Annotated in this window: 99 protein-coding genes; 51 read left to right on the top strand and 48 right to left on the bottom strand. The window is 69.2% G+C overall.

Annotated features, from left to right (window positions below; all coding sequences use genetic code 11):
• Positions 1-100: 100 nt before the first annotated feature.
• Complete coding sequence (locus ABDJ40_RS22275) at positions 101-343, bottom strand: hypothetical protein (RefSeq protein ID WP_347613002.1); 243 nt, start codon at positions 341-343, stop codon at positions 101-103.
• Between the two features lie 177 nt (positions 344-520).
• Here ABDJ40_RS22275 and ABDJ40_RS22270 point away from each other — a divergent pair, with 177 nt between their 5' ends.
• The 5 genes from ABDJ40_RS22270 to ABDJ40_RS22250 all read left to right on the top strand — a co-directional run bounded on the left by ABDJ40_RS22270 (position 521) and on the right by ABDJ40_RS22250 (position 7289).
• Complete coding sequence (locus ABDJ40_RS22270) at positions 521-961, top strand: helix-turn-helix domain-containing protein (RefSeq protein ID WP_347613001.1); 441 nt, start codon at positions 521-523, stop codon at positions 959-961.
• A gap of 264 nt (positions 962-1225) precedes the next feature.
• Positions 1226-2224, top strand: coding sequence for a PDDEXK family nuclease (locus ABDJ40_RS22265; protein ID WP_347613000.1), 999 nt, complete (start codon positions 1226-1228; stop codon positions 2222-2224).
• The gene (locus ABDJ40_RS22260; protein ID WP_347612998.1) at positions 2221-4500 is read left to right on the top strand and encodes a hypothetical protein; all 2280 of its coding nucleotides are present in this window, start codon (positions 2221-2223) and stop codon (positions 4498-4500) included. Before ABDJ40_RS22265 ends, ABDJ40_RS22260 begins: the two co-directional genes overlap by 4 nt.
• Positions 4500-5939, top strand: coding sequence for an ATP-binding protein (locus tag ABDJ40_RS22255; RefSeq protein WP_347612997.1), 1440 nt, complete (start codon positions 4500-4502; stop codon positions 5937-5939). Before ABDJ40_RS22260 ends, ABDJ40_RS22255 begins: the two co-directional genes overlap by 1 nt.
• A gap of 12 nt (positions 5940-5951) precedes the next feature.
• On the top strand, positions 5952-7289 hold the full coding sequence (locus tag ABDJ40_RS22250) for a TniQ family protein (RefSeq protein ID WP_347612995.1): 1338 nt from the start codon (positions 5952-5954) through the stop codon (positions 7287-7289).
• Positions 7290-7398: 109 nt separating this feature from the next.
• Here the strand turns inward: ABDJ40_RS22250 and ABDJ40_RS22245 are convergent, their stop codons facing one another.
• Genes ABDJ40_RS22245 through ABDJ40_RS22230 form a run of 4 tightly spaced genes read right to left on the bottom strand, consistent with a single transcriptional unit; the run spans position 7399 to position 12753 of the window.
• Positions 7399-8460: a DNA cytosine methyltransferase gene (locus ABDJ40_RS22245; protein ID WP_347612993.1), complete on the bottom strand. Its 1062-nt coding sequence runs from the start codon at positions 8458-8460 to the stop codon at positions 7399-7401.
• Between the two features lie 55 nt (positions 8461-8515).
• Entirely contained in the window at positions 8516-10348 is a 1833-nt protein-coding gene (locus tag ABDJ40_RS22240) for an ATP-binding protein (protein WP_347612991.1), read from the bottom strand.
• A gap of 12 nt (positions 10349-10360) precedes the next feature.
• Positions 10361-12283: a Z1 domain-containing protein gene (locus tag ABDJ40_RS22235; RefSeq protein ID WP_347612990.1), complete on the bottom strand. Its 1923-nt coding sequence runs from the start codon at positions 12281-12283 to the stop codon at positions 10361-10363.
• Positions 12284-12321: 38 nt separating this feature from the next.
• Positions 12322-12753, bottom strand: a complete 432-nt coding sequence (locus ABDJ40_RS22230; protein ID WP_347612988.1) for a hypothetical protein — start codon at positions 12751-12753, stop codon at positions 12322-12324.
• A 692-nt stretch (positions 12754-13445) separates the two neighbouring features.
• Here ABDJ40_RS22230 and ABDJ40_RS22225 point away from each other — a divergent pair.
• The 4 genes from ABDJ40_RS22225 to ABDJ40_RS22210 all read left to right on the top strand — a co-directional run bounded on the left by ABDJ40_RS22225 (position 13446) and on the right by ABDJ40_RS22210 (position 17282).
• Positions 13446-14444 carry a PD-(D/E)XK nuclease domain-containing protein gene (locus ABDJ40_RS22225; protein ID WP_488473455.1) on the top strand — a complete coding sequence of 333 codons (999 nt, stop codon included), beginning with the start codon at positions 13446-13448 and terminating at the stop codon, positions 14442-14444.
• The gene (locus ABDJ40_RS22220) at positions 14437-15564 is read left to right on the top strand and encodes a hypothetical protein (RefSeq protein WP_347612985.1); all 1128 of its coding nucleotides are present in this window, start codon (positions 14437-14439) and stop codon (positions 15562-15564) included. The genes ABDJ40_RS22225 and ABDJ40_RS22220 overlap by 8 nt, the downstream gene beginning before the upstream one ends.
• Positions 15561-16229 (top strand): hypothetical protein, encoded by a 669-nt coding sequence (locus ABDJ40_RS22215; protein ID WP_347612983.1) that lies wholly within the window; start codon positions 15561-15563, stop codon positions 16227-16229. The genes ABDJ40_RS22220 and ABDJ40_RS22215 overlap by 4 nt, the downstream gene beginning before the upstream one ends.
• Before the next feature lie 402 nt (positions 16230-16631).
• On the top strand, positions 16632-17282 hold the full coding sequence (locus tag ABDJ40_RS22210; protein ID WP_347612981.1) for an MBL fold metallo-hydrolase: 651 nt from the start codon (positions 16632-16634) through the stop codon (positions 17280-17282).
• Positions 17283-17406: 124 nt separating this feature from the next.
• Here the strand turns inward: ABDJ40_RS22210 and ABDJ40_RS22205 are convergent, their stop codons facing one another.
• The 7 genes from ABDJ40_RS22205 to ABDJ40_RS22175 form a co-directional block, all read right to left on the bottom strand.
• Positions 17407-18918, bottom strand: a complete 1512-nt coding sequence (locus ABDJ40_RS22205; RefSeq protein ID WP_347612979.1) for a sensor histidine kinase — start codon at positions 18916-18918, stop codon at positions 17407-17409.
• A gap of 5 nt (positions 18919-18923) precedes the next feature.
• Positions 18924-20306 carry a sigma-54-dependent transcriptional regulator gene (locus tag ABDJ40_RS22200; RefSeq protein ID WP_269630760.1) on the bottom strand — a complete coding sequence of 461 codons (1383 nt, stop codon included), beginning with the start codon at positions 20304-20306 and terminating at the stop codon, positions 18924-18926.
• Positions 20307-20396: 90 nt separating this feature from the next.
• Positions 20397-21611 (bottom strand): ABC transporter permease, encoded by a 1215-nt coding sequence (locus ABDJ40_RS22195; RefSeq protein ID WP_347612977.1) that lies wholly within the window; start codon positions 21609-21611, stop codon positions 20397-20399.
• A 10-nt stretch (positions 21612-21621) separates the two neighbouring features.
• Complete coding sequence (locus ABDJ40_RS22190) at positions 21622-22926, bottom strand: ABC transporter permease (RefSeq protein WP_347612976.1); 1305 nt, start codon at positions 22924-22926, stop codon at positions 21622-21624.
• Complete coding sequence (locus ABDJ40_RS22185; protein WP_347612974.1) at positions 22926-24227, bottom strand: TolC family outer membrane protein; 1302 nt, start codon at positions 24225-24227, stop codon at positions 22926-22928. The genes ABDJ40_RS22190 and ABDJ40_RS22185 overlap by 1 nt, the downstream gene beginning before the upstream one ends.
• Before the next feature lie 8 nt (positions 24228-24235).
• The gene (locus tag ABDJ40_RS22180; protein WP_269630756.1) at positions 24236-24964 is read right to left on the bottom strand and encodes an ABC transporter ATP-binding protein; all 729 of its coding nucleotides are present in this window, start codon (positions 24962-24964) and stop codon (positions 24236-24238) included.
• A gap of 36 nt (positions 24965-25000) precedes the next feature.
• Positions 25001-26272, bottom strand: a complete 1272-nt coding sequence (locus ABDJ40_RS22175) for an efflux RND transporter periplasmic adaptor subunit (protein ID WP_347612972.1) — start codon at positions 26270-26272, stop codon at positions 25001-25003.
• Positions 26273-26773: 501 nt separating this feature from the next.
• Here ABDJ40_RS22175 and ABDJ40_RS22170 point away from each other — a divergent pair.
• Together ABDJ40_RS22170 and ABDJ40_RS22165 are read left to right on the top strand one after the other, a co-directional pair.
• Positions 26774-27499 (top strand): helix-turn-helix transcriptional regulator, encoded by a 726-nt coding sequence (locus tag ABDJ40_RS22170; RefSeq protein WP_347612970.1) that lies wholly within the window; start codon positions 26774-26776, stop codon positions 27497-27499.
• A gap of 176 nt (positions 27500-27675) precedes the next feature.
• Entirely contained in the window at positions 27676-28320 is a 645-nt protein-coding gene (locus ABDJ40_RS22165) for a Crp/Fnr family transcriptional regulator (RefSeq protein WP_347612969.1), read from the top strand.
• A 195-nt stretch (positions 28321-28515) separates the two neighbouring features.
• Here ABDJ40_RS22165 and ABDJ40_RS22160 read toward each other — a convergent pair whose 3' ends face one another.
• From ABDJ40_RS22160 to ABDJ40_RS22150, 3 genes are all read right to left on the bottom strand, one after another.
• The gene (locus ABDJ40_RS22160; protein WP_430765671.1) at positions 28516-29469 is read right to left on the bottom strand and encodes a M48 family metallopeptidase; all 954 of its coding nucleotides are present in this window, start codon (positions 29467-29469) and stop codon (positions 28516-28518) included.
• 205 nt (positions 29470-29674) lie between these two features.
• The gene (locus ABDJ40_RS22155; protein WP_347612965.1) at positions 29675-31285 is read right to left on the bottom strand and encodes an AmpG family muropeptide MFS transporter; all 1611 of its coding nucleotides are present in this window, start codon (positions 31283-31285) and stop codon (positions 29675-29677) included.
• 58 nt (positions 31286-31343) lie between these two features.
• Positions 31344-31838, bottom strand: a complete 495-nt coding sequence (locus tag ABDJ40_RS22150; RefSeq protein ID WP_347612963.1) for a hypothetical protein — start codon at positions 31836-31838, stop codon at positions 31344-31346.
• A gap of 126 nt (positions 31839-31964) precedes the next feature.
• Here ABDJ40_RS22150 and ABDJ40_RS22145 point away from each other — a divergent pair, with 126 nt between their 5' ends.
• Positions 31965-32504 carry a flavin reductase family protein gene (locus tag ABDJ40_RS22145; RefSeq protein ID WP_347612961.1) on the top strand — a complete coding sequence of 180 codons (540 nt, stop codon included), beginning with the start codon at positions 31965-31967 and terminating at the stop codon, positions 32502-32504.
• Between the two features lie 64 nt (positions 32505-32568).
• Here ABDJ40_RS22145 and ABDJ40_RS22140 read toward each other — a convergent pair whose 3' ends face one another.
• Entirely contained in the window at positions 32569-33432 is an 864-nt protein-coding gene (locus ABDJ40_RS22140) for a ParB N-terminal domain-containing protein (protein WP_347612958.1), read from the bottom strand.
• Positions 33433-33578: 146 nt separating this feature from the next.
• The gene (locus ABDJ40_RS22135) at positions 33579-35486 is read right to left on the bottom strand and encodes a potassium transporter Kup (protein WP_347612956.1); all 1908 of its coding nucleotides are present in this window, start codon (positions 35484-35486) and stop codon (positions 33579-33581) included.
• Between the two features lie 237 nt (positions 35487-35723).
• On the opposite strand from ABDJ40_RS22135, the gene ABDJ40_RS22130 reads away from it, so the two are divergent.
• Together ABDJ40_RS22130 and ABDJ40_RS22125 are read left to right on the top strand one after the other, a co-directional pair.
• Positions 35724-37277 carry a methyl-accepting chemotaxis protein gene (locus ABDJ40_RS22130; RefSeq protein WP_347612954.1) on the top strand — a complete coding sequence of 518 codons (1554 nt, stop codon included), beginning with the start codon at positions 35724-35726 and terminating at the stop codon, positions 37275-37277.
• A 26-nt stretch (positions 37278-37303) separates the two neighbouring features.
• On the top strand, positions 37304-37906 hold the full coding sequence (locus ABDJ40_RS22125; RefSeq protein WP_347612953.1) for a chalcone isomerase family protein: 603 nt from the start codon (positions 37304-37306) through the stop codon (positions 37904-37906).
• A gap of 39 nt (positions 37907-37945) precedes the next feature.
• Here the strand turns inward: ABDJ40_RS22125 and ABDJ40_RS22120 are convergent, their stop codons facing one another.
• From ABDJ40_RS22120 to ABDJ40_RS22095, 6 genes are all read right to left on the bottom strand, one after another.
• Positions 37946-38152 carry a hypothetical protein gene (locus ABDJ40_RS22120; protein WP_347612951.1) on the bottom strand — a complete coding sequence of 69 codons (207 nt, stop codon included), beginning with the start codon at positions 38150-38152 and terminating at the stop codon, positions 37946-37948.
• Between the two features lie 91 nt (positions 38153-38243).
• The gene (locus ABDJ40_RS22115; RefSeq protein ID WP_269630743.1) at positions 38244-38936 is read right to left on the bottom strand and encodes a response regulator; all 693 of its coding nucleotides are present in this window, start codon (positions 38934-38936) and stop codon (positions 38244-38246) included.
• The gene (locus ABDJ40_RS22110) at positions 38933-40489 is read right to left on the bottom strand and encodes a sensor histidine kinase (RefSeq protein WP_347612948.1); all 1557 of its coding nucleotides are present in this window, start codon (positions 40487-40489) and stop codon (positions 38933-38935) included. The genes ABDJ40_RS22115 and ABDJ40_RS22110 overlap by 4 nt, the downstream gene beginning before the upstream one ends.
• A 58-nt stretch (positions 40490-40547) precedes the next feature.
• Positions 40548-42032 (bottom strand): hypothetical protein, encoded by a 1485-nt coding sequence (locus tag ABDJ40_RS22105; protein WP_347612946.1) that lies wholly within the window; start codon positions 42030-42032, stop codon positions 40548-40550.
• The gene (locus ABDJ40_RS22100) at positions 42029-42955 is read right to left on the bottom strand and encodes an ABC transporter ATP-binding protein (RefSeq protein WP_347612944.1); all 927 of its coding nucleotides are present in this window, start codon (positions 42953-42955) and stop codon (positions 42029-42031) included. The genes ABDJ40_RS22105 and ABDJ40_RS22100 overlap by 4 nt, the downstream gene beginning before the upstream one ends.
• Positions 42952-43350 (bottom strand): GntR family transcriptional regulator, encoded by a 399-nt coding sequence (locus ABDJ40_RS22095; protein WP_347612941.1) that lies wholly within the window; start codon positions 43348-43350, stop codon positions 42952-42954. Before ABDJ40_RS22095 ends, ABDJ40_RS22100 begins: the two co-directional genes overlap by 4 nt.
• 304 nt (positions 43351-43654) lie before the next feature.
• On the opposite strand from ABDJ40_RS22095, the gene ABDJ40_RS22090 reads away from it, so the two are divergent.
• Together ABDJ40_RS22090 and ABDJ40_RS22085 are read left to right on the top strand one after the other, a co-directional pair.
• Complete coding sequence (locus ABDJ40_RS22090; protein ID WP_347612940.1) at positions 43655-43990, top strand: hypothetical protein; 336 nt, start codon at positions 43655-43657, stop codon at positions 43988-43990.
• Positions 43991-44476: 486 nt separating this feature from the next.
• The gene (locus ABDJ40_RS22085) at positions 44477-45625 is read left to right on the top strand and encodes a Kelch repeat-containing protein (protein WP_347612939.1); all 1149 of its coding nucleotides are present in this window, start codon (positions 44477-44479) and stop codon (positions 45623-45625) included.
• A 70-nt stretch (positions 45626-45695) separates the two neighbouring features.
• On the opposite strand, the gene ABDJ40_RS22080 is transcribed toward ABDJ40_RS22085, so the two are convergent.
• Positions 45696-46130 (bottom strand): hypothetical protein, encoded by a 435-nt coding sequence (locus ABDJ40_RS22080; RefSeq protein ID WP_347612937.1) that lies wholly within the window; start codon positions 46128-46130, stop codon positions 45696-45698.
• Positions 46127-46765, bottom strand: a complete 639-nt coding sequence (locus tag ABDJ40_RS22075; RefSeq protein ID WP_347612935.1) for a class I SAM-dependent DNA methyltransferase — start codon at positions 46763-46765, stop codon at positions 46127-46129. Before ABDJ40_RS22075 ends, ABDJ40_RS22080 begins: the two co-directional genes overlap by 4 nt.
• A gap of 120 nt (positions 46766-46885) precedes the next feature.
• On the opposite strand from ABDJ40_RS22075, the gene ABDJ40_RS22070 reads away from it, so the two are divergent.
• The 4 genes from ABDJ40_RS22070 (at position 46886) to ABDJ40_RS22055 (ending at position 49120) form a co-directional block, all read left to right on the top strand.
• A complete protein-coding gene (locus tag ABDJ40_RS22070) occupies positions 46886-47293 on the top strand; it encodes a hypothetical protein (RefSeq protein WP_347612933.1) in 408 nt (135 codons plus the stop codon).
• Between the two features lies 1 nt (position 47294).
• The gene (locus tag ABDJ40_RS22065) at positions 47295-47645 is read left to right on the top strand and encodes a winged helix-turn-helix domain-containing protein (protein WP_347612930.1); all 351 of its coding nucleotides are present in this window, start codon (positions 47295-47297) and stop codon (positions 47643-47645) included.
• 120 nt (positions 47646-47765) lie between these two features.
• Positions 47766-48437: a molybdate ABC transporter permease subunit gene (gene modB, locus ABDJ40_RS22060; protein WP_347612928.1), complete on the top strand. Its 672-nt coding sequence runs from the start codon at positions 47766-47768 to the stop codon at positions 48435-48437.
• Positions 48434-49120 (top strand): ATP-binding cassette domain-containing protein, encoded by a 687-nt coding sequence (locus ABDJ40_RS22055; protein ID WP_347612927.1) that lies wholly within the window; start codon positions 48434-48436, stop codon positions 49118-49120. Before modB ends, ABDJ40_RS22055 begins: the two co-directional genes overlap by 4 nt.
• Here ABDJ40_RS22055 and ABDJ40_RS22050 read toward each other — a convergent pair.
• The 6 genes from ABDJ40_RS22050 to ABDJ40_RS22025 form a co-directional block, all read right to left on the bottom strand.
• Positions 49117-49749, bottom strand: a complete 633-nt coding sequence (locus tag ABDJ40_RS22050; protein WP_347612926.1) for an HD domain-containing protein — start codon at positions 49747-49749, stop codon at positions 49117-49119. The genes ABDJ40_RS22055 and ABDJ40_RS22050 overlap by 4 nt on opposite strands.
• Positions 49746-50642 (bottom strand): alpha/beta fold hydrolase, encoded by an 897-nt coding sequence (locus ABDJ40_RS22045; RefSeq protein WP_347612924.1) that lies wholly within the window; start codon positions 50640-50642, stop codon positions 49746-49748. The genes ABDJ40_RS22050 and ABDJ40_RS22045 overlap by 4 nt, the downstream gene beginning before the upstream one ends.
• A 33-nt stretch (positions 50643-50675) precedes the next feature.
• The gene (locus ABDJ40_RS22040) at positions 50676-50867 is read right to left on the bottom strand and encodes a hypothetical protein (protein WP_347612922.1); all 192 of its coding nucleotides are present in this window, start codon (positions 50865-50867) and stop codon (positions 50676-50678) included.
• 117 nt (positions 50868-50984) lie between these two features.
• Positions 50985-52667, bottom strand: coding sequence for an ABC transporter ATP-binding protein (locus ABDJ40_RS22035; protein WP_347612920.1), 1683 nt, complete (start codon positions 52665-52667; stop codon positions 50985-50987).
• An 18-nt stretch (positions 52668-52685) separates the two neighbouring features.
• Positions 52686-53744, bottom strand: a complete 1059-nt coding sequence (locus ABDJ40_RS22030; protein WP_347612919.1) for an ABC transporter permease — start codon at positions 53742-53744, stop codon at positions 52686-52688.
• Positions 53741-54679 (bottom strand): ABC transporter permease, encoded by a 939-nt coding sequence (locus ABDJ40_RS22025; protein WP_347612917.1) that lies wholly within the window; start codon positions 54677-54679, stop codon positions 53741-53743. The genes ABDJ40_RS22030 and ABDJ40_RS22025 overlap by 4 nt, the downstream gene beginning before the upstream one ends.
• A gap of 261 nt (positions 54680-54940) precedes the next feature.
• Here ABDJ40_RS22025 and ABDJ40_RS22020 point away from each other — a divergent pair, with 261 nt between their 5' ends.
• Positions 54941-56791, top strand: coding sequence for an ABC transporter substrate-binding protein (locus ABDJ40_RS22020; protein WP_347612916.1), 1851 nt, complete (start codon positions 54941-54943; stop codon positions 56789-56791).
• 120 nt (positions 56792-56911) lie between these two features.
• Positions 56912-58750 carry an ABC transporter substrate-binding protein gene (locus ABDJ40_RS22015; protein WP_347612914.1) on the top strand — a complete coding sequence of 613 codons (1839 nt, stop codon included), beginning with the start codon at positions 56912-56914 and terminating at the stop codon, positions 58748-58750.
• Positions 58751-58768: 18 nt separating this feature from the next.
• On the opposite strand, the gene ABDJ40_RS22010 is transcribed toward ABDJ40_RS22015, so the two are convergent.
• Complete coding sequence (locus ABDJ40_RS22010; protein WP_347612912.1) at positions 58769-59239, bottom strand: carboxymuconolactone decarboxylase family protein; 471 nt, start codon at positions 59237-59239, stop codon at positions 58769-58771.
• A 36-nt stretch (positions 59240-59275) separates the two neighbouring features.
• The gene (locus tag ABDJ40_RS22005; protein ID WP_347612910.1) at positions 59276-59773 is read right to left on the bottom strand and encodes a GrpB family protein; all 498 of its coding nucleotides are present in this window, start codon (positions 59771-59773) and stop codon (positions 59276-59278) included.
• Between the two features lie 98 nt (positions 59774-59871).
• On the opposite strand from ABDJ40_RS22005, the gene ABDJ40_RS22000 reads away from it, so the two are divergent.
• The 12 genes from ABDJ40_RS22000 (at position 59872) to ABDJ40_RS21945 (ending at position 75822) form a co-directional block, all read left to right on the top strand.
• Complete coding sequence (locus ABDJ40_RS22000; RefSeq protein ID WP_347612908.1) at positions 59872-60483, top strand: TetR/AcrR family transcriptional regulator; 612 nt, start codon at positions 59872-59874, stop codon at positions 60481-60483.
• A gap of 80 nt (positions 60484-60563) precedes the next feature.
• Complete coding sequence (locus ABDJ40_RS21995) at positions 60564-60689, top strand: hypothetical protein (RefSeq protein WP_347612905.1); 126 nt, start codon at positions 60564-60566, stop codon at positions 60687-60689.
• 4 nt (positions 60690-60693) lie between these two features.
• Complete coding sequence (locus ABDJ40_RS21990) at positions 60694-61605, top strand: alpha/beta hydrolase (RefSeq protein ID WP_347612902.1); 912 nt, start codon at positions 60694-60696, stop codon at positions 61603-61605.
• Between the two features lie 326 nt (positions 61606-61931).
• Entirely contained in the window at positions 61932-63221 is a 1290-nt protein-coding gene (locus ABDJ40_RS21985; protein ID WP_347612900.1) for a solute carrier family 23 protein, read from the top strand.
• 144 nt (positions 63222-63365) lie between these two features.
• Positions 63366-65390: a diguanylate cyclase gene (locus ABDJ40_RS21980; protein ID WP_347612899.1), complete on the top strand. Its 2025-nt coding sequence runs from the start codon at positions 63366-63368 to the stop codon at positions 65388-65390.
• A complete protein-coding gene (locus ABDJ40_RS21975; RefSeq protein ID WP_347612898.1) occupies positions 65387-67480 on the top strand; it encodes a GGDEF domain-containing protein in 2094 nt (697 codons plus the stop codon). Before ABDJ40_RS21980 ends, ABDJ40_RS21975 begins: the two co-directional genes overlap by 4 nt.
• Before the next feature lie 62 nt (positions 67481-67542).
• Positions 67543-68415, top strand: a complete 873-nt coding sequence (locus ABDJ40_RS21970; protein ID WP_347612897.1) for an MBL fold metallo-hydrolase — start codon at positions 67543-67545, stop codon at positions 68413-68415.
• Positions 68412-70073 carry a SulP family inorganic anion transporter gene (locus ABDJ40_RS21965; protein ID WP_347612896.1) on the top strand — a complete coding sequence of 554 codons (1662 nt, stop codon included), beginning with the start codon at positions 68412-68414 and terminating at the stop codon, positions 70071-70073. The genes ABDJ40_RS21970 and ABDJ40_RS21965 overlap by 4 nt, the downstream gene beginning before the upstream one ends.
• A gap of 146 nt (positions 70074-70219) precedes the next feature.
• On the top strand, positions 70220-74269 hold the full coding sequence (locus tag ABDJ40_RS21960) for a two-component regulator propeller domain-containing protein (protein ID WP_347612895.1): 4050 nt from the start codon (positions 70220-70222) through the stop codon (positions 74267-74269).
• 30 nt (positions 74270-74299) lie between these two features.
• Complete coding sequence (locus ABDJ40_RS21955) at positions 74300-74956, top strand: glutathione S-transferase family protein (protein WP_347612892.1); 657 nt, start codon at positions 74300-74302, stop codon at positions 74954-74956.
• 33 nt (positions 74957-74989) lie between these two features.
• On the top strand, positions 74990-75523 hold the full coding sequence (locus ABDJ40_RS21950; RefSeq protein WP_347612890.1) for a GFA family protein: 534 nt from the start codon (positions 74990-74992) through the stop codon (positions 75521-75523).
• Between the two features lie 8 nt (positions 75524-75531).
• Entirely contained in the window at positions 75532-75822 is a 291-nt protein-coding gene (locus tag ABDJ40_RS21945; protein ID WP_347612888.1) for a helix-hairpin-helix domain-containing protein, read from the top strand.
• A 7-nt stretch (positions 75823-75829) separates the two neighbouring features.
• Here the strand turns inward: ABDJ40_RS21945 and ABDJ40_RS21940 are convergent, their stop codons facing one another.
• Positions 75830-77332, bottom strand: coding sequence for an FAD-binding oxidoreductase (locus tag ABDJ40_RS21940; protein ID WP_347612886.1), 1503 nt, complete (start codon positions 77330-77332; stop codon positions 75830-75832).
• Between the two features lie 155 nt (positions 77333-77487).
• On the opposite strand from ABDJ40_RS21940, the gene ABDJ40_RS21935 reads away from it, so the two are divergent.
• From ABDJ40_RS21935 to ABDJ40_RS21915, 5 genes are all read left to right on the top strand, one after another.
• Complete coding sequence (locus ABDJ40_RS21935; RefSeq protein WP_347612885.1) at positions 77488-77880, top strand: hypothetical protein; 393 nt, start codon at positions 77488-77490, stop codon at positions 77878-77880.
• A gap of 82 nt (positions 77881-77962) precedes the next feature.
• Entirely contained in the window at positions 77963-78529 is a 567-nt protein-coding gene (locus tag ABDJ40_RS21930) for a GNAT family N-acetyltransferase (protein WP_347612883.1), read from the top strand.
• A 28-nt stretch (positions 78530-78557) separates the two neighbouring features.
• Entirely contained in the window at positions 78558-78953 is a 396-nt protein-coding gene (locus ABDJ40_RS21925) for a VOC family protein (protein WP_347612881.1), read from the top strand.
• Positions 78950-79432, top strand: a complete 483-nt coding sequence (locus ABDJ40_RS21920; protein ID WP_347612879.1) for a GNAT family N-acetyltransferase — start codon at positions 78950-78952, stop codon at positions 79430-79432. The genes ABDJ40_RS21925 and ABDJ40_RS21920 overlap by 4 nt, the downstream gene beginning before the upstream one ends.
• 72 nt (positions 79433-79504) lie before the next feature.
• Positions 79505-80665, top strand: coding sequence for an acyltransferase family protein (locus ABDJ40_RS21915; protein ID WP_347612877.1), 1161 nt, complete (start codon positions 79505-79507; stop codon positions 80663-80665).
• Between the two features lie 3 nt (positions 80666-80668).
• Here the strand turns inward: ABDJ40_RS21915 and ABDJ40_RS21910 are convergent, their stop codons facing one another.
• Positions 80669-82357 (bottom strand): AMP-binding protein, encoded by a 1689-nt coding sequence (locus tag ABDJ40_RS21910; protein WP_269630700.1) that lies wholly within the window; start codon positions 82355-82357, stop codon positions 80669-80671.
• A 215-nt stretch (positions 82358-82572) separates the two neighbouring features.
• Positions 82573-83877, bottom strand: a complete 1305-nt coding sequence (locus ABDJ40_RS21905) for a tryptophan--tRNA ligase (protein ID WP_347612875.1) — start codon at positions 83875-83877, stop codon at positions 82573-82575.
• Positions 83878-84089: 212 nt separating this feature from the next.
• Here ABDJ40_RS21905 and ABDJ40_RS21900 point away from each other — a divergent pair, with 212 nt between their 5' ends.
• The gene (locus tag ABDJ40_RS21900) at positions 84090-86390 is read left to right on the top strand and encodes a putative bifunctional diguanylate cyclase/phosphodiesterase (protein ID WP_347612873.1); all 2301 of its coding nucleotides are present in this window, start codon (positions 84090-84092) and stop codon (positions 86388-86390) included.
• Positions 86391-86404: 14 nt separating this feature from the next.
• On the opposite strand, the gene ABDJ40_RS21895 is transcribed toward ABDJ40_RS21900, so the two are convergent.
• Positions 86405-87319: a LysR substrate-binding domain-containing protein gene (locus ABDJ40_RS21895; RefSeq protein ID WP_347612871.1), complete on the bottom strand. Its 915-nt coding sequence runs from the start codon at positions 87317-87319 to the stop codon at positions 86405-86407.
• A 121-nt stretch (positions 87320-87440) separates the two neighbouring features.
• On the opposite strand from ABDJ40_RS21895, the gene ABDJ40_RS21890 reads away from it, so the two are divergent.
• The gene (locus ABDJ40_RS21890; protein WP_347612869.1) at positions 87441-88445 is read left to right on the top strand and encodes an aldo/keto reductase; all 1005 of its coding nucleotides are present in this window, start codon (positions 87441-87443) and stop codon (positions 88443-88445) included.
• 3 nt (positions 88446-88448) lie between these two features.
• On the opposite strand, the gene asd is transcribed toward ABDJ40_RS21890, so the two are convergent.
• A complete protein-coding gene (gene asd / locus ABDJ40_RS21885) occupies positions 88449-89291 on the bottom strand; it encodes an archaetidylserine decarboxylase (RefSeq protein ID WP_347612867.1) in 843 nt (280 codons plus the stop codon).
• A gap of 246 nt (positions 89292-89537) precedes the next feature.
• Here asd and ABDJ40_RS21880 point away from each other — a divergent pair, with 246 nt between their 5' ends.
• Positions 89538-91793: an aminotransferase class V-fold PLP-dependent enzyme gene (locus ABDJ40_RS21880; RefSeq protein ID WP_347612866.1), complete on the top strand. Its 2256-nt coding sequence runs from the start codon at positions 89538-89540 to the stop codon at positions 91791-91793.
• A gap of 7 nt (positions 91794-91800) precedes the next feature.
• Here the strand turns inward: ABDJ40_RS21880 and ABDJ40_RS21875 are convergent, their stop codons facing one another.
• The 6 genes from ABDJ40_RS21875 to ABDJ40_RS21850 form a co-directional block, all read right to left on the bottom strand.
• Positions 91801-92184: a VOC family protein gene (locus tag ABDJ40_RS21875; RefSeq protein WP_269630692.1), complete on the bottom strand. Its 384-nt coding sequence runs from the start codon at positions 92182-92184 to the stop codon at positions 91801-91803.
• Positions 92185-92249: 65 nt separating this feature from the next.
• Complete coding sequence (locus ABDJ40_RS21870) at positions 92250-92681, bottom strand: SRPBCC family protein (protein ID WP_347612864.1); 432 nt, start codon at positions 92679-92681, stop codon at positions 92250-92252.
• The gene (locus tag ABDJ40_RS21865) at positions 92678-93217 is read right to left on the bottom strand and encodes a metal-dependent hydrolase (RefSeq protein WP_347612862.1); all 540 of its coding nucleotides are present in this window, start codon (positions 93215-93217) and stop codon (positions 92678-92680) included. Before ABDJ40_RS21865 ends, ABDJ40_RS21870 begins: the two co-directional genes overlap by 4 nt.
• 6 nt (positions 93218-93223) lie before the next feature.
• Positions 93224-93583, bottom strand: a complete 360-nt coding sequence (locus ABDJ40_RS21860) for a hypothetical protein (RefSeq protein ID WP_347612860.1) — start codon at positions 93581-93583, stop codon at positions 93224-93226.
• Positions 93584-93649: 66 nt separating this feature from the next.
• A complete protein-coding gene (locus ABDJ40_RS21855; protein ID WP_347612857.1) occupies positions 93650-93955 on the bottom strand; it encodes an NIPSNAP family protein in 306 nt (101 codons plus the stop codon).
• 71 nt (positions 93956-94026) lie between these two features.
• Positions 94027-94404: a hypothetical protein gene (locus ABDJ40_RS21850; protein WP_347612856.1), complete on the bottom strand. Its 378-nt coding sequence runs from the start codon at positions 94402-94404 to the stop codon at positions 94027-94029.
• A 380-nt stretch (positions 94405-94784) separates the two neighbouring features.
• On the opposite strand from ABDJ40_RS21850, the gene ABDJ40_RS21845 reads away from it, so the two are divergent.
• Positions 94785-95891, top strand: a complete 1107-nt coding sequence (locus tag ABDJ40_RS21845) for a 6-carboxytetrahydropterin synthase (RefSeq protein WP_347612854.1) — start codon at positions 94785-94787, stop codon at positions 95889-95891.
• A 10-nt stretch (positions 95892-95901) separates the two neighbouring features.
• Positions 95902-96549 (top strand): 7-carboxy-7-deazaguanine synthase, encoded by a 648-nt coding sequence (gene queE / locus ABDJ40_RS21840; RefSeq protein WP_347612853.1) that lies wholly within the window; start codon positions 95902-95904, stop codon positions 96547-96549.
• Positions 96550-96740: 191 nt separating this feature from the next.
• Here queE and ABDJ40_RS21835 read toward each other — a convergent pair whose 3' ends face one another.
• A complete protein-coding gene (locus ABDJ40_RS21835) occupies positions 96741-98069 on the bottom strand; it encodes a dicarboxylate/amino acid:cation symporter (RefSeq protein WP_183102479.1) in 1329 nt (442 codons plus the stop codon).
• 439 nt (positions 98070-98508) lie between these two features.
• Here ABDJ40_RS21835 and ABDJ40_RS21830 point away from each other — a divergent pair, with 439 nt between their 5' ends.
• The 6 genes from ABDJ40_RS21830 to ABDJ40_RS21805 all read left to right on the top strand — a co-directional run bounded on the left by ABDJ40_RS21830 (position 98509) and on the right by ABDJ40_RS21805 (position 102213).
• Positions 98509-98835, top strand: a complete 327-nt coding sequence (locus ABDJ40_RS21830) for a nucleotide pyrophosphohydrolase (RefSeq protein ID WP_347613005.1) — start codon at positions 98509-98511, stop codon at positions 98833-98835.
• A 32-nt stretch (positions 98836-98867) separates the two neighbouring features.
• Positions 98868-99539: a 3'-5' exonuclease gene (locus tag ABDJ40_RS21825; RefSeq protein ID WP_347612850.1), complete on the top strand. Its 672-nt coding sequence runs from the start codon at positions 98868-98870 to the stop codon at positions 99537-99539.
• 155 nt (positions 99540-99694) lie between these two features.
• A complete protein-coding gene (locus tag ABDJ40_RS21820; RefSeq protein WP_183102481.1) occupies positions 99695-100213 on the top strand; it encodes a GNAT family N-acetyltransferase in 519 nt (172 codons plus the stop codon).
• A 469-nt stretch (positions 100214-100682) separates the two neighbouring features.
• A complete protein-coding gene (locus tag ABDJ40_RS21815) occupies positions 100683-101435 on the top strand; it encodes a hypothetical protein (protein ID WP_347612849.1) in 753 nt (250 codons plus the stop codon).
• Positions 101432-101950 (top strand): hypothetical protein, encoded by a 519-nt coding sequence (locus ABDJ40_RS21810; RefSeq protein ID WP_347612846.1) that lies wholly within the window; start codon positions 101432-101434, stop codon positions 101948-101950. The genes ABDJ40_RS21815 and ABDJ40_RS21810 overlap by 4 nt, the downstream gene beginning before the upstream one ends.
• A gap of 44 nt (positions 101951-101994) precedes the next feature.
• Entirely contained in the window at positions 101995-102213 is a 219-nt protein-coding gene (locus ABDJ40_RS21805; RefSeq protein ID WP_347612844.1) for a hypothetical protein, read from the top strand.
• 56 nt (positions 102214-102269) lie between these two features.
• On the opposite strand, the gene phbB is transcribed toward ABDJ40_RS21805, so the two are convergent.
• Together phbB and ABDJ40_RS21795 are read right to left on the bottom strand one after the other, a co-directional pair.
• Positions 102270-102995 carry an acetoacetyl-CoA reductase gene (gene phbB / locus ABDJ40_RS21800; RefSeq protein ID WP_347612841.1) on the bottom strand — a complete coding sequence of 242 codons (726 nt, stop codon included), beginning with the start codon at positions 102993-102995 and terminating at the stop codon, positions 102270-102272.
• A 314-nt stretch (positions 102996-103309) separates the two neighbouring features.
• Positions 103310-104353: a hypothetical protein gene (locus ABDJ40_RS21795; protein ID WP_347612839.1), complete on the bottom strand. Its 1044-nt coding sequence runs from the start codon at positions 104351-104353 to the stop codon at positions 103310-103312.
• A gap of 150 nt (positions 104354-104503) precedes the next feature.
• Here ABDJ40_RS21795 and ABDJ40_RS21790 point away from each other — a divergent pair, with 150 nt between their 5' ends.
• Positions 104504-105499 carry a helix-turn-helix transcriptional regulator gene (locus ABDJ40_RS21790; RefSeq protein ID WP_347612837.1) on the top strand — a complete coding sequence of 332 codons (996 nt, stop codon included), beginning with the start codon at positions 104504-104506 and terminating at the stop codon, positions 105497-105499.
• A gap of 85 nt (positions 105500-105584) precedes the next feature.
• Here the strand turns inward: ABDJ40_RS21790 and ABDJ40_RS21785 are convergent.
• Positions 105585-105750: integrase core domain-containing protein (locus ABDJ40_RS21785; RefSeq protein WP_347613004.1), on the bottom strand; the 166-nt coding region annotated here is incomplete at its 5' end.

The following is a 105750-nucleotide window of genomic DNA, read 5'->3' as shown; positions in this document are numbered from 1 at the left end:
GGTGATCACTCCTCACACCCCCGCCCAGCTGTGGATATCTCGGGCAGGGTAGGTTGAACACCTGGGTCAAATTTGGATCGGCAGGGCCCTCACGGGTGGGTCAAATTTCAGTCGGCGCCAACAGCAAGTGGCTCAGGCGCACGTACGCGGCCCACTTGGATTCGCGGCGCTTGCCGTAGGAGTCGATCCAAATCGCGCCGGGGTCTAAAACCTCCGCAAGCCTGAATGAGTCGATCGGCTCTTCCGGGTCGAACGTTCCGGCGCGCAACCAAATCTCAAAGACCCACAACGTCATCCGGATCGCATCCACGAGATTGACAGCTGACACGACGTGAAACTCCATCCTGCTCAAAACGTAGCGCGGGATTCTGTCGGTCCTTCATAGACAAAGCCATCGCAATTTCCCGCGCACGAAGCCAGACGCGAAACAGCCGTTTGCTCGGAACGTCGACTTCGACGGCCGCCGCGTCTTTCTCTAGCATTTCGACGACCAACAACTTGTTCGGCGACAGCTAACGAAATGGCAGCCCTTACCCACCAACTCCGTCGCTTTCCCGCTGCGCTCAAAGCGCTGCGGTTGCGTCGTGGCGTGCAGCAGAAAGCGTTTGCGATCGACCTCGGCATCGGCGCGGCCTTCCTCTGTGGCATCGAAAAGGGCACGCGTGCACCTCTCGATGATGGGCTGCTTGAGCAGGCGGGACGACTGCTGGAGCTGAACACCGACGAGCAAGCCCAACTGAGATCGCTGGCACATCACGACCGCTTGGTGCATCAAATGGAACTGCGCGGCGCGTCAGACGATGAGCTTCAGCTGATCTCGTCGGCGCTGACGGCCTGGCATCACATGTCACCGCAGCAGCGAACCGACTGGTTGGCCAACGTGCGCCAGCTGGCCGACAACGTCGTTCAGGTCAGCGCGATGACTCGCAGGCGGCTGACCAAGGAGGCCGCCATGGGCTAAAAAAAAGCGGGCCAGTGGCCCGCCTTGGAAGTCTTGGCGTCAACCAAAACATATAGCTGAGTTCATTCTGATGCCAGGACCTCCCTCCGTCAACGGGACGTGAGGGCAAGGCCATCCTTCCTCCGCACCGAATTCACATCGCGCTGAAAAGAAGTTTCCAGCGGCGAGGGAATCGGTCCGCCTGCCCAGACGTCCTCTTCGCCATCTGCCGGCGCGCTCATCGAGCGCCGGCCGTGTCGCCTGCGCGCGACGAAAGAGGTCCCCATGCTCAGAGATTTCACCGCCGGCGACCCGCAGCAGACGGCTGCGGGCAGCGGCTACTGTGCGCCATACCTATACCTGCTGGCGGATGACGCCGCCGAAGAGCGGTCGCAAAGGACCGTCCATACCAAGAGAAAGCTTGGTCAAGTCACTCGCGCCATCCGCGACGGCCGAGGCCAGGGTCGCGGCGACGGGTACTCGCCGTGGATCCGGATAACTCGGCGCTTCTCGAGCCCGGTCAGCAATCAGGAATTCACGCATCTGCCGATTCACCGCCGTAGTCACCACTTCCTCAGTACGCTCGAGTCCCACACGGCCCTGCAGCTCGCCTACCTCGGCGCGTCGGAGCTTCGCGAGTGTCTGCCCATGTGGCCGACGCCGCACGCCAACCCGATCACGGATGAAGCAAGGGACGAAGTGCCGGGCCTCATCGAGATCGCCGAAAGCGCTGGAATCGAGCACGGCGTGTTCGTCGGCTCCGACGTTCCATACATCGGCTCGCTCGACATCATGGCGGCAATTGACTGGGCCGGCACCGTCCATCAGGTCGGCATTAGCTGCAAGCCCACAGACGTTCTGAACTGCAGCCCGCGCGCTCAAGAGCGCGTCGATCTCGATCGGCGTTACTGCGCGGCACTTGGCGTTCGGCATCTTCACGAAGGCGGAGATGGCTTCGACAGAACGCTCGTCAAGCAGCTCGAGGCCTATCGGCCGCTTCGGTCCGAGGTCGTGGCATACCGCGACACGCAGCAGCTTCTGGACTTCTGCGGGCACTTCGAAGGCAACGCCGCTTCGATGCCGATGCACGTGGCAATCGACCTCTCCGGCAGCCGTGTACATGCCAATCACGATGAGGCATCGCTCCTGTGGCGCGTCGGCGTTTGGCTCCGTCTGATCGACATCGACCTCGCCCGTCCGCTGTCCATGTGCAAGCCGATCGTTCGCGGTCGCGATCGCGTTCTGAGCCAGCTCGCGCAGCGATTCCTCGGGGAGGCCGCATGAATCCAAATTTTGTCGGCAAAGCGCTGCTCCTGCCCGGGCCGTGCGGGAAGCCCGTCATCGTCGGTCGAATCATTCTTGTCAGCGAGATCGACGACCTCGTGTTCGTCGCTGGGATCCCGCGCATCAAGAAGAACGGGCACATCGACAACTACGTGGCAACGCCGCGCGTGCAGTCGCTGTCGGAGTTGAAGCACAAGCTCGACAAGGACCACGGCTACCGCCTCGCCGACTTCGAGCCGCCAGCTCATTGGCTCTGGTCGGATGCACAGCTCCGAGGCCACGGCAACGACGGCAGTGGCCGACGTCAACGCAGGAACGTCAAGAGCTGGGTCGCGAAAGCAAACAAGGCCTACAACCTGATCGATCCGTTTGTCGGCGGCCGTTCGATCGAGGAAATCCTCTATGACCCCGCCCTTCGATCATGGCCAGCGGCCCGGTCACGAGAGCTCCGAGTGAGAGAGGTCGCGGTCCGCCGCGCGCTCAACGCCTATCTGCTCGGCATGGGCAACAAGCGAGCGCTACTGCCTTGGTACGTCAACTCAGGCGCGCCAGGCCAGCAGAAATTTAGCAAGGTCGATACCGGGCGTCCCGACATCGCGGCCGAGATGCTCGGCAAGAAGCGCCATCGTCCTCATTTGTGCAAATGGACGCGCGCGCAACTGGCGCTCGGCTGGAAGAAGCATAAGAAGCCCGGCGTGTCGGTCGAGATCGCGCTGCAGCGAACGCTCGCTGGATGCATGGCCAAGAAGGTCGTGTGGAACGGGAAGGATTGCGAAGTCGTCCTTGAGCCGGAGGCTGCTGACATCACGCCCGCGATGTTTCGGTACTGGGGTACGCACGAGGCCGGCGCGCTGACGGCGATCCAGATCAATCGCGGCGAGACGGCGGCGAAGAAAGAATACGTCCGGCGACTCGGCAAGATGAAGGGGCGCCATTCCACTGCCAACGGAATCGCGTTCCTCGACAGCACGTCTGCCGACCAGACGCTGCGTTCCGTCGCCTCATCGCTCACGGTGCTGAGCTCGCCCTGGCGCACCGAAGTGCTCGGCGGTGGCATCGATTACATCTTCGGCATCTATGTCGGCTTCGAAGCGCCCAGCGCGACAACGGCGCTGCTGTCGATCTTGAACGCCGCCGAAGACAAGGTGGCGTACTGCGCGCGCTTCGGTCACGAGATCGAAGCGCGCGACTGGTATGCGTTCACATTCAGCAAGTTCCTTCTGGACAATGGTGAGGCCAAGGGCCAAGTGGCCATGCGCACGCTGGAGGAGCTCGAGAGCTCAGCCAGCTACGGCGCGGCATACGACCCCATCAGCAAGGCGCCCGTCGAGTCCTCGCATCGCAGCAAGCAAGCGAAGCTCGATCATCTGCTCCCAGGCTCGACCATGGGGCGTCGCAAGCGACGCGGCGAGCCCGACCGAAGTCAGATGGCCAGGCTGACCTTCGATGACTACATGCACCTGCTCATCAAGGAAATTCTCTGGCGCAACAACCAGGAGCACATCGACCCGCCCCGGATCGAGATGTACGAGGGCCTGCAGGAACGCACCCGCCGCGGCGTCCTCGAGTGGATGATGAAGCATCACTACGTGTCGTCATCGGCGACCGACTTGAGCGTCCTCCGCGCGGCCTGCCTGCCGCGGCTCCGAGCCTCAATGCACGGCGATGGCCTGCACATTTTCAATCCGGCCAAGGCTGAGGAGCACCTCATTCCCGAACTGGTCTACCGCAGCCAGTGGCTGGACGACGCCGGGATTCTGCAGAGAGCAGCGAGCCGCCGCCATCGGCTAGAGGTCCACCTGAACCCGGCCGACCTCAGCCATGTCTGGGTCAATATCGGCGGCCTGAAGCGGCTCGAGCTCGTCACGAACGATCCCGATCTCCACAAGCTGTGCTTGACCGATTGGCTGGCGATCTGTGCGGACAACCGCTTGCGCGGCTACCTGGCGAAGGCGCTTGAGGTCGGAAGCAAGATCAACAAGGTCGCGACGATTGACAAGACGACACGCGCACGAGACGCAGAGCGGCGCGAGGAGATCAAGAACGCCGACAAGAAGCCGACCAAAAACGGTCTGCGCGCTGGCCGGCGCGGCAACACCGTGATCGAGACGGCAGCTCTCACGGGCGTTCCCAAGCCCCTGCCCGCGTCACAAGAGGTCAAGGTCGAGAACGCAGCCCCGTCTCCTGGCTTGCCGCCTCCTGCGCCGCCTGTCGGGTGCGGGGACGATGCACTAATCGCGCGGGCAAAGGCCATCTATGAAGCGAGGGCCTCGTAGTGAGCGCCGCTTCCAATGGGCAAGAGCCCAACCCGTTGCTTTGCGCGCCCGGTCTGGAACTGATCCCGACCTGGCTTACCGACATCGGGGCGCTGATGAATGCCTTGGAATTCAATCCCCTCGCTGGGCTGAGGCCGGCAGAGATGTCCAAGTTCGATCGTGTGCTGCAGGTCGACGATCTCAAGCGCATCTTCGTGCCGGCACCGCAGCCCGCCCGCGTAGCGCAGCGCATGCTCAGGGCGCTCTATCAAGGGCTGCGCCAGCGCAATCCAAGGCTGGAAACGGTTCGGCGAGATCTCAACGCTCTGGCGCAGCATCTCGGGAAGGCGCTGACCGACTTGCCCTGGTTTCCCAACCAAGCAGTGGGGATCGTCCTCGAGGGAATCACCGGCATCGGCAAATCGCACATCGCCGATCGCGTGCTGAGCTTGCTGCCTCAAGTGATCGTTCATGAACCGAAAGGCGACTGGGGCATGCACCGACTCAAGCAGCTCATCTGGCTCAAGGTGCCCATGCCGGCGGACCATTCGCGCAAGGGACTGCTGATCAACTGCATCAAGGAGATCGATCGCGCATTGGGGACCAACTACGAAGCCCAGCATGTGAAGACGACCGTGCGCGTCGAGTTCCTCATCGTCACCGTGATGTACATCCTGGCGCAGCATCGCTGCGGGCTTCTGGTCATCGAGGAGTCCCAAGCGGAGAACCTAGGTTCCCGCGTTTTCTCACGCGACTTCCTGAACTACTTCCTTCGGATCCTCAACTGGGGCATCCCGGTCATGCTGATCGGCAACCCGCTGGCCTTCGAGCAGCTCAGGCTGCACGCCCAGGATGTGGATCGATTCTCGGAGGGTGGCTGGTTCACGATGCTGCCGGCGTTCGGCCCTGACGCGCCGATCTGGCGCGATATCTGGATGCCGAGGCTTTGGGGGCCAAGCCTCATGGACAAGCCCGATGCTGCGTTCGAGGCATTGCCCAGCTACCCGGCCATCACGAGCTGGGACCAGCTGATATGGCGATTCACGGGTGGCCTGCCGCGCCTGGTATGTCGCCTGCGCATCGAAACGCTGGACGACGCGTTGAGCAACGACATCGAGGTGATAACGACCAGCGTCGTAGCATCGGTGTTCGAGAAGTCGCCTGCGTTTACCGCATCGCGCGAGCGGATCAAGGCGCTGGCGACGCACGACTTCGAGAACCTGTGGCGCTACAAGGATCTTCCCGTCTCGCAGCTCCGCATGTACTGGACGCCGAAGGCGGAGCAGAAGACGCCGGACATCGCCACCGAGCAAACGACACCACGAACGCCATCGCCGCCGCCAGCGGCATCGCCGAGCCGACAGTCCAAACGCGCTGGCGAGGCCAGTCCGCGCAGCAAGCTCTGCCGGGACATCAGCGAAGCTACCGAGGTCAACGCGAGCAAGCGTAAGGCCAGGTAGTGGAGGCCGCCGATGGACGCGCCGACGCTCGAGCCGCTTCCGATCGTGCCGGCATGGCACGCCGACGAGACGCTGTACTCATGGGCGGCAAGGTACCACCGGCTTCGCGGCGCCGGAGCGGTGCGGCCCGTCGGCGGCCTTCTCTTCGACACGCTCCATGCCTACAAGGAGATCGAAGCGCCGACGCGTCTGCACCATTTCTGCCGCGCGACCGGCGGTGCCTTGGGCGATGTCAGGTCCATACTGCTCAAGCGTACGCCGCTGGCTGCATTCGTGCCGTTCCTTGCGGCCAAGCAGCGACAGCGCTTCGACGTCCTCGCGCAGTCAGATCAGCCGACCGCGTGGATGACGATGTTCGGCATGCGCGCGAGCGCGCTGGAGCAACGGGCGCTTAGGTGGTGTCCGGATTGCGTCCGCGAGGATATCGCCACGCTCGGCATGCCGAGCTGGCGCCTAACGCAGCAGTTGCCGGGGTCCTGGGTCTGCCTCGTGCACGACCGGCCGCTGTACAAGCAGGACGTCACTTCCGCGGCATGGCATCTTCCACCGCTCGACATTGGCATGGCTCCGGCGCCTCGGCTGCTATCCACCGGTCAATGCTGGCAGTCGATGCGGACGCTGTCTGCACTGGCATCGAGCTTGGTCTCGGCGCCGCCCGTGGATCTACAGGCTGTCCGTCGAATAGTCGTCTCCGCTCTTCATGAACAACGCGTTCTCAGCGCGACCAAGCCGATCTCGGCAGCGAGACTATGCGCGTGGTTCGGCTCCACACCGCAAGCGCGCGGGCTTCGCTGCATCGCTGGCGTGGCCCCCTTGTCAGAAGGGAAGTGGATTCACGAGACGCTTGCCTCTCGACGCGCGGCTCACCCCATCAAGTGGATGCTGCTGCTGAGCGCCGCCTTTGATGGTAAGACAGACTGCGAGCTCATCGAGAAGCTGCACCGTCCGACAGCTAAAGTCAGCTGGGATGATCAGGGCCAAGGCCTTCTCTGGCACGACGACGATCGGCGCGCGGGTCGCATCGTGCGGACAGCCACCGCGGCCTCGGTCACGTTGGCCCACGCCGCTGCGGAGCTCAACGTTTCTGTCGGCACGCTACGGATTCACTTGCGCGCGGCGTCGTGCAACGCTTCCAAGCAACGAGCGGCCCAGCGACAAGTAGCTCGGCGTGCATCGGCCATTCGCGAAATCGAGACGTTCATGCTCGAGCACGAGGCCTGCTCTCGAAGAGACATTTACAGCCGCTGCAAGGCAGCGACTTCTTGGCTGAGATGCCATGAACCGGCGGCCCTTGTCGCGTTGCTGGCTCGCAAGCAAGTCTGTCGAGAGCGACAAAGAAGTCTCTTCTGACCGGTTTGCAAATCCTCATGGGCCGCAAAGCAGCAGTTGCGGCATTTCGATGCGACCGAGGCATGCGTCGCCTATGGGCAGGGCAGCGGCCGCTCATGTCCACCAAGAGCTATGGTGTCGAAGCCGCAGAGTTCAGCAGGCCATCCCGAAGTGCGCTGGCGTGTGCCGTGATGAACGGGGGCGGCAGCGCGTTCCCGATCATGAGGGCGATTGATTCCTTCCCATGCGCGACATTGAACTTGTAGGAGCGGGGAAATCCTTGCAGCACTGCAGCTTCGCGCAAACTAATGGTCCTGTCCTGGCCGGGATGCAGGAATCGTCCTTTTGAGGGATTGTGACAACCGCTGGTAATCGTCGGCGCAACTGCGTCCCAGGCCAAGCGGCCGTAGATGTCACCGAATCCGTCGCTGCGCTTGTGGCATTCCAACTGGTACTGGGGCGGCAGATCGCTACGGCTGCCGCCGTCCTTTGGTATGAGCGCGATGAGATCACGGACCTTTTGTGACCTGTTTTCGCCTAGGCCATGCAACTTGTCTCGCCCTTGGCCAGGCTCGACCATTCCCTTCAGAGCCTGACGCACCGTAATGCGCTTTTTCGCCTTGTCAGCGACAGCGGGGGAATGGACCTTGGATGCAAGCATGATGAGACGCTTGCGGCGCTGTGGTACTGAGTAGTCCGCAGCGTCCAGCACGTGAACCACCGTCGCATAGCCCAGCTTGTGCAACTTGCCCTGCATGCTAAGAAATCGAGCGTCCTTCGCCAGCGCAGGGACGTTCTCCAGCATCACAGTCTTCGGCTGCATAACCTCGATGAAGCGAAGAAAGTCCTCAACAAGGTCGTTCCGGTGGTCGCTGACCGATGTCATCTTGTTCTTCGTGCGCAGGCGAGAGAAACCTTGGCAGGGAGGGCAACCCGCCAGAAGATCCAGTTCTCCAGCGGCTAAGCCTGCCTCGACAAGAATCTGCGCAGGGTCCAGCTTACGAATGTCGGCAGCGTAGAGGCGCACCTTGGGGTGGTTGAGGCGATAAGTTTCCTGCGCCTTGCGGTCGATTTCGACGGCTGCCGCGACCGTGAAGCCAGCACCCTTGAGCCCAAGGCTTAGACCGCCGCATCCGCTAAAAAGATCGATGGCATGCAGCTTAGGTTCTGCCGGATTTTTTGCGCTGGTCATTCGGAAAGACGGTGAGCTTCGATGTTGATGATGTCGGACAACGCCATACCAGTATCTACGGAAGGTGCTGCAGGAGGATCTGCCCAAGCTGCGCCAGTTCGGCTGACGCTCCGCGGTTTGCGGCAAGCAACTCTTCTCCGTGCATGTCCGTGCGTTCGTTGGTTGCATCCTCGCCGTACAACTCCACCGTCAAAGTCCGGAGACGGTCCTTGTGGTGCTGCGCGGTCGTTGCAGCAGGGTCGCCTTTTCCAGCGGCAGTTAGAACCAAAGCCTCCGGGCACAGCGTTGGAATGAAGCGCACATTTTCTCTCAGCCACGCGAGGTAGCGGCGCTGAGCCTCTACGCGCTGGGCGGCGTTTCCGCCAGCGGCTCCGCCGTCCACGGTGAAAACCGGCTCTACGCCAACAGCCTCCTTGATCCGCTCGCTGAGGGTGCCGTCGTCGGCCGCTGCGATAGTGTTCGGATCCACGAACTCTTCCAACCGCTTCTTGTCGCCGTCGAGCAGTACAAGCGTGTGACCGGGCGCGGCCATCAGAACGGGCACCTGGTACTTCAAGATCGCCTCCGCACCGCCGCTCAGATACTCCACCTTAAAGATCGCGGCTTGCGCCGGGTCCCCAAGCAACCGCAGCGCCTGCTTCACGACCGACTTAGCAAGTTGGTCCTCCACCAGGACTCTGACCTCACCGCCTCCTACAGCCCCCAGTCGTCGGAACGCCGCGTATGGATGGGTTGCCGGGATGACGACGAAGCGACCGTTGTCAAGCTGATGGAAGGCTTTGATCGCATCGTTGGGCAGCGCGGTCACGAGATGGGGGGAATGGGTCGAAAACACGACCTGCAACTGCTTCGTTCTGGCCATCTTGGAAAGAAAAGCTAGCAAGCGTTCTTGCGCACCAGGGTGCAGAGAAACCTCTGGTTCATCCAGCAGCACAAGGGTACCTTGGCTTGCTGCCAGAACCTGTACCACGCAGCTTGTCACTGCGACCTCACCGCTGCCTGCGAAAGCCTCAGAGTAACGTCCGTGCTTCGTCTTGAACACGACGCTTAGACCGCCGTCGCCTTTAAAGAGCCGATGTCGAATCCACCTAGCCTCTTCGTATTCCCTGCCTAGGACATAGCTGACCATCGAGAGTTCGGCCTCGTCCAAAAGCCGATTCTCGGTGGCTACCTTGTGACCGCGACGCATTACGGACGTGTCCCCGGACTCGATGACCTGGGCGAGCAGTTCGGCGTCATGTCTCACCTGATCCATCTTGCTTGAGATCCGCAGCGGGGAGACCTTGGCCCCCTTCTTAGGCGGCACATGTGGTATCGGGTCTTTGCCGAAGTAGAAGTACTTGTCGAATGCGCTCAGTTCTTTGCGGAAGTTGATGTACAGAACTTTGCGCGATACGGGATTCCACCGGTCCTTCGCCCGGCCGCCATAGACCTTGTTCGCCTTCAACTCGGGTTCAACCATGCCGTCGCCGGTGCTCTCCTTGGTCGGTTCCCAATAGTTGGGATCGGGTAGCCCATATCGAGTCTTCCGCACCCTCGCCTTGCGTGTCTCGACGACATCGTTGAAGGTGGCGTTGAGGTGCCCATAAATAAAGCGACTCGGACTACCTTCACCTTCCTCTATGGGGTCAATCTTTGTGCTGAACCAGTACTGTCCGGTGGACTGGCCCGCTGGCGCCCCGTACAGCGCGTTCAGGACCGAAGTCTTTCCAGACCCATTCGACCCGACCAATGCGGTCACTGGGAAGGTGAAGTCAATGCGAGTTCCGTCGGCAATGTTCTTGAAGCGCGGGAAGCGAATATGAGTGATGTATCCAGGGAAAATCTTGAAGTACTTGCCCCGGTTCTTTTCAAGGCTGGCAATCTCATCGCTCAGCTTCAATGTCATCGACTTCTACCCTTAAATAGCAAACGCCAGCGCATAGCGACCGGCTGGGAAACGGATCTGCGGCCACCAGGCTGCCTGCTGCTTGCCAAAGGCCTTGGTGCGCATCATGAAGATGGTGATTCGTCCACTGGGTACCTTTCCCGCCTCACCGCCGGAAAGCACGCCTTGTGTCTCACGCCGACGCTCTTTCAGGTCACGGTCTCGGTCTACATACACGTATCCGGACTGCTGTTCGAGGATGTCTGCACACTGCCTGAGTCCTTCCGCTACCGCGACTGGGTTCCACACATGTTCGGACTGTGATGGGTCCGGCGCAGTCAAGCGGATGAGCTCCTGAAGGTCCTCGATGGAAAACTCGACGAACTGTTTGTCGCCTACGCTGGACAACAACTTGTCCAGCTTCGCGGTGTTCTTAGCAGCGGCGTCATCGCGCAGCACCTGCGCCGGGTTGTACGTACCACCGCCGGTGTAGACACCTATTGCGCCCGGCACAAGTACGGTGCGCCTCGTGGCCTGAAGTCCGTTCTGGAGGTAGACCCCTCTGAACTCTTCGTCGGGACTGTCCGCGATCAGCTTCCTAAGACTGCGCTCCATCTCATTGATGGCGGCGAACACCGCGTGAAGTTCCGGCGGCAGCCATAGCCGAAGCAACCCAATATCCTTGCGCCGATAACCATACATCCGGGCGTGCTGAAGCACGGTGTCGGCCTGGGGCGTCTTTGGGTGCCTCCCGTAGTAGCTGACCAATAGATTCTTGATCGTGACGCCTCGGCCTAGCTTGTTGCCTCCAACAAACAGGTTGTAGGGCGCGTGTAGCGCCACGTCCTCGTCGGTTTCACCATTGACCAGCTTGACGTAGATGCCAGCAGAGAGAAATTTGATCCGATCAAGCAAGTGATCGAAGTCAGCTTTAGCTAGACCCTTGTGAGTGCCGGCCAAATCGTCGAAAGCGGCTCGAAGGCGGGCGACGAGTTTAGCGCTTCCAGCTTTTAGGCCCGAGCTGAGATCGTCCTTGTACTTCCGCAGCAGCTCGACAATGTGCTTGTGGTCATCGGTCCGCGTACTAACGTGGCAGAGAAAGGCGCAGTACTGGTCTGGCTGCGCTTCACGCTTGTAGGTAGCGCCGATCATGAAAGCGTCGAGCGCGGCCAGGAGAGACGCCGGAATCTGGGTGCCTGGCGTCGGTTGCATTCCCGCCGATAGAGTCATTAGGTCGGCAAGAGGAAACTCGCGGACCAAGTCATCGACGCCGTTGGCGAAGAAGTCCTCCCCGCCGACATAGTCCTTCCCCGGATGACTGAGCACGGTGAACTTCGGCCGAAAAGCGTGCTCTCCGTCTTGCAAGAACAGCGCCCCGGGCGTCGCTGTAACCTGCAGATAGGTGTTCCTGTGAAAGAAGCTTCTCAGTTCTTCGATCTGAAGGTTGATCTTGCTCTGCGAACCGTCGTTCTTGCGCGCCTGTGTGTTTAGGCTAGCTTGATCGGCCTCGTCGTCGATGATGAGGCACGCGAGACCGCGGACGTTGCCACCCTTCAAGTTTTCGATGAGAGTCTTAAGGATGCTGCCGTTCTTCGTGACCACGACCGCACAAGTGTTGCGCTTCAGCCGCTGCAGGAAGGTACCGGGGTCGCGCAGGTCCCCCTTCCCGAGGATATCCATGCCGGGAAAAGCTTCTTGAATCCGACCACGGGTTTGCTCATACAACGGGTCGATGTCAGATGTAAGGACGATGAGCGTTTTGTAGCCTTCGTCAGCGCCCATGGCGCCAGTCACCGTCAGAACACCCGTCTTGCCGCTTTGCACTAGGCCGTATATCAGGCCATTAGTCTGTTCGGCGCCACCGCTGAGTGGCTTCACCCACTTGCCCATGACTTCACGAGCCGTGCTGGCAATGTCAGCCACCTCTTGCGGACTTCCAACCTGCGTCTCCAGCAAGTTCAAGATTTCGTCAGTGTGTCCACCCTGCATTCCGATCACTCCCGTTTGCCAAGAAGCCTGATCCATTCCGACGGCGCCACCTTGTTCGGCAACGTGCCGTCCGGACCGCCGATCTCGAAATGCTGACGGTGGCTGCGTCTGCAAGAGATGTGGAGCGCCGCACTTTTTAGCTGGGCGACGCGCGCATAGGCGTCGTATGTAACAGCCGCGACACCGTCGGCACCACAGATGAGTCCAATGACAAGCGGCATCTCCAGCGAGCGCTGCTGCAACAGCACCTGCTCATCTGGCGTGAATGTGAATCCCCATGGACTGCGCTTTGCCGTGGAGTACTTCAAATGAATTTGGAGGCTGCCGCCCAACACAAAGAAGGGTGGCGAGTGGGAGATGCTTGTCAGACCGCCTGAACCGCGGATGAGCTGGTGTAGGGCCGCACCCTCGTAGAACTCTTGCTTCTGGATTCCCATACGCACCGCGCAACGGCGGGTGTTAGAACTGCATGGAGCGGCAGCTCAAGCGCCCAGGGCACCAGCCGAACCACACGATCTGGTCCGATACGACACCCTCCCCTTGTTCACCTTCGCGCCCGAGAAAGGATAGGCGGAGGAAATATTCTGTTGCAGCGAACATAGCGCCCAGCCCCAGGGGCGTCAACGGCAGAAATCCTGAACGGAGTCGCCTGAACAAACGGATATCAGCTGCCGCGCTTCGCAGAGCTCAGTCCGTTGGATGAAGGTCTGCAGACGGGCCTGAGCGGACACGTCGGCGCTTCGTGCGTGCGACCGCTCCCAGCCGAGGCTGTGTGAAAACTCGGCAAGCGGCCGAATTCAGGGGTCTCGATGCCATGGATGACTCGGCGATCGTCGATCTTGAGTCGGTCTGAGAGGTCGACTTCGCGCGAGTATGCGATGAAGCAGCGTTTCACACAGCCTCAGCCTATTGCTGACAGCCCAGTTCGCCAGACAGCTCTGCAGCGGTTGCAGACGGTGGCTTGACGTGAGCGAATTCACGCTGGCTGACCTCAAGAAGTCGTCCGGGCCAGGGAGCTAGTAGCTGCCAAGGAACACAACTACGACCTCCCGTGACCGCTGGCCACCAAGAGCACGGCTGAATTCATAATCTATGAACAGTGTCAAGAAGCCGTATATAGGGAGGCTCAGTGTCGGAAACGAGCAAGATCGCATTAATGGCGATGAAACTGTCTGATGAAGTGTTCTCAGAATTCTTCTGGACAAAGGTCGGCCCCGAAGATCAGAACTGGCCCTGTGAGGACAAGGTCCTTCATGGCGTCGACACGCATCCGGCGGATGTAGTCTTCTACTACGACGAGCCGTATGCGCAGCGCAGGACATTCGTTCATTGCGACCTGAAGAGCTACGCAAAGGGCTCAATCACGACCGCGACCTTGCAGGGAGCCATTGCCAGCCTCGCCAAGCAGATCGCCTGCGCAGAGAAGAGCGAACGCTGGCGCGACCTCTACATGCATGGCAACGTGACGCCGAACGTCTGCGGACTGCTCTTCGTCTACAACCACGACGGTGAGTACGACAAGGACTTCGCGTCTGTGCTGAGCGCGGCCACACCCAAGGATCTGCTGTTGCCTAAGGGGGCGCGACTGTTCGTCTTGGGCCCGCGCGATGTGCACTGGATCGACAACGTTCGGTACGACATTCGACAACTGCGCGGCGCCGCTGGGCCAGCGGCATTGCCGGCGGCGCAGCATTGCAAGTTCTTCTATCCGCAATTGGACGGACGGGCCAATCTCCAGCCGGAGAAGGCACGCGCGGCCACGCTCGAGATGCTGACCTCGCCTTGGATCGTGTTCGAGTACAAACATGGGCCTGCTCTCGCCCAGCGAGGCGTCATCGTGTTCTATCGCCGATCGGGAGAAACCGAAGAGGAGTTCATGTACCTACTCGATTTCTTGCGCCACTACCAAGTCCTGGAGGATGCGACCAAGGTGGACATTCGGTCAATGGCCTCGGATGCTGCAGCCGCTGCACGCTTTCAGAAGGCCAAGCAGCGCTACGTCGAGAGCCTGGGCGACAACGGCCACTCGACTGAGCTCGCCGCGAAGGTCAACGCCATCGGCTACACGAAGATTACGCAGGCAATCACGGAGTTCTCTTCGATCAACCTGGGGATGGACTATGCGTGATCCTGGGCAGTTGTATTTCGCCACGAACAAAGAGATCCACGACCTGCTGTTCTCCGCCAAACAGAAGGTGACGGAAGCGGTCTTGCTGGAGTTGCTGCGTGACCGTGGCATCTTCTGTTCGCCAGCCGAGTCAAGAGAGGCGCTGGTTCAGTACCTGTCGCTGCTCCCACACGACTACGCGGATGTGTGCGGCATTCTGGAGCGGCGCGAGGCCTCGAAGCGGGGCGAGAAGACGGCTACGATCTCGTTGAACACCGAATTGTCGGCAGACGAACTCAAGGAGATCGTCAGCGAATACCAAAAGGCCGAAGTCCAGGAGGTCGTTCGCGCCCACAAGAAGAGCGAATCCGAGTTCGTCATGAACGTGACCTACTCTGAGTTCGACTACTCCAAGACGCGGCTGCTGCAGCGCCAAGATCGAGATGCAGATTTGGTTTTCACCAAGGTCGAGGGACGCACCGAGATCCGCATACCGGCAACCGACCGCGCCCGTGCCATGGTTGACAAGCTGCGGGAGCGAATTGAAGCTCACAAGAAGGCCGTCGTGCAACTCGAAGAGATCGAGCTGACTGGCCTGACCTCGGCTGAGGCGCGAACGACATTCTTCACGCGGCTGATCTCTTCGTTACCCGACTTTCCATTGATGACCGTTTCACGCCTGCGGGTCGCCCATTCGACGTCGGAGCAAGAGGACGATGACTTCGATATGGACGGTGACGACGTTGACGAGGCCGAAGAGAAGATGCTCGGCGTGGTCGAGAACGTGGCGCTCAGCGGTGAAAACCTGGTCGCCTCCGAGATGTACCAGGAGCTGAAGGACAAGGGCTTCTTCATCACGTCGATCACCTGGCGCGCGAAGCAGAACGTCCACCCCTACGCGATCATCGAATGCGACGCGGGCTTTGAGGATCGGCAGGCCGGCAAGAAGTTTCGCTACTCCATTCATGGTGCGCTCAAGTTCAAGAATGGCGCGTATACAAAGCACATCCGCCCGGTCAGCGAGGCGGAGAAGGCAACCCTGCTCGCGATGATCGAGAAGACTGCCCGTACCGTCTTGGCGCAATTGCTCGCCGAGGCGGCGGGTGCTGGTGCGGATTCGGAAGCGGGGACCACTTCATGAAACGCTATCGCTGGCTAAAGGCTCGATGGCCAATCTCTATGCGAGTTCTGGCCAAACGCCTGCGCGTTAAGGCGTTTGATGGAGAGCAGGTCGAAGGCTTCGTTCTGGATCGGGTCAGAGACGATTTTCTAGATGCCAGATTCGTGGAGAAGATCGAGTACGACGATACCGTTACCGACCCATTTGGGGTGGAGGTGAGTTTTCGCCGCGTCGAATACCGAAGTTATGAATTCAAGGCGGCAGTGGCCGGCCCAGGCTTGGAACTCGTGGACGCGCCCCGCGGCGTTCAGACCATGATCAGCCGGCTGGCGGAAGCAACCGACTTTGCTTTGGCGATCAGCCCGCTTTCGGTCGACGTGCTGGACTGGGCGAGCGAAGTGCAGCGGCGCTTGAACGAAGTGGGGATCGTGGATTCACTGCAATTGGGAGCGATGGAACTCGCCTCCAATGTCCAAGCCAAAGCGGTCATCAAGGGCAGTGTCGACGTTCTCGGGGCAACGCAGGCACTCGTACTCGGTAAGAAGCATGTTATCGAGAAGGTTCAGATTCGGTTCATGCGCCCCAAGCGCTTGACGGTGCTGTTGACGAACAACGGCGTAGCCCGTTTCGATCAGGAGCCAAGCGAGGATTTGCTTTCCATCGTCCGAGCGTCGTTACCGCTGTGATCATTGGCCGGGCGTTCAAACCAAAGATTGTTCTTGCGGTTACGACGGCAAGCCAACCCACGAATGCACATGTCGCTGCAGGGTCGACATGTACCTTTCGCGTAGCGCAGAAGCGGTCGTACAAGCCGGCACGAGGCGGGCGCCAAAGGCGAGCGGCCAGTTCCAGGAGTGAAGCTGCCGGCCAAGTCAGCAGCGCTCAGTGGCCGGTGTTGGAGGGAGCTGTCGCTCAGGCCCTGAACCGCGAACGACTCAGATCAGCCTAGATCCGACCTCCGAAGTGCAGGAAGCCTTCCGGAACAAGCCTCTTCGAAACTTTGACCTCCGAAGCGCGCAATCGGCACCCCGAGACTTCGATACATTGCCCTCCACTTCGAAACTTTGTTCTCAGCTCCCTCCTCAGCCATGCCCCTCCACTACCTCACCCTCCCCGTCACCCCCTTCCAGCAGAACTGCTCCCTCGTCTGGTGCGACCAGACACTGGAGGCGGCGGTGGTGGATCCGGGTGGGGAGGTGCCGCGGCTGCTGAAGGAGGTGGAGCGGCTGGGGCTGACGCTCAAGGCGATCTGGCTGACGCACGCGCACATCGACCACGCGGGTGGCACGGCGGAGCTGGCGCGGCTGAAGGGCCTGCCCATCATCGGGCCGCATCCCGGCGACCAGTTCTGGATTGACGGGCTACCGCAGCAGAGCGCCATGTTCGGCTTCCCCGCGGTGGAGACCTTCACGCCCACGCGCTGGCTGGCGGACGGCGACACGGTGCAGATCGGCCAGGAGACGCTCACGGTGCGCCACTGCCCGGGCCACACGCCAGGCCATGTGGTCTTCCACAGCGCCTCGGCCAGGCGCTGCTTCGTGGGTGACGTGCTCTTCGCGGGCTCCATCGGCCGCACGGACTTCCCCGGCGGCAATCACGCGCAGCTGATCAGCTCCATCACCGAGCGCCTCTGGCCCATGGGCGATGACACGGTCTTCATCCCCGGCCATGGGCCCGAATCCACCTTCGGCGAGGAGCGCCGCAGCAATCCCTTCCTGAGCCACGCACGCTGGGGCTGAGGTCAGGCAAGACCTGACCCCAACGAGGTGATGCCTCCGAAGCCTAGCAAGACCTGACCCCGCCAGCCGCTGCAGCGGGGCCCAGGCAAGACCTGGCTCCAGCGCAGCGCCAGCGTCTGCGTCCTCAGCGCACCGGCAGCAGCAGGCTGACCCGCAGGCCGCCGCCCTCGCGGTTGGCCAGCAGGATGCGGCCTCCATGGGCTTCCGCGATCTCGCGGGCCAGGGCAAGGCCCAGGCCGGTGCCGCTGCGCTTGGTCGAGTAGAAGGGCAGCAGGGCCTGGGCCAGCACGGCCTCGCTCATGCCGGGGCCGCGGTCGCTGACCGTCACGCACCATTCGCTGCCCTGGCGCTGCACGGCGAGGCGCACCTCGAGTGCGGCGTCGCCGCCGGCGCTGGCTGGCGACGCCGTCTCGGGGGCGGGCCCTGCCCCCTGCCCGGCCTCATGGGCGTTCTTCAGCAGGTTGATCAGGGCCTGCTCCACCTGCACGCGATCGAAGCTGGCCGTGCCGGCCGGCAGCGCGCCGTCCAGCACAAAGGGCTGCTGGCTCATCAGCTGAGCCACGAAGTCGGCCCAGGGCACGGGCGCCAGGCGCGGCAGGGGCAGCTTGGCCACGCTGGCATAGCTGGCCAGGAATTCGTGCAGATGCCGGGCCCGCTCGCCGATGCTCTGGAAGACCTGGGGCAGGCGCTCGGTCTGGCCGCGGCGGGCCAGCTCGGCCCCGCTGTGGGCCAGGGAGGAGATGGGGGCGAGCGAGTTGTTCAGCTCGTGGCTGATCACGCGGATCACGCGCTTCCAGCTGGCCACCTCCTGGCGTGACAGCTCGCGCGTGATGCGGCGCAGCAGCACCAGACGGTGGGCCTGGCCCAGCAGGTTCAGGGCGCGCTGGGAGAGGTGGAAGCTCTCGGGCTCGGCGGTGCCATCCAGGGCCTCCGGCAGAGTGAGCAGCTGGTCTTCGCCCTGGCGCAGGGCCTCGGCCAGGGCCTCGGGCAGGGGCGACAGCACGGTCTCCCAGGCCTGCCCCGAGAGCCGCCGGCCCTGGGCCAGCAGCTGACGGGCGGCGATATTGGCATAGGCGACCTGGCCCTGGGCGTCGATCAGCAGCAGGGCCACGGGGGTGTTCTGCACTACGGTGTCCAGCAGCAGCTCGCGCTGGGCGAGGTGCTGGCGTTGGCCGCGCAGGGTGGTGGCCAGCTCGCGGTGGGCGCTCAGCAGGGCCCGCAACTCGCCCTGCCCGTCGACGGCCAGCGCGGTGCTGAAGTCGCCGTCACGGTAGCTCAGCACGGCGCCCTCCACGGCCCGCAACACACGGCGCAAGGGCGCCAGGCACCAGGCCACCAGCAGGCCGGCCACCGGCAGCAGCAGGCCGAGGATAGGCAGGGGCAGCCACACGCTGGTGCGCAGGGTCAGGCCCCCCCAGCCCAGCTCGCGCAGCAGGGGCGGCAGCGGCCCCAGGCTGAAGGCCGCCTGCAGCCCCAGGGCCAGCAGGGCGATCAGCAGCAGGCTCAGCAGCAGGCGCAGGCCGAGGTATTGCAGCGGCCTGGCATGGGCCGGAGGCGGAGCCGATGGGGCCGCCGCCGCATCGGGCGCCGCCTTGCGGTCCCCCTCGGGCGGCAGGTCCTGGCCGGTGGCGCCCATGGTACTCAGAGACCGCCCTCGCGCGGCAGGCCGTAGCGGTCCATGCGCCGGTACAGGGCCTGGCGCGAGAGGCCCAGCTGCTGCGCCGCGCGGGCCACCACGCCCTGGGCGGACTGCAGGGCCGCCAGCACGGCCTCGCGGCTGGGCTCGTCCAGGTTGCGGTGGGCCAGCGCCGCGGGTGCGAGGGAGGCCGCGGCGGCGAGGCCCAGGTCCGCCGGCTGGATCAGGCCCTCGCGGCACAGCAGGGCCGCGCGGGCCAGGGCATTGCGCAGCTCGCGCACATTGCCGGGCCAGGCATGGGCCAACAGCGCGCTGCGAGCGGCCTCGCTGAGGCGCACGGCCTGGCCGGCCTGCCGCTCGTGCTCGGCGAGGGCCTGCTCGGCCAGGGGCAGGATGTCATCACGGCGCTCGGCCAGCGGGGCCAGGCGCAGCTCGATCACGTTGAGCCGGTAGAAAAGGTCCTCGCGGAAGCTGCCAGCCGCCACCATGGCGGGCAGGTCGGCATTGGTGGCGCTGACCACGCGGACACGGGTCGTGCGGGTGCGCGTGGATCCGAGGCGCTCGAACTGGCCGGTCTCCAGCACGCGCAGCAGCTTCATCTGGCCGGCCAGGGGCAGGTTGCCGATCTCGTCCAGGAACAGCGTGCCGCCATCGGCCGCCTCGAAGCGGCCCTCACGCGCCTTGCCGGCGCCGGTGAAGGCGCCGCTCTCGGCACCGAAGAGCTCGGCCTCGATCAGGTCCGCCGGCAGGGCTCCGCAGTTGAGGGCCACCAGCGGGCCCTGGGCGACGGCGGAGTTGGCGTGCAGCAGGCGGGCGATGCGCTCCTTGCCGCTGCCGTTGGGGCCGGTGACCAGCACCGGCAGCGGCGCACGGGCCACCTGGCAGGCCATCTCCAGGGTGCTGATCATGGCGTCGGAGGCGAAGACGATGTCGCCCAGCGCATAACGCTGGCGCAGCGCCTCCACGCGCTGGCGCCGCTGGCGGCGGGTCTGGCTCAAGGCCTCGTTGGACTCGGCCAGCTCCAGCAGGTTCTCCACCGTGGCGAGCAGCTTGAGGTCGTCCCAGGGCTTGGCGAGGTAGTCGGCCGCGCCGGCCTTGACCAGGGCCACGGCCTGCTCCAGCTGGGTCCAGGCCGTCAGCAGGATGACGGGCAGGTCGGGGTGGCGCTGGCGCAGGCGCTGGAACAGCACGCGGCCCTCCTCGCCGGAGGTGGTGTCGGCGCTGAAGTTCATGTCCTGGATGACCAGGTCGGCGGCCTCGCGCTCCAGCAGGGCCAGGCCCTCGTCAGGGTCGGCGGCGCACAGGGCGCGGATGTCGTGCAGGGACAGCAGCAGGGCCAGGGCCTCGCGCACGCCGGGGTTGTCATCGATGATCAGGACGGTTCGCATGTGGGGGCGAGGATAGCAAGCAGACGGCCCCGCGGCGGGGGCACGCGGGGCCGGATCATCCCGGGGTGGCGCCGGGCATCAAGAGGGCATTCAGCTGCGCAGCGCGGCCACCGGCGGCAGGGCCGCGGCGCGTTGTGCCGGCCCCAGCACGGCCAGCTGGCCCAGCATCCACAGCGCCACGGCGCCGGCCGGCAGGTAGTGCCAGGGCAGGCCCGGCAGCTCGTACTGGTGCACCAGCACGCTGCTCAACCCGGCCGCTCCCAGCACGCCCAGCCCGATGCCCAGGGTGCTCAGCAGGAAGTTCTCGGTCTGGAAGTAGCGCAGGATCTGCCCGCGCGTCGCGCCCAGGGCGCGCCGGGTGCCGATCATGCGGGTGCGCTGCTGCACCCAGAAGCTGGCCAGGCCGACGATGCCGAAGGCCGTCACCACCATCAGGGCCACGCAGACGCCGATCAGCAGGCCGATCATGCTGCGGTCCTGCGCGTAGTAGCGGGCACGCGCCTCGGCCCAGGTGCTGCTGCCGCGCAGGATGCGGGCCGGGCCCACGCGATCCAGCGTCTCGCCCGCAGCCTTCAGCATGGCGTCCCGCTGGGCAGCATCGACGCGCAGCACAAACTCGGCCCGCTGGAAGCTCTGCCTGAGCGGCAGGATCATGGCCAGGGCGCCCTCGTCGCCGCCGCCGGGATGGGGCGAGATCATGCGATCCACCACGCCGACGATGGTGCTGGCCCCGGAGCCCACGCCCCAGACCTTCTGGCCCAGGGCCGAGCCCTCGGGGAAGAGGCGCCGGGCCGTGACGCGGCTGACGATGATGGCGGGGATGTTGACGCCGTCCTCCTCGTCGTAGGCCTTGCCATCGCGGAACTCCTCCGGCGTGAAATCCCGGCCCTCGACCAGGTGCAGGCCCAGCAGGGCCAGGCCCCCTTCGCCCAGGCGGTACTCTGGCACGCCGGTGCCCTGCGCCTTCTCGTCGGCGCTGTGGCGCAGCCCGCTGACGGTGAACTGCGGGCCATAGGGCACCTGGTTCATCAGCGTGACGCCCTTGACGCCGGGCAGCTGGCGCAGCGCGGCCAGGTCCACCTCGGTCTGGGCCTGGGGGTTCTCGTTGGGCGTCACGCCGGACACGCGCAGCGTGATGAGCTCCTCGTCCGCCATGCCGCTGGGCTCCTGGATGCGCTCCAGGCGCTGGCTGATCAGGAACAGGGCGTTGCAGACGATGGTGCAGGTCAGGGCTACCTGCAGCACGATGAGGCCGGCGGCGGTCTTGTGGCGCTTCAGGGTCGCCAGGATGGGCATCAGTTCCATGAGAGGCTCCTCATTGCGTCTTGAGTTGCAGGGCGGGCTGCACCTGGCAGGCACGCCAGGCCGGCAGCAGGCCCGCCAGCAGGCTGGCCGTGAGGGCCACGCCCAGGGTGGTGATGAGCATGGTCAGGTCCAGGTTCACGGTGGCGGCGTAGTCGCTGCTGCCGTGGCGCACGGCCCAGATGCCCAGCCCGGTGAGCAGCAGGCCCAGCACGCCGCCGGCCAGGCCCAGGCTGCCGGCCTCGATCAGGAACTGCAGGAAGATCTGGCGCCGCGGTGCGCCCAGGGCGCGGCGCACACCGATTTCGCCGGAGCGCCGCAGCGCCTTAGCCAGCTGCAGACCCACGGTGTTGACCAGGCAGACCACCAGGAAGCCGAAGGACAGCCACAGCTGCAGGCCCACGTCATGCGGCACCACCTGCTGGGACTGCAGCCAGTCCATCACTGAGCGCAGGCGCACATTGGTCGGGCGCTCGTAGCGGCCGGCCTGGCGCTGCTGGTCGGAGTACTGCTCCAGGTAGGCCTTGTAGGCGGGCGCATCGCCCGGCTGGGCCAGCTCCACCCAGTACTGCAGCCAGGCGCAGGGTGCCTGCGGCGCGCGCATGTCGCCGTTGACGTTGCCCCAGCAGTTCACGTTGCCCGAGCTGCCGAACTTCAGCGCGATGGCGGTGGACAGCGGCGCGTAGAGCTCGGCCGTCTCGGCATAGGCGCCCAGGCTGATGTCGAAGTAGTGCGGCACGGGGCGCCAGTGGTCCAGCACACCGATGATGCGCAGCTCCTTGTCGCGCATGCGCAGCGTCTTGCCGCGGCTGTCGGCGCCGCCGAAGAGGCGGTCGTTGAGCTTGCGCGAGAGCACCACCACGCGGGCCTCGCCGGCATCGTCCTCGCGGCTCCAGCCGCCGCCGTACTGGAACGGAGCCTCGAACATCGCGAAGAAGTCGCTGCTGGCCCAGCGGCCGGTGGCCAGAAAGGGGCGCTCCTTGCCGTCCGGCGGCGTCACCGCCACGCCGCCGCCGCTCATCATCACCTGGCGCTTGCCGCGGCCTTCGCGCAGCAGGGCTTCGGCGTCGAAGCGGGTCAGCTGGTAGATGGGCTCGCCGCCGGGCACGAAGCCGTCGCGCACACGCCCTGCGTCGAGCTGCACGTTGAAGAGCCGGTCGCTCTTGTGCGGGATGGGGTCGCGCGAGAGCACATGGAAGATGGTCAGCGTGGTCATGCAGGCCGCCACGCCGATGGCGATGGTCAGCAGCATCAGCGCGGTCAGGCCGCGGCTGCGCCGGAAGCTGCGCAGGGCCAGTTCGATGTAGTAGGCAAACATCAGCTTGCTCCTTGCAGAAGTTGATTCACGCGGGCGAGCTCGGGCTCGCCCAGCTGGCCGACGGCGGCCTGCAGCTGCAGCGTCGCCAGCACGTAGGCGTGGCGGGCCTGGGCGTGGGCGTTGCGGGCCTGGGCGTGGGTCTGGATGGCCAGCAGCAGGTCGGTCATGGAGCGGGTGCCCAGCGACTGGCCGGCGCGGGTGGCGGCCAGGGCGCGTTCGGCGGCCTGCACGGCGGCGGCGCTGCTGGCCACCTGCTCGATGCCCAGCTTGACGGCCAGCACCTGAGCCTGGGTCTCGCGCACCAGGGCGCGGCGCGTGGCCTCCAGCTGCTCGCGCTGCAGGTCCCGCTCATGCACGGCCTGGCGCTGCTGGGACTGGGTGGCGCCGCCCGCGAAGAGCGGGATGCTCAGTCGCACGCCCACGGTGCTGACCAGGCGGCCGGCATCCGCTGCAGGAATGCCGAAGCCGCTGCGGCGCTGGCTGTCCAGGCCCAGGCTCAGCGTGGGCAGGTGTGCGGCACGGGCCGCGTCGATACGGCGCTCGCTGGCCGTCAGGCCGCGCTGGGCGGCCTGCAGCAGGGGCTGCTGGCTCATCGCGCGAGCCACCCAGGCCTCGGCGTCCTCGGGCTGCAGGGGCGGCGTGGGCAGCGCGGCGCTCAGGGCCTGCAGGGCGCCGGGCAGCTGGCCGGTGATCTCGGCCAGGGCCTGGCGCGCATCGGCCAGCTGCTGGCGGGACTGCTGGGTCTGGCCGCGCGAGAGGCCGTGGTAGGCCCGCGCCTGCTCGACATCGACCAGGGCGGAGAGCCCCGCCTCGTAGCGCGTCTGCGCCTGGGACACCTGCTGGGCGAAGGCAGACTCGTTGGCCTCGGCCGTCTCCAGGGCCGACTGCGCGGACAGCACCTGGAAGTAGGCCTGGGCCACGCGGGCGCAGAGCTGCTGCTCGGCGGCGCGCAGGCGGGCGTCCTCGGCGTCCAGCCGGGCCTCGGCGGCGTCCAGGCTGCGCAGCTGGCTCAGGTCCACCAGCACCTGGCTGAGGTGGCTGGCGCTGCTGTGGCTGCGCTGGCCCTCGCTGCGCTCCTCGTCGGCGCTGAGGGACCACTGCGGCAGCAGGGGCGCGCGGCTCTGCACCAGCAGCTCGGCCTGCACGCCGCGCTGGGCGCGGGCCTGGGCCAGCACCGGGTCGGCGGCGCGGGCCTGGGCGTAGATGCTCAGCAGGTCATCGGCGCGGGCCGAGCCGAGCAGGGCCAGCAAGGCCAGGCCCAGGGCGGGTCGGCGCCAGAGGGAATGGAAAGCTCGCTGCATGGCCGCCCTCAGACTGCAGCAGGCAAGACCTGACCCTGCGGATGCAGCAACTCACCCAGGCGCAGCTCGGCGGCGATGTCCACCACCTGGCCGTCCATCACGTGCACATTGCGCTGGGCGCGGGCGGCAAGCTGCATGTCGTGGGTGACCATGACGATGGTGGCGCCGTCTCGGTGTAGCTCCTCCAGCAGGTCCATCACGCTGCGGGCCATGGCGCTATCGAGGTTGCCGGTGGGCTCGTCGGCCAGCAGCAGCTTGGGCTCGCCGGCCAGGGCACGGGCGATGGCCACGCGCTGCTGCTGGCCACCGGACAGCTCAGCCGGGTAGTGCTTCTCGCGCGCGGCCAGGCCCACGCGGGCCAGGGCCTCGCGGGCGCGGCGCTGGCGTTCCTCACGGCCCATGCCGCGGTAGCGCAGCGGGACCTCGATGTTGTCCAGCACGTTGAGATCGGGGATCAGGTTGAAGGCCTGGAAGATGAAGCCGATCTTCTGGTTGCGCAGGCGCGAGCGCTGGTCGTCGTCCATGCCGCTGACATCCTGGCCGTCCAGCACGTAGCTGCCGCTGGTGAAGGACTCCAGCAGGCCGGCGATGGTCAGGAAGGTGGTCTTGCCCGAGCCCGAGGGGCCGGTCACGGCGACGAACTCGCCCTGCTTCACCTCCAGGTTGAACTGACGCAGGGCGAAGGTCTCGACCATCTCGGTGCGGTAGACCTTGGAGAGTGATTGCATCTTCAGCATGGGAATGTCCTTTCTTGTCCCTGGGATCCGGCTTGCTTATTGACTGAGCGAGACGCGCTCGGCGCCCTTGAAGGCCTCGGCGCCATTGGTGACCACGCGCTCGCCGGGCTTGAGGCCGTCCAGGACCTCGACCTGGCTGAGGCTCTGCGCGCCGAGACGGATGGGGCGGCGCACCGCCTCCGTGCCCTGCACCACGTAGCAGAAGCGGCCGCCGCCCTCGTCGACGAAGGCCCCGCGGGCCACCTGCAGCACCTGCTCGCGGCGGTCCAGCAGCACGCGCACCGAGAGGCGCTGGTTCTGGCGCAGCTGTTCGGGCTGGGCGCCCTCGAAGCGCAGGCGGGCGGCGACCTCGTTGTTGACCACCTCGGGCGAGACCGAGCTCAGCACGCCCTTCCAGCTCTGGCTGGGACCGCGGATCTCGCCGGGCATGCCGGGCTGCAGCTCGCGGGCGAAGCTCTCGGCCACCTGCATCTGCACCTCCAGCGCGGAGAGGTCGACCACGCTCAGCAGCCTGGCGTCCCGGGCCACGCTCATGCGGTCGGTCACGAAGAGCTGACCGACCTGGCCGTCCACGGGCGAGCGGACCTTCAGCTCCTCTTCCTGGCGGCTGAGGTCGGCCACCACCAGCTGCTGGCGCTCATGCGCCTGGCGCTTGGCCTGCAGCTCGAACCGGGTGGCGTCGTCCTTGAGGTCCAGCAGCTCGCGGGCCTGCTTCAGCGCGATCTCGGCCTTGGCCAGGGCGTCCCGGGCCTGGTCGACCTGCATGCTGGCCGTGGCGCCGGCCTTGAAGGCCTGCTCCTGGCGGGCGAGGTCGTTCTGCGCGGTGCGGCGGGCCAGCTGCGCGGTCTCCAGATTGCTTTGGGCCTGGGCGCGCTGCTGGCGGGCGTCCGCTTCGGCGCGCAGCAGCTCGCTGCGCAGGGCGTCGGCGTTGGAACGTTCCTGGCCGAGACGGGCCATCAGCTCGGGGCTCTGCAGCTCCAGCAAGACCTGACCCTTGCGGACCTGGTCCCCCGCCTGCACCTTGACGCTGACCGTGCCCGCATTGCCGGCATACAGCGTGGGGCTGACGGCAGCCACCACCTTGCCCTCGCCCGCCACGTCGCGGGTCAGGGGGCCGATCTTCACCTCGGACAGCGTCAGCCGGGCCAGGCTCACCGAGGCGGCGCCTCCCAGGCCCTGCAGCAGGCGGGGTGCGCCCAGGCCCAAACCTGCGACAGCGAACAAGACCAGGCCCGCCTGCAGCCAGCGGCGCGGGGGCACGCCGGTGCGGGTGATGGGGCGGTCCTGGGCAGAAGTATCTCGGATCATGGCGGACAAAGAAGCGGCTGCGATGCCCTCTACTTGCAAGCCCCGTGCCATGCCAGGCTTGCCGAGAAAATTGAGTCGAATCAATAACTTGCATGGGCCTCACCGGGGCGGCGGAGTGTCCGCGGACACTGCGGACGCCAGCCCGGACAGACCGCGGTAGCGCGGACACCGCCCCGGACAGCCGCGCCCGGCCCGCCGCCAGAGGTGAATTCCTCACATTTCCGTTTCAGAAGATTCACCGCCGAGGTCTCCAGCGCACTCCTAGGCTATGGCCTTCGCTACGGGGCCTGTCATCTCTCGAGGAAGCACCGGCCCGCCCCAGCTGCCTGGGCCCCGCAGGGCCGGCATGAAGTGACGCTTCTGGGAGCGCTCCGTGGCGATTGGCGCGAGGTCTGCGCCGTGTCCGCAACCGACACGGGACCTGGCGCTGGCTGCGTCCCGTCCGGTGCCATCCAACGTGCGGGGCGCAGGTCGCGACTCCGCCACATCCGGGAGATGAATATGTGGTCTAGCAATCCGTCGATGGAGTCGGCCGCCCTGTCGCGCGTGAGCGCCTTGCGCATCGCCGACCAGGTGCTGCATGAGCTGCGCCAGCCGCTGCCCCGCAGCGTGCCCCAGGAGCGGCGACGCGCCGTGTCCCTCAGCACCCACTGGCTGAATCTGGTCCTGGAGGAGCTGGACTACGGCGTGCTCCTGGTGAGCGGCTCGGGCCAGCTGCTCTACACCAACCATGCCGCCCGCCGCACGCTGGACGCCCGCTTCCCGCTGCAGGTGCAGGGCGGCCAGCTGCGCACCCGCCTGGACACCGACAACGGGCCGCTGTTCGAAGCCCTGGGCAAAGCCGAGACCGAAGGCCGGCGCTGCCTGCTGCGCCTGGGCGAGGGCAGCGAGCGGACGAACGTCGTGGTAGTCCCCCTGAACCGCAATGTGGAGCAGGCCGCCGTGCTGCTGGTGCTGGAGCGCCTGCAGCTCTGTGCGGACCTGGCCGCCCAGTGGTTCGCCCTGCGCTACGGCCTGACGCCGACTGAAACCGAGGTCCTCAAGCTGCTCAGCGAGGGCGCCCGCCCGAACAAGGTGGCAGAGGAGCAGGGTGTGGCCATCTCCACCGTACGCACCCAGATCCAGAGCATCCGCGCCAAGTCCGGGGCCCAGAGCATCGGTGAACTCCTGCGCCAGCTGGCGGTGCTGCCGCCGCTGATGTCGGCGCTGCGCATGGAGCTGGCCTGAGCAGGGCGCCGCCCGACCTTGTCGCCTCCCCCCACGCCTGGGGCTGGCAGACCGCTCGCCGGCGGTCCTGCCAGCCCAGGGGCCTTGCATTCAATGACAGCGGCCACCAGGAAGCGAGCGCGCTAACATGATCCGCGTCGGGCGCGACCCACCCCGTGCCGCCTTCGCACCGTTTCATGAGCCCTGCTGCCGCCCCCTCCCCAGCCCCGCCCGCGGCCGATTGGCCCGGCCTGCCGCCGCTGCTTCAGCGCCTGGCGGCCCGTGGCGTGGAGCGCAGCTACCGCAAGGGCACCCTGCTGATCGAGGAAGGCAGCCAGGGGGACACCCTCTACCTGGTCCTCACCGGGCAGCTGCGCGTCTTCAGCTGCGACCACCGCGGTCGCGAGATCACCTACGGGGTCTACGGGGCTGGCGAGTATGTGGGTGAGATGAGCCTGGACGGCGGGCCACGCAGTGCCAGCGTCATCACCGAGTCGCCCTGCCGCTGCGTCCTGCTGACGCGCGCCAGCCTGCTGGAGCACATCCGGGCCGAGCCCGAGTTCGCGCTGGAGCTGATCTCCAAGATCATCCAGCGCGCCCGCGCGGCTACCCTGTCCACCAAGCAGCTGGCGCTGAACGACGTCTACGGCCGCCTCAAGCACCTGCTGGAGGACCCTGAACTCGCCCATCAGCGGCTCACGCACCAGGCCATGGCCCAGCGCCTGGGCTGCTCGCGCGAGATGATCTCCAAGCTCATCAAGGATCTGGAGCTGGGCGGCTACCTGGTCAAGGCCGAGCGCGGCCGCTACGAACGGGTGCGCAACCTGCCGGCCCGTTGGTAACGGGCGGATAGCAGGCGGGTAGCAGCCTGGTGACAGGCTGGGGATCGGTTGGTGACCGGTTGGTGACCGGCTTCGAGCAGGCGGACGACCCGCTGGTGGTTCGCTGGTGCTCCTCTGATCGCCAGCAGGTGACCCGCCCCCGGAGCGGTGGCGGCCCGGCCACAGGCCCGTGGGGCCGGTGCCAGCCAGGCCCGATCAGTTGGCGCTGCGGCTCTTCAGCGGCGGAGCGGGCTCGAAGCGCTCGGCGGGCCTGGGCGCGCGCTCGTACAGGCCCTGCACCTTGGGCAGATTGGCCTCGATGTCCTTGATGCGCGTGGTCCCTGCCGGGTGGGTGGACAGCCACTGTGGCGGCGCCCCCGAGGACGCCTGGCCCATCTTCTGCCAGAGGCTCACGCCAGCCGCCGGGTTGTAGCCGGCGCGGGCGGCCAGCTCCATGCCGACCAGGTCGGCCTCGGTCTCGTCCTCGCGGCCGAACTTGAGCGTGGCCAGCTGGGCACCGATATTGACCACGGTATCGCCCACATTGCCCAGGCCCAGCAGTCCGGAGATGAGGCCGGCGCCCAGGCGCGTGGCCGCCCCCTTGCCCATGCGCTCGCGGGCATGTTCGCGCAAGGCGTGGGCCACCTCGTGGCCCATGATCATCGCGACCTCGTCGTCGCTGAGCTGCAGCTTCTCCAGGATGCCGTAATAGAAGGCGATCTTGCCCCCGGGCATGCAGTAGGCATTGAGCTGGGCGCTGCCGATCAGGTTGATCTCCCACTTCCAGCCCTGGGCCCGCGGGTTCCACGGCAGGGCGAAGGGAATGATGCGCTGGGCAATGGCGCGCAGGCGGATCACCTGCGGATGGTTGGCCGGCGCCAGGGCCCGCTGCTGGGCCGCCTGGCGCATGGTCTGCGCGTACTGCTGGGCCGCCGCGGTCTCCACCTGCTCGGCCGAGACCAGCTTGGTGGCCCAGCTCTTCTCCCCCACCTCCACGCCCTCGCGAGCCAGCGCCGGGGCGGCCACGCCCAGGGCGCCCAGGCCCAGCAGGCCGGTGAAGAGCCGGCGGGCGGGCTGCCGGGGCGCACAGCCCGCGCAGTCGCAGCGGCCGAAACCGTAGGACGGCACGCCGTCCAGGGGGAGTTGGTGGTGGAGGATGAATTCGTTCATGGTCATGCAAGTCTTGGCGCGACCGGGCCGGTCAGACCCATGCCTGGACGCCAGGCATCGACTGTACACAGCGCGCCGCCAACGGTCAGGCCGCGTGGAGAATCCGCCGCCCCGACGCCCCGACGCCTTGTCCATGCGACCACCGGTCATCGCGGCGGAGCCTGGCGGCGAACGGCAAGTTTCAGGCCAGCCGGGAAGCAGGGGCTCAAGTGCCTGAGGTGGCGTCGTCCGGTGCCACTTCAAGGGCCAGGATGGCCCGGCGCAGCGGCCCCAGCAGCATCAGCAGGGCCGGCAGGCCCAGCACAAAGGCCACGATGAAGAAGTCCGGCCAGCCGATGGACTCCGCCAGCACGCCGGCCAGCGGTCCCACCCAGACCCGGCCCACCATGGCGAAGGCCGAGAGCAGGGCGAACTGCGTGGCCGTGAAGCGCTGGTTGCACAGGCTCATCAGCAGCGCCAGCAGGGCCGCGGTGGCCATGCCGCCGCAGAGGTTCTCATTGGCCACGGCCAGCATCAGGCTCACATCCACCGGTGTGGCCTGGGCCAGCTTGACGAAGCCCCAGTCGAAGGCCGGCATGACGATACGCCCGAGCTGCCCCGGTCCGGCCTGCGCCAGCCACCACAGGCCCAGGGCGCTGAGGGTCTGCAGGCAGCCGAAGAGCAGGAGGGAGCGCCACAGCCGCAGCTTGAGCATCAGCGCCCCGCCCAGCAGCGCGCCCAGGATGCTCAGCCACATGCCGATCACCTTGTAGGCCACGCCGATCTCGGCCGTGCTGAAGTGCATGCCCTTGAGGAAGAAGGGCGTCAGCAGGGCCTGGGCGAAGGCGTCACCCAGCTTGTAGAGCACGATCAGCGCCAGGAAGGCCATGGCGCCGGGCTGGGCGAAGTAGTTGCCCAGGCTGTTCAGCAGGGTCTCGAAGCGTGCCCGGCGCGCGGCCCACAGCGCCGCCGGGCCGATCAGGGCGATGCCCACGAGCAGGGTGAGGAAGTCCGTCCACTTGCCGGCCAGCGGGGCAGGCAGACGGGTGCTGGCCCACAGCGGGGCCAGGGCCTCGCGCAGCGCGGGCGCCAGCAGCAGATTGACCGCCGTGGCGCCGGCCGCCACCGTGGCCAGCACCAGCAGGAAGCCCTGCACATCGTGCTGGGCCACGCTCTGTGGTGCCCGGGACTGGCGCAGGCGCGGCACCAGCAGCACCGAGGCCACGGCCGCCACCACCATGAGCCAGGCCATGGCCCGGTAGACCTGGGGCCAGGTCCAGCCACCGCCCTGCTGCGGATCCACCCAGATGAAGGTCAGGCCGCCGGAGACGATCATGGCCAGGCGGTAGCCCGCCACATTCAGCGAGGCGCCCAGGCCGCGCTCGGCGGGCAGCAGCACGTCGGTCCGGTAGGCGTCGATGACGATGTCCTGGGCCGCCGAGGCAAAGGCCACGCCCAGCGCCAGCAAGGCGAAGAGGTGGGTGCTGGCGGACGGCGAGACCGCCGCCATGGCCATCATCAGGCCCGCCAGGGCCAGCTGGGTCAGCACCATCCAGCCGCGACGCCGCCCCAGCAGGGGCAGCTCGAAGCGGTCCATCAGGGGGGCCCACAGGAACTTGAAGGTGTAGGGCAGGCCCACCAGGCTCAGCACGCCGATGGTGGCGAGGTCGATGCCCTCCCCGCTCAGCCAGGCCTGCATCGTGGGCCCGGTCAGGGACAGCGGCAGGCCCGAAGCAAAGCCCAGCAGGGTGACGACGGCGAGGCGGTAGACGCTCTGCAGCCGCGCCGCCAGGCCGGGCGCTGCCGAAGGCGCCACGGGGGCGGGAGACAGGGGCATGGCGCGGATTCTAGGGGCGGGGTACGGATCCCGGCCCCGGGCAGGGCCTCGACGGGGCTCAGCTGAGCGGCGTGCCGGGCGGCGGGCCCGACTCCAGGCAGCGCAGGCTCACCGCCCGGTGCCGCGGCAGGAACCACTGGCCGACGCGGCCCGGCGCGGTGCGCAGCAGCAGCCAGTGGCCGCCGGAGACGGTCCGCTCGCCCAGGCACTCGGCCACCAGGGGCTCCGAGGCCGGACCGTGCACGGCCACGCGCGGGCCGTGAAGCTCGCCCAGGCCGTCCTGGGTCTCTGGCAGGGTGTCCAGGTGAAGGTACTGCAGCCGGCCCACCGGCACGCACAGGGGGCGGCGCTGGCCGGGCAGCACCAGGTCCAGGGCCAGGTCGCCGTCGTGGAAGGCGCTCAGGCAGCCCTGCAGCTGGCTGCCGTCCAGCAACCACAGCTCGCAGGGACCGGACAGGCCCGTCGGCCCCGCCGGCGTCAAGGCGACGGGCAGGGGCGGCAGGACCGGCCAGGTGCCGGCGCTGCTGGAGGGGGAAGGGCGCTGCGTATCCACGCCTGCAGTGGACCCGGGTCACGCCGGAAACGCTCTGAGCCAGCGCAATCTTTGACGAAGTCGGGCCCGGACGACGCCCATTTCCCGGCGCCCCCGAAGGCATGGCAGGCCGGCGACAATAGATGCATGTCAATTCCACCTGCGCTTCCGACAAGCCCGGCCGACGCCCCCGGCACCGCGGCCGACCCGGCCGATGCCCAGCAGTTCCGTGCCGCCCTGGGCCTGTTCGCCACCGGTGTGTGCATCGTGACCGCCCGCTCCGGGGACGGCGCGCTGGTGGGGCTGACGGCCAACTCCTTCAACAGCGTCTCGCTGTCCCCGCCCCTGGTGCTGTGGAGCCTGGCCCGCCGCGCCGGGTCCATGCCGGTGTTCAGCCGGGGTTCGCATTACGCCATCCACATCCTGGCGGCCGACCAGAAGGCCCTGGCCCAGCGCTTCGCCACCCGCGACATCGACCGCTTCGCCGGCCAGGCCTGGAGCGAGGGGGCGGGCGGCGTGCCGGTGCTGCAGGGCTGCGCGGCGGTCTTCGAATGCGCCAACCGCAGCCAGTATGAAGAGGGCGACCACGTCATCTTCGTGGGCGAGGTGGAGCGCTGCAGCGTGACGCCCCAGGCCCAGCCGCTGATCTTCCACGGCGGGCGCTACTACACCGAACTGCCGATCTGAGCGCAGGGGGCCTGGGGCCAGGTCTTGCCTGGTGCCAGGTCGTGCCCCCGCCGCTGGATCCCGCTCAGCCCTGGAGCGCCGCCAGCTGGCCGCGCAGCGCGGCGTTCTCGGCTTCCAGCTCCGCCACGCGGGCCTGCAGGGCCTTGATCTGGGCTTCGGTGGCGGACTCGGCGGTCACGGGCGGCAGGCCGGCGCTGTTGAGCTTCTCGTCACCCTCGGCCGCGCCCTCCTTGGGCTTGGCCTTGGACTGGCGCACGCGCTTGGCCGCCTGCTTGATCTCGTCCTTGCCGGCGGCCACGACGGCCTGCTGCTCTTCCACCGGCAGGGCGGCCACGGTGGCCGCGGTGTTGAGCGAGACGGTGCCGGCGCGCACGGCGGCCACCAGCTCGGGGGCGGCGCTCTTCTGGATCTTCTCGATCTGCTGGACCTGGGCCGCACTGATGCGGGCGGCCCGGGCCACCGCCTCGCGGGTGTTCAGGGCGGGCACGGGCGGCAGCTCGGCCTGGCCGTCCCAGGGCGCCTCGGCGGCATCGGCCGCGCCGGCGTCGCCCGAGGCCGTCTGAGAGGCCATTTGCTCGGCGCTCTCGGCCAGCTTGCGGCTGCGGCGCTCCGTCAGGATCTCCTTCTTGCGCAGGGCGAGCACGCCGCGCTGGAAGTCGGAGACGCTGCGGCGGCCCAGGTGCTGGTCGATCATCCACAGGTGCACGTCCTCCATGGACTTGAAGTGCGGATGCTGGATCGTCTGGAAGGGCAGGCCGTGCTTCTGGCAGATGCCGTAGCGGTTGTGCCCGTCCACCAGCACATCGCCCCACAGCACCAGGGCGTCGCGGCAGCCCTCGGCCAGGATGCTGCGCTCCAGGGCCTCATGCTCCTCGGGCGTCAGCGGGTCGATATAGGCCTTGAGTTCTTCCTTGACGATGATGTTCATGACGGGCGCGGGGACGGGTACAACAGATTCTGCGGGCCGCGATTGTAGGCAGTCGGCACGCAGGCACGCCGGCCCGGCCCCTGCGAAGGACACACCGGGCCGGCGTCTGCGACCTCCTCCCTGAGGTCCGCTCGAGCGTCATCCGCTCAGATCTGCACCCGCGTGCCCAGCTCCACCACGGCGTTGTCCGGCAGGCGGAAGTACTCCGCGGCGCTGCCGGCATTGCGGCTCAGCGTGGCGAAGAGGCGCTCGCGCCAGTGGGCCATGCCGGAGCCGGGCGTGGGCACCACGGTCTCGCGGCTGAGGAAGTAGCTGGTCTCGAAGGACGGTACCTCCAGGCCCAGGGGCTTGCACAGGGCCAGGGCGGCCGGCACGTCGGGCGCATCCATGAATCCGAAATGCAGGGTCACGCGCCAGAAGCCCGGCACCAGCGGCGCCAGCTCCACGCGCTCGCCTTCAGGCACATGGGGCCGCTCGGCGTAGACCACGGTCAGGATCAGGTTCTGCTCGTGCAGCACCTGGTTGTGCTTGAGGTTGTGCAGCAGGGCCTGGGGCACGGTGTCCGGGTTGGCCACGGCATAGACCGCCGTGCGGCTGGCGCGGTGCACGCCGCTGTCGCTGGCGGCGATGCCCTGCAGGAAGGGCAGCAGGGCCAGGCCGTCGCGCTGGATGCCCTGCATCAGGAGCTTGCGGCCGCGCGCCCAGGTGCTCATCACCAGGAAGAGCAGGCCGCCCATGGCCAGGGGGAACCAGCCGCCGTCCAGGAACTTGATCGCGCAGCCGGCCACCAGCAGGCCGTCCAGGGCCAGGAAGAACAGCGTGGCCCCGTAGGCCACGGGCGCCGGCAGGCCCCAGCCGTGGCGCACCACGAAGAAGGTCAGTACCGTGGTGATCATCATGGTCAGGGTCACGGCGATGCCGTAGGCGCCGGCCAGGGCCGAGGAGCTGCCGAAGAAGAGCACGGCCGCCAGCACGCCCGCCAGCAGGGCCCAGTTGACGCCGGGCATGTAGATCTGGCCGGCCTCGCGGGCCGAGGTGTTGCGCACCTCCATGCGGGGCAGGAAGCCCAGCTGGATGGCCTGCTTGGTCATGGAATAGGCGCCCGAGATCACGGCCTGCGAGGCGATCACCGCCGCCAGGGCCGCCAGCACCACGGCGGGCAGCAGCGCGCTTTCGGGAAAGAGCCGGTAGAAGGGGTTCTCGATGGCGCCGGGGTCCTTGAGCAGCAGGGCGCCCTGGCCCATGTAGTTAAGCGCCAGGGAGGGCAGGACCAGGCCGGTCCAGGCCAGGCGGATGGGGCGGGCGCCGAAGTGGCCCATGTCCGCATAGAGCGCCTCGGCGCCGGTCAGTGCCAGCACGACGGCGCCCACGGTGGCGAAGAGGTGCCAGCCGCGCTCGGTGAGGAAATGCCAGGCGTGCACGGGGTTCAGGGCGGCCAGGATGCCGGGCTCCTGCGCGATGTGCCAGACGCCCATACCGGCCAGCACCGCGAACCACAGGGTGATCACCGGGCCGAAGAGCCGCCCGACCACCGCCGTGCCGAAACGCTGGATCACGAACAGCCCCACCAGGATCAGCAGCGACAGCGGCAGGACCAGGGGCTTCAGCGAGGGTGTGATCACCTCCAGGCCCTCGATGGCGCCCATCACGGACACGGCCGGCGTGATGATGCTGTCGCCATAGAACAGGGTGGCGCCGAAGACGCCCAGCAGCAGCAGCACGCCGCGCAGCTGCGGGCGCTCCTTCACGGCCTGCGCGGCCAGAGCGGTCAACGCCAGGCCGCCGCCCTCGCCGCGGTTGTCCGCGCGCAGGATCAGCAGCACGTACTTGAGCGAGACCACCAGCATCAGCGCCCAGAGGATGGTGGACACCGCGCCGATGATGTTGGGCGCGGCCAGCGTCACGCCGGTGGCCGGCAGGAAGATTTCCTTGACCGTGTAGAGCGGACTGGTGCCGATGTCGCCGTAGACGACACCGATGGCGCCGAGGGTCAGGGCGGCCAGGCCCTGAGGCGCGTGGCCGTCGGGGGCCGGGGAAGGCAGTTGGGAGGCCATGGGCACAGCAGCCGGCAGTGGGGATGGCCGGACTGTCGCCTTGGCGTCATCAGGAACGCATAAGTAACGAAGGCGCCACAAATGGGCGCTGCAGGCACCAAAACAGCGCCAAAAGTCACGTCGCTGGTGCCACCGGAAAGGCGCGCTTGTGGAAGACTGAAAGACCCCCGCATTCCCGGGGGGTGGCTGTGCGCGCGTCCCCGCGCCGGCCTCATCCGTCAGAGAAGGTGTGCCGTGATGAAGTTCAGTTCACTGCGAATCGGTCAGCGTCTGACCCTGGGTTTTGGGGTGGTGATCGTCCTGCTGCTGGTGATGGCCGGGATGGCGATCTCCGGCACGCGCGCGCTCAGCCGTGATGTGAGCGAGGCCATCAACGCTGGTTTCCAGAAGACCTACCTGGCCAACCGCGCCAAGGCCGAGCTGGGCGATGCCTCGCGCGGCATGATGAGCACGCTGATCATGACCAACGAGGAGCAGGTCAGGAAGGAACTGGCCTCCGTCCAGAGCCTGCTGCAGGCGCACGAGAAGACCATGGCGGCGCTGGAACAGCTGGTCAGTGACGACGAGGGCCGGGCCGCGCTGAAGGCCATGACCGAGGTGCGCGGCAAGTTCATGCCGGCCCAGGCCGGCTTCGTGAAGCTGGTGGCCGAAGGCGACAAGGACCAGGCCACGCTGAAGTTCCTGTTCTCCGTGCGCGCGCTGCAGGTCAAGTACCTCGCGCTGATGGACAAGTTCGTCGAGTCCCAGAACAAGCAGATGGACGAGGCCGGCGCCGATGCCCAGGCCCTGGCCAGCCGCAGCATCACCGTGATCGCCGTGCTGGCCGTGTGCGCCAGCGCGGCCAGCGTGCTGATCAGCGTGCTGGTCTCGCGCGGCATCGTCGGCCCGCTGCGGGGCGCGGTGGCCGTGGCACGCAAGGTGGCCTCGGGCAACCTGAGCAGCAGCATCGAGGTCCGCGGCCAGGACGAGACCAGCCAGCTGCTGGAGGCCCTGGCCGAGATGAACGAGGGGCTCAAGCAGATCGTGGGCAAGGTGCGAGACGGCACAGAGTCCATCGCCTCGGCCTCCGCCGAGATCGCCAGCGGCAACATGGACCTGTCGGCCCGCACCGAGACGCAGGCCGCGGCCCTGGAGCAGACCAAGCACTCGATGAACGAACTCACCGAGACCGTGCGCCGCAACGCCCGCAATGCCCACCAGGCCAACGAGCTGGCCCAGCAGGCCTCGCAGGTGGCGCACGAGGGCGGCGAGGTGGTCTCGCGCGTGGTGAGCACCATGGGCTCGATCGACGCCTCGTCCAAGAAGATCGTGGACATCATCAGCGTCATCGACGGCATCGCCTTCCAGACCAACATCCTCGCCCTGAATGCCGCGGTGGAAGCCGCGCGGGCCGGCGAGCAGGGCCGCGGCTTCGCGGTGGTGGCCGCCGAGGTGCGCAGCCTCGCCCAGCGCAGCGCCGGCGCCGCCAAGGAGATCAAGAGCCTGATCAGCGACTCGGTCGAGAAGGTCGCCCAGGGCAGCCAGCTGGTGCAGCAGGCGGGCTCGACCATGGACGGCGTGGTGGCCAGCGTGCAGCGCATGACCACCGTGATCGGCGAGATCTCCATGGCCAGCGAATCGCAGACCGAGGGCATCGAGCGCGTCACGCGTACCATCCACGAGATGGACCAGAGCACCCAGCAGAACGCGGCCCTCGTCGAGCAGGCGGCCGCCGCCGCTGATTCCATGAAGAGCCAGGCCGATTCCCTGGAGCAGGTCGTCAGCCTGTTCCAGCTGGACGAGCGCCGCTGACATCCCCTTCGAACCAAGGAGCGCCCATGAGTCTTTGTCCCTCTCGTCTCTCCCGCCGCACCCTCGTCGCCGCCGGCCTGCTGGCCGCGGCCCTGCCCTGGACGGCACAGGCGGTGGAGGTCGCCGGCGTCAACGTCGAACCCACGGCCAAGGTTGCCGGCAAGGAGCTGAAGCTCAATGGCGCCGGCATCCGCACGCGGGTGATCGTCAAGGTCTACGTGATGGGCCTCTATCTCACGGAGAAGCAGACCACGCCGGCCGGTGTCTTTGAATCGCAGGGGCCGCGGCGCTTCTCCATCACCATGCTGCGCGAGGTCACCGGCGAGGACTTCGGCCAGGCCTTCATGGCCGGCATCACCGCCAACACCGACAAGGCGGAGCGCTCCAAGTTCGTCAACCAGCTGGGCGCCTTTGGCGAGGTCTTCGTCAACGTGGGCTCGATGAAGAAGGGCGACACCCTGACGGCCGACTGGGTGCCCGGCACCGGCATGGTGATGGCCGTCAACGGCAAGACTGTGGGCGAGACCCTGCCCGACATCGGCTTCTACAACGCCGTGCTGAAGATCTGGCTGGGCGAGAAGCCCGTGGACACCAGCCTCAAGCCCGCCCTGCTGGGTGGCAAGACCTGACCCCCAGCCGTCGCCCCGCCAGGCCCGCGACCGGGCCGTTCAGCGGCGCAGCAGGAGCAGCAGGCACAGCCCCCAGCAGGGTGCCGGGGGCAGCAGCGGCAGCGCGCTGGCCAGCAAGCCCAGGCCCGCGCAGGGCAGCAGCAGGGCCGGCAGCAGACACCTGAGGGCGCCCGCGCCCCGGCCCGGCTGCCGCCGGCTTTCGCCACCCCTGCTGCACTGCACGCCCGCCGCGCCTCCCTGAGCCATGCCGTCGTCCTCCAGGCCTTTGTGCGGGCCCTGGAGCGCAGCATCGGCTCCCCGTCATCAGGAACGCATAGGGGGCCGGCGGTCCGCTGCCTCAGCGCGCATCGGCCAGGCGGTAGCCCACCCCGGGCTCGGTCAGCAGCAGGCGGGGATCGGCCGGCTCGGCCTCCAGCTTGGCGCGCAGCTGGCCCATGTAGAGGCGCAGGTAGTGGGTGTGCTCGGTGAACTCGGGGCCCCACACATCGGCCAGCAGCGCCCGGTGCGTGACGACCTGTCCCGCGCTGCGCACCAGGCGCGCCAGCAGCTTGAACTCGGTGGGCGTGAGGTGCAGGACCTCGCCGTCCAGGCTCACGCGGTGCGCCTCCAGGTCCACACACAGGCGGCCCTGCTCGTAGCGGGTGACGGCCGCGCGGGTGTGCACGCCGCGGTGGCGCAGGGCCACGCGCATGCGGGCCAGCAGCTCGCTGATGGAGAAGGGCTTGACCAGGTAGTCGTCCGCGCCGGCATCCAGCAGGCGGACCTTGGCCCCGTCCTGCTCGCGGGCCGAGATCACCAGCAGCGGCGTGCCGCGCTCGCGGCGCAGGCGCTGCAGCAGCTCCTCCCCTTCGCCGTCGGGCAGGCCCAGGTCCAGCAGCACGAGGTCTGGGGCCTCGGCATGGCTCAGCAGGGCATGGCCCTCGGCCAGGCTGGCGGCGGTCTGCACCTCGTAGCCCTCCAGGGCCAGGGCGTCGCGCAGGGTGCGGCGCAACTCGCGATCGTCCTCGACCAGCATCACGCGCAGGCTCATGGCGTGTCCTCCATCGGTGTGTCCAGTGCCGGCGGCGCCTGCACGGGCAGCCGGCATTCAAAGCTCGAGCCGCCATGGCTGCGGGCCCGCAGGCGCAAGCTGCCGCCATGGGCTGCGGCGATGGCCCGACAGGCCGCCAGGCCCACGCCGGCGCCGCGGCGGCTGCCTGCGGCGTCCGGCCGTTCGCGGTCCAGTTCCTCCACCCGCTGGAAGGGCTCGAAGATGCGCGCCCGCGCGGCCGGCGGCACGCCGGGGCCGCGGTCGCGCACGGCCATCAGCAGCTCGCCGGCCTCGTGGCGCACCAGCAGCTCGATGGGCCCCTCCGGCGCATAGCGCAGGGCGTTGTCCAGCAGGTTGTCCAGCAGCTGGGCCAGCAGCACGGCGTCGCACTGCAGCAGGGGCAGGGCGCTGGCCACGCGCAGACGCACGCGCTGCGCCGCCTGGGCCTGGCGCTGGCGCACGCGGCGCAGGGCCGCGCCCACCACCTCTTCCGGCGCCTCCCAGTCCATGCGCAGCTGCAGGCCGGCGCTCTCCAGGCGGGCCAGCTGCAGGGTGTTGTCGGTCATGCGGGAGAGCTGGCGGGTCTCGTCCAGCACGGTGGCCAGCAGCTTCTGGCGCTGGGCCGGGGTCTGACGCTCACCTTGATCCAGCAGTGAGCTGGCCGCGCCCATGATGGTGGCCAGGGGCGTGCGGTAGTCATGGGAGATGGCCGCCAGCAGGGCATTGCGGGTGGCCTGGCCCTCGGCCTCGTCATGGGCGCGGCGGGCGGCCTGCTCGGCCGCCTGGCGCTCCAGGGCCAGGCCCATCTGGTCGCACAGGGACTGGGCATGGGCGCGCAGCTCGGGGTCGGGATGCAGGGCGTCCGGCAGGATCAGCAGGGCCGCGCCATGGCTGGCCAGGCGGCCGCGCAGGGGCAGGTACCAGGCCCTCAGCTCCTGGTGGCGCCCGGTACCGGGGCCGAAGGGCACGCCCTGGCGCCAGCAGGCCCAGAGGCCGGCCAGCTGGTCCGCGTCAGGATCGCCGATCAGCAGCTGGCCCTCGGTCAGGCGGTTCTCTCGCGGCAAGGGTCCGGCGCCCAGCAGCAGGGGCGCGGGCGTGGGCAGCAGGGCGTCGAGCTGCCCCTGCAGCAGCGCAGCGGCCTCGACGGGGGACTGGCTGTCCCGCAGCGCCTGGCCCAGGGCGCGCAGCTGGTCGGCCTGCTCGGCATGGCGGCGCGCGGCGTCCGCCTCGCGCCGCAGCCGGCTCAGCAGCACGGCCACCAGCCAGGACAGCGCCAGCATGGTCGCCAGCAACCATAGGTGGCTCCAGCCCTGAAGCTCCATGCTGCGCTCAGGGCTGACGAAGCGCCAGTTGAAGGCCAGCACCGCCAGCAGGCTCAGGACCATGGAGGCCAGCAGGGGCAGCCACAGCGTGCTCAGCGTGGCCGCCAGCACCAGCAGCAGCACCAGGTTGGCCAGCTCCACATGCGCGTCCACCCGCAGCATCAGGCCCCAGCACGCCGCCCAGATGAGGGCGGGTGGCAGACAGCGCTGGAGCAGGGGCGGCAGGGTCATGGGGCGCTACGGTAGCAGGCCCCGCGTCAGGATGGCATCAGGACGGCACGCGCGGGTCTCAGGCCAGCGGGCGGGAGGCGTTACGGCCCCAGGGCAGGGCCGGCAGGGCCTCGTCGCGCAGGCGCCGCAGGCCCAGGAACCAGGCCCCCGCGACCAGCACCAGCACCAGGCCGCTCAGGCCGCAGCGCTGTGCCACGCCCCAGTGCTCCGGCAGCAGGCCATGCCAGGCCAGGGCGCCGAGCACGGCCACGATCAGCAGGCCGGTGCTGCCGGGCGAGGTCCGGGTGTCCCAGCGGCGCAGCAGCAGCAGGCTGGCCAGCAGGGCACCGACGCCCAGGCCCTGCAGGAAGGCGCCGGGCGGCGGCAGGGCCGCCTGGCCGAGCAGCAGGAGCCCCGGCACTGCCAGGCCCAGCATCAGCCAGACCTGGCGGCCGAGCAGGCGGGCGCGCAACTGGCCCTGCCCCGGCAGACCCGGCAGCAGCACCAGCAGCGCCTGCTCGCGCCGGGAGCGCTGCAGGGCGGTGCCCAGGCTGAACATCGTGCCCATCATCATCCCCATGAAGAGCTGGCCGAGGGCCATCAGGGGCCAGGTCCAGGCGATGTCGCGCACGTGCATCTCCGGCGGTGTCATGTCAGGCAGCAGCAGCCACATCAGGCCCCCGCCCAGCGCAATCACCGGCAGCACGACCATCATGCTGCCCACGACGATGGTCCAGTGCGCGCTGCCGTACAGGGGCAGCTCCAGGCGCGCCAGGGCGTGGCGCAGCGTGGGCTCGGGGCGGCGGACCAGCCGCGCCAGGTACCAGCGGTTCAGCGTCGAGAACAGCCACAGCACGCGCAGGCCCCAGCGGCCCTGGTGGCGCGGGTTGTAGCCTGCGCCACCGTCCTGCATGGAGGCCAGCAGGCGCTGCATCTGCTCGTAGCGCCGGGCATGGGCCGCGTCGCCCTGGCCCATCAGGTCCATCTGGAACAGGGCGAGGCCGGCGAGCAGCGGCAGGCACACCCAGGCAGGGTTAGACTGCCAGACGGCCAGCCAGGCCTGCACCAGGCCCTGCCCGAGGGCGCTCCCCTGCAGCAGCGGCACCAGGACCGGCGGCGCGAAGCAGATCAGCACGAAGCCCATGGGCCAGCGCACCAGGGCGGTCAGCAGGCTCAGGAAAAGGGCCGTGACCAGCACGGCCATCCAGACATTGGCCTGCAGCCAGGCGGCCAGGGCACCGGCCACCACGACGGGCGCGCCCCACAGCAGCAGGACGGCCAGGCGCAGGCGCGCCACATGCACCGGCACCAGGCGGGCGAGGTGCGGATGGTTCTGGCGGCGCAGGCCGGACAGCGTCAGCATCCAGGCGATGACGAAGAGCACGGCGGCCGCCAGGCCGGCGGCGAAGACGGCGGCGGTGACGCCCTTGGTCCAGGCCAGCAGGCCCAGCAGGGCGGCCAGGCCCAGCACGCCGCCCCACAGCAGGCGCAGCGGCATCTGGTTCAGGCGCCAGCGCCAGGGGGCGGACAGCAGCAAGCTCGTGGGGGCAAGAAGTCCGTTCATGCGGTGAGCTCCTCGAACAGGTCTTCCAGCTGCACGCCCTGCAGGCCGGCCGCGGCGTCAGGCAAGACCTGACCCTCGGGCCATTGCAGCAGCCAGCGCTCCTGACCCTCGCCCAGCGTGCGGCGCGACAGCACCGTGGCGCCGCACGCGGCGGCCTGCAGGGCCTGGGGCGTGCCCTGGGCGATCCGGCACTGGTCCATCAGCCCGTCCAGCGGCGCCTGCAGGGCCAGGCGGCCGCGGGCCATGAAGGCCACATTGAAGGCCACCCGTTCCAGGTCGGACAGGATGTGGGTGGAGAAGACCACCGTGGTGCCGCGGTCCAGCACCTGCTCCACCAGCTCGCGCAGGAAGTCGCGGCGGCCCAGGGGATCGAGTGCAGCCACGGGCTCGTCCAGCACCAGCAGGTCCGGCCCATGGGCCAGGGCGCGAACGATGGACAGGCGCTGCTGCTGACCGCCGGAGAGCTTGGCGATGGGCTTGTCCCGTGGCAGCTCCCAGCGCGACATCAGCCCGTCCACCAGCGCTTCGTCCCAGCGCGGGTAGAAGCTGCGGAAGTAGGCCAGCAGCTGGGCGGGGGTGAACTGCTCGAAAAGGTCGGACTGCTGGGGCACATAGCCGATGCGGGCGCGGGTGGCGTCGTCCAGGGCGCGCACATCGCAGCCGAAGAGCCGCGCCTCGCCCTGCTGCGGGTCGCGCAGGCCCAGCAGGCATTCCAGCAGGCTGGTCTTGCCGGCGCCGTTGCGGCCCAGCAGGCCCACCACCTGGCCGGGCATCAGCTGCCAGTCGATGCCGTCCAGCACGGTCTGCGTGCCGTAGCGCAGGCTCAGGCCGCGCAGGTCCAGGGCGGGCGACAGGGCGACGGACTGGCTGGACAGCGGCGTGGCCATCTGCAGGCCGGGGGCGTTCAGGGTCTGGGTGTTCATGCGGAGTCTCCCTCGTCAAGAATGGTCTGGAACAGCTGCAGCGCCTGGGCGGGCTTGAGCTCCAGCTGGCGGGCTTCGCTGGCGGCCTTCTCCAGCGTGGGACGCAACAGCTCGACACGCGCCCCCAGCGGCTGGCGCCGCCCGTGCTGAGCCGCCACCCGCATGGGCAGGCCGCGCTGGCGCTCCACCAGACCTTCCGCCTCCATCAGCCCGTAGGCCTTGGAGACGGTCATCGGGTTGACCGCCAGATGCGCCGCCAGCTCACGCACCGAGGGCAGCTCCTGCCCCGCCGACAGCTGGGCGCTTGCCACCAGGCGCCGCAGCTGCTCCAGCAGCTGGCGGTAGATGGGTTCGGTGGAGCCCGTCTGGATGTGGAAGAGGTGCAGGGGGTTCATGGGTGAATGTGGTGTGTATCAATACAGTAATACAGTAGGGTGGAATTGGCAAGCCTGTCGAAGGTCATGAGGCAGAACGGCGTGCGGTGGTCGGAAGTCGTTGGCCTCTGAACTCTGGGCTTGCCTGCGTCCGGCATGGCAGCCAGCCTGGATCCACCTGAAAGGCGAGCATTCACCCTTGCCGATAGCGTCGGCACTGCTCAGAATCTCCAGCTCCCGAGACAAGCGCATGCACCGGCCGCGACTTCACCTTCGGGCACGTGGGTGCAAACGCCTGACATCGACTTGAATGGCTGGAGGCTGCATGGACGAGATCGGAAAGTACTGGCGGGACAACGTCACCAAGCTCCTCGCTTGGGGGACAACCATTCTGGGTCTCGTCGGCGGGACTGCCATCTATCACAGCCACGATTTTTCGCTGCTTCGCGGAGGAGATCGAGAACACATCCGTTCCTGGATCCTTCTGGCATTTGCGTTCGGATTCACCATTGCATGGTTCCGCGGCGTGCGCTGGATCTACCTGACGCATCTGGCTGGCGAAGTAGATGCCACGGTACTGCCATGGAAGGCCGTGCGAGCCTACCTATGGGCGGTATGTTCCTGCATGTGGGTGCTGGCGATCACTGCTGCCATCCCCTGACGATTGCCGGCGCCTCTGCGGGACTGCAGGCTGCGCAGCCCCCAGCCCCGCAAGGCACCCGGCCCGGATCCGCGGCTGCATGCCCGTGCGTCCATCGAGGATGCGCAGCGCGCCGTAGCCACCCGGCGCCGTGATCGACGATCACCGGCGCTCCGAGCAACCCTCGGCACGCGAAGCGCCGGCCTCGCCTATCGCCGCACTTCCGGCGAAGTCCGCCTGTTCACAAGACGCAGGCACCTGCAGGCCGCGCATGACGTCCAGCACTGCCCTCCCTGCGTCATCCAGCAGCCGCCCCGCCTTCACGCCCTCATCTGTCGAAGAAGGCGTGCGGATGGCGATTCCATCGCAGCAAGCTTCACTAATTTGTTATTGCAGCACCCCTAGAGTGCGCAGCGGCGCACGCCGGCATCAAGGCGCGTGCCCAAGCAACTCCCCACAAGGGATCTTTAGCAATCACGAAGGAACGGGCTTCACCGCCCTTGAGTCATGAAGAATCAATCAAAAGTTGTGCGACTGGGATTCGTGCTGAGCCTGCTGGCCGGCGCCCTGATGGGATCGGGCGCGGCCGTGGCCGCCACGCCGGCGGCACAGGCCGGGGTCGACGGCAGTGCCGTGGGCATCGCCGCCCCCATCCGGCTGAACATCGCCCGCAGCCAGGGTCATACCGTGACCCAGCTGAATGATGGCCGCCTGCTGGTGCTGGGCGGCAAGAGCGGCAGCCTCGCGACCGTGGCCGCCGAGCTGATCGACCCCGTCACCGGCCGGGTCGAGCAGCTGAGCAGCATGGTCCAGGCACGGCAGGGCCACACGGCCACGCTGCTGGCCGATGGCCGCGTGCTGGTGACCGGTGGCGACCTGGGCGACGGCCGCGTGCTGGCGCTGAACTCGGCCGAACTCTTCGATCCCCGCACCAAGACCTTCCAGCTGGCAGCCACGCCCATGACGCTGGAGCGCTCCAGCCACACGGCCACGCTGCTGAAGAACGGCAAGGTGCTGATCACCGGCGGGCAGGGCCTGCGGCAGGGCACGGTCTCCTTCTCCGCCGAGGTCTTCGACCCCGCCACCGGCAAGTTCGAGAGCCTCACACCGCAGCGCCTGGTCGCGCCGCGCACGAATCACGCCGCCACGCTGCTGGACTCCGGCCAGGTCCTGATCGTCGGCGGCACCGATTGGCAGACCGCCCGCGCCCCCACCTCGGCCGAGCTGTACGACCCGGTGGCGAACACCTTCACGCAGCTGGAGTCCCCGCTGAACTTCAAGAACGAGACGCCGCAGGCCCTCAAGCTGAGCTCCCGCCGTGTGCTGGTCCTCAGCAACCAGGGCGCTGATCTCTTCGATCCCGTCACCAAGACCTTCAAGCCGCTTCCCGGCCCCCTGAAGGCTCGTGACTACGAGGCCGCCACGGCCCTGTACGACGGCGGCGCCCTGGTGCTGGGCGGCCTCAGCGCGGACACCATCATCCCCTCCATCGAGCGCTACGACCCCGTCCGCGGCACCTTCCGGACCGTGGCGACGCTGCGCAAGGAGCGCGCCTGGGGCGTGGCCACGCTGGCCTACACCGGCGCGGTGTTCCTCGTCGGCGGCGTTGACAACAGCGGTGCGGCCATCGCGGACGTGACCGTCTACTGGCCTTGAGGCCCCTGCGTCGCCGCGCCTGCTGAGGCGGCGACACGGCCCCGGCCGCCGCCCGCGGCGCGCCGGGGCCCTAGCCCGGCAGAAGCCAGCACACGACCACGACACCGAGGGCCATGGCGGCCCACAGGAGCTGCGTCCTGCGACGCACGCGCTGCAGCTGGGCCCGATGGCGCTGGTGCTGCGCCCGATGGCTGCGCGTCCGCGCTTCCCAATCCTGCGGGGAGCTGTAGCGCTTGAGCTTCTCGCTGTACACCCCCGCCCCGAGCACCTCGGCCAGCTCGAACATCACCACGACCAGCTCTCGCGAGGGGTTCTGCGTGTGAACGAGGCCGTGCGGGTCGAGCGAGAGGCGCTGGGCGCTGTCGGAGGCCAGCGCAAAGCAGGCCGCCTCCGGCTTGCCCAGGGCCACCAGCTCCGGCCGGCCACGGGCCGCGGCCAGCCACTGCTCACGGTCCACCGGGCTGTCCTTGAAGCCGGCATGGGCGATGTAGACATGGAAGCTCATGGCTTGCGGGCGATGCAGTACCAGTCCGCCGTCTGCACCGACGCATTCGCCGGGCAGGGCAGCGGCGCCTGCGACTGCAGCACCAGGCCGGCCTCGGCGAGCCAGGCGCCCACGCTGCCCGGCCCCTCCATCGCATGGAAGAACACGTGCACCACGTCACCGCGGCTGCTGCGCTGCGGGCCGGAATCCTCGGGGCGGCCGCCCTGGGTGCTGAGGTAGAGCAGGCCGCCCGGCGCCAGCAGGCGGGCGGCCCGGGCGACGAAGGCCTGCGCGCCCGTCGGGTCCAGATAGGGCAGGCCGAAGGCGCAGACGATGGCGTCCCAGCGGCCGTCCTCGCCCGGCAGCTGGCGGCAGTCGCCCACCTCGAAGCGCGCGGCCGGCACGGCGGCACGGGCCAGCTCGACCATGCGGGGGGCCAGGTCCACGCCCAGCAGCTGCAGGTCCGGCCGCCAGGCCAGCAGGCGGCGCGCCACGGTCCCGGGGCCGCAGGCGGCATCGAGCACGCACGCGTGCGGCGGCAGCGGGGCGGCCAGCAGGGCATAGCTCTCGTCGTAGAGATCGAGGTCCATGTACTTGCTCTGGTACAGATCCGCCAGCTGGTCGAAGACCTGGGCGGACCGGGCACTGGGATCCATGAGGCGTCCTGGGGTTCAAGAGTCGCGGACCTTGCAGCTTAGCCTGGGGGCGGGTCTGCCCGCAGGCGGCCGCGCGCCACGGTGCCAGAATGCGCCCATGTCCGTTGAAAGGATGCCCGGATGACTGCCCTGCCTTCACGTCTGGCCGCCCTGGCCGCCCTCTCCCTGGCCGCCGCCTCCGCGCTGGCCGCGCCGGCCGAGGAGACCCTGCGCCTCAAGTTCCAGGCCGCTGGCGGCGATGCCGCGGGCAGCCTGCAGGTCCAGTTCATCGGCTACCGCGACCAGCGCTGCCCGGTCAATGTGCAGTGCATCACTGCCGGCACGGCGCAGGCCCTGTTCTGGGTGCAGCCCAGCGAGGGCGCCGGGCAAGTCCTGACCCTGACCTGGCCCGCCGCCGAGCCGGCCAAGGCTGGCGGCTACAGCCTGCAGCTCAAGAGCCTGGAGCCCCGCCCCAACACCCGCAAGCCTCCCAATCCGGCGGACTACGAAGCCGTGCTCACGCTGCACAAGCTCGCCGGCAAGCCCTGACATGAGCGCCAAACCCCAGCTGCGCCTGCGCATGCGGGTGACGGTGGACGACACCATCGCCATCGGACCTGGCAAGATCGCCCTGCTGGAGGCCCTGGACGAGACCCGCTCCATCACCGCCGCGGCCAAGGCCCTGGGCATGTCCTACCGGCGCGCCTGGGCCCTGATCGACGAGCTGAACCGCTCGCTGAAGGAGCCCGCGGTGATCAGCGCGGCCGGTGGGTCGCAGGGCGGTGGCAGCGAGCTGAGCCCCAGCGGCCGGCAGCTGCTGGACCTCTACCGCGGCATCGAGGCCCAGGCCCAGGCGGCCTGCAAGCCGGACATCCAGCGCCTGCTGAAGCTGCTGGCCTGATCCGCCACGGTGGCGTTCGTTATGCAGGAAGGTATATTGCGTACCGTCCCCACGCCTCCCGCCCTGCCGGAACTCCCTGCCCCATGACCGCCCTTCCGAACGGCCCGCTGCCGCCCGCGCATGCCTGACGCCCTGATCGCGCTGGGCCTGTCGCTGAAGGTGGCGCTGTGGGCCAGCGGCCTGGACCTGCTGCTGGGCACGGCCCTGGGCTACGCCCTGGCACGCTGGCGCTTTCCCGGGCGCGAGCTGCTGGACGCTGCCCTGACCCTGCCCCTGGTCCTGCCGCCCACGGTGCTGGGCTACTACCTGCTGGTGCTGGTGGGCCGCAAGGGCTGGCTGGGCGCCTGGCTGTTCGAGACCTTCGGCATACGCCTGATCTTCACCTGGCAGGGCGCCACCCTTGCCGCGGCCCTGGTGGCCTTTCCGCTGGTGCTCAAGGCCGCGCGCAGCGCCTTCGAGCAGGTCGACCCGCAGCTGGAGCAGGCCGGGCGCGTGCTGGGCCTCAGCGAGTGGGCGGTGTTCTGCCGCGTGAGCCTGCCCCTGGCCTGGCGCGGCATCCTGGCCGGCCTGCTGCTGGCCTTTGCCCGCGCCCTGGGCGAGTTCGGCGCCACGCTGATGGTGGCCGGCAGCATCCCGGGGCAGACGCAGACCCTCTCCATCGCCATCTACGAGGCCGTGCAGGCCGGGCAGGATGACACGGCGCAGCTGCTGGTCTGGATCACCTCGCTGAGCTGCGTGGCCGTGCTGGTGGCCGCCAGCCGCCTGGCGCCGCCGAGCCGGGAGCGGGCATGAGCTTCGAGATCCGCCTGCGCAAGCAGCTGCCGCCCGCGCCCGGCGTGGCGGGGTCAGGTTTTGCCCTGGAGCTCGACCTGAGCACTTCGGCGCGCTGCCTGGTGATCCACGGCCCCTCGGGCGCCGGCAAGAGCCTCACCCTGCAGGCCGTGGCCGGCCTGCTGAAGCCTGACGAGGGCAGGATCTGCGTGGCCGGCGAGCCGCTGTTCGACAGCGCCACCCGCCTGGACCGCCCCAGCCGCGAGCGGCGCCTGGGCTATCTGTTCCAGGACTACGCGCTCTTCCCGCAGCTGAACGTGCGCCAGAACGTGGCCTTCGGCTTGCAGCGCGGCTGGCGCAATCCGCCGCGCAGCATGATGAACGAGAAGCTGGCCCACTGGCTGGCCCTGATGGAGCTGGACGGCGTGGCTTCGCAGCTACCGCACCAGCTCTCCGGTGGTCAGCGCCAGCGCACGGCCCTGGCCCGCGCCCTGATCACCGAGCCCCGCGCCCTGCTGCTGGACGAGCCCTTCGCGGCGCTCGACCCCGAGCTGCGCGAACGCCTGCGCGAGGAGCTGGAGCGCCTGCTGGCCCGCGTGCAGATCCCCCTGCTGATGATCACCCACGACCCCGAGGACCTGGCGCGCTTCGGCGAGGCGCGGGTGCAGCTGCGCGGCGGGCGGGTGGTGGCAGCCCAGCTCTAGGACTGGGCCAACGCCTCGCAGGCCTGGTGCAGATTGGCGCGGGCCGCCGCGTCCCAGGCCGCGTGCAGGGCCTCGGTAACGAAGAGCCGCTCGCGCGCCAAGAAGCCCTGCAGGATGCGGCGCCGGCCCGCCCGGAAGTCAGGCTCGGGCACGAAGGCGTACTCGGCGCGGATCTGGCTTTCGTATTGCGCAAAGCGCGCGGCGGGCGCGGCCAGGATGGCGAGGTCCAGGTCCAGCAGCAGGCCCATGTCGGCGTCACGGGCCACATGGTCCCGCGTGGCCAGCACCAGCCGCGCCACGCGCTCGCAGGCCGGCACCGGCAGGCCCAGGGCGGGCAGGGCGGCGCGGGCCCAGTCGGCGCTGCGCGCCTCGTTGTCAGGCGCCCGTGGCTCGTAGACGGCGTCGTGGAACCACAGGGCCAGGGCCAGCAGCCCGGGCTCGCGGGCGAGCTGACGCCATTGCGCCAGGGCAGCCAGACACTCGTGCAGGTGCTGGCCGGCGTGGTAGTGACGCCAGGGCTGGTTCCAGGCCGCCAGCAAGTCCTCGAAGAGGGTCAGGTCTTGCCTGATCGACAGCTCCGCGCAGGTGGCCAGCCAGGCGGCCCGCAGCCCGACGGCTTCGACACTCATGCCGCGCCGGCGCCGTGGACCAGCGCGGCGACCCGGTCCGCGAAGCGCGGCCACAGGGCCTCGGGCAGGTCGTGGCCCATGCCGGGGATGAAATCGGTCTCGACGTGGCGCAGGTGGCGGGCCAGGTGGCGGCCGGCGGCCACGGGCACCAGGGGGTCCGCCTCGCCGTGGATCACCAGGGCCGGCGCCTGGACGCGGGTCACGAGAGGCGTGCGGTCCTCGTCGGCCACCACGGCCATCAGCTGGCGCAGCATGCCCTGGGGATGGTCGCTGCGGCGCAGGGCCTCGAGCACGCGCGCCTCCAGCCAGCCGGCGGCCGGCGGGTAGGCCGGGCTGCCGATCAGGCGGTACAGGGCCGCGAAATGCGCCTGCAGCGTGGCCTCGTCGCGCCGGGGCGGGCGGGCCAGCAGGGCCTGGCGCACCGGCCAGGTGGGACCCGGCAGGTGGCGGGCGCCGGCCGTGGTCATCATGAGGGTCAGGCTTTGCACGCGCTGCGGCGCCTGGTCCACCAGGTGCTGGGCGATCATGCCGCCCATGGAGGCGCCCCAGACATGGGCACGGGGCAGGTCCAGGGCGTCCAGCACGCCCAGGGCGTCGCGGGCCATGTCGGCGAGGCTGTAGGGGCTGCGCACGGGCAGGTGCAGCAGGTGCTTGAAGGACGCCCAGCCGACATGCGGCAGGCCCAGGTGGTCCAGGTGCTGGCTGAGGCCGATGTCGCGGTTGTCGAAGCGGACCACGCGCAGGTCGCGCGCCGTGAGGGCCTCGACAAGGCCCTGGGGCCAGGCGATCAGCTGCATCCCCAGTCCCATGATCATCAAGAGCGCAGGGGCCCCGCGGGGCCCCTGGTCGTCGACGGCGATGCGCAGGCCGTTGGCGTTCACATGGCTTTGCATGCGCCGATCATAGGCCTGGCTCGTGACGGTCCCTCACTTGCAGGTGAAGCTCTTGTGCGTCACGTCCTTGACGTTGCCGGCGCCGCAGGTCTTGATGGCCTGCTCGCTCATCTGGGTCAGCGCCTCGCGGTCGCTGACGACGCGCTCGCCGTTGGGGGCGATGACGCAGGCGGTACAGAGCAGAGCGGCGAGGGTGACGGTGGCCAGGGTGGCGATGCGCTTCATGGGTATCCTCCGGGAGTTCGTTTGGAATGGACGCGACTGTAGGGCCGGCAAGCCCGGGTCACTTCGCCCAAGCGACGAACTGCCACAGGCGAAGGACAGACCGCTTTGCTGGCCGGCTCAGGCGCTCTGCCCCGCCCCCTGGTAGCCGCGGGGCACCGCGCCCAGCAGTCGCCTCGTGTAGTCCTGCTTCGGCGCGGCCAGCAGCTGTGAGGTCTCGGCCTGCTCGACGACGTCCCCGTGCTGCATCACCAGCACCTCGTCCGAGATGAAGCGCACCACGGCCAGGTCGTGGCTGATGAAGATGTAGCTGAGGCCGAACTCGTCCTGCAGGTCCTTCAGCAGGTTCAGCACCTGGGCCTGCACGGACACGTCCAGCGCCGACACGGCCTCGTCCAGCACCAGCACCTCGGGCTTGAGCGTCAGGCAGCGCGCGATGGCGATGCGCTGGCGCTGGCCGCCGGAGAACTCGTGCGGGTACTTGGGCAGGGCCGATTCGTCCAGGCCCACCTTCTTGAGCAGGCCGGCGGCAATCTCCAGGCGCTCCTCGTGGTCCGCGCCGATGTCGTGGATCTCCATGGGCTCCACCAGGGTCTGGGCGATGGTGAAGCGCGGGTTCAGCGAGGCATAGGGATTCTGGAAGACGACCTGGATGCGGCGGCGCATCTGCTGCCAGTCGGATGCGCCCATCTTGAGCAGGTCGCGGCCCTCGAACAGCACCTCGCCACCGGTGGGCTCGTGCAGGCGCAGCAGGGTCAGGCCCATGGTGGTCTTGCCCGAGCCGGACTCGCCCACCACGCCCAGGGTGTGGCCCTTGCGCAGGCGGAAGCTGACGTCCTTGACGGCCTGGAACTCCCTGCGGCCGAACAGGCCCTCGCGGAAGAAGAAGCTCTTGCGCAGGCCGCGCGCCTCCAGGATCACCGGGGCGTCCGGGTCCTTGGTGCTCACGGCCTGCCGTGCCGCGCGGCCGGCGATGTGGTCGTCGATCACCGTCAGCCGGGCCGGGTTGTCCTGCAGCGAGGGGCGGCAGGCCAGCAGGGCGCGGGTGTAGGCATCCTGCGGAGACTGGAAGATTTGCGCCACCGGCGCCTGCTCGCGGATCTGGCCGTGGCGCATCACCACCACGTGGTCCGCGATCTCGCCGACCACGCCCAGGTCGTGCGAGATGAAGAGCAGGCTCATGCGGTGAGCCTCCTTCAGCTTCGCCAGCAGCTCCATCACCTGGCGCTGGATGGTGACGTCCAGGGCGGTGGTGGGCTCGTCGGCGATCAGCAGCTTGGGGCCGCAGGACAGGGCCAGGGCGATCATCACCCGCTGCTGCTGCCCGCCGGACATCTCGTGCGGATAGCTGCCCAGGCGACGCTTGGGATCGGGGATGCCCACCTCGTGCAGCAGCTCCTCGGCGCGGGCCAGGGCCTGCTTGCGGCTCATGCCCAGATGCAGCATCAGCGGCTCCATGATCTGGTCGCCCACGGTGAAGACCGGATTGAGCGAGCTCATGGGGTCCTGGAACACGCAGGCAATCTCGCGGCCGCGCAGGGCCTGCAGCTCGCGCGGCGCGCTCTGCAGCAGATCGCGGCCCTGGAAGAGGATGCGGCCGCTGCGCTCGGCGTTGTCCGGCAGCAGGTTCAGGATGGACATGGCCGTGACGCTCTTGCCCGAGCCCGATTCGCCCACCAGGGCCACGGTGCTGTTCTCCGGCACGTCGAAGCTGATGCCCTTCACCGCCTGCTGGCGCTGCACCTCGCCGTGCAGCTTGCCCATGCGGAAGGCGACGTGGAGGTCTTGGATACTCAGAAGCATGTCAGTGGTTCCAGCGGGTCACTCGAGACCACGGAGTTTGGGGTCCAGCGCATCACGCAGCGCATCGGTGAACAGCGCAAACGCCGTCACGAACACCGCCATGCACACGGCCACCGCGGTGAGCTGCCACCAGTAGCCCAGGATCAGCTCGCTCTGGGCCTCGGCCAGCATGGTGCCCCAGGAGACCTGGTCCACGCTGACGCCCAGGCCCAGGTAGGACAGGATCACCTCGCTCTTGATGAAGCGCACCACCAGCAGGGACAGCTGCACCAGCGTCACGTGGGACACATTGGGCAGGATGTGGCGGAACATGCGCGAGCCCTGCGAGGCGCCGATGGCCTCGGCGGCGCGCACGTATTCGCGGCTGGAATGCTTGATGAACTCGGCGCGCACCAGGCGGTAGACGCCGGTCCAGCCCGCCAGGCCCAGGATCATCACCACCGGCAGCACGCCGCGGCCGAAGATGGCCGCGAAGGCGAAGATCAGCAGGATGTCCGGCACCGCGGTGAAGACGTTGTAGACCCACTCGAGGAAGTCGCCCACGCGCCGGCCGAAGAAGCCGGACAGGGCCCCCAGCACGGTGCCGATCAGCGTGGCGACGAGGGCCGCCAGCACGCCCACCATGATGGACACCTCGGCGCCCTTCATCACCTTGGAGAGCACGTCGCGGCCCAGGCGGTCGGCGCCGAAGGGCAGGGTCTCCTGCTTGACCAGGTCCTCGGTCTTGAAGCTGCTGGCCTTGGCGTCCCACTCGGCGTAGCGCGGGGCCAGGGGGTCGATGTCGGAGAGGTCCACGTTGGGGCCCTTGGGCCCCTGCGCGGCCTGGCTGGACTCGGCCGGCGCCGGGCCCATGAAGCCGGGGGGCGCATTGGGCACCCCGATCTCCTTCTGCCAGCCCGAGGCGATCAGGCCCAGGCCCGTGGCCAGCACCAGGCCCAGGAAGACAGCCACCACCCACAGGCAGGCCATGCCCAGACGGTCACCGCGCATGCGCCGCCAGGCCGCGGCCCAGACGCCTTGCGAGCCGCGCGAATCGGCGCTGCTTGCGGCCGGTGCGGAGGTCAGGGTGGCGCTCATTTCAGGACCACCCTAGGGTCAACGGCCTTGTAGAGCAGGTCGGTCAGCAGATTGATCACCATGGTCAGCATGGCCAGGTAGATGGCGAAGGCCTGGATAACGGGGAAGTCGCTGCGGTTGACGGCCAGCAGCAGCTCGCGGCCCAGGCCGGGGATGGAGAAGAAGACTTCCAGCAGGAAGGAGCCCACGAACACGCCGGGCAGGGCCACGGAGATGTTGGTGAGGATGGGGATCAAGGCGTTGCGCAGCACGTGCTTGAGCAGGATGCGGCGCTCGGGCAGGCCCTTGGCGCGGGCGGTGCGCACGTAGTCGTGACCGATCTCGTCCAGGAAGAAGCTGCGGTACAGCCGCGTGTAGGGCGCCAGGGCCACGGCCACGGCCACCATCACGGGCAGGGGCGCGTAGGTGGTGAGGTTGGTCCAGGTGCTGTTGCTCCAGCCCTGCACCGGGAACAGGCCCAGGCGGAAGGCGAAGAAGTACTGGCCCACGATCACGTAGACCAGCAGCGAGATGGACACCGCCACCGTGCTGAGCACCATCACCGCGCGGTCGGTCAGCGAGCCGCGCACGGCGGACACGGCCAGCGCGAAGGGGATGGCCAGCAGCACCTCCAGGCACAGGATGGGCAGCATCACCGTCAGCGTGGCCGGCATGCGGGTGGCGAAGAGCGTGGCCACGGACTCGTTGGTGGCCCAGCTGTGGCCCCAGTTGAAGGTGACGATCTGCTTCAGGAAGATCAGCAGCTGCTCCCATACCGGCCGGTTCAGGCCCAGCTGTTCGCGGATGGCCTGGATCTGCTCGGCGGACGCGTTCTGGCCGCCCAGGATCTCGGCCGGGTCGCCGCCGAACCAGCGGAACAGGAAGAACACCAGCAGCACGACCCCCAGCAGGGTGGGGATCATTTGCCACAGGCGCCGCAAGAGATAGGCCGTCATGGCTGTCGGTCTCCAAATCGGACTGCCAGCCCCGGCGGCGGCCAGGGCTCAGAAGGGGACCCGGCGGCGGGCGCTGGCCGCTCGGACTTCGGGCGCAGTCTAGTGCAGGCCCAGCCCCCTGCCCATGCCGGTTTATGCTGAGGCGATGCCGGATTTCTCCTAGGGGAATTCCAGGGCTTTGCCCGGCGTTTCCGGGTCACAATCGCCAGCCCGTGCCGGGCTCGCCATGCCCCGCACGCCGGTTCTCGAGGGATGCAAAGAATGCGCGCTGTAGTTGTTGTTGCTCTCCTGATGGGCGCCCTGGGCCCGCTGGCGCCTGTGGTGGCCCAGCCGGCGGCGTCGCCCGCCACGCCTGCCGACGCTGCGGCCACCGAGGCCGCCCCGAAGAAGGTCCTGCGCTACGCCATCCGCGTGGCCGAGACCGGCTTCGACCCGGCCCAGGTCTCCGACCTCTACTCCCGCACCATCACCGCCGGCATCTTCGACGCCCCGCTGCGCTTCGACTACCTGGCCCGCCCGGTTCGCCTGAAGCCCTCCACCGCCCAGGCGCTGCCGGAGATCAGCGAGGACTTCAAGACCCTCACCTTCCGCATCAAGCCCGGCATCTACTTCGCGGACGACCCCGCCTTCAAGGGCCGCAGGCGCGAGCTGACCGCGGCCGACTACGTCTACTCGATCAAGCGCCACTACGACCCGGTCAACAAGAGCAGCAACCTCTACATCCTGGAGAACGCCCTGCTGCCGGGCCTCTCCGAGCTGCGCCAGGACGCCCTCAAGAACAAGAAGCCCTTCGACTACGACCGCGAGGTGCCCGCGCTCAAGCTGCTGGACCGCTACACCTTCCAGGTCCGCACCGAGCTGGGGGACCCGCGCTTCATCAACAACTTCGCCGACGCCATGCTCGGCGCCGTGGCCCGCGAGGTGATCGAGGCCTATCCCGGCAAGACCATGGAGCACCCGGTGGGCACCGGCCCCTGGCGCCTGGCCGAGTGGCGGCGCAGCTCCCTGATCGTGCTCGAGAAGAACCCCAACTTCCGGGACGTGTTCTACGAGGAAACACCTGACCCCGCGGACACCCGCATGGTCGAGGCCGCCGCCCGCCTCAAGGGTCGCAAGCTGCCCATGGTGGACCGCGTGGAGATCGCCGTCATCGAGGAGAACCAGCCGCGCTGGCTGTCTTTCCTGCGCAATGAGTTCGACCTGGTGGACGATGTGCCGCAGGAGTTCCTGCCGCTGTACATGCCCCAGAACAAGCTCGCCCCCGACCTGGCGAAGCGGGGCATGCAGGCGGTGCGCTATGCGCGGGCGGACCTGTACCTGTCCTACTTCAACATGGAGGACCCGGTGGTGGGCGGCTACACGCCCGAGAAGGTGGCCCTGCGCCGTGCCATCTCCCTGGCCGTGGACCTGGACAAGGTGATCCGCCTGCCCCGCCGCGGCCAGGCCATTCCCGCCCAGGGTCCCATCCCGCCCGGCACCTTCGGCTACGACCCGACCTTCCGCTCCGAGATGAGCCAGCACAACGTCGGCCGCGCCCGCGCCCTGCTGGACCTCTACGGCTACGTGGACAAGGACGGCGACGGCTGGCGCGAGCAGCCCGACGGCTCGCCCCTGGTCATCGAGTACACCACCGAGCCCGACGGCGAGAAGCGCGCCCTGGCCGAGCTGTGGCAGAAGGCGCTGGACGCCATCCAGGTGCGCCTCAAGTTCCGCTTCGGCAAGTGGCCGGAGAACCTCAAGGCTGCCAATGCCGGCAGGTTGCAGATGTGGGGCGTGGGCTGGAGCGCCACGGCACCGGACGGCGACGCCTTCCTGGGCCTGGGCTACGGGCCCAACAAGGGTCAGTCGAACAAGTCGCGCTTCGACCTGCCGGCCTACAACAAGATCTATGCCCGTCAGAAGCGCCTGCCCAACGGCCCGGAGCGCCAGGCCCTGATGACCGAGGCCCAGCGCCTGCTGGTGGCCTACATGCCCTTCAAGGCCGAGGTGCACCGCATCTACACCGACATGGCCCAGCCCTGGGTGATCGGCTACGACCGCAACATCTACATGCGCGACTTCTGGGCCTTCGTGGACATCGACGTCGAGCAGCAGACCCGTGCCCGCCCCTGAGCCGGCCCCGCAACACCCCCACGCCCCCGTGACAACCCGCAGACCCCGGCCCCGCCCACCGGGGGGCTCTAGGGGTGAATACGTGCTCTTCGGAGCCAGGCCTTCCGCGACACTGCGTCCATGACATTCCGCGCCCCAGCGGGCGGACCCTCCCGCCGTGAACTCCTGGCCCTGGCCGGCCTGAGCGGCCTGGGCCTGCCAGCCCAGGCGGCCCGGCCCGGCAGCGGGCCGGCCAAGGTCCTGCGCTACGCCATCCGCATCGCCGAGACGGGCTTCGACCCGGCCCGCATCAGCGACCTCTACTCCCGCACCATCACCGCCCACATCTTCGAGGGCCTCTACACCTACGACCATCTGGCCCGCCCCGCCCGGCTCAAGCCTCTGGTGGCCGAGGGCATGCCCGAGGTCAGCGAGGACTTCCGGGTCTGGACCATGCGGGTGCGCCCCGGCATCTACTTCTCGGCCGACCCCGCCTTCAAGGGCCAGCGCCGCGAGCTGGTGGCCGAGGACTTCGTCTACAGCTGGAAGCGCTTCGCCGACCCGGAGGTGGCCTCGCCGTCGTGGTCCGAAGTGGATGAGCTGGGCATCCTGGGCCTGGCCGAGTACCGCGCCGCCCTGCTCAAGAGCAAGTCACCCTTCGACTACGACAAGCCCATCGAGGGCCTGCGCGCGCTGGACCGCTACACCCTGCAGATCCGCCTGAAGGAGACGCGGCCGCGGCTGATGGAGGTCTTCGCGCAGATCGACACCTACGGCGCCGTGGCCCGCGAGGTCATCGAGGCCTACCCGGGCCAGGCCATGGAGCACCCGGTGGGGACCGGCCCCTTCGTGCTGGGCGCCTGGCGGCGCAGCTCCCTGATCACCCTGGACCGCAACCCGGACTACCGCGAGCGCTACTACGACGCCCAGCCCGCGCCGGACGACAAGGAAGGCCAGGCCCTGCTCGCCCGCTACAAGGGCCGGCGCCTGCCCATGGTCGACCAGGTCCAGGTGGCCATCATCGAGGAGAGCCAGCCGCGTTGGCTCTCCTTCCTCAACCGCCAGTTCGACTTCCTGGAGCGAACGCCGGAAGACTTCATCCAGCAGGCCCTGCCCCAGGGCAAGCTCGCACCCAACCTGGCGCGCCAGGGCATCCAGGCCTACCGTGCCCTGCTGGCGGACGTGCTGTTCACCGTCTTCAACATGGACGACCCGGTGGTGGGCGGCTACACACCGGCGCGCGTGGCCCTGCGCCGCGCCATCGCCCTGGCCACGGACTGCCGGCGCGAGATCAGCCTGGCGCGCCGCGGCCAGGCCATCCCCGCGCAGTCGCCCTACATCCCGCACACCACGGCCTACGACGCGAACTACAAGAGCGAGATGGGCGACTTCGACCCCGCCCGCGCCAAGGCCCTGCTGGACCTCTACGGCTACCGCGACCGCGACGGCGACGGCTGGCGCGAGGACCCCGACGGCCGCCAGCTGGTGCTGGAAAGCCTCACCACGCCCGACGGCTTCCAGCGCCAGATCGACGAGCTCTGGCAGAAGAACCTCGCCGCCGTGGGCCTGCGCGTGCAGTTCCGCACCGGCAAGTGGCCCGAGAACTTCAAGGCCCTGCGCGCCGGCCACTACATGATCTGGAGCCTGGCCCTCTCGGCCGCCAAGCCTGATGCACAGGACGCGCTGGCCAGCTTCCACAGCGGGCACATCGGCGCCTCCAACTTCGCGCGCTTCCGCCTGGAGGCCATGGACCGGCTCTTCGACCAGGCCGGCGGCCTGCCCGACGGCCCGCAGCGCCAGGCCCTGTTCAGGGAGAGCAAGCGCCTGGCCACGGCCTACATGCCCTACAAGTACCGCGGGCACCGCTACGTCACCGACCTCGCCCACCCCTGGGTTCAGGGCTACCGCCGGCCGCTGTTCTGGCAGCACTGGTGGGAGTTCGTGGACATCGAGGGCGCACCGCCCGCACCACCGGCCTGAGGCCGCAACGGCGGGCTCTCAGGGTGCCGGCGGCGTGAAGCGCAGACCGCCCGCGATGCGGTTCCATGCGTTGATGTGCCCGATGGCGGCGGTCACATTGGCAATCTCGACCGGGCTGAACTGCGCCTGCAGCGCGGCATAGGCCGGCTCGGTATCCGGATGCGCGGCCTGCAGCGTCAGCGCCTCGGCCCAGGCCAGGGCGGCCCGCTCGCGAGGGGCGAAGGCCGGGGAGTCCCGCCAGCAGGCCAGCTGGTCCAGCTGCAGGGCGGGCAGGCCCAGCTGGCGGCCCAGGTTCAGGTGGTACTGCAGGCAGAAGGCGCAGCCATTGAGCTGCGAGACGCGCACCTTGAGCAGCTCGCAAAGCCGCGGGTCCAGGCCCGAGGCGGCCACGGCACGGCCCAGCTCGCGCAGGGCCAGCACCACGCCGCCGGCATGCTTCTCGAAGGCCGCCCAGTCCTGGCGCGGCTCCACCGCTTGTACTTCACTCATGGCATCCATCCCGCCGAACGACCGGCGCGGGGCGCACTATAGGCAGTCGCCCGGCCGCGCCAGCACGGATTCAATGAATCGGGCCTTCGCCGCGCGATAAGCGTCCTCGCCCTGGTCCGCGTGCGCCCGCTTGACGGCGTCGTAGGCGGCCACGAGGGCCGGTTCGCGGCGCAGGGCGTCGCGAAAGCGCAGGAAGTCCTCGAAGGACGAGCCCCGCGCCACGATCTGCAGGGCCAGGTCTTGCCCCTGCGCCCAGTCCGGCGGCGCCAGCAGCATGCACAGCTCGGGCGTGCGCAGGGTGTCGGCCTTGATCTCGAAACCCTGGGCGCACAGCCTCGCCACGACCTGCGGGTGGGCCTCGGGGGCCACGAGCACGCAGATGTCCAGGTCCCCCTTGGAGCAGGCGCCGGGAAGGGAGGAGGCGCCCACATGCTCCACCTGCGCGTCCGGCAGCAGGGCCTGCAAGGCGGCAGCGCAGCGCTCGAACAGGGCTTGCACGGCGGGCTGGTAGTCGGCGGCGGCCAGGAGACGCATGGCGGGGCAGGGGTGGACTGGGAGGCGCCCAGTGTCGCAAAACCCCGCTGCGGCCAGGGCGGCTTGCAAGTTCGCACGGTCGTGCTAAATTCGCGACCATGGAAGCCAAGACCGAACGCAGCGAGCTGACCCAGACCGCCATCGTGGACATGGCGCTGGAGATGGCCGCGCTGGAGGGGCTGGAGAGCCTGTCCATCGGCGAGATCGCCAAGCGCCTGAACCTGTCCAAGAGCGGCGTGTTCTCGCGCATCGGCTCGCGAGAGACCCTGCAGAAAGCCGTGCTGGACGAATTCGACCGCCGCTTCCAGCAGGACATCCTCGTGCCCGCCCTGCGCGAGCCCCGCGGCCTGCCGCGCCTGGACGCCATCATGCGCGCCTGGCTGGCCCGCGCCTGCCAGGCCGGCCACCGCGGCAGCTGCCTCTACGCCGCAGGCGCCTTCGAGTTCGACGACCGCGAGGGCCCGCTGCGCGACATGCTGCTCAGCGGCGTCAAACGCTGGCGCCAGGTGCTCCGGCGCAGCGTGCTGCAAGCCGTCGAATGCGGCCATCTGCAGGCGGACCTGGACCCCGACCAGCTGGTCTTCGACCTCGACGCCGTCTTCACCGCCGTCGTGCGGGAGACCCGCTTCCTGCGCGACCCGCTGGCCGCCGAGCGCGGCTGGACCTCCTACCAGCGCCTCATGCAGGGCCTGCGTCCGAGCCCGCCCTGACCCGTCCCCGCTCCTTCACGGAGCGCTTCTTTTCACCCAACTTCGCACGATCGTGCGAAATACATCGAAAGGCCCTCACCATGTTCAGCCCCCTCCTGATCCTGGCCCTGTGCGGGCTGGCCGGCCTTGTGTGGCGCGGCTGGCAAGGCCTGCAGCGCCTGTGGCGCGCCATCCCCTCCCACAACCGCGACTTCTTTCTGGGGTGAGCCCATGAGTCAGATCCCGCAACCCCACCCGCCCCATCCCTCCGCGCCGACCCGCCCCGCCGTCGACCGCTTCTACGCCCAGGGGCGCCTGCTCCAGGGGCTGCGCGCCGGCCTGGACCTGCTGCAGCGCCACGCCCCCGCGCAGGCGGCGCGGCTGGCCCTGCGCCTCTTCGACACGCCCCTGCCGCCGCGCCTGCTGCAGCGCCGGCCCTCGATGGCCCCCTGGCAAGGCCTGACCCTGCCCTTCGAGACCCGCCGCCTGCAGCTGTGGCACCGGCCGGACGGCGCCGAGCGCCCGCGCGTGCTGCTGCTGCACGGCTGGAGCGGCCAGGCGGCGCAGCTGCGCGGCCTGGCCCAGGCCTGCTGGGACGCGGGCCTGTCGCCGCATGTGCTGGACTGGCCCGCCCACGGCCGCAGCAGCGGCTGGCGCACCGACATCGCCCAGTGGCAGCGCGCCCTGCAGGTGCTCACGGTCGAGCAGGGGCCCTGGGTAGGCATTGCGGCCCATTCCATCGGCGCCCTGGCCGCCGCCCATGGCGTGGCCCGCGGCCTGCCCACGCAACGCCTGGCCCTGCTGGCCTGCTCCGCCCCGCCCCGGCACCTGCTGGAGGGCTTCGTGGCCAGCTTCGGCCTGGGGCTGGCCGTGCGCGAGCGCCTGCGCCAGGCCCTGGAGGCGCGCGCCCGCCCGGGGCTGGCCGGCTTCGAGCCCGCCTGGCTGGGCCGGCACCTGGCGCTGCCCGTGCTGCTGGTGCATGACCGCCAGGACCGCGCCGTGCCGGCCGCCTACAGCGAGGCCCTGGCTGCGGCCCTGCCCCGCGCAACGCTGCGCCTGACCGAGGGCCTGGGCCACCGCCGCCTGCTGGACGACGCGGCCGTGCAGCGCCAGGTGGCGGCCTGGCTGGCCGAGGCGGCCTGAAGCCGCGTCGGTCACTGCCCCGGGCACCACGCCAGCCGTCTCAGGAGACCTGACCCCGGGGCGACAAGACCTGACCCCAGCAGCCCTTCATGGAGGCTCCGGCGATATATCCCCGGCATGGGTGCGTCCGCAAACCAGGCAAATCGTTACAAAATGTGCAACTTTCCGCGACGGGGGTCGCCCCATATAGGGATATAGCCCGAGCCGGGGCCGCTCCCCCGCTCACTACACTGCGCGCACAGGTGCCGGAAGCCACGCTCCCCTGAATCAAGGGGCCGGGAAATTCCGAGCTTCAGAAGTCAAAAGCAGCCTGAGAGGAGCGCGCTGTGAGCTGGATCCCCCAATGGCGTCAGGTCGCCGCCCTGGACGGGCAGGCCGTCGCCCCGGATGAACGCCTGGCCTGGCCGCAGACCGTCGCCCTGGGCCTGCAGCATGTGGTGGCCATGTTCGGCGCCACCGTGCTGGCGCCCCTGCTCATGGGCTTCGACCCCAATGTCGCCATCCTGATGAGCGGCATCGGCACCCTGCTGTTCTTCTTCATGGTGGGCGGCCGCGTGCCCAGCTTCCTGGGCTCCAGCTTCGCCTTCATCGGCGTGGTGATCAGCGCCACCGGCTATGGCGGCAGCGGTCCCAATGCGCAGATCGGCCTGGCCCTGGGCGGCATCGTGGCCTGCGGCGCGCTCTATTTCCTGATCGGCGCCCTGGTGCAATGGCTGGGCACGGGCTGGATCGAGCGGCTGATGCCGCCGGTGGTGACCGGCGCCATCGTCGCCGTGATCGGCCTGAACCTGGCCAGCGTGCCCATCAAGAACATGGCGCCCACGCCCTTCGACGCCTGGGTCCAGGGCCTGACCTTCCTCAGCGTGGCCCTGGTGGCCGTGCGCAGCCGCGGCCTGCTGCAGCGCCTGCTGATCCTGGCGGGCCTGCTGATCGCCAGCGTGCTGTATGCCGTGCTCACCAACGGCCTCGGACTGGGCAAGCCCATGGACTTCAGCGGCGTGGCACAGGCCGCGTGGTTCGGCCTGCCGCACTTCGCCAGCCCGCGCTTCGAGACCGGGGCGATGCTGCTGATCGCGCCGGTGGCCCTGATCCTGGTGGCCGAGAACCTGGGCCACCTCAAGGCCGTGGCCGCGATGACCGGGCGCGACATCGACCGCGACATGGGCCGGGCCTTCATGGGCGACGGCCTGGCCACGATGCTCAGCGGCGCCGCTGGCGGCACGGGCGTCACCACCTATGCCGAGAACATCGGCGTGATGGCCGCCAACCGCATCTACTCCACCGCCGTCTTCGTGGTGGCAGGGCTGCTGGCCGTCATGCTGGGCTTCTCGCCCAAGTTCGGCGCCCTGATCCAGACCATTCCGCTGCCGGTGATGGGCGGGGTCAGCATCGTGGTCTTCGGGCTCATCGCCGTGGCCGGCGCCAAGATCTGGGTCGACAACCGGGTGGACTTCAGCCAGCACCGCAACCTGATGCTGGCAGCCATCACCCTGATCATCGGCACCGGGGACTACACCCTGCGCCTGGGCGGCTTCGCGCTGGGCGGCATCGGGACCGCCACCTTCGGCGCCCTGCTGCTGAACCTGCTGCTGACGCCCCGTGGTCCGCGCCATTGATCGTCGATATCTGCGTATTTTTTTGACTAAAACGCGATGCCGGCCCTCGTCGAAGCTCCGCTCTCAGCGTCAAATCGGCTCAACGCCCCGTCGATGAGAACCTGCTCACGCCCCGTCCCCCCGCGCTGGCGCCTTGGCCTGGCGATGGGCCTGCTCGTGCTCGGCCTGACCGCCTGCCAGCCCGAGAGCAGCAGCGCCCCCCTGGCACAGGCGCCCTCGCCCGAACTGCTGGCCAAGCTGGACGAGATGGAGCTCACCATCCGCATGCATCCGCGCCAGACGGACGACGAGCTCCGCGAGATGGCCGCCAAGCTGCCGCCAGGCAGCCCCGCCCGCCTGGAAGTGCTGGGCCTGCGCGCGGTGGTCGTGGCGCGGGTCGACGAAGCCGAGCGCTACGAGGAACTGCGCCAGCAGCTGGAGCAGTGGCCGGGCCGCGAGGACGCACGCGTCGACACCACGGTGCGCCTGACCCTGGCCGTGACCGAGGCGCGCCGCGCGGCGCTGTCGGGCCAGGGCCAGAAGCTCAAGAAGATCCTGTCGGTCCTGGACAAGCTGGACGAGACCGGCCAGCCCCCCCGCCTGCTGCTGACGCTCTACGCCATGCAGGCCGGCCTGTTCACCGACCAGGGCGAATTCGACCGCGCCCTGCGCGCCGCGCACCGGGCCCTGGAGCTGTCCGACGGGCCCGCCGCCTCGCCCTCGCGCCGCGTCTTTGCCCGGCTGCAGCTGGCCGGCACCTATGCGGCCGCCCAGCAGTTCGAGCAGGCCGTGAAGGCGCAGGAGGAGGCCGAGCAGCTCGCCCTCAATGACAAGAACCCGCTGCTGCGCTACTTCATCGAGGTCAACCGCGGCTCCATGTTCCAGGACCGCGACCGCGCCATCACCGAGCGCAGCTCGCAGGCGGCCCTGGACGCCGCGCGCGAGACCGGCCTCGAGGACCTGATCTCCAACGCCCTGGCCAACCGGGCCGACGACTTCCTGCGCAAGCGCGAATGGAACGGCGCCATCGCCCTGACCACCGAGGCCATCCGCCTGGCGCAGAAGCGCAAGGACGTGTTCGCCGAATCGCTGGCCCGCCACAACCTGGGCATCGCGCTGATGCACACGGGGCAGGTGGCGCAGGGCCGGCAGGAGGTCGAGGCCGGCTTCAAGCTGGTCACCGACGCCGGCTCCGCGACCGGGCTGGACGCACTCTACGAGGAATACGGCCGTGCGCTGCAGGACGCGGGCCTGACGCAGGAGGCCGTCCAGGCCTACCTGAAGGAGCGCCAGTTCCGCCGCCAGCTCTACCGCGACGACCTCCGCAAGACCGTGCTGGAAGCGCAGGAGGCCCTGGAGGCGGACCGCCGCAGCCGCGAGTTCGAGCTGCTCAACCGCGACATGAGCCTCAAGAACGAGCAGCTGCGCGCCAGCCAGCTGGAGTTCCGCCTGTGGCTGCTGATGGGCGGCTGCGTGCTGGCCGCCGGCGCGCTGCTGCTGATGGCCTACCGCCGCGTGCGCCGGACCAACCTGGCCCTGCAGAGCACCAACGAGCGGCTCAAGGTGCAGAGCGAGCGCGACCCGCTCACCGGCCTGGCCAACCGCCGCCACTTCCAGGCAGCCATCCGCCAGCGCGAGGAGCAGGACCTGCTGCGCGGCAGCATCTTCCTCATCGACATCGACCACTTCAAGCGCATCAACGACCAATACGGCCACGCCGCGGGCGACACCGTGCTGGTGGAGGTCTCCCGCCGGCTGCGCCAGGCCCTGCGCGAGGACGACCTCGTGGTGCGCTGGGGCGGCGAGGAATTCCTCATCGTGATCAAGTCCTGCGACCCCGTCTTCGCCCAGCACCTGGGCCAGCGCCTGCTGGAGGCCATCGGCGGCCAGCCCGTGACCCACGAACGCCACACGGTGCCGGTGACGGCCTCCATCGGCTTCGCCAGCCTGCCCATCGAGCCGCACGGCGTGTCCCTGCACTGGGAGCGCGCCATCGACATGGTCGACACCCTCATGTACATGGCCAAGGCCCACGGCCGCAACAAGGCCTACGGCCTGCAATGGGCCGATGCCAGCGACGGCGAGGGCCTGCTGCACCTGGCCGAGCAGATGGAAGCCGCCTGGCACGACGGCAAGGTCCGGCTCTCGACGCAGGCCGGCCCGGCCCAATGGACGGAGCCCCGCACATGAAGCGCCTGCTGCCCCTGCTGCTGGCCCTGGCCGCCGGCACCGCCAGCGCGGCGCCCGGCCCGGCACCCGGACCCGCGCTCGCGCCCGCGACCGGCCCTTTGGCCGCCCCCGCGCCCGCAGGCGCCGCCGCCTCCAGCCGGGCCGAGCTGCGCCGCGAGGCCCTGGTGCTCACCCTGCTGGCCTACGACCACCCGGTGGAGGCCGCCCGCTCGCTGCGGCCCATGGTGCAGCTGGCCCAGTCCACGGGCGATGCCCCCCTGCAGGCGGAACTGACCCTCGCACTGGCGGCCGCCCTGACCTCGGGCCAGGGCGCCGCCGAGGCCGAGACCCTGGCACGCCAGCTGGACCAGGACTTCCCCGGCCATGCCCAGCTGATCCGCGCCATGGTGGCCGAGCGCCAGGACCATCCGCAGGCCGCCAGCGAGCTGGCCCGCAAGGGGCTGGAGCTGCTGCATCCGCCCTGTCTGTGGGACCGGCAGGAGGCGGCGCTCAGGGAGAGTGTGGAGGCCGGCTGCGATGCCACCGCCACCTGGCTGGGCCTGCGCCTGCTGGCCCTGAGCCAGGAAGCCACCGGGGCCGGCGCCAGCGCCATCACGGTGCTCGAACGCCATGTCGCACTGGCCCGCCAGCTCAAGCTGCCGGGACTGCTGGCCCTGAGTCTGGGGCGCCTGGCCGTGGCCGAGCATCAGCAGGACCAGGTCGAGGCCGGCCGCCAGCACCTGGCGCAGGCCCTGCAGGCCGCCCAGGCGGACATGCCGACCCTGGCTCGCATCAAGGTCTACGAGGGCGGCATCGCGGTCGCCCGCAAGGACCGCAGCGGCCAGCTGCGCGCACTCGAAGAAGCGGTGAGCCTGGCGCACAGCGCAGGCGCCCGCCGTGTCGAGGCCGTGGTGCGCAGCAATCTTTCCGACTTCTACCTGAGCGCCAAGCAACCTGAGCGCGCCCTGGCCGCGGCCCGCCTGGCCCTGCCGGCCCTGGAGGAATTCCAGGACCGCCGCATGGAGCGCATCGTGCGCCACAACATGAGCCTGGCCCTGATCCAGCTGCGCCAGTTCGATGCCGCACGCCAGGAGCGGCGCCGCCTGGACGCGATGCGCCCGGAGCTCGTCGGCGCGGCCGAGCGCAGCCATGAGCTGGAAGAGCTCGCCGATGCCTGGGCCGAGAGCGGCCAGTGGGCCGAGGCCCTCAAGGCCCTGCTCGCCGAGCGCGAGCAGAGCCGCCAAGTGCAGGAAGCCTCGCGCAAGGCCCAGCTGGACGAGCTCAGGCTGCGCTACGACAGCGACCGCAAGAGCGCCGAGCTGACCCTGCTGCAGCGCGATGGCGAGCTCAAGGCCCGCCAGGTCTCCAACAGCGTGCTGGCCCAGCGCGTGGGCATGGCCCTGGCCCTGCTGACCGCGCTGCTGCTGCCGCTGCTGGTGGTGATGCTGAAGAAGGTGCGCCTGGCCAACCGCCAGCTCAAGGCCAACGAGGCCCTGCTGCGCGCCCAGAGCGAGCGCGACCCGCTGACCAACCTCGCCAACCGCCGCCACTTCATGGCGGTGATGGAGCAGCATGCCGCCAACACCTTCAACGGCGCGCTGCTGATGGTGGACATCGACCACTTCAAGCACGTCAACGACGAGCACGGTCACTCGGCCGGCGACGCGGTCATCTGCGAGGTCTCGCGCCGCATCACCCAGGCCGTGCGCGAGGAGGATCTCGTGGTGCGCTGGGGCGGCGAGGAGTTCCTGGTCTTCATCCCCGGCGTGCCGCCGGCCCAGCTGCAGCAGATGGCCGAGCGCATCCTCTTCGCCGTGGGTGGCGAGACCGTGCAGACGCCCGACGGCCCGCTGCACGTGACGGTCTCGGTCGGCTTCGCGCACTTCCCGCTGCCGCCCACGGGCCTGTCCCTGCACTGGGAGCAGGCGGTCAACTGGGCCGACATGGTGCTCTACACCGCCAAGGCCCAGGGCCGCAACCGTGCCATCGGCATCGCCACCATCGACGCCCACGACACCGAGGCCCTGACCCAGATCCAGGCCGACTTCGACGCCGCCTGCATCTCCTCCCGCGTGCAGCTGCTGCAGGTGCTGGGCCCCACGACGCCCTGAGCCGTGGAGGCGGCCTCCACGGGGGGCCCCACCTATACTGCCCGGGCCCCGCAGGAGTCGTCATGCCTCACCCACCGATCCAGGCCCAGATCCACGCATTCTTCGACGCGGCCACCCACACGGTGAGCCATGTAGTGGCCGATCCGCACAGCCGGCGCTGCGCCATCATCGACCCGGTGCTGGACTACGACCCCAAGTCCGGCCGCAGCGGCACGCTCAGCGCCGAGCTCATCGCCGCCTGGGTGCACGAGCAGCAGCTGACGGTGGACTGGCTGCTGGAGACCCACTGCCACGCCGACCACCTCAGCGCCGCGCCCTGGCTGCAGCAGCGCCTGGGCGGGCGCATCGGCATCGGGGCGCGCATCACCGAGGTCCAGCAGGTCTTCCGCCGCCTGTTCAACGACCCCGGCATCCCTGTGGACGGCAGCCCCTTCGACCAGCTCTTCGAGGACGGCCAGCGCTTCGCCATCGGCGGCCTGGAGGTCGAGGTGCTGCACACGCCGGGCCACACGCCGGCCTGCATCAGCTACCGCGTGGGGGACGACGTCTTCATCGGCGACACCCTCTTCATGCCCGACTACGGCAGCGCCCGCTGCGACTTCCCCGGCGGCGATGCGGCCACGCTCTACCGCTCCGTGCAGCGCCTGCTGGGCCTGCCCGGGCATACCCGCCTGCACCTGTGTCACGACTACCCGCCCAACGGCCGCCCGCCCTGCTGGATCAGCACCGTGGACGAGCAGCGCGCGCGCAATGTGCACCTGCACGAGGGCGTCAGCGAGGCCGACTTCGTCACCCTGCGCCAGGCCCGTGACCGCACGCTCGCCATGCCCCTGCTGCTGCTGCCTTCGGTGCAGGTCAATGTGCGCGCCGGCCAGCTGCCCGCGGCCGAGTCCAACGGCGTCCATTACCTGAAGATCCCCTTCAACGCGCTGTGAAGCCGCTGCAAGCCTTGCGCGCCTACGCCCGCGGCCCCTGGCGGGAGGACCTGGTCGCCGCCGCCGTGGTCAGCGTGCTGCTGATCCCGCAGAGCCTGGCCTACGCCCTGCTGGCCGGACTGCCCGCCGAGGTGGGCATCTACGCCAGCCTGCTGCCCCTGCTGGCCTATGCCCTGCTGGGCTCCAGCCCCTACCTGGGCGTGGGCCCGGTGGCCATCGTCGCGCTGATGGTGGCGCAGGCCACGGCCGCCGCACCGGCGGGCTACAGCGCCAGCCAGGCGGCCCTGGTGCTGGCCGCCGAATCGGCCCTGCTGATGGCCGCGGCCGCCGCCCTGCGACTGGACGCACTGGCCGCGCTGATGAGCGTGCCGGTGCTGCACGGCTTCGAGACGGGCGCCACCCTGGCCATCGCGCTGAGCCAGCTGCCGGCCCTGCTGGGCAGCCCCGCCCAGGGCTCCGAGCTGCCAGCCCTGCTCGCCAGCGCGGCGGGCAGCGGCTGGCGCTGGCATGCGCCCACGCTGGGCTTCGGCCTGGCGGCGGTGGCCCTGCTGCTGCTGGGCCGGCGCCTGCTGGGCGGGCTCTGGGCCCGGCTGGCGCCGCTGATCGTCCTGCTGCTGACCCTGGGCGTGGCCTGGGCGGTGCAGGCGCAGGGCCTGGGCGTGCCGCTGGTGGGCGCGCTGCCCGCCCTGCACCCCCGTCTGCAATGGCCGCCGCTGGACCCCGCCCTGTGGCTGGCCCTGCTGCCCGGTGCCCTGCTGATCGCGCTGATCGCCTACGTCAGCAGCCTGGTCGTGGCCGAGGCACTGGCGCGCCGGCGCGGCGAGCGTGTGGACCCGCGGCGGGAGCTGATGGGCCTGGCCGGCGCCAACCTCGCCGCGGCCTTCAGCGCGGGCATGCCGGTGGCGGGCAGCTTCTCGCGCAGCGCCCTGCTGTACGACGCCGGCAGCCGCAGCCGCATGAGCAGCGTCATGGCCGCCCTGCTGATGGGCGCCGCGGCCCTGAGCCTGGCGCCCGCGCTGGCCTGGCTGCCGCGCAGCGTGCTGGCGGCCACCATCCTCGTGGCGGTGCTGTCCGGCCTGCAGTGGCGGCCCTACCTGGAAGCCTGGCGCTATGCCCGTGCCGAAGGCCTGCTGATGCTGGCCGTGACCCTGCTGGTGCTCAACGTCAGCGTGGCCGCCGCCCTGGGCCTGGGCGTGCTCGGCTCCATCGCCCTGCTGCTGCAGCGCACGGCGCGCCCGCATGTGGCGCTGGTCGGCCGCGTGCCCGGCACCGAGCACTACCGCAACGTCGACCGCCACGAGGTCGAGATCCTGCCCGAGGTGATGGGCCTGCGCATCGACGAGAGCCTGCTCTTCACCAATGCCCGCAGCCTGGCCGACGTGGTCCAGGCCCAGCTCACGCAGCATCCGGGCACGCGGCGCGTGGTGCTGCAGATGTCGCCGGTCAACGGCATCGACTACAGCGGCCTGGAGGCCCTGCGTGAACTGCACGAGAGCCTGCGGCGCCAGGGCCTGCGCCTGGATCTCAGCGAGCTCAAAGGCCCCGTGCTGGACCGCCTGCGCGCCGCCGGCTGGGAGCGCTGGTTCCAGGGCCAGGTCCACCTGAGCCATCACCAGGGCATGACGGCCGGGCAGGCGCAAGACTGGGTCAGCCCCTGAGCCCGCACACCGCGCGGTTCGCGTCGCAGGCCCGCCCACCGATTCGATGGGGGCGGTGTTGTGCCGGCTGGTCAGCGAGGCGGGCATTCGTTACCCTGGGGGCTGCTCGCAGCAGGGGTCGGCTTGTGGTGTCTTGGCTTGGGCTTGTGCAGAGAACCGGCGCCCGGATCGCCCTGATCGGGCTGGCAGCCGCCCTGCTGCCCGCTCTCGTGTGCGCGGCCTCCCTGCAGGCGCTGCCCTTCACCGCGCTCAACTCCGGCAGCGGCCTGCCCAGCGACGCGATCGTGGTCAGCTTCCAGGACCGGCGCGGCTTCGTCTGGCTGGGCACCACCAACGGCCTGGCCCGCTTCGACGGCCGGCACGTCCAGGCTTTCGCGGCCCGCCCCGAGCAGCCGGACACCCTCAGCCATCCCTTCGTCCATGCCTTGCTGGACGACGGCCAGGGCAGCCTGTGGGTCGGTACCAGCGACGGCGTGGACCGCCTGGCCCTGGCCACCGAGAAGATCCACCGCCTGGCGCTGCCGCCCGGTCTGGCCCTGCAGCAGCGCCGCGTGCTGGGCTTTGCGCCGCGCACCGGCACGCAGCTCTGGACGGCCCTGGCCGGCGGTCTGTACCTGCTGGACCGGCAGAGCGAGCAGTTCAGCCGCTGGGAGCCGCCCGCGGAGCTGACCCTGCCCGTGGGCCGGGTGCGGGCCTTCCTGGGGGATGGCCAGGGCGGCGTCTGGTTCGCCCAGGAAGACTGGCTGCTGCATGTGGACGCCCAGGGCCAGCTACGCCAGCGCCTGCAGCTGGGCGCGCATCCCATGGCGCAGGGCCGTCCCGCCTCGGAGCTGCTGCCCCGCAGCCTGCTGGTGGACCAGGGCGGCCGCCTCTGGGTGGGCCTCAGCGGCGGCCTCCAGGTCTGGGCCCTGGACCCGGACGGCAGCACCGCCCGGCCCGATGCACGCCTCTCCGCGCTGGACCTGCCGCGCAGCACCGTCTTCGCCCTTGCGCAGGACCGCGAGGGCGGCGTCTGGATCGGCATGGGCGACCACCAGGGCCTCTTCCAGTGGCGGGACGACGGCCAGGGCCTGCGCCGCTACCGCCACCAGCCCGCCGTGCCCGACAGCCTGGCCTCGGACAGCGTGGCCTCGCTGATGATCGACCGCGACGGGGTGCTGTGGGTGGGCAGCTGGGGCAAGGGCGTGAGCCTGGCCGACCTGCGCTCGGGCGGCTTCCTGCGTTACCACCATGTGCCGGGCGACGAACGCAGCCTCAGCGGCGATTCGCCCATGGCCTTCGCGCCGGACGACGCCGAGCATGTCTGGGTGGGCATCTACGGCGGCGGCCTCAACCGCCTGCACCTGGCCAGCGGCGACGTGGAGCGCATCCCGCCGGCCCAGCTGCCCCTGCGCAACATCAAGACCCTGCTGCGCGACCGCGAGGGCCTGCTGTGGGCCGGCGGCGATGGCGGCCTGATGCGCTACGACGCCCGCGCGCGGCGCAGCCAGGTCGTGGCCCTGGACGCCAGCAGCCCGGCCGCGGCCTCCATCAGCGCCCTGGTGCAGGACCGCCAGGGCCGCCTGTGGGCCAGCAGCGCCGCGGGGCTCTACCGCATCGAGCCCGGCGAGCTGCGCGCCCACCGCTACACCGCCCGCCCCGGCGTGGCCCAGGCCCTGCAGCACGACACCATCGACTGCCTGCTGGAGGACCGCGAGGGGCGGCTGTGGATCGGCACCAAGGGCGGGCTCTACCTGTACCGCCCCGAGACCGACGACTTCGAATTCCCGCTTGCGCCCGACGCGTCCCTGAGCCAGCCGCAGAAGCTGGCCGTGCACGCCCTGCGCCAGGACGTGCGGGGCCGCATCTGGCTGGCCAGCAACCAGGGCGTGCACGAGCTGCGCCAGGATGCCGGCGGCTGGCGCCTGCGGGACTGGTCTGCCACACCGGGCCTGGGCCCGGGCTCCTACGACGCCATGCAGGACAGCCTGGACGGCGAGATCTGGCTGGGCGCGGATGATGGCCTGGTGCAGCTGCTGCCGGACCAGCAGCGCGCCCGCCGCTACCCCGGCCGCTCGCGCTTCGGCGGCGGCGTCAACTTCGGCGCGGCGGCGCGCGGGCCCGATGGCAGCCTCTTCTTCGGCAGCACGGGCGTGATCCGCTTCCATCCCGCCCAGCTGCGCGACAACCCGCAGGCGCCCGGCGTGGTGCTGTCGGACCTGCGGCTCTACAACCAGAGCCTGCTGCCCACCACCCACGCCGCCGGCGGCACCGGGGCGGCCGTCAGCGCGCAGCAGGTGGGCTCCAGCGCCAGCCTCAGCCTGCATGACGTGGGCATCGACGGGCCGCTGCATGCGGCCCGCCACATGCGCCTGGGCCATGAGGAGGCCATGGTCAGCTTCGAGCTCGCGGCCCTGCATTTCGCTGATCCGCGGCGCAACCGCTATGCCTGGTTCCTGGAGGGCTTCGACCGCGACTGGATCCAGGGCCGGGGCGAGCAGGCCATTGCCACCTACACCAATCTCGATCCCGGCCGCTACCGGCTGCTGGCGCGCGCGGCCAATCCGGACGGAGTCTGGAGCCCCTCGCAGACCCTGATCGAGATCGAGGTGCTGCCTCCCTTCTGGCGCACCTGGTGGTGGCGCCTCTCCCTGCTGCTGGGCCTGCTGGCGCTGATGGCCTGGACCTACCGATGGCGCACGGCCAAGCTGCACGCCGCCCGGCTGAGCCTGGAGGCCAAGGTGGCGCAGCGCACGCAGGAGGTGGTGGAGCAGGGCCGCCAGCTGCAGGTCGAGAAGCAGCTGGCCGAGTCCCAGCGCGAGGCGGCCGAGAAGGCGCGGCGCAGCATCACCCTGCTCAGCGAGATCGGCCGCGACATCACTGCCACCCGCGAGCTGCCCGTCATCCAGCAGACGCTCTATGCCCACGTCAGCGAGCTGATGAACGCCAGCGTGTTCGGCGTGGGCCGGGTGAACTGGGACGCCGGCGTGATCGACTTCGACTTCGTCATGCAGGACGGCCAACCCTTCATGCCCTACCAGCGCAGCCTCAGCGCACTGGACCAGCCCTCGACCCAGTGCGTGCTGGAGGCGCGCGAGCTGATGATCGACGAGTTCCCCCAGGACATCCGCCGCCTGGACAGCCATGTGCGCCAGATCAGCGGCCAGGAGGACACGCGCCTGGCCGACGGGCGGCCGGTGAGCAAGGCGCGCTCCGGCCTCTACGTGCCCATGCGGCTCAAGGGCCGGGTGATGGGCGTGATCGCGGTGCTCAGCGAAAGGCCCAAGGCCTTCGGGCTGGCCGACCTGGACATCCTGCGCACCCTGGGCGCCTACGCGGCGGTGGCCTACGACAACGCCGAGGCCTACCGCCGCCTGCAGCTGGCGCAGGACCGCCTGGTGGAGCAGGAGAAGCTGGCCGCCCTGGGCTCCCTGGTGGCCGGCGTGGCCCACGAGCTCAACACCCCCATCGGCAACAGCCTGCTGATGGCCAGCACCCTGCGCGATGCCAGCAGGGACTTCCTGCGGCGGGTCGAGGGCGGCGGCCTGCGGCGCAGCGAGCTGCAGGCCTTCTGCGAGGGCAGCGAGGCCTCGACCCTGCTGCTGATGCGCAGCCTGGACCAGGCCGCCAACCTGATTGCCAGCTTCAAGCAGCTGGCGGTGGACCAGACCTCGGACCAGCGCCGCCGCTTCGACCTGGCCCAGACCGTCGAGGAGGTGGTGATGACGCTGTCCAGCCGCATCCGCCGCGAGGAGCACGAGATCAGCCTGCAGCTGCTGCCCGGGCTGGACATGGACAGCTACCCCGGGCCGCTGGGGCAGGTCGTCAGCAACCTGGTGCTCAATGCCATGCTGCACGGCTTCGAGGGCCGCAAGGGCGGCCACATGCGCCTGCTGACCCAGGCCCAGGGCGCGGACCGCGTGCTGATCGAGTTCTCGGACAACGGCGCCGGCATCCCGCCCGAGCACCTGCGCCGCATCTTCGAGCCCTTCTTCACCACCCGGCTGGGTCAGGGCGGTTCGGGGCTGGGGCTGCACATCTGCTACAACATTGTCCACACGCTGCTGGGCGGCAGCATCCGGGTGCAGAGCGTGATGGGCGAGGGCACCCGCTTCGTCATCGAGCTGCCACGGGAGGCCCCCGTCGACGGCCAGGAGACACCCGCCAGCCGCTCCCGGCACCCGGACGAAGGCTGGGAGCAGGGCGGCGGCGTCTGAGCGCCTGAGCGACCCATTCAAGGAGAGTCCATGCATGCCGTGCACGTTCTTTTCGGCTACCCCGGCTCCGGTTCCGCGGCCATCGAATGCGCCCTCGCGCTGGCCGGCCTGCCCTTCGAGCAGCGCCAGGCCGCGTCCTGGGACCCGAAGTCCGAGCTGGAGGCACTGACCCGTGTGAACCCGCTGCAGCAGATCCCCACCCTGGTCCTGCCCGACGGCGGCGTGCTCAGCGAAAGCGCGGCCATCCTGATCCACCTGGGCCTGGCCCATCCGGCCTCCGGCCTGCTGCCGACGGACCCTGCGGCGCGCGCGCAGGCGATCCGCGGCCTGGTCTACATCGCGGCCAACTGCTATGCCGCCATCAGCATCAGCGACTACCCCGAGCGCTGGCTGCATGAGCCGGATGAGGCCAGCTGCGAACGCCTGCGCACCGGCACCCGCGAGCGCCTGCATGCGCACTGGTGCCTGTTCGCCGACACCTTCGGCGCCCTGCTGCCGGCGCCGGACGCCGGCCCGCTGCAGCGCCCGGACGCCCTGGCCCTGCTCGCCACCGTGGTGTCCCGCTGGTCGGGCACCCGCCCCTGCCTGGCGAAGGAGCGGCCGGACTTCCTGGCGCAGCTGCAGCGCATCGAGCAGCATCCCGCCGTGCGCGCCGTGTTCGAGCGGCACTGGCCCACCAAGCCCTAGGCCGCGGCCCTTTCACTGGAGCGAGCAAACGCCGTGAATTCCTCTCCTGCCTATCCCATCGAGGGCGGCTGCGACTGCCGCGCGGTGCGCTACCGCGTGCTCGGCGCCCCGCTGTTCGTGCACTGCTGCCACTGCCGCTGGTGCCAGCGGGAAAGCGGCAGCGCCTTCGCCCTCAACGCCCTGTTCGAGACCGAGCGCGTCGAGTGCCTGGGCATGCCCCCCGAGCTGGTGGCCACCCCCTCGGAAAGCGGCGCCGGCCAGCAGATCGCCCGCTGCCCGCAGTGCCGCGTGGCGGTCTGGAGCCATTACGCCGGTGCCGGCCCGCTGCTGAAGTTCCTGCGCGTGGGGACCCTGGACGACCCCGACCTGCTGCCGCCGGACATCCACATCTTCACCAGCAGCAAGCAGCCCTGGTTCTCCCTGCCGCCCGGCGCGGTGGCCGTGCCCGAGTACTACGACCGCACCCGCTTCTGGCCCGCGGACAGCCTGGCCCGCGCCGAGCTGCTGGCGCCGCGCATCAAGGCCTACCAGAAAGCCCTGTGGGGCGACCCCGACACCCTCGTCTGACCCCTCCCATGAACCCCGCCAAAGTCGACCGCCAACGCCTGCGCCAGCTCACCGACCTGCCCAATATCGGGCCGGCCATGGCTGCCGATCTGCGCCTGCTGGACATCCTGCAGCCCGCGCAGCTCAAGGGTCGCGATCCCTACCAGCTCTACACGGCCCTGTGCCAGCGCACCGGCCAGCGGCACGACCCCTGCGTGATCGACGTCTTCATCTCCGTCACCCGCTTCATGGCCGGCGAGGACCCGCGCCCCTGGTGGGACTACACGGCGGAGCGCAAGGCGCGCTGGCAGGAAGGCTGAGGGCCGCTCAGGCCCGCTCCAGCGGCGCGAACACCCCCTGTGGATCGACGGCCGCCTTGAGCGCCTGCAGCCGCGGCGCTTGAGCGCCGTAATAGGCCCGCGCCGCGTCAGGCAGCAGGGCGTTGGGATAGTTCACATAGGCGCCGCCACTGCTCCAAGGCCGCATGCGATCCCGCATGCCCTGGGCCCATTGCTCGGCGCCGGCCAGGGTGCTTTCCGCCGTGCCGGCGGGGTACTCGCCGAGGTATTGCGCACTGAACAGGGCCTGGCGATGGACGAAGGCCGTGTCCTGCGGGGCCACGCGCGCGATGGCGCCCCCCATCAAATTCAGCACCGCCACGCCCGTGCCCTGGCGGGCCGCCACGCCCGCGGACAGGGCCGCGATGCCGGCGGCGCCCAGCGGCCGGTCGAAGAAGTCGGAGCTGGCCGTCATCGAGACGCGCCCCAGCAGGCCGCCCTCGCGCTGGCTGGGCAGGTGGCACTGCGGCAGGCTGTAGCTCTGGCAGGCGCCCATCATCACCGAGCCGTAGCTGCTGGCCTGCCAGGCCTGGAACAGCGGCTCGCGGCCGATGCGCTGAAGCAGCGCCGTCCAGTGGGGCTGCAAGGGGGCGGATTCGCCCGCGGCCACACCCCAGATACGGAACTGCGCGCCGCCGGCCGGCAGCACGAACTGGGACCAGATCGCCTCCGGCAGGCCCTGGGCAGGCCAGTCCTGCCACGCGGCCAGGGCGGCGGGCAGGGCCTCGAGGGGGAAGTCGGCCCCAAACAGCTGCAGCGGCCCGACGGCATGGGTGCGCAGGCGCAGCTGCGTCACCACGCCGAAATGTCCGCCGCCGCCGCCTCGCAGCGCCCAGAACAGCTCCGGATGGCGCTGGGCGTCGCAGTCCAGCAGGCGGCCGTCCGCGCTCAGCAGCTGGGCGCCCAGGAGCTGGTCGCAGGCCAGCCCCTGGGAGCGGTCGACGACGCCGAAGCCGCCGCCCAGCGTGATGCCGGTGACGCCCACGCTGAGGCAGCTGCCCGAGGCCACGCAGCGCCCGAGCGGAATGAGGGTGCCGTAGACATCCGACAGCGTCGCGCCCGCACCCACGACGGCCACCTCGCCCTCCAGCCGCACGCCATTCATGGGACCGAGGTCGATCACCAGGCCGCTGCCCGTGGAGCTGCCCACATAGCTGTGCCCGCCGCTGCGCAGGCTGAAGGGCAGGCGCTGGCTCAGCGCGTGAGCCAGGCCCGCCTGCACGTCGGCGGCCACGGCGCAGCGCAGCAGGGCCTGGGCCCGGCGGTCGTCGTAGCGGGCATTGGCCGCCACCCGCCCCTGCTCATAGGCCGGCTGGCCCGGCAGGAGCAGCTGGCCCTGGACCTGGCGGCTCAGGGCCTGCCATTCGGCGGGGATGGGCGAGGGCGTGGGGCCGGGCGTCGGCGTGCTGGAGCTCCCGCCGCCCCCGCAGCCGGGCAGCAGGAAGGCCGCGGCCGAAGCGGCGGCCCAGCCGAGGGTCTGGCGCCTGTGCATGGAATCTCCCCGTGTTGTGTTGCCAATTTAATACCAGTCTAATACCAACAAAGACAGGTCATGCGGGGGTTAGCACCGAGGGTGCGAGCAGGGCGGCGCTTGCTATCGTCGTGCCCGTCGGCGGGCAAGTGCCCCGCCTGCCTCAGGAGGCCCCCATGCTGCGATCCCTGGCGCTGGTCATCGGCTGCTATGTGCTGTCGGTCCTGCTGGTCCTGGCCACGGACCCGCTGCTGTCTGCCCTGTTCCCGGGCGACTTCGTCCAGGGCCGCATCCCTTCCGAGCTCCCGCTGATGGCCAGCACCGGCCTGTTCATCGGCATCTCCATCCTGTGTGCCTGGCTCTGTGCCCGCCATGCCTCGGCGCGCCCGGCCCGCCATGTGCTGTGGTTCATGGTGCTGGGCGAGTTGCTGGGCATCGCGGCCACCATCCCCAACTGGAGCAAGGGCTGGCCGCACTGGTACTGGCTGTCCTGGCTGCTGAGCTGGCCGCTGAGCTGCTGGCTGGGCCTGCACCTGGCGCGGCGAACGGCGCAAGGGCGCCAGGCCTGACAGCGAGGGGCCGTGCGCTGTGCGGCCACTGAGCCGCGCAGTGCTTGCCCAGGGGTGGGTGCATAACGTAGTCTGCGCGCCCATGCGCATCACCGCCACGTCCACCGCCACCCCGCAGCTCATCCAGGCCCGGCTGGACCTGCACGCGCAGGAGCTGCTGGCACTGAACACCGAGTACATGGCCTGGGTCTTCGCCGGCATCGAGCAGCACTTCGGTGCCCTGCCCGCGGCGCTGGCTGAACGTCCGGTGGCCGACTACGCCGCCGGGATGCTGGACAAGGTCTGCAGCGACCTCCCGCCCGCCGGCTGCTTCTACCTGCTGGTCGTGCCCGAGGCGCAGGGGCCGGCGCTGCGCATGGCGGGCATGGGTGGCCTGCGCCGCCTGGATGAGCAGCGGGCCGAGCTGAAGCGCATCTATCTCCGCCCCGGTTTCCGCGGCCTGGGCCTGGGCGCGCTGCTGATGCAGCGGCTCGTCGACGATGCCCGTGACTTCGGCTACCGCCAGCTCTGCCTGGACTCGGCCCCCTTCATGCAGGAGGCCCAGGCGCTCTACGCACGCCACGGCTTCCAGGACTGCGCACCCCATGCGGGCACCGAGGTGCCCGCCTCGCTGCAGTCCGGCTGGCGCTTCATGCAGCGCCAGCTCTAGACCCCATCCATCCACGAGGGAGTTCCCCATGATCGACCACACCGGCGTCGTCGTCAGCGACTTCGAGCGCAGCAAGGCCTTCTACCGCCAGGCCCTGGCCCCCATCGGCTACCAGCTTCTGCTGGAGTTCCCGGCCGCCGTGACCGGCCACACCGATGTCGCTGGCTTCGGCGAGCCGCCCAAGCCCGATTTCTGGATCAGCCGCGGCACGCCCAACCAGCCGCCCATCCACATCGCCTTTCGCGTCGGCACGCGAGCGGAGGTGGACGCCTTCCATCGCGCCGCCCTGGCCGCCGGCGGCCAGGACAACGGCGCTCCGGGCCTGCGCCCGCACTACCACCCCGACTACTACGGCGCCTTCGTGCACGACCCCGACGGCCACAACATCGAGGCTGTCTGCCACCAGCCCGAAGGCGGTGCATGAGCGAGCCCCGCATCCGCCTCGCCGGCCTGGCCGATCTCGACGTGCTGGCCCCGCTGTTCGACGCCTACCGCCAGTTCTACGAGCAGCCTTCAGACCTGACCCTCGCACGGGCCTTCCTGGAGCAGCGCCTGCGCCGGGCGGAGTCGGTGGTGCTGCTGGCCGAAGGTCCCGAGGGCCAAGGTCTGGGCTTCTGCCAGCTCTATCCCACCTTCTGCTCGGTGGAGGCCCAGCCCATCTTCAGCCTCTACGACCTCTTCGTGTCCCCCGAGGCCCGGCGCCTGGGGCTGGGCCGGGCCCTGCTGCGCGCGGCCGAGGGTCTGGCCCTGGAACGCGGCGTGGCCCGCCTGGACCTGACCACCGCCCGCAGCAATGCACGGGCGCAGGCGCTGTACGAGTCCGAGGGCTGGGTGCTGGACCAGGTCTTCCTGGCCTACCAGCGCTACCCCGGTGCCACCAGGCCAGCGCTGCAACAAGCGTAACGCGCCCAGGGCCTGCCCCGCGGGGCGAGGCTGCCCACAATCCGCAGCCTCGCTACCTCGCTCGACAAGCCCATGACCCTGCACAGCGCCCCGCCCGGCACCCACCCCCGCGCCCCCGGCCTGGACACCTTGCGTGCCCTGGCCATCGTGCTGGTCTTCTGCTTCCACTACCGCGTCTTCGTGAGCCGTGCACCGGACATGGGCTGGTTCTCCAACGTCGGCTGGAGCGGGGTGGACCTGTTCTTCGTGCTGAGTGGCTACCTGATCGGCGAGCAGCTGATGGCGGGCCTGGCGCGTGGTGAGCAGCTCTCGCTGGCCGGCTTCTACGCCCGCCGCGCCACGCGGACCTGGCCGCTGTACTGGCTCGTGCTGGCCGCCTTCTTCCTGCTGCCGGGCCAGCTCGGCGGGCGCGAGCCGCCGCCGCTGTGGCGCTTCCTCACCTTCACGCAGAACATCCAGCTGATGCCGGGCACGGCCTTCTCGCATGCCTGGTCCCTGTGCGTGGAGGAGCAGTTCTACCTGGTCCTGCCCCTGGCCCTGCTGGCGGCCCGCGCGCTGCGCCTGAGCCGGCGTCAGGCCTGGCTGGGCATCGCCGGCCTGACGCTGGCCGCCATCGCCTGGCGCCACCACCTGTGGACGCTGTACGGCAGCCGCGAATCGGACGTCGTGGGCTACTACCAGAACATCTACTACGCCACCCTGGGCCGCGCCGACGAGTTCCTGCCGGGCCTGGCCCTGGCCCTGCTGCAGCACGGCCATCCGCAGCTGTGGGCCCGGTTGATGCGCCATGGCCGCCTGCTGCTGGCCCTGGGCCTGGCCGCCGTGGGCCTCATGTGGACCGTGGCCGTGCACAACTACGTGCTGCCGGACGACAGCTGGGGCTGGTTCATGAGCGCCATCGGCTACAGCGCCATGGCCTGGGCCTATGCGCTGCTGCTGCTGGCCTGCCTCGCGCCAGGGCATGGGCTGTCACGCCGCACGCTGCCGGGGGCGCATTCGCTGGCGCTGTGGTCCTATGCCGTCTACCTGACGCACAAGCCCCTGGCCCACATGATGAAGCCACTGCTGCAGGACCTGCCCGACTGGGCCGCCTTCGGGATCACGGCCCTGGCCAGCGTGGCCCTGGGCGGGCTGCTGTACCACGCCATCGAGCGCCCGCTGATGCGCTGGCGCCAGCGCCGCTGGCCCGGCCAGTTCCGGCCGGCCGAGCCCGTGACGGCGCAGCCGGCCTGAGCTTCAGTCGCCGAAGATGATCTTGCGGCGCTCTTCCACCCAGGCTTCCAGCTTGGGGCCGAAGACTTCGTCGATGCGGTTGCGGCGGACCTTGAAGGTCGGCGTGATGAAGCCGTTGTCGACCGTCCAGGGCGTCTTCACCAGGATGAGGCAGTCCAGCTGCTCGTGCGGGTCCAGGCGGGCGTTGATGTCGTCCAGGTGCTGGGTCAGCTGGGCCATCAGCTGCTGGCGGTCGGCCTCGGTGCCGGTGCGCTGGGCGGCATCCGGCGAGAGCATCACGATGCCCACCGGCTGGCCCAGGTTGGCCCCGGTGACGGCGCAGGCCTCGACGGCATGGTGCATGGTCAGGCGGTCCTCGATGGGGGCCGGGGCCACGTACTTGCCCTTGCTCGTCTTGAACAGGTCCTTCACCCGGCCGGTGATGCGCACCAGGCCCTGGGCATCGATGCTGGCCTTGTCGCCCGTGTGCAGCCAGCCTTCCTGGTCCAGCACCTCGGCCGTCATGGCGGGTTCCTTGTAGTAGCCCAGCATGACGGCGGGGCTGCGCATCAGCAGCTCGCCATTGGCCGGGTCGATGCGCAGCTGCACGCCGTCATAGGCGGGGCCCACGGTGCCCGTCATGTCCACGCCGGGCTTGGTGATGTTGCTGATCGCGAGGTTCTCGGTCATGCCATAACCCTCGTTGACCGGCAGGCCGATGTGGCGGAACCAGTTCAGCAGGGCCACCGGCATGGGGGCGGCGCCGCCGGCGGCGATGCGGCACTGGTCCAGGCCCAGCGCCTTCCTCAGCTTCTTGCGCACCAGGCCGCCGATCAGGGGCAGGCGCAGCAGGCGTTCCAGTTTCTGCTCGGGCATCTTGGCCAGCACGCCCTGCTGGAACTTCACCCACAGGCGGGGCACGGAGAAGAAGATGGTCGGCCGCGCGCGGCAGACGTCGGCATTGAAGGTGTCCAGCGATTCAGCGAAGAAGACATGCATGCCCGTGCGCAACCAGCCGTGCTCCACCAGCACCCGCTCCACCACGTGGGCCAGGGGGAGGTAGGACAGCAGGCGGTCGGAGGCCGACATCGGGAAACGGCCCAGCGCCGCCGTCAGCGCCCAGGCGAAGTTGCCGAAGCTGTGCATCACGCCCTTGGGATGACCCGTGGTGCCGGAGGTGTAGATGAGGGTCGCGAGCTCCTTGGCATCGCGCAAGACCTGACCCTGCAGCGGCGCGGTGCGCGCCACGATGGCGTCCCAGCCCTCGTAGCTCTTGCGGGCGTCATCGGGCGACAGGGCATAGCTGATGCAGGGCAGGCCGGCCGGCACGCCGGGCTTCATGCCTTCCCAGCCGTCCAGCTTGCCGATGAAGCAGGCGCGGGCCTCGCTGTGGGTGAGGATCTGCTGCACGGTCTCGGCCGCCAGCGTCGGGTACAGGGGCACGGAGACGTAGCCGGCCATCCAGATCGCCAGGTCGCTCATCAGCCACCAGGCGCAGTTCTTGGACAGGATGGCGACCTTGGAGCCCTCGGGCCAGCCCTGGGACTTCAGGTGGGCGGCCATGCGGCGGACCTGGTCGGCCACTTCGGCCCAGGTGAAATCCTTCAGCTCGCCGCCGCCCATGGGTTGGGTCAGCGCCACACGGGACGCGGCTTCGCGCTCCCAGCGGTAGAGGCACTGAAGGGCCAGGGTGTCGGGGGCAATGGCGCTCATGGGTTTGTCTCCTGCTATTGATCGACTTGTCGAGCTCGATAGCAAAGACTAGCTACCCGCCCCCGAACAGCCTAGCGGGTTTGCTCGCACTTGTTCTGGACGCACCGCTCGAAACTGCAGGCTTGTGCTGCCCGGTGCACACACATCGTGCGGCAAAGCAGCCACAACAGCCGCACCGCGCGGCACGCCTGCCCGGATGGGCAGGGGAGGGCCGGTCAGGCGCTGTCGGCGGCCTGCAGGGCGGCCAGGGCTTCCTGCAGCAGGGCGTCGTCGACCTCGCCGCGCTGCACCGGGGCCTCGGCCAGTGCCGCGGCGCCCTCGCGCTTGAGGCGGGCCACCCACTGGCCGGCATCCTTGCCCTGGGCGAAGCCCTGGCTCTGCAGCAGCAGCTGGCCGTCGGCCGCGTTGAGCTTGAAGTAGAACTGGCCGTCGGCCTCGCGGTACTGCTTGAAGACCGGCAGGGCCGACTTGACCTTGGCCACGGGCGCCGTGCTGGCCTGCAGGGGCTGGAAGCGGCGCAGGCCCACGGCCTCGCGCAGGCGGGCCAGCAGCGGGGCGGCGATGGCGCGGGCCTTGGCGGCCCCCTCCTGCAGGATCTGCTCGATGCGCTCGGGATTGGCCATCAGCTGCTCATAGCGCTCGCGCATGGGGCCGATCTCGGCGTCGATCTGGGCGAAGAGGCGCTGCTTGGCCTCGCCCCAGCCCAGGCCGGCGCGCAGCTCGGCACGGAAGGCGGCGCGCTGCTCGGGCGTGGCGAAGGCGTCGAAGAGCTGGACCAGGGCCGTGCCCTCGGGCTCCTTGGGCTCGCCGGGCAGGCGGGAGTCGGTGACGATGCGGGCGATGGCCTCCTTCAGGCCCTTGGCGCCGCCTTCGAAGAGCGGCACGACGTTGTCGTAGCTCTTGCTCATCTTGCGGCCGTCCAGGCCCGGCAGCAGTTCCATCTCGGCGTCGACCTGGGCCTCGGGCAGCACGAAGAAGTCCTGGCCCTTGCCGAAGAGGTGGTTGAAGCGCTGGGCAACGTCGCGCGCCATCTCGATGTGCTGGACCTGGTCCTTGCCCACGGGCACGCGGTGGGCGTTGAACATGAGGATGTCCGCCGCCATCAGGATGGGGTAGCTGTAGAGGCCCATGGTGACGCCCGCGTCCGGGTCCTCGCCGGCGGCCACGTTGGCGTCCACCGAGGCCTTGTAGGCATGGGCGCGGTTCATCTGGCCCTTGGAGGTCACGCAGGTCAGCAGCCAAGTCAGCTCGGGGATCTCGGGGACGTCGCTCTGGCGGTAGAACACCACGCGCTGGGTGTCCAGCCCGGCGGCCAGCCAGGTGGCGGCGATCTGCAGGCGCGAACGCTCGATGCGGTCCGGCTCGTCGCACTTGATCAGCGCGTGGTAGTCGGCCATGAAGAAGAAGCTCTCGGCGCCGGGCTCGCGGCTGGCCGCGATGGCCGGGCGCACCGCCCCGACGTAGTTGCCGAGGTGCAGGGTGCCGGTGGTGGTGATGCCGGTGAGGACGCGCTGGGTCATGGTGGGCGGCTGTTGCTGTCAGGCGGGGCGCGGAAAAAGGCCCGGGAGGGCGCTATTGTCACCGCTTGCCGCGACAAGGCCAGCGCCCGGTTCCCCCGTACTTGGCACCCTGCCGCAACAGTTCCCTCAACCATGGGGTTCAGGCGTCGTTGCAAACGGTAGCATCCGACAGAACCGCCTCGGCCGCCCCGGGGCACAGGGAGCCCGCGCCAATGAATCTGCTGGTGCTGCTGAGTTCGTTCCTGGAGCTGATGCTGGGCGTCACCCTGATCGCCCTGTGGCGCCTCAACCCGCGCCACGAGCATGTGCTGCTGTGGGGTCGTAGCGCGGTGCTGCTGGGCATGGGCCTGGCGCTGGGCGTGGGCATGGCGCCGGTGGTGAGCCCCGGACCTTCACTGGACCTGCTGGCCGGGCTGGCCGCGGCCGCTGTGATGACCTCGCTGTACCAGCTGATGAAGGGTAGCGCGCTGTACCGCCGACGCCCCTGGTCCGGCCGCTTCTGGGCCGGGCTGCTGCTGGTGATGAGCGTGGGCATCGCCGTCCTCGCGCAGCAGCACAAGCCCTGGGCCGTGGCCTTCGCCGCCACCGTGCTGTGCCTGGGCAATCTGCGCTGCGCGGCCTGGATAGGCTGGACGCCGCGCCCCGCCGAGCGCGTCATGACCCTGCTCTTCGTGGCCTCGGCCGCCGTGCATGCCAGCGGGCCGCTGCTGCATCCGCTGAGCCAGTCCGCCGTCACCCATGCCAGCGGCCTGATCGTCCAGACCCTGCTGAGCCTGACGCTGATCATCGTCGCCGCGGCGGGCGCGCAGAAGGAAGCCCGCGACCAGGCCCTGCGCTTCTCGCGCCTGGCCGAGCATTCGCTGCAGGGCCTGGCGGTGATGCGCGAGCACCGGCTGCTTTACGCCAACCCGGCCGCGCTGCAGATGTTCGGCTTCCCCGGCCTGGCGCAGGCCCGCCAGAGCGACGTGCTGCAGGAGCTGGTCCTGCCCGGGGAGGCCCAGTCCTCGCAGGCCAGGCATGCCCGCGTGCTGGCCGACCCCGAAGCCCGCATCGAGTGGGAAGGTCCGCGCCTCAGCCAGGACGGGCGCCCGCTCTACCTGCGCGGACTCTCCAGCCAGCTGGTCTGGGACGGCGCCCCGGCCGAGCTGATCGTGATGCTGGACGAGACCGCGCGCCACGAGGCCCTGGAAGCCCTGCGCCGCCAGGCCCACTTCGACGAGCTGACCGGCCTGCCCAACCGCAACCACGCCGTCGAGGCCCTGGGCCGGCTGACCGCGGCGGGCACGCCCCTGCTGCTGGTGTCGGCCGATGTCGACCGCTTCCAGCTGATCAACGAGACCCTGGGCCCCGAGTTCGGCGACCGCCTGCTGCACGCCCTGGGTCAGCGCCTGCTGGAGCACATGCGGCAGTGCGCGCTGCCCTCCAGCGTCAGCCGCCTGGGCGAGGACCAGTTCCTGGTGCTGGTCGAGGGCCTGGAGCAGCCCTCGGAGGCCGAGGCCCTGGCCCGGCGCCTGCTGGAGGCCACGCGCCAGCCGCTCAGGCTGGACGAGCAGGAGCTGACCGTGCATCTGTCGGTGGGCCTGGCCCTGTCGCCGCGCGATGGCAGCGATGCCGCAACCCTGCTGCGCGCGGCCGAGTCCGCCATGCACCGCGCCAAGCAGATCCCCGGCAGCGCCCACGCCCTCTTCGATCCGGCCCTGGACCGCCGCGCCAGCTCCATGCTGCAGGCCGAGCAGCTGCTGGACAAGGCCCTGCGCGCCCGCGAGTTCCAGCTGGTCTACCAGCCCAAGTTCCGCTGCGGCAGCCGGCGGCTCAGCGGCTTCGAGGCCCTGGTGCGATGGCAGCGGCCGGACGGCCAGCGCATCAGCCCCGCGGACTTCATCCCCGCGGCCGAGCGCACCGGCCAGATCCTGCCTCTGGGCGAGCTGATCATCGACATGGCTTTGCTGCAGCTGCAAAGCTGGCACGAGCAGGGTCAGGTCTTGCCTGTGGCCATCAATGTCTCGCCGGTGCAGTTCACCCAGCCCCGCTTTGCGGACCGGCTGCTGGAGCGGCTGGCCCGCAGCGGCCTGCCGCGCGGCCTGCTGGAGATCGAGATCACCGAGACGGCCGCCATGACGCAGCTGGACGAGGTGCTGCGCCAGCTGGAGCAGCTCGGCGCGGCGGGCGTGCCCTGCGCCATGGACGACTTCGGCACCGGCCAGTCCTCGCTGACCATGCTGCGCAAGCTGCCCATCCGCACGCTGAAGCTGGACCGCAGCATGGTCGAGCCCCTGCCGCGCCCCGAGGCCGCCGCCATCGTCGAGGCCACCTGCGCCCTGGGCCGCAGCCTGAACCTGGAGATCGTGGCCGAAGGGGTGGAGACCGAAGAGCAGGCCGACGCCCTGGAGCGCCTGGGCGCCACCCATCTGCAGGGCTATCTGCTGGGCCGGCCGCTGGAGCCCGCGGCCGCGACGGCCCTGCTGCAGTCCAGCGGCAAGGACCGCCCGCGGCACAGCCCGGCCCTGCACTGAGGCCGCGGCCCTCCTCAGGACCGCGGTGCCGTCTCGCGCACCAGCTCGATCAGGGCACGCAAGGCAGGGCTGGCCTGGCGCCGCCCCGGGTAGTAGAGCTCCACCGCCGTGCCGGGCGGGCACCACTCGGGCAGCAGGCATTGCAGACGGCCCTGGGCCAGGGCCTCGCGGGCGAGCTGCTCGTAGACATAGGCCAGGCCCGCCCCCTCCAGCGCGGCCGCCAGCACCACGGCCTGGTCGTCAACGGTCAGGGGCCCGGGAGGCATGAAGTGCCGTGTCTCGCGGCCCTGCCGGAACTCCCATTCGAACAGCGCGCCGCTGGCAAAGCGCTGGCGGATGCCGGGCCAGCGGGCCAGGTCCTGTGGCTGCCGGGGCGGCGGGGCCGTGGCGATCAGCTCCGGGCGGCCCACCACCACGAAACGCTGCGGCGCGCTGAGGGGCAGGGCCACCATGCCCTGGGGCAGGCGCTCGCTGAAGCGCACGCCGGCGTCGAAGCCGGCGGCCACGATGTCCACCAGGGCATCGTCGGTGCTGAGCTCCAGCTGCACCCCGGGATGGCGGCGGCAGTAGGCGGCCAGCAACGGCCCCATCATCAGCCGGGCCACGCTGCGCGGCACCGAGAGCCGCAGCCGGCCCTGCAGGCCGCCCGGGGCCAGGGCGGAGGGGGTCAGGTCTTGCCAGGCCTGGTCCAGGCGGCCCAGGGCCTCGCGGGCGGCGGCGCACAGGCGCTCACCGGCCTCGGTGAGCCGCACGCTGCGGGTGCTGCGCAGGAGCAGGGGCTGGCCCAGCCGGGCCTCCAGGCGCTTGATGGCCTGGCTCAGGGCCGAGGGACTGAGTCCCAGCTGCAGGGCCGCCCGGCGAAAGCCCGGGGCATCGGCCACGGCCAGCAGCAGGCGGATCTGGCCGAGGTCCGGGGTGGCGGTGTTCATCGCCTGATTGTTCATCAGGACTGCACAGGCCGTGAAGCACTGCGTGGATTGTCTGAACAATGGCTGGTGGAGAAGATGCCGGCATTCCTTCTTCAACACCTCATCTGCAAAGGATCACCCCATGACATGGCTTCGCCCCCTCGCCGGATTCCAGCTGCCCGCCATGGGCCTGGGTTGCATGGGCATGAGCGAGTTCTACGGCCCCAGCGACGACGAGCAGTCGCTGCACACCCTGCGCGCGGCCTACGACCGCGGCGTGCGCCACTTCGACACGGCCGACACCTACGGCTCGGGCCACAACGAGACCCTGCTGGGCCGCTTCCTGGCCGGCCTGGCACCCGGCGAACGAGCCGGCGTCTGCGTGGCCACCAAGTTCGGCATCCGCCGCACACCGGGCACCTACGAGCGCAACATCGACAACTCGCCGGACTACGTGACGAGCGCCTGCGAAGCCAGCCTGCGCCGGCTGGGGCTGGAGTGCCTGCCGCTGTTCTACGTGCACCGCCGCGACCCGGCCGTGCCCATCGAGGCGCTGATGGCGTCCCTCGTGGCCCTCAAGACGGCCGGCAAGATTGCCGCCATCGGCCTGTCCGAGGTCTCGGCGGACACCCTGCGCCGTGCCCACGCCGTGCACCCGGTGGCGGCACTGCAGAACGAATACTCGCTGTGGGAGCGTGGCGCAGAAGCGGAAATGCTGCCCCTGTGCCAGGCCCTGGGCGTGGCCTTTGTGGCCTACAGCCCCCTGGGCCGGGCCTTGCTGAGCGCCGAGTTGCCGCCCACCGAGCAGCTGGACGCGAAGGACTTCCGCCGCCAGCTGCCGCGCTTCAGCGGCGAAGCAGGCGCTCACAACCGTGCGCTGGTGGCCGAGTTTTCAACCCTGGCCGAGGGCTGGCAGATGAAGCCGGCGCAGCTGGCTCTGGCCTGGATCCTGAGCCGCCAGCCCCATGCCCATGTGATCCCCGGCATGCGCCGCGAGACCCATCTGCAGGCCAACTGGGACGGCGCGCGCCGCACGCTGGACGCCGGTCAGCTGGCCCGGCTCGACGCCCTGTTCGCGCCCGAGGCCGTGCAGGGCGCCCGCTACACGCCGCAAGGCTACGTGGGCATCGAGTCCCCGCAGCGTTGAACCTCAGTCGGCCATCACCTCGCCCAGGCGCACCGGGCCGGCCGGCAGCCAGGCGGGGTTGAACTTCAGCGGGCCCTTGGGGAAGAGCATCACCACCGTGGAGCCCAGCAGGAAACGGCCCATCTCGGCGCCCTGGGCCAGCTCGATGCGCTGGTCTTCGTAGCGCCACTCGCGCACCTGGCCGGGCCGGGGCGGATTGACCACGCCATGCCAGACCGTGGCCATGGAGCCGACGATGGTCGCCCCCACCAGCACCATCACGAAGCGCTCGCCGTCGGGGCGCTCGAACTCGCACACCACCCGCTCGTTGCGGGCGAAGAGGCCGGGCACGCCGCGAGCCGTCACCGGATTCACCGAGAACAGATCGCCCGGCACATGGATCATGCGCAGCAGGCGGCCGGCGCAGGGCATGTGGATGCGGTGGTAGTCCTTGGGGCTCAGGTAGACGTTGGCGAAGTGGCCGTCCTCGTAGCGCGCGGCCAGGGCGGCGTCGCCGCCCACCAGGGCCGTGGTGCTGAAGTGGTGGCCCTTGGCCTGGAAGATCTGGTCGCGCTCGATGCGTCCGAACTGGCTGATCGCGCCGTCCACCGGGCAGAGCAGGTCCGCCACCGCCAGCGGTCGGGCCCCCGGACGCAGGGCCCGGGTGAAGAACTCGTTGAAGGTCGGATAGGCCGCCGGGTCCGGATTGGCGGCCTCGGCCATGTTCACGCCGTAGCGCCGGATAAAGCGGCGGATCACCGCGGTGGTCAGCCCCCCCCATCGTGCGTTGGCCGCCCGGCCGGCCAGGGAGGTCAGGGCCTGCTTGGGCAGCAGGTACTGGAACAGGATGGCAAGGCGGTCGGACACAGCGGATTCCGGTGAAGGTGGCAGGGGAGTATGAACCTGCTCGCGCGCCGCAATGCAAGGGCGGGGCAGGGTCGGCGGCAGGGGCGGGCCGGATTGTAGGAGCGCTCGTCGCCCGGCCGCGGCCCCTTGGGGAGCCCTCTCCAGGACCGTGCCGAGACCCTGCCGGCAACTGACCCATGTCAAGCCGGCCGCGCTTCGCGGAGAATCGGTGCCCATCGCCTCCGGCCCCGCCTTGCTCACGTGCCCATGGAAATCTATCTCGACGCCAACGCCACCACGCCCGTCCTGCCCCAGGCCCGTGCCGCCGCCCTGGCTGCCATGAGTGAGGATTTCGGCAATCCCAGCAGCATCCACAGCACGGGCCTCAAGGCGCGCGCGCTGATGGACGCCGTGCGGGCCCGTGCCCAGCGCCTGCTGGGCGCCGGGGCTGGCCAGCTGCTCTTCACCAGCGGCGCCACCGAGGGCATCCAGACCGCGGTGCTGTCGGCCCTGCGTGCCTTGCGCGCCCGGCGTGACGCGGGCGAGTCCATCGGCAGCCTGCTGCTGTACGGCGCGACCGAGCACAAGGCCGTGCCCGAGGCGCTCAAGCACTGGAACGAGCTGCTGGGCCTGGGCCTGGAGGTGCGCGCCATCCCCGTGGGCCGCGACGGCCGCCACGACCTCGCCTGGCTGGCCCTGCAGGCGCCGCGCGCCGGCCTGGTCTGCACCATGGCCGCCAACAACGAGACCGGCGTGGTGAGCGACCTCGACGGCATCGAGCAGGCCCTGGGTGCCAGCCGGACCTTCTGGATGGTGGACGGCGTGCAGGGCCTGGGCAAGCTGGAGATGCGCCTGGCCAGCCGCCGCATCGACTACGCGCCCTTCAGCGGCCACAAGCTCTACGCGCCCAAGGGCATCGGCCTGCTCTATGTGCGCGAGGGCGCGCCGGTGACGCCCCTGCTGGCCGGCGGCGGCCAGGAAGGCGCCCTGCGCTCCGGCACCGAGAACATGAGCGGCATCGCCGCCCTGGGCGCAGTGCTGGCGGCCCTGGAAGACGGCCAGACCTTCCGCGACGCAGCCACACTCGCCCGCTACCGCGATCGCCTGGCCGAGACGCTGCAGGCCGCCTTCCCCGGGCTGGTCTTCAATGCCCCGCTGGACCTCAGCCTGCCGACCACCCTCAACTTCGCCGTGCCCGGCCTCAGCTCCAAGCTGCTGCTGGACCTGTTCGACGCGGCCGACGTGCGCGTCAGCGGCGGCTCCGCCTGCAGCGCGGCCAAGGCCCAGCCCAGCTTCGTGCTGCAGGCCATGGGACTGCCCGAGTGGCAGACAGCCGCGGCGGTGCGCCTGTCCTTCGGCCCGGCCGTGGACGAGCAGTTGATCGCCGAGGCTTGCGCCCGCATCCGCGCCTGTGGCGAGTCCCTGCGCGAGAGCTGTCTCACCGGGACCGTGGCCCAGGAGGGCACGCCGCTGACCCCCATCACCCGCTATGTGGTGGACGGCGCCTGCTGCTGGCTGCTGGCTGATCCGGCGAGCCGCACTGCCATCGTCATCGACCCCCTGCCCGAGCTGAACGAACGCCTGGAACGCCTGCTGCGCTGCCAGGACTACCGCCTGCTGGCCGTGCTGGACACCCACAGCCACGGCGACCATGCCTCCTCCGGCCAGGCCCTGCGCGAGGCCCTGCCGGACCGGCTGCTGCATGCCGAGGTCGACGCCCTGGGCTGGCCGCTGGGGCTCGACGCACTGCCCCTGGGCGAGCAGACCCTGCGCCGCCTGGCCCTGCCCGGGCACACGGCGGACTCCACCGCCTATCTGCTGGGCCAGGGCACGCAGGTGCGCGTGGCCTTTGTCGGCGACACCGTCATGCCCGGCGCCCTGGGCCGCACGGACTTCCCGGTCAGCGAACCCCTGGCCCTGCGCGATTCCCTGCGCCGCCTGGCCGATGCCCTGCAGCCCGGCACCCTGCTGGCCCCGGGCCATGACTACGAGAACCGCTTCGCCACCACCCTGGGCACCGAGGCCGCCCACCAGCCCCTGCTGGCCGGCGCCCTCAACGGCAGCCTGGACGCCCTGGGCCTGGCCAGCGCCAAGGCCGAGTTCGAGCGCGGCCTGGGCCTGACCGAGTACCAGACCATGGCCTGCGGCGCCCGCGTCTGCAGCGGGCCCGAGGCCGCGCCGGAGCTCGACGCCCGGGGCCTGCGCCAGCTGCTTCGCCAGCATCCCGAGGCCCTGCTGGTGGATGTGCGCGAGCCCTACGAGCAGCGCCTGAGCCTGCTGCCCGAGCTGGGCGAGGTGCGGCTGCAGGCGGTGCCGCTGTCGGTGCTGGTCGACCAGCTGCCGCAGTGGCTGGCCCTGCCGGCCGAGACGCCGGTGGTCTTCTTCTGCCGCAGCGGCAACCGCAGCGAGCAGGCCGCCCGCGCCCTGCGCCGCCTGGGCCACGAGGCCGCCTACACCCTGGCCGGCGGCCTGGCCCTGTGGCCGCAGTGCGAGCCGGGGCTGGAGGCGGCGCTGTACGTCTGAGTGTGCTTCAACGCCCCGCCGGCGGCTCCCACAGCTCCACCTTGTTGCCCTCCGGGTCCACCACCCAGCCGAACTTGCCGTACTCGGACTCGTCGACCTTGTCGTCGACCTGACAGCCCTCGGCCCGCAAGGCAGCCAGCAGGGCGTGCAGGTCGGCCACGCGCAGATTCAGCATGAAGGGCGCGGCGCTGGGAGCGAAGTAGCCGCTGTCGGCGGCGAAGGGGCTCCAGATGGTGGTGCCCTCGGTGCCGGCGGGATCGTCGGCCCAGCGGAATACCACGCCGCCCCAGGGCTCCACCTTCATGCCCAGGTGGCGTTCATACCAGGCCGCCAGGGCCTTGGGGTCCTGGGCCTTGAAGAAGAGGCCACCGAGGCCGGTCACTCGTTTCATCGCGAAGCTCCTTGGCAGGGTCAGGGTGGCGTGGCCGCTGGGCTCACGCGGGAATCGGCCGGTCCCTAGGCAGGCTCGGCACCGGACGCCAGCTCGGCGGCCAGGCGGTCCAGGTTCTGTTCATTGGCCGGCTCGACGATGGCGCGCACCGCCGTCGCCACCTGGGGATCGTCAAAGACCTGCAGCCAGTCCACCAGCGTGCCCTGGCCCTGGGGTTGCAGGCCGATGCTCAGCTCGAATAAGGGCGCGCAGACATGGCGCAGCTTCACCAGGTCGGGCGCGATGTGCAGGAACGCCGACTCATTCGGATAGTCCCGCCCGTCGGGGCCGTGCATGGTGAACTGCCAGCGCCCGCCGACGCGGAAGTCGAAATGCTGGAAGCTGTTGCGAAAGCCCGCCGGGCCCCACCAGCGCGCCAGGCGTGCAGGGTCGGCGATCGCAGCGAAGACCTGCGCGGGCGTGGCTGGGATCAGGCGTTGGTGATGGAACGATGTCATTGTGAGGTCCTCGAAGCACGCCGGCGCCAGCACCAGCCGGACAGGCCCAGCAGGGCGGCCGGCGCCCAGATCCAGCGCAGTTCACTGAGTATCACCGCGCCGCCCTGCGACGTGAAGAAGCGGCGCAGGCTCAGGGGCGAGGCCTCGATGGGGCGCTCGGGCCACCACAGGCGCTCCTCGCTGAAGGGCCACCACAGCGCCACGCCATGACCGCCGTTGGTGGCCATGTCCAGCAGGCCATGCGAGGCCGCGCAGACAGCGGCGAAGAGCGCGGCGGCCCAGCGCCCGCAGCGCAACCCGGGTGCCACCCCTGCCGCGAGCAGTCCCGTCAAGGCAGCACTCAGCAGGGAATGACTGGCCCCTCGATGGCCCAGGCCGGACTCGTAGGCGATGCCCAGGCGAAGGCCCAGCGCATCGGCATCCGGCAGGATGGCCGCCACGATGCCCAGGGCCAGCAGCCGGGGTGGCACGCGGGCCGGCCCCAGGGCCAGGGCAAGCGCCAGGGGCACCGCGGGGTGGGAGAGCGCGGAAGGCATCGCGCCTCAACGCCACCAGATGTACAGGATCAGCAGATCCAATGCACCCCAGGCGCCGGTGCGTTTGGGAGGAGGAACAGGCAGCGGTGGCCTCGCCTGCAGGGGACGCCGATGCACATCCCAGGCCCGCAGCAGCAGCCAGACCGCCAGGCCGGCGATCCAGGGTGTGGCCGAGTGCAGCGCCAGGGCCGCCATGCCCGCGCACAAGGCCAGCAGGACCGCGAGCACGAGCCAGCCGTCCGCGGGCGCCGCATGCATCCAGCAGCTGGACTGGCAGGCGGGGCACGACAGGGGCCTGCGAGCCAGGGCCCGCCATTTGTCACGCCAGCGGAAGACGTCGTGGTGGCAGCGGGGGCAGGGGTACATGGTGGCGATGTTAGTGCGTGCCGCGGCCGTCGACGACTGAATGCCCGGCGCCCCGCCGAGCAAGCGTCAGGCCAGCACCGGCCTGAAGAAGGACCGCTCGTAGCTGCGGATGCAGCGCGTCTCCTGAGCATGGCGGAAGGCCGCCTGGCAGCCGGGATCGTCCGCGGACTTCAGACGGTACTGCTCGTAGGCCGCCAGGCTGGGAAAGGAGAACAGGGCCAGGGCGACGTCATTGGCGCCCTCGCCGGGCAGGAAATAGCCGTGGTGCTGGCCGCCGAACTGCTGGACCAGCGGGATCCACAGCTTCGCATAGTGCTCGAACTCGGGAAGCTTGGCAGGGTCAAGGAGGTATCGGACGTGGCAGGTGATCAAGCGCTCTTCTCCAAGGTGTGGAATTTCAGTTTCGGAGGCCGGCATGCTTGGAGCAACAGCCATCAGCCCCCTCAGGAAGCCCAGCAGTAGCGCACCAGCCCCAGGCTCAGCGCCATCAGATAGCCGTAGGCGAAGCGATCCATGCGCAACACGCGCAGCCCCCTCTTCGCCCGCCACTGCCCCATCCAGCCCATGGTCGCGCCCACGGCGAAAGGTGTGAGCAGAAGGTTGAGCACCCGCAGGCTCGGCTGCTGCACCAGCTGATGCGGCACCAGCCACAGACTCAGGCCGCCCAGCAGGGCGCCCAGCAACAGGTAGCCCGAACAGCTCACCCAGGGCGAGGGCTCGGCGCGGAAGGGCGCCAGCAGCGCACGGCCGCCAAACTCGAGGACCAGGGCCAGCAGGAATTCACCCACCAGCTCCACGGCCAGTTCCGCCAGCCATTCCATGCCTTCAAGTCCCTTCTTGTGCAGCCACGGGCGGCACGATGCCCGGGCACGGCGGGCGGGTCAAGGCACAAGGCTGTGGACAATTCTTGAACAAGCCAGCGCTTATCCACAGGCCGGACCGGATTGGGGAAGTTGTTGTCGAAACGCGCGGATGCAATCCCGGGTGGCGCGCACAGGCTTTTTGGCGATGCAAGTGCTTGTCGCAAAAGGGCTTTGCGCACTTGTCCACAGAATCTGCCGTCCTCTACTACTCCTACCAGATAAAGATCTTTAACTACTGTTGTTGAAAGACGGGACGTGAAAAAATCGGGGATTGGCCTTCGGGCGGACCTCAAGACCGCTTCCGGCCCGCTTCTTGCCACCTTGCTGGCACCTTCCTGATGAACACCACCTCGCTCTTCTGCGCCTCGGCGGGCTTTGAGTCCGCCTGCCGCATCCCGGCACTGCCGGCCTCGCACCGCGCCCATGGCCTGCATGGCCACAGCTACTTCGCCACCGTGCGGGCCGATCTGCCCGCCGGCTGGGCGCCCTTCCCGGGCGGCGAGGTGGAAGCGCTGCGCGAGCGCCTGGCCGCCTGCGTGGCGCCCCTGGATCACGGCCTGCTGAACGAACAGATCGACAACCCCACGGACGAGAACATCGCCCGCTGGATCCGCCAGCGCCTGGCCACGGAGTTCGGCGTGCCGGGCATCCAGCAGGTGGGCATCCAGAGCACCACGCATTCGGGCGTGGACCTGGATGTCTCCGGCAAGGCCCATGTCTGGCGCCGCTACCGCTTCCAGGCGGCTCACCAGCTGCCCAATGTGCCCCTGGGCCACAAGTGCGGTCGCATGCACGGCCATGGCTTCGAGGTCATCCTGCATGCCAACCAGGACCTGGGCGAGCGCGACCTCAGCATCGACTACGACCACCTCGACGAGATCTGGGCCCCCTTCCATGCCCAGCTCAACTACCACTGCCTCAACGAGATCGAGGGCCTGCACAACCCGACCAGCGAGGTGATCTCCGCCTGGCTGTGGGACCGCATCCGCCCACAGCTGCCCGAGCTGTCGTGGGTGACGGTCTACGAGACGGGTTCGAGCGGCGCCAACTTCGATGGCGCGAACTACCGCATCTGGAAGGAGATGACCCTGGACAGCGCCGTGCAGCTCAAGCGCGCGCCGGACGGCCATCCGCAGCGCGGCATCCATGGCCACACCTTCACACTGCGTCTGCATCTCTCTGCGCCGCTGGACGCGGTGATGGGCTGGACCGTGGACTTCGGCGACGTGAAGACGCTGTTCAACCCGCTGTTCAAGGCCCTGGACCACCACCCCCTGCACGAGATCCCCTCGCTGGCCGACAGCGACACCGCCTCCCTGGCCGCCTGGATCCTGCGCGAGGGGTGCCAGGTCTTGCCCCAGATCGATCGCGTGGACCTCTACGAGACCCGGGGCTCGGGCGCGCTGGTGAGCGCCGCCGCGGCCGATGAACTCATTCCCGTCTGAGGCCGCCGCGATGACTTACGCCGTCAAGGAACGCTTCTACACCCTGCAGGGCGAGGGCGCGCAAGCTGGTCGCCCGGCCGTGTTCTGCCGCTTCGCGGGCTGCAACCTCTGGAGTGGCCGCGAACAGGACCGCGCCAGCGCCGTCTGCAATTTCTGCGACACCGATTTCGTGGGCACCGACGGTGAGGGCGGCGGCAAGTTCGCCACCGCTGCCGATCTGGCCGATGCCATCGACAACCTCTGGCCGCGTGACGCGCAAGGCCGCCGCCTGGGCCGCCCCTACGTGGTGTGCACCGGGGGCGAGCCCCTGCTGCAGCTTGACACGCCGCTGATCGAGGCCTTGCATGCGCGCGGCTTCGAGATCGCCGTCGAGACCAACGGCACGCAGCCCGCCCCGGAAGGCCTGGACTGGATCTGCGTGAGCCCCAAGGCCGATGCCGAGATCGTGCTCACGAAGGGCCACGAGCTGAAGCTGGTCTACCCGCAGCCGCTGGCCATGCCCGAGCGCTTCGAGCAGCTGGACTTCCAGCACTTCTTCCTGCAGCCCCTCGATTCCCTCCTGCAGAAGCAGCACACGCGCGAGGCGGTGGCTTACTGCATGAGCCACCCGCAGTGGCGGCTGTCCGTGCAGATGCACAAGGTCGTAGGAATCGCCTGAACCAAAAAGCCCCGGACCGTTGGCCGGGGCTTTTGCTTTGTGCCTGCGCTCCGTGCCGCATGAGCCGGGCAGAAGGACGGTGCGATTGCGCAGGTAAAGGAGGAGCCGTCGCCTGGAAGGCAGCGACGGGGGACACGGAGCAATCGTGCCGGCCTTCTGCCCGGCGATCGCTCGATCTCCCCAGGCTGTCATCATGCCGACAGGTGCGCCGTCTTCTGGTCCAGCACCGCCTCGGGAGACTCGGCTTCCTGCTCGGTCTCGGCATTGAGACGCGCCTGCAGCTGCGCCGTGTCCAGGTCACCCGTCCACTTGGCGACCACCACCGTGGCCACGCCGTTGCCGATCAGGTTGGTCAGCGCGCGGGCCTCGCTCATGAAGCGGTCGATCCCGAGGATCAGCGCCAGGCCGGCCACGGGCACGCCGCCCACCGCCGAGAGCGTGGCTGCCAGCACGATGAAGCCCGAGCCCGTCACGCCGGCCGCGCCCTTGGAGGTCAGCAGCAGCACGGCCAGCAGGGTCAGCTGCTGCGTGAGGCTCATGGGCGTGTTGGTGGCCTGCGCGATGAAGACCGCGGCCATGGTCAGGTAGATCGAGGTGCCATCCAGGTTGAAGGAATAGCCCGTGGGGATGACCAGGCCGACGGTGGACTTCTTGGCGCCCAGGTTTTCCATCTTCGCCATCATGCGCGGCAGCACCGATTCCGACGAGGACGTGCCCAGCACGATCAGCAGCTCCTCCTTGATGTACTTGATGAACTTCAGGATGGAGAAGCCATGTGCGCGGGCGATGCTGCCCAGCACGATGAAGATGAAGAGCAGGCAGGTCAGGTAGAAGCTGCCCATCAGCTTGGCCAGCTGCACCAGGGAGCCCAGGCCGTACTTGCCGATGGTGAAGGCCATGGCGCCGAAGGCACCCACGGGGGCCAGCTTCATGATGTAGCCCACGATCACGAAGAGCACGTGCGAGCTCTTCTCGATGAAGTCGAACACCAGGGTGCCGCGGCCGCCGAAGCGGTGCAGGGCGAAGCCGAAGAGCACGGCCACCAGCAGCACCTGCAGCATCTCACCCTTGGCGAAGGCGTCGAACATGCTGCTGGGGATGATGGCCAGCAGGAACTCGGTGGTGTTCTGCATCTTGCCCGGGCCCGTGTAGGCGGCGATGCCCTTGGTGTCCAGGTGGGCCGGGTCCACGTTCATGCCCACTCCTGGCTGGAACACGTTCACCACGACGAGGCCGATGACCAGCGCCAGCGTCGAGACGATCTCGAAGTACAGCAGGGCCAGGCCGCCGGTCTTGCCGACCTTCTTCATGTCCTCCATGCCCGCAATGCCCACCACCACCGTGCAGAAGATGATGGGCGCGATCAGCATCTTGATCAGCTTGATGAAGCCGTCGCCCAGGGGCTTCATGGCCGCGCCGGTTTCAGGCGCGAAATGGCCCAGGCAGACACCCACGAGGATCGCGAGGATCACCTGCAGGTACAGGGACTTGTAGAAGGGGGGTTTGGACACGGTCGCCATTGCAGCACCTCGTGAATCGGGTTGATGCGCTCATGGTGCGCCCGGAATTCGCACAAATCTGTACGTGGAATTGCAGATTTGAGGGGCCCTAGCGCAGCCAGCCGGCCGCTGTAAAGGCACAAGGCTGTGGACAAGTTTTGAGCAAGGCGGTGCTTGTGCACAGGGCAGGGTGGAGTCGCTGGACTTGTTGTCAAACCGTCCGCCCGAAAACCGGGGCTTCAACCACACAGTTGTCTAGTTCACAAGCTGTTGATTCATCAATGAAAAATTGACTTATCCACAGAAACAGGTGCCCTCTACTAAGACTACGAATTAAAGATTTCTTCTTTGTCTTGTTGATATCAACCCGGCAAAAAATCCTGCGCTGTTGCTCGGCGTTCCTTGAAGTCCCTGCCGGGCTTGGCGCAGCCGAAGCCAGCGGGCACACTCGCGGCCCATGATGAACATTGCCGACCTCCAGGCCCGCCTGCGCGCCTTTGCCGCCGAGCGCCGCTGGGAGCCCTACCAGACGCCCAAGAACCTGGCCATGGCCATGGTGGTGGAGGCCGCCGAGCTGGTGGAGATCTTCCAGTGGAAGACGGCCGAGGAGTCCCTGGCCCTGGACGAAGCCACGCGGGTGCATCTGGGCGAGGAGATTGCCGACGTGATGCTCTACCTGCTGCAGATCGCCGACCATTGCCAGGTCGACATGGCTGCGGCGGTGGAACGCAAGCTGGCCCTCAATGCGAAGAAGTACCCGCCCCTGGCATCCGGCTCAGGCGATTGAAGGCAGCGTTGTTTGTGAATGGAATCCTGGGCGTGAGCGAGACCGTCGCCGTCATTGACTTCGAGACTTCGGGCCTGGGCCCGGCCAACGGCGGTCGCGCCACCGAGATCGCCGCCGTGCTGGTGCGGGGTGGCTGCATCGTCGGCGAGTACCAGAGCCTCATGCACACCGGTGTGCACGTGCCGCCCTTCATCGAGCAGCTGACTGGCATCAGCAACGAGATGCTGGAAGGCGCGCCGCCGGCCGACCAGGTGATGCGCGAGGTGGCCGAGTTCACCCGCGGCTGCCCCATGGTGGCGCACAACGCCGGCTTTGACCGCGGCTTCTGGCAATTCGAGATGCGCAAGGCCGAGGTCGATCCGGATCCGGCCCACGAGTTTGCCTGCACCGTGCTGCTGGCCCGCCGTCTGTACCCGGAGGCGCCGTCCTGCAAGCTGGGCCAGCTCGCTCGCTGGCACGAGCTGCCGGACATGGGTCGCGCCCACCGGGCCCTGGCCGATGCCAAGACCACCGCCCATCTGCTGATCCGCATGGAGCGCGACATCGAGCGGCAGTTCGAGCTGGAACTGGGGCTGGCCCCTGTACGCCACGAGCTGCTGGCGCGGCTGCAGAAGGCCAACAAGACGGCCCTGAAGCGTTGCGTGAGCGACTACGCCAACGTCTGGCGCAAGCGTGCCCAGCAGGTGCTGCCGCTGCAGGCTTGACAGGCTCCAGGACCTCGGCCTCGCTGCGAAGCCCCATGGCTGCGGCCTTTGCGCCAAAACGCGCCTGAAAATATCGCCTTGTCAAGCGGCTCTATTTTGAGTTTTGCCCGCCACAATCCCGCCCTTCGTCTTTCATTTGCCGCTGGTTTCTTTGTATGTCGAGTATTCAGGTCCGTCCGGCCACGCTGCGTGACGCCAAGGCCATTGCTGAGATCCACGTCGCCGCTGCGCAGGACGCCTACAAGGATTTGCTGCCGGTGTCCGTGCTGGACAGCTGGTCCGTGCAGAAGCGCCAGGCCTTCTGGCGCGAAGCCATCGACCTGTGCGAGCCCCAGGTGATGGTCGCGCACATCGACAACGAGATGATGGGCTTTGTCGGCTTCGACCGCTCGCGTGACAAGGGCACGCCCTCCAGCACCGGCGAGATCTGGGCCCTCTATGTGGCGCCCAAGCACTGGGAGAAGGGCGTGGGCCTGGCCCTGTGGGACGCGGCCCGCGACGGTCTGCAGGAAGAAGGCTGCACCAAGGTCACGCTGTGGACCTATCTGCGCAATGAACGCGCCCTGCGCTTCTTCGAACTGGCCGGCTTCAAGCGCGAGCTCAACACCACCAAGACCACCGAAGTGGGCTCGGTGCGCCTGGAAGAGCTGCGCCTGCATCGCTCCCTGGTCTGAGACACTGTTCTGCAGCGCCTGCTCGTGAGAGCCGGTGTTGCAATGGATCGCCCCTCGTGGCGATGACATGCGCATCAAGCGCTGCGGCCCCTGTGCATGGATCCTCTGCCAGGCCGCCTGCACGGCCGGATCGCCGTGAGCCTCCGTGCCACCTAGCCTGAAGCCAGCATGCTGCGCTGGCGCCCCCTCTTCTTGCCCTCGTCCCTCGACTGAGCCCTGCCTCGCGGCAGGGTGTGATGCCGTCGTCACGATGGCTTGATGGCTTGACGGCTTGTGGGCCCAGGCCTTCGGTCGCCGCCTTCCGCATCCGCAGGCCGTCCCCGCATCCGCGTGCCTTCAGGGCGCTGGCTTGGGCCATCGTCGACGGCCATCCTTCCTCTTGCGCGGCTTCACCTCGCGCGCTGCTTCCTCGCATCGATGGTCCGCCGTGGCGGCAACGCCTGCCTTCGCGCGCCCGTTCAGCTGCAGCATGGCAATCATCCGGATTCGAGAGATCCCCGTGTTCATCGGCCCTGTCGGCTTGGTGGGTCGAACGAGTTCCTCGCAGGATCAGTGCGTGATCCAGGGTAAAGTAAGGGTTCCTTACTTTCAGAATTTCCAAAAAGTGCTCGCGAAGATTACCGCCAAGAATCAACTGACCTTGCCCAAGAGCGTGACCGAGCCCCTGGGGCCGGTGCAGTACTTCGACGTGCAGACCCGGGGCGGCCAGATCGTGCTGACCCCCGTGCGAATCCAGCGAGGTGATGCCCTGAGGGCCAAGCTGGCCGAACTGGCCCTCTCGCCAAAAACGCTGGAGGCCGCCCTGAGCTGGGCTGAAACGCAGATGGGGGCTGTCAAAACCATTGAGACCCCCAAAAAGGCAGCCGGCGCCAAGGCGGCAAAACCATTGAGTACCCCCGCCCCGAAAAAAGCGGTGGCCAAGAAGCCAGGGGTCAGGAAAACGCAGGCCACCACGGCCGCCAGAGCCGCCAAAAAGGCCGGCGCCAAAGTTGCCACCAAAGTTGCCACTGAGGCCGGCGCCAAAATCATCGAGACCCGCAAGAAGCCGGGCGCGGGCCTGCGTGCAAAACCATCGAGTGCCCGTCCGGCGGCTGCGGCGGTGGCCAAGCCCGTCCGCAAGACGGCTGCAAAACCATCGAGCAAGACCGCCAAGCCCGCAGCGGCCGCCAGTGCGCGCAGCCGGAGCCAGCGTGTCACGGCAGGCGCACGGCGCGTCGCATGAAGGCGGGCACCGCAAAGGCTGTGCAGGCGAAAGCAGGCAAGGAGCCGGCAGGCAAGGGCCGCACGGCGGCACGGTCACGCAAGACCCGACCCTCAGGCGTCGTGCTGGACACCGCCCTGCTGCTGCAGGTCCTGCTCCACAACGATGCCGAGGGCACGCTGCTGCGCCAGGCCTGGCAGGACGGGCGCCTGCCCCTGCTGGTGTGCGCGGAAACGGCCCGGCTGCTGATGCTGAGCCTGGCCGCACCGGTGCTCAAGCTCAAGCCCGCGCAGCAACAGGAGTTGCTGGCCGATGTGCTGCCCTATGCACAGGTCTGCAAGCCCCTGCAAGGGCGCGCCGCCGCCCGCCTGCCACAGGGGCCGCTGCTGGCCCTGAGTCTGGCCCTGGAGGCGGGTGCCGGCCTGCTGCTGAGCGAGTCGGTGGCCCTGCGCAACCATGTTGCGCGGCAGGCCGCACGCTACCCGGGCCTGCGTGTACGCACCCTGCGTGAATGGGTTGACGAATCGAGAACCTGAGCGCCGGTGCGGGCCGGGGCGATCTGATAGATTCACGCCCGCTTATGAGCAGCTATAACTTCGGATCCGCGGGAAGCATGTGGCGCGTGGTGTTCTATGAACGCCGCGCAAACCGCGTCCATGTGGACCGCACCGGGCCCTGGCTGCCAGACCGGCAACTCGCACGGAACTGGGCCCTGTGGTTCCAGGAGCGGGGCTATCACGTGGCCCTGCAGGACTCTGCCGGCACGCTGGAGCGCTTCAGCAAGGGATTGCCGGCCTGATTGCCGGGCTGAATGCCAGGATTGCCACCCCAGCCTCGCGACGCCCAGGCGCTCGCTCAGGCCATGTACTGGCCCCCATTGGCGCTGAGCGTCGCGCCGGTGATGAAGCTGGCTTCGTCGGCCACCAGGAAGCACACGCAGCGCGCGATCTCCTCCGGCGTGCCCAGGCGGCCCACCGGGATCTGCGGCAGGATCATGCTGCTCACCACCTCGGGTTTCATGGACTTGACCATGTCAGTGGCGATATAGCCGGGGCAGATCACGTTCACCGTGATGCCCTTGCTGGCGTTCTCCAGGGCCAGGGCCTTGCTGAAGCCGATTTCGCCGGCCTTGGCGGCCGAGTAGTTGGTCTGGCCCAGCTGGCCCTTCTGGGCGTTGATGGACGCGATGTTGACGATGCGTCCGAAGCTGCGCTCCCGCATGCCGTTGATCACCTGGCGGCTCATGTTGAAGAGCGAGTTCAGGTTGGTGTTGATCACCGCCTGCCACTGCGCCAGGGTCATCTTGTGCAGCATGCCGTCGCGGGTGATGCCGGCGTTGTTGACCAGCACGTCCACCGGCCCCAGCTGCGCCTCCACCTGGGCCACGCCGCGCTCGCAGGCTTCGTAGTCGGAGACATCCCAGCGGAAGACGGGGATGCCGCTCTGCGCATGGAAGGCCTCGGCGGCGGCTTCGTTGTCTGCATAGACGCTGGCCACGCGGTAACCCTGGTCCTTCAGGCCCAGGGCGATGGCGGCGCCGATGCCGCGGGTGCCGCCTGTCACGATGGCCACTCTTTGCATGTCTGATGTCTCCTGGTGTGATGCAAATGGCGCGTGCGCGCCAACGCCGCATCATTCGCGGGACGGCCTCGGGCGTCAACCGCTGCGGCCCCCCGGCATGAGGGCAGAAGGGGCGATGGCGGCGCATAAAAAACAGCCCCGCCGGGCATGCGCCGGGCGAGGCTGAGAAGGCAAGAGCGAGAGTATTGCTCCGTCTGGCACTGGCACGGAGCCGGTGAGTCGACGGCCGGCACTTTGCCAGCTTCGCATGACATGGGAATGACGCCGCGCAAGAAGCGGCGAGGGGAGGACGTTCCTGCGGACGCTCTCTGGACTCAGGCCAGCCCCCAGCCCTCGGTGGCCGCGGGCACTTCGTGCTGCTGCACATACACCGGGCACAGGCGCTTGGCGGCAGCACGCTGCACCAGCTGCTCGGCCTGCGCGGCCGTGAGGCGCAGCGCGAAGCGGGTCCAGCGGCGCTGCACCAGCGCGTGGCCCCAGGCGTCCTCCAGGGCCTGGCGGATGTCCTGCGGCGCCTGCAGCTGCTGCTGCTGGAGCACGCGCGGCACGAAGGCAAGCACGAAGCGGTTGAAGTCCGCCTGCAGGTCCGGCTGCGGCAGCAGGGCCTCCAGGCGCGCGAGGCGCTGGCTCCAGCCGGGCGTGGCGAACTGGCGGGTCACCAGGGCCTGCAGGGCCTGGATGGGGTTGAAGAGACGCAGTCGGTTGGGCGGCAGCACATGCAGGGGCAGGGCGGCGGCCTGCTCGTGCGGCAGGGGCGTCACGAAGCTGCTCAGCAGGGCCAGGCGTTGCCAGGCCTGCGCATCCAGCCCGCCCATCTGGCGGATCGGGCCCTGCTGCAGGCTCCGGGCTGCGGCCTGCAGTGCGGCGAAGTCCCGGTCACCCTTGGCGGCATTGGCCTGGCGGCTCATCATGGCCAGGTTGCCGGCGGCATAGCCGGCATCGTCGCGCACGCGGTCCAGGCTGCGTTGGCAGGGGTCGCCGGGGATGTCGTTGAGAGGCTGGCGGCTGATGGGGCAATGGCCGGTGTCCAGCTGCTGCAGGTAGTTGGGCGTGAGCAGAGTGGTCTCGAAGCTGCGGCCGCGGGCCCAGGCATGGGTGCGCAGTTGCAGCCAGCGCTGCGTGTGGCCGCCGGCCTTCAGCGTGCGGCGCCCGAAGGTGGCGTGGCCGGCCTGCCAGCCCTGGCGCAGGGGCGAGGCGCTGAAGAGGTGTTCCACCGCCGGCGTCAGGCCGTGGCGGGCGTGGTCCCAGCCGAGCTCGAAGCCGACCTGCTTGCCGGCGGGCAGGGCGGGCGCCTCGTCCATGGCCAGGTCAAGCTGGGCCGGGGCGGCGGGAAGGGTCGAAGCGCTGAGCTGGGCCATGGTCATCTCCTGCAAAGGTTGGGAGTGCTGGCCGCCACAAATCTGTCAGCGACCTTGTGGCACAGTGTGCGATGCAGGTAGCTCAAGGCATGAGCTACCTGCGCTTCGAGCGGAAACAGGGGAAAACCACGACAGGGAGGGCCGCTGGCCATGGATCGAACCGAGCGCTTCTACAAGATCGAAATGCTGATCCGCGCCCAGGAGTGCGTCAGCTTCGCGACGCTGCTGGAGGCGCTGGAGGTCTCGCCGGCCACGCTCAAGCGCGACCTGCAGTACCTGCGCGAGCGCATGGACGCTCCCATCGAGTACGACGCCCTGGACAACGGCTACCGCTTCAGCCAGGACTGGCGCGGCCAGAAGCACGAGCTGCCGGGCGTGTGGTTCAGCGAGAAGGAGCTGCATGCCCTGCTGACCATGAACCAGCTGCTGTCCAGCCTGGACGAGAACGGCCTGCTGACCCGCCACCTGCAGCCCATGCTGGACAAGCTCAGCGGCATGCTGGGCAGCGACGAGGCCGAGTCCCGCGAGCTGACGCGGCGGGTCAAGCTCATCTCCACCGCCCGGCGTCGGGTGCCCTCCGAGCATTTCGAGACCGTCGGCAGCGCCCTGGTGAAGCGCCAGCGCCTGCGCCTGTCCTATCGCAAGAGGGGGCGCGGTGGGCAGGCGGGGTCGCTGGGCGAGCGGGTGGTGTCACCGCAGCGCCTGGTCCACTACCGCAACACCTGGTACCTGGACGCCTGGTGCCACCAGAGCGAGGGCCTGCGGCGCTTTGCACTGGATGCGGTGGAGGCGGCCGAGGCCACGCCGGACAAGGCGCGCCCGGTCGCGGTGAAGCAGCTGGAGTCTGAGCTGGACCAGGGCTATGGCATCTTCGCGGGCGGGCGGCCGCAGCGGGCGTGCCTGGTCTTCAGTGCCGAAGCGGCGCAGTGGGTCTCCCGCGAGGAATGGCACCCTGCTCAGCGGAGCCGTTGGCTGGCGGACGGCCGCTGGGAGCTGGATGTGCCCTATGTGGACGCCACGGAGCTGCTGATGGACCTGCTGCGCCATGCCGGCGAGGTGGAGGTGGTGGCCCCCGCGGCCCTGGCCGAGGCCTACGAGGAACGCCTGCGACAGGCGCTTCAGCGTCTGCCGCGCAGCAGGAAGTAGAGGCACAGGGCCAGGCTCAGCAGGCCCACCGGGATCTGCAGGGTCAGCAGGGTGGACCACCCGCCGCTGTGCCGCTCCGACCAGCCTAGGTGTGAATCGTCAAGAGGTTGTTTCCTGACGAACTGAGTCTGGAGATGGGCGGCAGACCGCCGATGCCGCTATGCGGACGATGGCAGTTGTAGTGATGCTGCCACTGGGCCAAGGCCTCAGTGCGCTGGGCCGAGTTCTGATACGTCCAGCCATAGGCCCAT

The organism is Roseateles flavus (assembly GCF_039872765.1).
Classification (GTDB): Bacteria; Pseudomonadota; Gammaproteobacteria; order Burkholderiales; family Burkholderiaceae_C; genus Roseateles_B; species Roseateles_B flavus.
The sequence above is the reverse complement of the archived record's forward strand: the minus strand, read 5'-3'. Positions and strand labels throughout refer to the sequence as shown.

Bases quoted from the DNA above. Each gene is read 5' to 3' on its own strand.
- ABDJ40_RS22005 (WP_347612910.1), bottom strand. From the start codon at position 59,773: ATGCGTCTCCTGGCCGCCGCCGACTACCAGCCCGCCGTGCAAGCCCTG.
- ABDJ40_RS22215 (WP_347612983.1), top strand. From the start codon at position 15,561: ATGAAACGCTATCGCTGGCTAAAGGCTCGATGGCCAATCTCTATGCGA.
- ABDJ40_RS22240 (WP_347612991.1), bottom strand. From the start codon at position 10,348: ATGACATTGAAGCTGAGCGATGAGATTGCCAGCCTTGAAAAGAACCGG.
- ABDJ40_RS22170 (WP_347612970.1), top strand. From the start codon at position 26,774: ATGTGGTCTAGCAATCCGTCGATGGAGTCGGCCGCCCTGTCGCGCGTG.
- ABDJ40_RS22165 (WP_347612969.1), top strand. From the start codon at position 27,676: ATGAGCCCTGCTGCCGCCCCCTCCCCAGCCCCGCCCGCGGCCGATTGG.
- ABDJ40_RS22070 (WP_347612933.1), top strand. From the start codon at position 46,886: ATGACTGCCCTGCCTTCACGTCTGGCCGCCCTGGCCGCCCTCTCCCTG.
- ABDJ40_RS21790 (WP_347612837.1), top strand. From the start codon at position 104,504: ATGGATCGAACCGAGCGCTTCTACAAGATCGAAATGCTGATCCGCGCC.
- ABDJ40_RS22065 (WP_347612930.1), top strand. From the start codon at position 47,295: ATGAGCGCCAAACCCCAGCTGCGCCTGCGCATGCGGGTGACGGTGGAC.
- ABDJ40_RS21915 (WP_347612877.1), top strand. From the start codon at position 79,505: ATGACCCTGCACAGCGCCCCGCCCGGCACCCACCCCCGCGCCCCCGGC.
- ABDJ40_RS22145 (WP_347612961.1), top strand. From the start codon at position 31,965: ATGTCAATTCCACCTGCGCTTCCGACAAGCCCGGCCGACGCCCCCGGC.
- ABDJ40_RS22205 (WP_347612979.1), bottom strand. From the start codon at position 18,918: ATGGGCGCCACCGGCCAGGACCTGCCGCCCGAGGGGGACCGCAAGGCG.
- ABDJ40_RS22275 (WP_347613002.1), bottom strand. From the start codon at position 343: ATGGAGTTTCACGTCGTGTCAGCTGTCAATCTCGTGGATGCGATCCGG.
- ABDJ40_RS22000 (WP_347612908.1), top strand. From the start codon at position 59,872: ATGGAAGCCAAGACCGAACGCAGCGAGCTGACCCAGACCGCCATCGTG.
- ABDJ40_RS22200 (WP_269630760.1), bottom strand. From the start codon at position 20,306: ATGCGAACCGTCCTGATCATCGATGACAACCCCGGCGTGCGCGAGGCC.
- ABDJ40_RS22115 (WP_269630743.1), bottom strand. From the start codon at position 38,936: ATGAGCCTGCGCGTGATGCTGGTCGAGGACGATCGCGAGTTGCGCCGC.
- ABDJ40_RS22185 (WP_347612974.1), bottom strand. From the start codon at position 24,227: ATGCAGCGAGCTTTCCATTCCCTCTGGCGCCGACCCGCCCTGGGCCTG.
- ABDJ40_RS21870 (WP_347612864.1), bottom strand. From the start codon at position 92,681: ATGACATCGTTCCATCACCAACGCCTGATCCCAGCCACGCCCGCGCAG.
- ABDJ40_RS21955 (WP_347612892.1), top strand. From the start codon at position 74,300: ATGCATGCCGTGCACGTTCTTTTCGGCTACCCCGGCTCCGGTTCCGCG.
- ABDJ40_RS22230 (WP_347612988.1), bottom strand. From the start codon at position 12,753: ATGGGAATCCAGAAGCAAGAGTTCTACGAGGGTGCGGCCCTACACCAG.
- ABDJ40_RS21845 (WP_347612854.1), top strand. From the start codon at position 94,785: ATGAACACCACCTCGCTCTTCTGCGCCTCGGCGGGCTTTGAGTCCGCC.
- ABDJ40_RS22125 (WP_347612953.1), top strand. From the start codon at position 37,304: ATGAGTCTTTGTCCCTCTCGTCTCTCCCGCCGCACCCTCGTCGCCGCC.
- ABDJ40_RS21945 (WP_347612888.1), top strand. From the start codon at position 75,532: ATGAACCCCGCCAAAGTCGACCGCCAACGCCTGCGCCAGCTCACCGAC.
- ABDJ40_RS22250 (WP_347612995.1), top strand. From the start codon at position 5,952: ATGGACGCGCCGACGCTCGAGCCGCTTCCGATCGTGCCGGCATGGCAC.
- ABDJ40_RS22050 (WP_347612926.1), bottom strand. From the start codon at position 49,749: ATGAGTGTCGAAGCCGTCGGGCTGCGGGCCGCCTGGCTGGCCACCTGC.
- ABDJ40_RS22180 (WP_269630756.1), bottom strand. From the start codon at position 24,964: ATGCTGAAGATGCAATCACTCTCCAAGGTCTACCGCACCGAGATGGTC.
- ABDJ40_RS22135 (WP_347612956.1), bottom strand. From the start codon at position 35,486: ATGGCCTCCCAACTGCCTTCCCCGGCCCCCGACGGCCACGCGCCTCAG.
- ABDJ40_RS22220 (WP_347612985.1), top strand. From the start codon at position 14,437: ATGCGTGATCCTGGGCAGTTGTATTTCGCCACGAACAAAGAGATCCAC.
- ABDJ40_RS22030 (WP_347612919.1), bottom strand. From the start codon at position 53,744: ATGAGCGCCACCCTGACCTCCGCACCGGCCGCAAGCAGCGCCGATTCG.
- ABDJ40_RS22175 (WP_347612972.1), bottom strand. From the start codon at position 26,272: ATGATCCGAGATACTTCTGCCCAGGACCGCCCCATCACCCGCACCGGC.
- ABDJ40_RS21850 (WP_347612856.1), bottom strand. From the start codon at position 94,404: ATGGAATGGCTGGCGGAACTGGCCGTGGAGCTGGTGGGTGAATTCCTG.
- ABDJ40_RS21860 (WP_347612860.1), bottom strand. From the start codon at position 93,583: ATGTACCCCTGCCCCCGCTGCCACCACGACGTCTTCCGCTGGCGTGAC.
- ABDJ40_RS22160 (WP_430765671.1), bottom strand. From the start codon at position 29,469: ATGAACGAATTCATCCTCCACCACCAACTCCCCCTGGACGGCGTGCCG.
- ABDJ40_RS21980 (WP_347612899.1), top strand. From the start codon at position 63,366: ATGGGCCTGCTCGTGCTCGGCCTGACCGCCTGCCAGCCCGAGAGCAGC.
- ABDJ40_RS22015 (WP_347612914.1), top strand. From the start codon at position 56,912: ATGACATTCCGCGCCCCAGCGGGCGGACCCTCCCGCCGTGAACTCCTG.
- ABDJ40_RS21935 (WP_347612885.1), top strand. From the start codon at position 77,488: ATGCTGCGATCCCTGGCGCTGGTCATCGGCTGCTATGTGCTGTCGGTC.
- ABDJ40_RS22085 (WP_347612939.1), top strand. From the start codon at position 44,477: ATGAAGAATCAATCAAAAGTTGTGCGACTGGGATTCGTGCTGAGCCTG.
- ABDJ40_RS21895 (WP_347612871.1), bottom strand. From the start codon at position 87,319: ATGAACACCGCCACCCCGGACCTCGGCCAGATCCGCCTGCTGCTGGCC.
- ABDJ40_RS22035 (WP_347612920.1), bottom strand. From the start codon at position 52,667: ATGCTTCTGAGTATCCAAGACCTCCACGTCGCCTTCCGCATGGGCAAG.
- ABDJ40_RS21865 (WP_347612862.1), bottom strand. From the start codon at position 93,217: ATGCCTTCCGCGCTCTCCCACCCCGCGGTGCCCCTGGCGCTTGCCCTG.
- ABDJ40_RS21920 (WP_347612879.1), top strand. From the start codon at position 78,950: ATGAGCGAGCCCCGCATCCGCCTCGCCGGCCTGGCCGATCTCGACGTG.
- ABDJ40_RS22020 (WP_347612916.1), top strand. From the start codon at position 54,941: ATGCGCGCTGTAGTTGTTGTTGCTCTCCTGATGGGCGCCCTGGGCCCG.
- ABDJ40_RS21835 (WP_183102479.1), bottom strand. From the start codon at position 98,069: ATGGCGACCGTGTCCAAACCCCCCTTCTACAAGTCCCTGTACCTGCAG.
- ABDJ40_RS21930 (WP_347612883.1), top strand. From the start codon at position 77,963: ATGCGCATCACCGCCACGTCCACCGCCACCCCGCAGCTCATCCAGGCC.
- ABDJ40_RS22245 (WP_347612993.1), bottom strand. From the start codon at position 8,460: ATGACCAGCGCAAAAAATCCGGCAGAACCTAAGCTGCATGCCATCGAT.
- ABDJ40_RS21830 (WP_347613005.1), top strand. From the start codon at position 98,509: ATGAACATTGCCGACCTCCAGGCCCGCCTGCGCGCCTTTGCCGCCGAG.
- ABDJ40_RS22130 (WP_347612954.1), top strand. From the start codon at position 35,724: ATGAAGTTCAGTTCACTGCGAATCGGTCAGCGTCTGACCCTGGGTTTT.
- ABDJ40_RS22105 (WP_347612946.1), bottom strand. From the start codon at position 42,032: ATGAACGGACTTCTTGCCCCCACGAGCTTGCTGCTGTCCGCCCCCTGG.
- ABDJ40_RS22080 (WP_347612937.1), bottom strand. From the start codon at position 46,130: ATGAGCTTCCATGTCTACATCGCCCATGCCGGCTTCAAGGACAGCCCG.
- ABDJ40_RS22155 (WP_347612965.1), bottom strand. From the start codon at position 31,285: ATGCCCCTGTCTCCCGCCCCCGTGGCGCCTTCGGCAGCGCCCGGCCTG.
- phbB (WP_347612841.1), bottom strand. From the start codon at position 102,995: ATGCAAAGAGTGGCCATCGTGACAGGCGGCACCCGCGGCATCGGCGCC.
- ABDJ40_RS21905 (WP_347612875.1), bottom strand. From the start codon at position 83,877: ATGACCCAGCGCGTCCTCACCGGCATCACCACCACCGGCACCCTGCAC.
- ABDJ40_RS22010 (WP_347612912.1), bottom strand. From the start codon at position 59,239: ATGAGTGAAGTACAAGCGGTGGAGCCGCGCCAGGACTGGGCGGCCTTC.
- ABDJ40_RS22025 (WP_347612917.1), bottom strand. From the start codon at position 54,679: ATGACGGCCTATCTCTTGCGGCGCCTGTGGCAAATGATCCCCACCCTG.
- ABDJ40_RS22040 (WP_347612922.1), bottom strand. From the start codon at position 50,867: ATGAAGCGCATCGCCACCCTGGCCACCGTCACCCTCGCCGCTCTGCTC.
- ABDJ40_RS21890 (WP_347612869.1), top strand. From the start codon at position 87,441: ATGACATGGCTTCGCCCCCTCGCCGGATTCCAGCTGCCCGCCATGGGC.
- ABDJ40_RS21970 (WP_347612897.1), top strand. From the start codon at position 67,543: ATGCCTCACCCACCGATCCAGGCCCAGATCCACGCATTCTTCGACGCG.
- ABDJ40_RS21805 (WP_347612844.1), top strand. From the start codon at position 101,995: ATGAGCAGCTATAACTTCGGATCCGCGGGAAGCATGTGGCGCGTGGTG.
- ABDJ40_RS22075 (WP_347612935.1), bottom strand. From the start codon at position 46,765: ATGGATCCCAGTGCCCGGTCCGCCCAGGTCTTCGACCAGCTGGCGGAT.
- ABDJ40_RS22055 (WP_347612927.1), top strand. From the start codon at position 48,434: ATGAGCTTCGAGATCCGCCTGCGCAAGCAGCTGCCGCCCGCGCCCGGC.
- ABDJ40_RS21820 (WP_183102481.1), top strand. From the start codon at position 99,695: ATGTCGAGTATTCAGGTCCGTCCGGCCACGCTGCGTGACGCCAAGGCC.
- ABDJ40_RS22090 (WP_347612940.1), top strand. From the start codon at position 43,655: ATGGACGAGATCGGAAAGTACTGGCGGGACAACGTCACCAAGCTCCTC.
- ABDJ40_RS22270 (WP_347613001.1), top strand. From the start codon at position 521: ATGGCAGCCCTTACCCACCAACTCCGTCGCTTTCCCGCTGCGCTCAAA.
- ABDJ40_RS21815 (WP_347612849.1), top strand. From the start codon at position 100,683: ATGGCAATCATCCGGATTCGAGAGATCCCCGTGTTCATCGGCCCTGTC.
- ABDJ40_RS21880 (WP_347612866.1), top strand. From the start codon at position 89,538: ATGGAAATCTATCTCGACGCCAACGCCACCACGCCCGTCCTGCCCCAG.
- ABDJ40_RS21925 (WP_347612881.1), top strand. From the start codon at position 78,558: ATGATCGACCACACCGGCGTCGTCGTCAGCGACTTCGAGCGCAGCAAG.
- ABDJ40_RS22120 (WP_347612951.1), bottom strand. From the start codon at position 38,152: ATGGCTCAGGGAGGCGCGGCGGGCGTGCAGTGCAGCAGGGGTGGCGAA.
- ABDJ40_RS22260 (WP_347612998.1), top strand. From the start codon at position 2,221: ATGAATCCAAATTTTGTCGGCAAAGCGCTGCTCCTGCCCGGGCCGTGC.
- ABDJ40_RS21995 (WP_347612905.1), top strand. From the start codon at position 60,564: ATGTTCAGCCCCCTCCTGATCCTGGCCCTGTGCGGGCTGGCCGGCCTT.
- ABDJ40_RS21875 (WP_269630692.1), bottom strand. From the start codon at position 92,184: ATGAAACGAGTGACCGGCCTCGGTGGCCTCTTCTTCAAGGCCCAGGAC.
- ABDJ40_RS21975 (WP_347612898.1), top strand. From the start codon at position 65,387: ATGAAGCGCCTGCTGCCCCTGCTGCTGGCCCTGGCCGCCGGCACCGCC.
- ABDJ40_RS21810 (WP_347612846.1), top strand. From the start codon at position 101,432: ATGAAGGCGGGCACCGCAAAGGCTGTGCAGGCGAAAGCAGGCAAGGAG.
- ABDJ40_RS22210 (WP_347612981.1), top strand. From the start codon at position 16,632: ATGCCCCTCCACTACCTCACCCTCCCCGTCACCCCCTTCCAGCAGAAC.
- ABDJ40_RS22190 (WP_347612976.1), bottom strand. From the start codon at position 22,926: ATGTTTGCCTACTACATCGAACTGGCCCTGCGCAGCTTCCGGCGCAGC.
- ABDJ40_RS22140 (WP_347612958.1), bottom strand. From the start codon at position 33,432: ATGAACATCATCGTCAAGGAAGAACTCAAGGCCTATATCGACCCGCTG.
- ABDJ40_RS21795 (WP_347612839.1), bottom strand. From the start codon at position 104,353: ATGGCCCAGCTCAGCGCTTCGACCCTTCCCGCCGCCCCGGCCCAGCTT.
- queE (WP_347612853.1), top strand. From the start codon at position 95,902: ATGACTTACGCCGTCAAGGAACGCTTCTACACCCTGCAGGGCGAGGGC.
- ABDJ40_RS22045 (WP_347612924.1), bottom strand. From the start codon at position 50,642: ATGCAAAGCCATGTGAACGCCAACGGCCTGCGCATCGCCGTCGACGAC.
- ABDJ40_RS21910 (WP_269630700.1), bottom strand. From the start codon at position 82,357: ATGAGCGCCATTGCCCCCGACACCCTGGCCCTTCAGTGCCTCTACCGC.
- ABDJ40_RS22265 (WP_347613000.1), top strand. From the start codon at position 1,226: ATGCTCAGAGATTTCACCGCCGGCGACCCGCAGCAGACGGCTGCGGGC.
- ABDJ40_RS22195 (WP_347612977.1), bottom strand. From the start codon at position 21,611: ATGGAACTGATGCCCATCCTGGCGACCCTGAAGCGCCACAAGACCGCC.
- ABDJ40_RS21900 (WP_347612873.1), top strand. From the start codon at position 84,090: ATGAATCTGCTGGTGCTGCTGAGTTCGTTCCTGGAGCTGATGCTGGGC.
- modB (WP_347612928.1), top strand. From the start codon at position 47,766: ATGCCTGACGCCCTGATCGCGCTGGGCCTGTCGCTGAAGGTGGCGCTG.
- ABDJ40_RS21940 (WP_347612886.1), bottom strand. From the start codon at position 77,332: ATGCACAGGCGCCAGACCCTCGGCTGGGCCGCCGCTTCGGCCGCGGCC.
- ABDJ40_RS22100 (WP_347612944.1), bottom strand. From the start codon at position 42,955: ATGAACACCCAGACCCTGAACGCCCCCGGCCTGCAGATGGCCACGCCG.
- ABDJ40_RS21990 (WP_347612902.1), top strand. From the start codon at position 60,694: ATGAGTCAGATCCCGCAACCCCACCCGCCCCATCCCTCCGCGCCGACC.
- ABDJ40_RS22095 (WP_347612941.1), bottom strand. From the start codon at position 43,350: ATGAACCCCCTGCACCTCTTCCACATCCAGACGGGCTCCACCGAACCC.
- ABDJ40_RS22110 (WP_347612948.1), bottom strand. From the start codon at position 40,489: ATGACCCTGCCGCCCCTGCTCCAGCGCTGTCTGCCACCCGCCCTCATC.